Raw genomic sequence first — 115,069 nt, 5'->3', positions numbered from 1 at the left:
GATGGTTTACGCGACGCCCAGCGACAGGTAGTCGTACATGCTGTACGCCTCGCTGACGAAGACGTTGGAGAGACGCTTCGGCCGGATCATCAGGCTCTTCGCGTAGACGCCCGGCAGGATCACCGCCTCTTCCATGACGCGCTTGTCGATCGGGCCCCACTGCGCGTCGCGCTTGGCCGTGTCGGTCTCGGCGACGGCCGCGTCCAGCATCTGGTCCACCTGGGGGATCCGGACGCTGGTGTTGGACGAGCCACCGGTCTCCCGGATGACCCGGCTGTCCACGATCTGCGACAGGAAGCCGAAGCCGTCGTTCCAGTCCGCACCCCAGCCGTTGGTGACCAGGCCGAGCTTGTTGGCCTTCACGTACGGCGGGTTGCCGGCGTACTGCGAGAAGTAGTCACCCTGCGGGAACGGCTTCAGCGTGAGCTTGATGCCGACCCGGGCCAGCGACTGCTGCAGCGACTCGGCGACAGCCTTCTCCTTGGGCCGCTCGGCGCGGTAACCCATGTTCGTCTCGAAGCCGTTCGGCTGGCCACAGGCGGTGAGAGCGGCCTTGGCCTTCTCCACGTCACCGGTGTTGTCGGCGCCGGCCGGGTAGAGGTCGAACTTCTCGTAGCCCGGGATCATCGGGGGCAGGATCGTCGTGGCGATGTCGCCACCGGCCAGCGGGCCGCCGTAAGCGGTCTGGTAGCCGGTCTTGTCCGCGGCGAACTCGACGGCCTTGCGGCACTCGATGTTGTCCAGCGGCGCGACGGTCGGGTTGATCGAGGTGTACCAGAGCCGGGCGAGGACCGGGTTGTCGGTCTGCGCCTTGAGCGCCGGGTCACCCACGACGCGGCCGAGGGCGGCCGGCTGCACGCCGGTGCCCACGACGTCGAGGTCGAGGTCGCCGGAGAGCAGACGGTTGTCGATGTCGTCCGCGTTGACGTTCAGCGAGACCTCGTAGCCGTCCGGCAGCGCCTTACGGTTCGCGTCGGTCGCCTGGTCCCAGTTCGGGTTGCGCTTGAGCGAGAAGTTCTTGCCCAGGTTGTTCTGGTCGAACATGTACGGCCCGGTCGAGACCACGTGCTCCTTGTACTTGGCGCCCGTGTCCTTGGCCACCGGCACCGGAACGGTCTGCGGAAGCGCCGCCAGGTAGTCGAAGCCGCCGAAGGCGGACTTCAGGTGGAAGACGATGGTGCTGTCATCCGGGGTCGTGATCGCCGAGTCGGTGTTCACGCCCTTCGACTTGTACGGACCCTTGTAGCCCTCCGGGAGGTTCAGGAACCCCTCGAAGTAGGCCGGGCCGTTCGGGAACGTCTCCTTGTCGATGGAGCGCAGCACCGCGTACTTGACGTCCGCGGCCTTGACCTCGGCGCCGTCCTCGAACTTGACACCCTTGCGGAGCTTGTACGTCCAGGTCTTGCCGCCGTCCGACGGAACACCCAGGCCCTCGGCGAGGTCGGGGGTGACCGTGTTGCCCTCCGCACCCGGGACGGGCTTGAACATGAGCAGGCCACGGCCGTACAGGCGGAGGAAGTTCCACGAGTAGCCGTAGTAGGTCTCACCCGGGTCGAGGGTGTCCCAGTCGCCGGAGTTGGCGAGCTTGACGGTGCCGCCCTTCTTGTCGGAAGGGTTGAACACCTTGGTCATGGCCGCGTTGAACTCGGCCTTGCTCGAGCTTGTCGAACCATTGGTGTCGTCGTCGCTACCGCCACATGCGGCCATGGACAACGACAGTGCAAGCGCGGCCGTACCGGCCACCAGCACCTTTGACTTTCGGATCACTTGTAGCAACCTCCCTGGTGGAACGGTCCGGGTCCGGACCGCGCAGCTGGAGTGAAAGTCACGAAGCGCATCTCAGCGCTTGCCCTTCGGGTCGAGCGCGTCCCGCAGGCCGTCGCCGAAAAGGTTGAAGGAGAGCACGGTAATGAAGATCGCTATGCCCGGGAAGAACATGAAATGCCAGATCGTGTAGAACTTCGCGGCCTCCGACAACATGCCGCCCCAGCTCGCCGTCGGCGGCCGGATGCCAACGCCGAGGAACGACAGCGCGGCCTCGAACAGGATGTTCGTCGGGATCAGCAGCGTGGCGTAGACCAGGATCGGCCCGATCAGGTTCGGCAGCATCTCCTTGAAGATGATGTACGGGCTGCGCGCACCGAGGCTGCGGGCCGCGTCGACGAACTCCCGTTCCCGTAGCGACAGGGTCTGTCCCCGGACGATGCGCCCGATGTACGGCCAGCTGAAGAAGCCGATGATGAAGATCAGCAGGGCGATGCGCAGCGAGTCGCCGGAGAGGCCGAACGCCGAGTCCGGGATGACGCCGGCCAGCGCGATCGAGAAGACCAGCAGCGGGAACGCGAGGAAGACGTCCATGGCCCGGCTGATCACCGCGTCCACCCAGCCGCCGAAGTAGCCGGCGATGACGCCGAGCGTCGAGCCGATGACGACGGAGACCAGGGTCGCGAGGAACGCGATAAGCAGCGAGATGCGGGCGCCGTAGACCACCCGGCTGAAGATGTCGCGGCCGTTCTGCGGCTCGACCCCGAAGAGGTGGTCGCCGCTGATGCCGGTGCCGCCGTACGGCGCCAGGGTGTTCGTGTCGATCAGCTTCTGGTGGAACTCGTTCGGCGGCGACCCGAGAAGGCCGACGATCACCGGCGCGAAGATCGCCACCAGGATCAGGAAGACCACGACGTACCCGCCGCCCATGGCGACGCGGTCGCGCTTGAGCCGGGTCCAGGCGATGCGGCCGAGCGAGCGGCCCTCGATCGCCTTGGCGCCCTCAGCGGGATCCGCAGCGATCGGAACCTGCGTGCCGGGTCCAACGACCATGGAGCGTCGGTCCTTTCCCCGGCCACCGGCCACGGCGCCTAGGCCGAACCGCGGCAGCGCCGCCGGATCGGACCGGCCCCCGCAGCGCGGGCAACCGATCGGTTGTCGCGAACGTGGGTAACTGCGTCCCGGTGCCGGCGATGGTGGTCGCCGGTGTGGACGCATAGAACCGGCGGACGGGTTAAGCCGCCGCCGTGAGAGGAACGCTCACGTATTCCTGCTCACTGGTCAATAGGCTGTAGGTGCTTTTACCAAGTCCTGGCCGCGTTGTGACGGGGGCGTGACCTGGTAACCCACGTCACATGTAACATCCGGCGACACCCGCACCGCCGGCGACTGCGGCACCACACGTCCCACCAGGCATTTCGGCCGACACACGCCGTTGATCGGCCCCCGCGAACAACCCGGCCGACCCGCCGGAACGTGCCCGGTCGGCCCATCCCGGCGCCCCCCCGAAACGACCTCCTGCCAACGGCCCCGACCGCCGACGCCCCAGGCAGCCTCCCGCCACCAGACCCGACCGACTCACGCCCACGACCCGGACGACCCTCCCGCCAAGCGAATCGCCCTGCGTTCCGCGACGGCCCATGCAGCCCCGCCGCCAGCCAACCGGCCTCTCACGCCAACGACCCGGGCCACCCTGCCGCCAGCGGTTCCGACCGGCTCACGCCCACGACCCGGACGATCCTCCTGCCGATGGACTCGACCGCCCATGCCGATGAATCCGGGGGACCTATCCCACCAGCGAATCGGCCAGGCTCCCGCAACGACCCCGAGCAGCGCTCCCGCCGGGCGAGCCCGGCCGGCGCATGCCCCGGTCCCCTCCTGCCGGCGAATGACCGAACTATCGTGAGGGCCGGCTGCGGCACGTCAGCAGCCGGGGCGGCAGCCCGTCAATCGCTCGACGGGGACGCGCCGACGGCGCGGGGCTGGGCTGGGCTGCCGGCGGCGTGGGGCGGCCGGCTGGTCACGGCCGGTGGGTCATACGGCTCTGCGGCCCTCGAACGCTCGGCCGAGGGTGATCTCGTCGGCGTACTCCAGGTCGCCGCCGACCGGAAGTCCGCTGGCCAGCCGGGTGACGGTGATGCCCATCGGCTTGACCATGATGGCGAGGTAGGTGGCCGTGGCCTCGCCCTCGGTGTTCGGATCCGTGGCGAGGATCAGCTCCTTCACCTCGCCGGTGCCGAGCCGGATCATCAGCTCCCGGATCCGCAGGTTGTCGGGGCCGATGCCCTCGAGCGGATTGATGGCGCCACCCAGGACGTGGTACCGACCGCGGAACTCACCGGTCCGCTCGATAGCGACGACGTCCTTGGGCTCCTCGACGACGCAGAGCACGTCGTTGCCGCGGCGGGTGTCGCGGCAGACCCGGCACTGCTCGGACTCGGCGACGTTGAAGCACGTCGTGCAGAAGCGGACCTGCTCCTTGACCTTGCGCAAGGCGTTGGCCAGCCGGGTCACGTCGGCGGGATCGGCGGACAGGACGTGGAAGGCGATCCGCTGCGCGCTCTTCGGGCCGACGCCCGGCAGCCGCCCCAGCTCGTCGATCAGGTCCTGGATGGCGCCCTCGTACACGGGCTCAGAACCCCGGGAGGGAGAGGCCGCCGAGACCGCCGGTGGCCGGACCCATCTTCTGCTCGGTCAGCTCGCGCACCGCCTCCGACCCGTTGTGGATCGCGGCGAGGACGAGGTCCTCCAGCGTCTCGATGTCCTCGGGGTCGACGGCCTTGGGGTCGATCTTGATCGACTTGAACTCGCCAAGACCCGTCACCACGACGGTGACCAGGCCGCCGCCGGCGGTGCCGGTTACCTCGGCCTCGGCGAGCTCGGCCTGCGCCTGCGCGACCTGCTGCTGCATCTTCTGCGCCTGCTTCATGATCTGCTGCATGTTCGGCTGTCCACCGGGGCGCATCGCTTAGCTCCTTATTGAAAGGGATAGTCGCGTCCATTGTCCCGCGCGCCACACAGGCCGCACGGAACCGGGTCAGGACTCGCTGATCTTCTCGGCGCCGAGGGCGTCGCGGAGCAACTGCACGGCCTGCTGCTCGCTGCTCTGCCGAGCGGTCCGCTCGTCGATCACGTCGTCGAGGGGCTCGTCACCGGGATCGAAGCCCTCGAACGCCGCGCCGCCGCCGTGACCGTGCGGAGCGCCCCGGCCCTGTGCGGCACCGTGACCCTGTGCGCCACCGCCGGGCCGCACCGGGCCGTCGTACTCGGGATCGTAGGGCGCTTCCTCCGTCGGCGTGCCGTCGGCCCAAGCGCTGTTCTTGTTGGCCGCGGCGGCGTTGGCGCCGCCCCGATTGGCCGCCGCGTTGCCACGTCCCGCGCCCGCCGCCGCCGCGCGGGCCGCGGCGAGCCCGCTGGACGTCGGCCGCCCGGCCCCGGCCGGCGGCGCGGAGGCCGCCGCGGGCGTGGCGTTGCGCGCCGCTGCGCCGTGACCCGCTGCGCCGTGACCCGCTGCACCCTGGCCCGCTGCACCCTGGCCCGCTGCACCCTGGCCCGCTGCACCCTGGCCCGCTGCACCTGCGGGCGCATACCCGCCGCGCTCACCGGCACCCGGCGGGGACGAGCGTGGGGGTTCAAGTCCCCCCACGGACACCGGGTTCTCCGAGCCGTCGAAGCCCCGGCCACCGGCCGGGCCGTCAAAATCCGGTGCGCCCGCCGCCCCGCTCTGCCCGACGCTCGGATCCGCGGGCCCACCGGAGCCGGCATCCCGGTCGCCCGCCTGCGCGCCGCCCAGCCTGGCCGGCTCGGGCCATTCGTCGTCCGCGGCAGGAGGAGTGGCCGCCGCTGCGGTCGCTCGCCCGCCCGGTCGTGCCGGTTCCGGCCAATCGTCGCTGTCGTCGCTCGCCGCGTCCGGGCTCTGCGGCACGTCGCGCCCGGCCGCCGAGGCACGCGGCGCCGCCTCGCGCTGCCGCGTGGTGGCACCCGCGCCGTCCGTGGCCTGCGTCTGGGCGCCGCGTCCGGCGAGATCGTCCGGAGCGCCCTGTCCCTGCGGGGCCCGCTGCGCCGGGCTGGACGGCCCGCCCTGCGGTCCCGAGCCGGACGGCCCGCCCTGCGGAGCGCGCGGCGCGGGGCCGGAGCCAGGAGAAGCGCCGCCCTCGCCCGCGACGTCGCAGCGGATCTGCCAGCGGCCGCCGAGCGCCTCGTAGAGGGCGTCGGAGAGCAGGGCCGGCTCGGCGGCGACCATCTTGGCGTGCGCCGGGAAGCGGAACGTGAGCACCACGGTCTGGCCGTCCAGGTCGCGGACGGTGGCGCCCTGTGCGAGCGCGGCGATCTTCTTACTCTTCCGCCCGACCGCGACCATGATCTCGGGCCAGACCTCACGGATGGACGCGACGGAGAGCTGGCCGGGCGCCCCGACGTCATCACCACCGGCTTCCACCGGCGCATCCGGCATGATGCCGGCGGGCTCCGGCCGACGGGCAGCCGGCGGCCGGCGAAGGTCCTGCCGAGACGACGCGGCCTCAACCGGCGCGGACGGCGCCCCGGAGACCTGGGCCGACCCCGGCACGGCCGAAACCGGACCAGCAAGACCCGAACCCGCCAGACCCGGATCCCCCAGGCCCGAACCCGCCAGGCCCCGATCCGCCAGGCCCCGATCCGCCAGCCCAGGATCCGCCAGTTCACGATCCGCCAGATCACGATCAACCAGCTCAGGATCCGCCAGTTCAGGATCCGCGAGGCCGGAAGGCACGGCCGAAACCGAAGTAGCCGGACCGGACGGCACCGCCGAAACGGGAGCGGCCGAGCCGGGCACAGCCGAAACCGAAGCGGCCGGACCGGACGGCACCGCCGAAACGGGAGCGGCCGAGCCGGGCATGGCCGAGACCGGGGCAGCGGACGCCGCCGCATCGCCCTCGGTGTGCAGGGGGCTGGGCACGGCGGAGACCGGGTCAGCCGGCCCTGGCGCAATGCCCCCGGCGGGCACCGAGGCAACGTTCGCCACCTGAGCAGATTCCACAGCCGCCGTAGCCGAACCACCGGCCCCGGACGCAACGCCCCCGGCCTGCGCCAGACCCGCCCCACCCTGCGCGGCGCCAGCCTCCGCGTGCCCGCCCTGCGCGGCTCCGGTCGGCGCGGCCGAACCGGGCGCCGGGGCGCGTCGACTCGCCGCAGCGGCCGCGGCGCGGGCCGCCGAGATCCCGCCGCCACCACCACCGCCACCACCGCTCGCGGTGGGTGCCGCCGCGGCCGGCGGGGTCTGCGGGGAGTCGTGCTGCGCACGGACCTCGTCGCCGCTCAGCGTGAGACGCCGCTCCATGCGCTCCAGCCGCTGGAGCAGCGCGCCGCTCGAATCGTCCGCGCCCGGCAGCAGCATGCGGGCCGTGATCAGCTCGAGGAGCAGCCGCGGCGCCGTCGTCCCGCGCATCTCGACAAGGCCGTTGTGCACGATGTCGGCGCAGCGGGACAGGGTGGCCGGCCCGAGCCGGGTCGCCTGCGCGCCCATCTGGTCGAGCTGGTCGGCCGGGCCGTCGATCAGGCCCTTGCTCACGGCGTCCGGAATCTGCTGAAGGATGATCAGGTCGCGGAAGCGCTCGAGCAGGTCGGAGGCGAAGCGCCGGGCGTCGTGGCCGGCCTCGGCCACACGGTCGATGGTCTGGTAGGCCGCCGCGCCGTCCCCGGCGGCGAGCGCGTCGCACATCTCGTCGATCAGCGCGCTGTCGGTGACGCCGAGCAGCTCCACCGCCCGGCTGTAGCCGACGCCCTCGGGCCCGGCGCCGGCGATGAGCTGGTCGAGCACGGACAGGGTGTCCCGGGCGCTGCCCCCGCCGGCCCGCACGACAAGCGGCAGCACCGCCGGGTCGACGTGCACGCCCTCGGCCTCGGTGAGCTGCTGGAGATAGGGCCGCAGCACCGCGGGCGGGATCAGCCGGAACGGATAGTGGTGGGTGCGCGAGCGGATCGTGCCGAGCACCTTCTCCGGCTCGGTCGTCGCGAAGATGAACTTGACGTAGTCCGGCGGCTCCTCGACGAGCTTGAGCAGCGCGTTGAAGCCGGCCGACGAGACCATGTGCGCCTCGTCGATGACGTAGATCTTGTAGCGGCTGCTCGCCGGCGCGAAGAACGCCTTCTCCCGCAGGTCACGGGCGTCGTCGACGCCGCCGTGGCTGGCCGCGTCGATCTCGATGACGTCGATCGACCCGGCGCCGTCGTTGGCGAGCGACTTGCACGAAGCGCAGGCACCGCACGGCTCGGGCGTGGGACCCTGCTCACAGTTGAGGGAGCGGGCGAGGATGCGCGCGCTCGACGTCTTGCCGCAGCCGCGCGGACCGGAGAAGAGATAGGCATGGTGCAGCCGGCCGCTGCGCAGCGCCTGCGACAACGGCTCGGTGACGTGCTCCTGCCCGATGACCTCGGCAAAGGTCCGCGGCCTGTACTTGCGGTAGAGGGCTAGTGCCACTCCTGCCACCTCCTGGACGACCGCGCCATTCTCCGTCGAGGGTGTGACAAGAACAAACCGCGTCCCGCGTTGGTGGGTACGGGGAAAGAAAGGACCCCCCGTGCACCCGCCAGAGCTCGCTTATCCTTGCTGCCTTCCGGCCCTGGGGAGGTTCACAAGATGACGCCGCACGAGGGGCTGCCGACTAGAGTACCCGGCGGCCGTCGGCGCGCCGCCCCGCCCTCCCGCCGAAGGGGACACCGAAGGGTCTGTATCCTGTCGGACGGAGGATTCGCCTAGAGGCCTAGGGCGCACGCTTGGAAAGCGTGTTGGGGGAAACCCCTCACGAGTTCGAATCTCGTATCCTCCGCCAGCTTCACCAGGCAAAACGCTAGGGCCGACCCCCACGGGGATCGGCCCTTCTGCGTGAGTGGTCTCAGTTGTGGTCTCAGTTGCCCGTCAGGCGGCCTCGGAACCGCCGTCCCGCTCCCCTGCAGGGTCAGCGGCCGGCATCTCGGCAGGCTTCCAGATGAGGCCGCCCACCCGCTTGGCGATGTCTGCCCGGATCGGGTCGGTCATGTGCTGGTAGCGGGCCGCCATGCTCGTGGTCGCCCAGCCCATGACTCCCATCGCGGCGCGCTCGTGCACCTGGAGGATGAGCAGCACGGTCGCGGCGGTGTGCCGGGCGTCGTGCAGGCGGCCGTCACGTAGACCAGCGTCGCGCAGGACCTGCTTGCATTCGTGGCACTGCGGAATTCGGATGCCCTCTTGGGTTCGCTCTGCGAACCTCGTTCCGTGGACGAGGAAGAGTGGAGCGTGCCGCTGCGATACAAGGCGCCGGTGCCGCTCAGAACAAGCGGAGACGAGTGGCTGAACCGCGTCCACCAGCAGATCGCCGAACTCCCCGGCGTCACGGGAGTCCAGATGTCCCGGGAAGGTACCGACACCTTTCGGATTACACCGAAGGATGGCCAGGCTTGCACCACCTCGCTGATGGTCACGCATGCGAGGAACGGCCTACCCGAGTGCGCCGTGGCTGGAACGGGAGAACGCCGGCCAGACCAGGTTCAGCTGTGGCAGCGGATCGTCAAGGAGGCCACACGGCAGCTCGGCGCTAGCCGCGACTTCCAATGGCATGCCGTGATCGGTGAGCACCCCGAGGCGTTTACAAGCCCGCCCCAGGTCCTCAGTGGGACTCGCCGGGTCGGCACGATCGACCTGCAGCCGAGTGGGAATGCGTTCATGGAGCTCACGGGGCCTCTGGCGGCGTTTGGCACAGGTCAGATCGCGCGCACCTTTCTTGTGCGGGTGTCCGGAACCGCATCCGGATACGACCTCGAGGCGGCCAAGCTGGCGGCCGAGTACGACTTGAATCTCCTCTGCAGCCTGCTGGCTCTCGTCAGCGGGCGCCTTTGGATAAGTCGATGGCCTTTGACCATGGACCCACAGGCATCGCTTGGCTTCCCCATCACGCCGCCGGGCCAGGACAACGTCGCTGAGGGCGGCCCGTACCCTGCCCCCAAAGTGGTGGAGATCGACCGCGGGTTCGAGGAAGCGTGGGAGGCCCTCCAGGCCGATCGCGGACTCGCCGACTTAGTCACGGCCTACCGTGAGAGCCTCAGCCTGGCGCAAGACCGTCATCCGTCCTACAGCCTGCTGGCCGCGGTCGGGATCATCGAGGCGTTCGGCGAGGGCGCTGAGGCGTCAAAATGTGAAAAGTGCGAGAACGTGCCAGGAGCGGCTGCGCGCTTTCGGCAGGCGCTCAATCGAGTGGTAGATGAGGCGACCGCCCGCCGACTGGCAAAGGTCTACAGTCAGCGCTCGGACACCGCGCACAAAGCAGTTTTGCACGGCATGGAACCTCACGGCGGTGCCATGCCGACTTCGCGGATCTACACCGCGAGCCCAAACGAGCAGTTCACACACACCGTCAGAGCGATGCAGCAAGCCGCCGCCAAACTGCTGATCGCCGCACTCGGCGAAGCTCGGGGCGGGCGCGCGGCTAGTAACGCCGAGGCCAAGCGCAGACCGTAGACCAAGCTCCGTATCGCTATCCGTATACCAACTCCGTGCCGACTCCGGGCTCCGTGCCAGATGAGAACCTTCTATATCCTCAAAGCGCGGCGCGGGGATCGTCGCCCTGCCGCTGCACTCCCGGCGTCCGCCCCGGCGCGCTGACCGCGCGGCTGTAGTTGCGGGATAACCCTCTGGCCTGTGGATCACACGTTCGGGTTTTGTGTGGTCGCTGTCAGATCATGGTCGTTGGGATCGACCGGGTCGGTGTCGGTCGTATGGTGCTGGCCGTTGCGGAGGGCTTCCGGCTGCTGGGCGACGGTAACCGGTGCTGGAGATTGCGGATGCGGGGCAAGGGACGGTGCCGGGTTGACGGATGGTCCAGGCTTAGCCGCCGGCAGTGGGCGGGCCGGGAGTCGAGAACCGTTGGTTCGCGATGGGTCGGCTGTCACGGTCGCCCGATGGGTGGAGGTGCACCGGTTGGCGCTCGCCGGCCGGGAGCCCACGATCGCCCGGGAGGTTGCGGACTGGGTGGCGAGGGTGTGGCTGCTGAGGTCCAGGTTCGCAGACGTGGCGGCTCTGGCGGCCGCGACCCTGACGCTCGGCCCGGACGCCAGCTCCTTCTCGGACCTCGGCTCGGCCCAACTCGCCACCGGGCAGCCCCGACAGGCTCTGGCCAACCACGAGCAGGCCCTCCACCGGTATCGCGAGGTCCACGACCGCGCCGGCGAAGCCACCGCCCTCAACAACATCGGCGCCGTGCACGGCAAGCTCGGGGATCGACAGCAGGCCCTGGACTTCTACCAGCAGGCACTGCCTATCCAGCGGGAAGTCGGCAACCGCGCCGGCGAAGCCGCCACCCTGAACAACATCGGCTTGGCGTACGACGGGCTCGGGGATCTGCCGCAGGCCCTGGCCTACTACGGGCAGGCCCTGTCCATCACCCGTGAGGTCGGCGACCGCGCCGGTGAAGCCGCCACCCTTGCCAATATCGGCGCCGTGCACGACGGGCTCGGAGACCGGCAGCAGGCCTTGGCCTACTTCCAGAAGGCCCTGTCCATCACCCGTGAGGTCGGCGACCGCGCCGGTGAAGCCTCCGCCCTTGTCAACATCGGCGCCGTGCATGACGCGCTCGGAGACCGGCAGCAGGCCCTGGCCTATTACCGGCAGGCCCTGTCCATCACCCGGGAGGTCGGCGACCGCGCCGGCGAGGCCACCACCCTGAACAACATCGGCCTCGTGTGCGACAACCTCGGGGACCGGCAGCAGGCCTTGACCTACTACCGGCAGGCTCTGCGCATCCGGCGTGAGGTCGGCGACCGCGCCGGCGAAGCCGTTACCCGGTTCAACATCGCGATGATCTACCGGGCGGAACGGAATCTCGACGGGGCAGTCGGCGAGCTTGAAATCGTCATCGACCTCGACCGCCAGGTCGGCCACCTGGACCTCGAATCCGACACCGCCATGCTCGAACTGGTACAGCAAGAACGGGTAAGAGCTCGGAGAGCGACCTAGATACTCGATCAATCGGCAGGGCCGAGCATCCGACCAGATGCGTATGGCGACTCCCAAAGTCCGCCTACCCGGTCTGGCCCCGGCACCCGGGCGGCAACGAGGATGAGGTATCAACCGTATGCGCTGGTCAAAGCCTTGCCGCGCACGGTCTTGAAAACCGGTGAGCATCTTCTGTACGAAGGTCAAGCGGCCCGCTCCGCGGGCCGTCGCGCCACCCAGCAGGGCCGGGCCGGAGGCCCGCCGCGCGGGGGACCCCGCGCCTGGGCGCTTCGCTGGGCGCACCCCGGCGGTTCCAGCCCGGCGGCAGGCGCGACATAAAAGAAGCCCCGGACCGCCGAGTAGCCGACAGATCTGGGGCTTCCGATTCCGCGGTGACATTGAGGCCTCCGGCGGGGGACTCTGACCTCTGGGATGGGTGGCGCTATCCCGTTTCGGGCCCGGCCTGGGGCGTCTCCAGGGCGCCAGGGCGCCCGTAGGGCGTCGGAGGACGCCTAATGATGACCAACGGCAACCAACAACGCTCATCTATAAGGCCAGTTCAGCGCCGCCCTCAGGGCCGTGACCTTGAGGGCGACGGACGAGCCGACCTGTACGCCGGATTCAGTGCTGACCGTAGGCGTCAGAGCGGTGGCTTAGTCCGGTGATCCGTATGCGCCGAGCATCGAAGTCAACGGTATAGAGAATCCGAAAGTCCTCGCGTCGAGCGCTGTAGGTCCCGACGAGAGGCCCTACCAGGGGCTTACCCACGCGCCATGGGGCTTCAGCGAGGGGCCCTTCGATGAACATCAACGCCGCGTCGATCACTCGCCGTGGAATCTTCGGCGATGCTAGGTCACGGACAACTGAGGGGGCGAAGGTGACGGCGAACTTTTCGTCGCTCATTGGTCCCGCTCCGCCACAAGCCTGCGGACTTCTTCGAGAGTAAGATCATCACCAGTCGCAGCTTTGGCGTCTCTCAGAGACGCCATCGCGTCGGGGTCGTCCAGCACATCAAGCGTCTCAGCGATCGACTCGTAGAGCTCCCGCGTGAGCACGACAGCCTCAATGCCGTCAACCTCGACGAAGATCTGCCGACCGGCGCGCAGGGCCTCTACAGGCACCGCAATGACTGGATGACCGTAGACGCTGAAGGTCGCCGCGTTCCCACCGGCCACAGTTTTCTCTAGCCGAGCCGCGATCTCCTGGCCCGGCCTGCCTTCCAGCGGCCCCAAATCCATGTAGCAAGTGTTGCACGCTCACAGTGCGCGGGTGAGGAGTCTCGTGCCTGGGTGATGTGATGAAGCAGCCAGGCACTTCTTAAGCTGCTCGCGGCAGTCAATGAAGCGTACCGGCACAGCTCGGGCCCCACGTTGCGTGCGGTACCCGCCCCCAATGGAGAGCGATAGATCCGCCACGGATCTCAAGACCTCACCTCAAGATCATTAAGTACAGATCCGGCACAACAGAGCGCGACAAGCGTTGTCAAACGCCAGAAGACATCAACAACCTCAAGCCTGCTAAGGCGCCCGGTCCGCCCGATCTTGGATGTTTCGCCAGCTCAGAAGGGGTATGGGGTTCAAATCCCCGCGGGAGCTGGTCGACGTGCCTGTGTCGTGCCTGACTGAGCGGCAAACAAGGGACAACTGCCACTTCCTCGGCGCCTCACCCGTCCGGCCTCAACAGACAGCTGCAGTCTTGCTGACGGTTGAAGGAACATTAGGCGGGTTGACCACCAGCCTGGGAAGCATCTTCGATATTCACCACGCCTGGTCCGGTGGTGCCCGGCTGCATGAGGGTTCGAACAATGAGAGGTGCACTTGCGCCGATATTCACACATACGAGCACCGGTAGCGGGGATTGCGCGTTGTACATACAAGCAAGGGCGCCCCCGGTCGCCACCCATAGGAATCCCATGATCCAGTACGCACGCCCGCGAATATACGAAGGCCACTTCTCAAATTTGGTAAGGCGATACTTAGAGACGGCGACAAGCTCGGCGAGGAGACCGCCGGCAGTTCCCAGGAGGAAAGCTTGTATCGGAAGCACCTACACTCCCGGTGTGGGGTACCCAGCCAACGTACGGAAACGCCACCACTTCTCGCGCGGTGTTGCTCGCCTGCTCGTGGGGCGGAACCAGTCTGGATAAAGGTCCTCACCACCGAGCGGTCTGCGAACTTTGTCGCCTAATATAACCAGCGCCGACCGTACGTCCGCTTCGCTGACGGCAAGCTCCCGCGCCAGACTGTCTGGTGTCCGAAAGTCCGACTTCGAGTTCTCCATCACCTGGAGGACTCGCACGGCAAGTTCCTGGGGGGCCCACTCCGTCATGTCAGACACGTCGACAACTCGGGCTGTCGGTGAGGTGCCATGAGGGATTACATCGGGAGCAGTCTGGTGCCCGCTACCCCTGTGAGGTAGTAGATGACCGGGATGAACCAAGACTTCATGACCGCGATCGAGCAAAGCCGCAATGCGGCCCCTGCCAGTCATCGTGCCCGTCACCCCAATTCCCAAATGGCCGCTCTGAACCCTCACAGCTTGACAACCTCGTCAATGATAGTGAGACATTCAGTCAATAGTTTGACGATTAAATGATATCGCCGTTATGTCCGCTTCACCGGGAGTGCCGTGACCGGTGGGGTTTCTGGTGCTCATGGCAGGCGATCCCGCGGTGGACGTACCTCGTCCAACCGCCCGCCCAAGCGGCATCTCGAACGGCGGCTGCCGTACTAGCTGAGTGGCGGATCGCTCCGACTCGGGGCAGCTTCACATGTCACGCGACCGGGGCCGCTTGCCCCGGGGGCTAACCCAGCCAGGCACGCGGTCTCAGTTGTGGTCTCATTCGCTGCCGTTCGGCAGTGTCCACCAGCGTCCGCGACGCACGCGGCGCCGCAGGTCACGTACGGTGCCGATCATCGCCGTACGGCAGGCAACAGACTTGGAAAGCGTGTTGGGGAAACCCCTCACGAGTTCGAATCTCGTATCCTCCGCCACGCCGAGCAGTACAGACGTGGAAGGGCCGGACCCTCGGGTCCGGCCCTTCGTCTATCTCCAGGCCCTACGCCCCGCTGATCAAGATTCGGCAACGGTTGGCGGCGGGGTCGAGCAGAATGCGCTGGTCAGCGCATCGATGGCCGTGACGCCGGGACGGGAGCGTCGCTTCGGCCATCCAGGGGACGTGAGGGTGGCTCGGAATTCGGTAGCCTGTGCCGGCCGAATATCGCGGATGACCGCGCTCGGGCCCGTACCCGCTTTCACCGCACGATGCGACGCGCGCAGCCGTCGCAGGTTCCGGCTTGCGGAGAACGACGTCCCACCGAAAATTGGGGAAAACTGGTGTTCTTGACGCGTTCCTCGGCAGTGCTGGCGGCCGCGCTCAGCGTCGGCATCACGCTGACCGCGGCGCCGGCTTCGGCGTCGCCCGTCGCCACAGCGCTCCAGCGGGCAGAGGTTCCAGGGGAACTCGTGCTCCCGGCGCAGCAGCGGGCGGTCCCGCGTGCCACGCAGATTCTCACCGCCGGGGTCAGCGGCTTCCTGTGGGCACAGGAGGGCGACGACCGGCTGTTGTGGACGGACTACGCCACCGGAACGGCCGACGCGCTCGACCGGCGGCTGCCGGCCAAGGTCTCGTACGACGTCGACAGCGGGTACTTCCGCAACGCCGCATCGTTCGAGACCGGTTGGTACGGCCGGGGCTCCGACACCGTCGCGCTCTACGAGGGTGGGGACTCCCCGCACGTCACGCTGCTGGACAAGACCCGGGCGGTCGCCGAGGTGGCGGTGCCGGCGGGGCACTCGTACCAGGGAACCTTCGGCGACACCGTGCTGACGCGGACCGGCGAGAACGACCAGCCGCAGGGCTTCCACCTGTGGCGGGGCGGCGCCGAGACGGCGGTGACAGGGCTGCCGGGCGGCGCCACGAACATCAGCGTCGAGGACGGCGATGCCCGGTCGGTCATCCTGCGCTACAAGCTGTCGCCGGACGAGTCGGGCTGGGGACGCTGGAGCATCGTCGACCTGACGGACGGCGTGGCCGACCCGCTGCCGGACCGGATGGACTCCGACGACGAGGGATACGAGATCTCGGGCTTCCGGCTCGGCACCGACTCCGTGCTGCGAAAGCGGGACGGGCGCGGTAAGCAGGACGTGCTGGACCGGAACAACCTGACGGGCGACTTCCGTACGGTCGAAACCGGCCCGTTCACCTACGACGCCACGTACGGCATTGTCGGCGCAACGCTGTTGGCGGTCGAGCGGGTCTGGCCGGGCAACAACCGTTACCGCGGGCAGCCGCTGTGGGCGGTCCCGACCGATCTCGACGATCCCGACATGACCGAGGTCATGAACCCGGCGGCCAACCAGGTCGTGCAGGCGCCCGACGGCTCGGTGCTCGTGGCCGGCGCCGAGCGGTACGTCGAACACGGCGACCTGGACTGGGGCATCTACCGGATCTCGCAGGGCCCCGACGGGAAGCCGCAGCGGGACCGGGTGACCGCGGTGGCGCCCGTGCCGGCCCAGGTGCACGGCCTGGCGCTGGGCAGCGGCATCCTCAGCACCGCCGACAACAGCACGATCTACGAGCCGTCGACCATCCTCGGCACGTACCGCAGCACCTGGCTGACTACGCCCGCGCCCGGCGCCGCGCCGACGGTCGACCGGTCCAGCCGGGACGGGTTCGTCAGCGGGCGGGACGGGAACTGCTACAACGACACCGCCGACGGCCTGCGCTGCATCGCCATGTTCGCCGACGGCACCGGCTACCACGGCCGCCAGAAGGCCACCGAGTCCGGCCTGACCATGCTGTACGCGAACGGCGCCTCGGCCTGGGGGCCGAGCGTCGACACGGACGAGGGCACCCCCCAGCTGGTCGACCTGTCCGGGCGGTACGCGGTGGTCAACGGCTTCTCGTACGGGAACCAGAACATCGTCGAGTTCAAGCCCGGCGCGGCCGGCGCCGTGCTCGATCACCGCACGCCGGTCGGCGCCGCCGTCTGGGGCTCGACGCTGTGGAGCGCCGCGCAGTCCGGTGGTGTCGTGACGGGCGCCCAGCTGCCGGGCAAGACCGCGGTCGGGTCGTTCACCACCCGGAACGGGTGCACCCCGAGCAGCCTGCAGGCCGTGGGCCGCTGGGTCTACTGGGTCTGCAAGGACTACTGGGGCGACGTGCACGGCGCGGGGATCTACGACCGGACGGCCAACCGCACGGTGACCGCCCCGGCCGGTGACGTCCTGCTCGGCGACGGCTACCTCGTCGAGCACGTCGAGGCGGGCGGGCTCCGGCTCATCGACCTGCACGGCGGGCTGCCGGCCGGCGGCAACCACGCCGACCTGCCCACCCGAACGCTGGTCAGCGCGGGGGAGCTGGGCCGCTCCGGCGGGTCGCGGACAAGTTGGACCGTCGACCGGTTCGGCGGCGGCGTGGCCTACGCCGACGACGAGCAGCGCGTCCACCTCGTGCCGACCGGGATCCCGGCCGCCGCGCTGACCGTGATCGACTCAACGGTGCAGGCCGGCGGTGCCGACTGGTCGGGAAGCTGGTGGCTGTCGAAGCCCGCCGCCGCGTGGCAGCTCAACTTCCGCGACCTCGGCGGCGCGGTGATCCGTACCGTCTCGGGCTCGTCCGCGCGGGGCCTGTTGAAGGCCGGCTGGGACGGCAAGGACTCGACCGGCAAGGCCGTCGCCGACGCCGGCTTCACGTGGTCGCTGACCGCCCAGCCCGCCGACGGCCAGGGCGCCGCCCTCACCGTGGAAGGGGCTGTCTCCGCGCCCGCGACGCTGAAGTCGACCAGGAAGCCGTCGATCACCGGCGCCTCAGCCGTCGGCTCGACGGTGAAGGCCGACGCCGGCGCCTGGACGCCGGCCGCCACCTCGTACGCCTACCGGTGGGCGGCGAACGGCGTCACGATCAAGGGCGCGACCAGCGCGTCGTACGCCATCCCACCCGCGATGCTCGGCAAGCGCCTGACGGTCACGGTGACCGCGAAGCGTACGGGCCACCCGTCCGGCGCCGCCACGTCGTCCGCCTCGGCCGTCATCGCCAAGGGCAAGGCGTCCACGGCCACCAAGAAGCCCACCGTGACCGGCAAGGCCAAGGTCGGCAAGACCGTGCGTGCCTCCGTCGGCACCTGGTCTCCGAAGGTCACGTCGTACCGCTTCGAGTGGCGCCTCAACGGCAAGGTGATCAAGGGCAGGACCGGCGCGACGCTGAAGCTGACCTCGTCCATGCGCAAGAAGAAGATCACCGTCACCGTGTACGCCCGCCGGACCGGCTACCAGGACGGCAAGGCGACCAGCAAGGCAGTGACCGTGCGCTCCTAGCACCGAGGGTCCGCTTGGGAGAGGGCAAATGCCGGTTCTGGATCCGGACGCCGGGACCCATGGCTATCGTTCCCAGTAGGGAGGTGCCCGCACACCCGTTTGCAGACGCAACGGTGGGGGGAGGACCAGGTGAGCACTACCCTCGCGGACCTGCCCGACATCAACGATCTCGTCGACGTCACTCTCGACTCGCGCCCTGAGCCGCTCGCCGCGGTGATCAGTGCCGTCACCGCCGACACCGTGCTGCTGCGCGAGCCGATGGATCGTACCGGGCGGATAGTGCGGCCCGACGCCGGCGAGCGGGGCCTGCTCGTCTGGGGCGAGGGCAGCCAGCTCCAGCAGGCGCCCATCGCGATCCTGGAGACCAACGGAAGCCCCGCACCGACCTGGCTGGTCCGCCTGACCGCGCAGCCGGAGAAGACCCAACGGCGCTCTTTCGTACGGGCCAACGTGAGCCTGCCGGTGGTCGTGCGGCACGCGGGCGTCGATTTCGCGGTCACCGCCGTCGACCTCAGCGAGGGCGGGATGCGCTGCTTCTACACGGGCACGGAGATCAACTTCAGCCGTGGGGATGACGTGGTCGCGGATTTCGAGCCGGGGCGGGAGCTCTCCGCGTCGGCGACGGTGGTCCGCATGCGCCGCGGCGACGAGGAGAGGCCGACCGAGCTCGGCCTCCGGTTCGCGGATCTGAAGATGGGCGAGGCGGACGACATCCGCAGGTACGTCTTCCGTCAGCTGCACGAGCAGCGGCGCCGCGGCACGGACTGAGCCTTGGCCCGGGCGGCGGCCAACGGCCCGAGGCCGGGTCGAGGGGACCCGGCCGGCTACAGCTGTGCCGCGGCGATCGCGTCGTCCACCTCCGGGAAGATCGCGAAGTACTTGCTCAGCCCCACCGTCTCCAGCAGCGTGGACAGGAACTGGTTCGCTCCGGCGAAGCTCAGCCACCCGCCCCGCGCGGTGATGACCTGCTTGGCGGTGATGAAGGCGCTGAGCCCGACGGAGTCGCAGAACTTCAGGTCGTTGAGGTCGACGACGATACGCGGCACCGGGCGCTCCAGCAGGTCCGCGAGCAGTTTGTGCAGTTGGTTTGCGGTGTTGGCATCGAGCTCGCCGCTCAGGCGCAGCACGGCGACATCGGAACGGGTGTCAGTCACAGTGGCCTGCATGAGCATCACTTTCGTCCTGGTTGGGTAGATTCACAGGCTAGATCAACCCACTCGACCGCTAGCGGACAGTTCGTCCGCCGGTTCACCTACGTGGTGTGGCGTTGCGCAGCCGGATGCCACTGAACTCCAGCGAGCTGCCGACGACCTCATCCATGAACGCCCACAGGTTCGCCACGAGCCGCAGTTCGATGCCCACGGCCTCGTGCAACGAGAGCAGATCGCCGACCGGCTCCGCCGGACCGAGCGGTGTCACCGTCGTGGTCGCGACCATCGCGTGCGGCTGCGGCGCGCCGAACGGCGCGAAGGGCCCCGCGTCGAATCGGTACGCGTAGAGGCGCACCGACCGCAGCGCCGGCAGCCAGCCGTACTCGACGGCATGGACGCGCCCGTCCGAGAGCAGGCGGCGGTCGGCGGCCGTGGTCGCGGGGCCGGGCCAGGCGAGCACCCTGGGGCAGTCACGTGGAAACCAGTACGCGGGCGCCTGCTCGGCGTCGACCGCCCACACGTACGCCTCGCTCTGCCGCGCCGTGGCCGCGACGTGCGGCACGAAGGTGCCGATGCACGGGTCCTCGGAGAAGTGCAGGACCTGGCCGGGAGGGGGACGCACGACCGAGGTTTAGCACATCGGGCCGGACCCCGCGGGGTCCGGCCCGATCGAAAATCTTGGCTGGCCGAGAAGTTCAAGCATGCGGCGCAGCCAGGCTCCTGGCGCCTAGAGCTTGCGCCACTGCCAGCGTGGCCCACGCCACGCGTCGGCCAGGATCAGCGCGGACGCCTTTCCCGGACACTGCTGCACCTTGGATTTGCCCTGAGGCCCGCCCATCTGAGCTTCGACCTCCCAGACTTCTCCGTCGGTGCGGACGTAGACATCCCGGCGCGCGAGCCGGATGTCACCATTCCACCAGTGATGCTCAACTCTCACCTGACCAACCTTAGGGCAGACATCGACACCTCTGCGCGAGGCCGTCTTGTGAATCTTTTTCGCCGCCAGGTTAGGACGGGTTGTCCGATCCGGTGGATTCCGGCGCAACGCCTTGCAAAGACGCGACATATTAGGGCGGCGTGCTCGCTGTCACTTTGAGTAATCTTCCCAGGTACCAACGCCGGTCCGCCAGGGACGAAACGGTCGCAACGCCCACCTGTCACCTGATCAGCGAATTTGATCATGAATACGGAGCGGCGAAATACTACCGATCTCGGGCGTGGTGACCTGTCGGAGCAGCAAAACTTGACACGGTGCGTGATCGACGACAAAACGGCTTTGACGTGTGAAACCCCGCGAAGTGCCGCGGCCGCGCGTACCGGCCCAGGAGTCGGCGCACCCGGGCGGGTGACCGCCACCCCGCCGGCGGCGCCACCTACCGGCGAGATCGCCGAAAGAGCCGGACGACGGCCGCGCCCGGCCGGATCGATTCGGCCTCTGCCAGCGCAAACCGCGGACCGGCGACTCCGCCGGCCGCGCCTCGCCGCCGCGGCGGTGACCGGCCCGGCATGCGGCGGGGCCACGTCGCGGCCGGGTCGCGCGCGGCGCCGGAACACGGCCGCCGGTTGCACACCCCGGATCGCAACGGAGCCCGCACGGCCCGGCATCCTCGGACTCACCCAGAGTGACCCCGCAGCGATCGGGCGGCCCGGATGGCGCGGCCGGAGCCTCGAACGGAAGAAGTTCACCCGTCCAGGGCGGGTGACCCCCGCCGGTGGGGCGTGGAATCCGGTGCCGGGCGGCCCGGCGGGATCCGAAACGCGCGCAACGCGTGGCCGCGAGAGGGCGCGCGCCTGGCGTAGCGTCGGCTCATGCTCCGTCGATGGACTCTCGCAGGTGCGGTCCTGCTCGCCGGCGCCGCGCTCGGTGTCGCCACCGGCTCCGTGACCGTCGTCGTGGTCTTCGCCGCCCTGGCGGCGCTCGGCTCCCCGCTCATCTTTCCCCGCCCGGTGACCCAGGCCCAGATCCAGCGCCGAGGCGCCGAGGACGGCCGCGCCGTCATCTACTGGCGTCCGGGCTGCCCGTTCTGCGTGCGCCTGCGGGCAACCCTCGGCCCGGCCGGCAGCCGCGCCGACTGGGTCGACATCTGGCGCGACCCGGAGGCCGCGGCGGCGGTACGCGCGGTGGCCGACGGCAACGAGACGGTCCCGACGGTCATCCTCGCCGGCGTGCCACACGTCAACCCCGACCCGCTGTGGCTACGCAAGCAGCTGCTTGCCCGCTGAGCGGAGACCAACGAGCGAACGCCCGGCGACTCTCCATGAGTTCGCCGGGCGTTCGGTGGTGAGACGACCTCAGCCGCCGGTGACGGTGAACGTCACATCGGCATGGGCGTCATCATCGGCGTCGACCCTGCAATTGAAGTCGTCCTCCGGGAACGCATAGCAGGTGTATGAGCCCTCTCCCTCATAGGGGTTGCTCCACCTGATTTCGACACTTCCCTTCGGGATCTTGTATTTGAGAGATCCCGCAGTGCCACCCTCATCCTCGTTCGACACGGTAGTGACAAGGTCGGAGCTGAACGACGGAACAGAAATCGCGGCGCCGGTGGTATCACTACCCTCCTTGACCTTATAGCCCTTTTTCGCGAGCGTGAGTGCCACCGCCGAATTATTCTCGATGGTCACATTGACACTGATATCGCCCGGAGCTCGGTGCCTATCGCTCGGAGCCGCGTGCGCGGCGCTCGGCAGAGCGGCGCCGAGTGTCGCCGTCACCAGTGCTGTTGCGGCTGCGGTGCGCAGCACCGTGGATCGTGGGCATGACAGGTTCATGACAATTCTCCTCGTTAATTGATAGGCCAGACAATCCAGGCGAACGGCCAGCCCGGGAAGGCCTTCAACGAGTATTGCGCACGATGGGAGCCCCCATCCTCAAAATGCGTCTTTCCGATCCAGAGAATGATGCGCCCCTTGTCGAACACTACGATGCATCAATGAAATGCTGAATGCATTTGGTACGGGACGACATCGTCATGCGCGGCAAACGAGAGAACGCCCGACGACTCACTGAGAGTCGCCGGGCGTCCGCGGCGTCGCGTTACTTCTTCTTCGCCGGCGGGTTGATGCGCAGCTTCGCGGTGTCGTTGGTGCGCTTGCCGTCGACCGTGGACGGGACAACGCGCACGCGGCCGGTCAGCGCGCCCTTCTTGTCGATCCGGAGCTTGAACGCCCAGGTGATCCGCTTGCCGACCTCGAACGGGTTGACGGTGGTCACGCACCGGTACTCGGCGGCGCCGCGCGGGTCCTTCCTCGGCACCACCTTGCCCTTCGAGGAAGGCAGGCAACCGGCCGGGACGGAAACCACCTTCGTACCCTTCGGGCGACTGACGATTACCACGGCGGCGGGCTTGGTGATGCCGAAGACGAAGGCCGGGCCGAGGTTCTTCGCACCGACCTTGACCGTGATCGTCTTGCCGCGCTTGCCGCGGGCGTCGGCGCCGATCGCGGCGAGGTCGGCCACGTTGCGGCCGATGACCTTGAAGAACACCGACTGCGCCGGGTCGAAGATGCTGCCGGTGGTCTGCGGTGCACCTTGGCCCGGCGTGGACGCAGGGGCCTCTCCTTGCGACGGCACCAGCCGCAGCACGCTGCCGGTGCCGTTCCTCGGCTGCTCAGCACCGAAGTCGTCCAGTGCGTTCTTTGCGTCGGCCGGCGTGCCCCAGCTGAAGCTCTGGCCGATCGTCCCGGGCGCCGGCACCTGCTTGCGCACGGTCACCGCGAACGACTCGGACAGCCGGTAGGTCGCACCCGGCGGTACATCGTCGTCGAACCGGCAGACGATCCGCTTCGTGCCGTACCCGCAGTTCTTGAAGCTCTGCGGGTACTGGTACATCGCCTCGCGGTAGAACCACATGACGGTCGACGTGATCGGCTGGGCGCCGGTGTTGCGCAGCGTCAAGGGCAGGCCGACCCGCTGTCCGGGTCGGACGTCGCGGTTGATGAAACCACCGGGCTCCATGGCCACAGACTCGGCGACCGTCACCGTGGAGCGCCGCACCGCCGCGCCGAACTCCCGGCTGGTGACCGTGGTGGTGAGTGTCCCGGTGTCGCCGACCGCGGCGGAGTCCAGCCCTTTCACCCGGAGCGGGACCAAGGCCGCGTACCCCTGGCTGATCCGGCTCTCGCCGAGCCGGCAGGTGAGCCGGGCGCCGGTCACGGTGCATCCGTCGTCGCCCGGGAACGGCAGGACCGTCGCGAAGCGGGAGACATCGCCTCCGTCGACCTCCACGACGACGTCGTGCAGGGTGACGGCGGCACCCGCGCGTCGCAGCCCGACGAACGGGCTCTGTCCCACCCCGCCCGGCGTCAGCCTGACGTGCTCGAGGACGACCGTCGGCTTCGCCGGTGCCGCGGCCGCGGGTGAACTGGTCACCGCCGACCCGAGCGCGCCGGCGCCGATCGCGAGCAGGGCAGTGAACCGCCCGATATAAGAAATCATGAATCCCCCGTGTATTGGACGGCGGCAGACTACCCGGTAACCGCAAGATGTAGGGGGCGACCAAGACCGCACGCGCAAAGGCCCGGTGACTCACTGAGAGTCACCGGGCCTGCTATGAGCGGTGGTGAAGGGATTTGAACCCTTGGAGGGCTTGCACCCTCACACGCTTTCGAGGCGTGCTCCTTAGGCCGCTCGGACACACCACCGCGAAGTAGGTTACCCGACGCCCGGCGAGCCTCGCGGCCGGGTCGGCTCCTGCGGTGAACCTTGAGGTCATCGCGCCTTCGTCCGGCCCGCCTGGCAGGATCCAGGTCATGAGTGTGCACATCGGCGCGCAGCCGGGCGACATCGCCGAGCGGGTCCTCCTACCGGGGGATCCGATGCGGGCGAAGTGGATCGCCGAGACGTTCCTGAAGGACCCCGTCTGTTACACGCAGGTACGGGGCATGCTGGGCTTCACCGGCACCTGGCAGGGCGTGCCCGTCTCCGTGCAGGGTTCCGGCATGGGCATGCCCTCGGCCTCGATCTACACCCACGAGCTGATCAACGAGTACGGCGTCAAGTCCGTGATCCGGATCGGTTCCTGCGGGGCGCTCGCCGAGGACCTCCAGCTCGGTGACGTCATCGCCGCCATCGGGTCCGCCACGGACTCGAACATGAACCGGGTCCGGTTCGACGGGCTCATCGACTACGCGCCCGTCGCGGACTTCTCGCTGCTGCGCACCGCGGCCGAGGTTGCCGAGCGGCGGGGCATCGCGATGCGGGTCGGTCCGATCCTGGCCGCGGACGCGTTCTACACGGACCGTCCCGACCTCTACGACACGCTCTGCGACTACGGCGTGCTCGCCGTCGAGATGGAGTCCGCCGCCATCTACACGATCGCGGCCCGCTACGGCGCCAAGGCGCTGACCATCCTGACGGTCAGCGACCACATCAAGCGCGGCGAGAAGATGGACTCCGCCCAGCGCGAGCAGGGCTTCTCCGACATGGTGCAGATCGGCCTGGACACCGCGATCAGCTGAGGCCGGGAGCGCGATCGCCTAAGGCCGGAAGAACGTGCGCAGCATCGCCGCGCACTCGTCCTCCAGGATGCCCGCGTACACCTCTGGGCGGTGGTTCAGGCGCCGGTCCCGGACCACGTCCCAGAGGGAGCCCACCGCACCCGTCTTCGGCTCCCAGGCCCCGAAGACGAGCCGCGACACCCGGGCCAGCACCAGCGCCCCGGCGCACATCGTGCACGGCTCCAGCGTCACCACCAGGGTGCAGCCCTCGAGGCGCCAGCTTCCGGTGAGCACGGCGGCCCGGCGCAGCGCGATGATCTCCGCGTGCGCGGTCGGGTCGCCGTTCAGCTCGCGCTCGTTGCCGGCCGCGGCCAGTTCCACGCCGTCCGGGTCGTAGACGACGGCGCCGACCGGGACGTCCTCCGACGATGCGGACGCGACGGACAGCGCCCGCCGCATCCACTCCTCGTGCTTCGGACGGAGCATCAGGCCTCGCGCAGCTCTTCCATCTCGTCGCCGCAGCCCAGCTTCTGGCAGATCTCCGCGGTGACGTCCGCCGGCAGCATGCCCTCCAGCCCGCACAGCGTCAGCAGCCGGTGCGAGCCCACACCGAGATCGGTGAGGATCTCGACGTCGCCGACCGGGTCGGCGTCGGGGTCGGCGGCCGGACGGTCGTCCTCGTCGTCGTCCGAGGCGGTCCTGGGCGTCGCCAGGTCGTCCAGCTCGAGCGCGGGCGTCTCGATGTCGGCGAGCAGCAGCGCACCGAGCCGCGACTCGTCGGCGTACGCCGAGTCGGAGCCGAACACGCGCAGGTCCTCGCCCTCATCGAGGCGCAGAATCACCAGGTACTGATCGTCGGCCTCGACGAAGAGCAGCGACAGCTCTGCGTCCGGCTCGGCGTCGCGAAGCCGGTCCACGACCTCGTCCAAATCGGCAAGGCCGGCGAGCTCCAGCTCCGACGCCGTCCACCCGTTCTTGCCCCGAACGACGGCGGCAGCGAAAATCGACACGAATCCCCCCACGGAACTGTGGTCCTCAGCGCCTGACGGTAGCCGTTGGCGCGGCGCAAGTGCAGCGCCACGCCCCGAAGGAGGCCAAAGCCGGAAAACTCAGTTCGCGAGGCGACGGCGGTTTGCGATCAACTCGCGGAGCCGGGCACCGCGCAGTCGCCGGGGCTGGCTGTGCTCGCGGGCCGACTTGGCATCGGCCAGGGCGGCCAACAACTCAAGACGGCGACGGCGACGATCCGGGTCGAGCCGTTGCGGTACGTGGGCCATGAAGCCGAGCGTGCCCAGCGGCGCGACGTTCGTCAAGGCCGAGTGCGCTGCGCCACCACAGGTACACGTTTCGTCGATGACACACCGGCGCAGAGCTGGACATTCACCACAGCGGCCAGTCGTTGGTGGTGATCCAGCGCACCGCGATGACACTTGCGGCGATCGATAGACCGACCGCGGCGACGAGGGCAACCCCGGTGGCCGTGCCGCGGTCGCCGAGCACGGCCAGCACGGCGGCGACGACCCAGGCCGAGATCGCGGCGGCGATCGTCCACCACGCATAGCCGAGCAGGTCCCGGCCGAGCGAGCCGAACAGCGTGAACCACACCAGGGTCGCGCCGGCGCCGGCGAGCAGCGGCCCGGCGCCGACCGGGTGCGGCTCGCGGTAGACCGGGCGCGGCGGCGGGCCGGGCGGGAGCCCGCGGGGCGGCGGCGGGCGACCGGGCAGCCAGCCGGCGGGCGGCTGGGCCGCACCGTGCCAGGCTCCGTGCTGTTCGGCCATCGTCGCACCCTCCATCCGGTTCGCCGGCCAGTGACGGCCAGCCTATCCAGCACCGGTAGGTCGGCGCTGATGGATGACTTCTGCCAGTATGGCCCGGTGCTTTCCCTGCGTTTGTTCTCCGTCCTGACCGTCGCGGCCTGCTCGCTCGCCGCCTGCGGCTCGCCCGGCGGCACGCCGGCGGCCACGGTGACGCCCGAGTTCGTGGTGCCGTCGCCGGTGGCGGCCGCGGACGCGGCCTCCCCGGAGAGCGCCCCAGCGGCCACGGTGAGCGCCGCGCCGACGACGAGCTCGGCACCGGCGACGAGCACGGCGCCGGTGCGGGTGAAATACGTCTTCCCGGTGAAGGCGTCGAACGTGGCGTTCCACCCGACCCACTCGAAATACCCCGCGACGGACATCTTCGCCGACTGCGGTGAGCCCGCAGTGGCCACGACCAGCGGCGTCGTGCTCGAGGTGAGCCGCACGGACGCGTACGTGAAGGGGAAGCCGGACGGCCCGCTCAACGGCGGCCTCTCGGTCTCGATCGTCGGCGACGACGGCGTGCGCTACTACGGCTCGCACCTGAGCCGGATCGCGCCCGGCATCAAGGCGGGCGTCCGGGTCGAGGCGGGCCAGCGGGTCGGCGACGTCGGCCACACCGGCAACGCCAACGGCGTGTGCCACCTGCACTACGGGATCTCGCCGCCGTGCGCCAGGACCGGCGACTGGAAGGTCCGCCGCGGCGTGATCTGGCCGGCGGACTACCTGAAGTCCTGGCGCAAGAACGGCGGCAAGAGCCCGGTGTCCGAGGTCGCGGCCTGGAAGAAGGCGCACGACTGCAAGGCCTGAGCAACGGGACGGGGCCGCATCCCTCGCCCAAAGGGATGCGGCCCCGCGGTGCGGAGTAATGCCCGTTGCTGAGCGACCTCAGCTGAACTGCACGAAACGCTTCTGCGTCCGCCCACCGATCGTGGTGAAGGCGCCGCCGGCCGCCACGGCGGCAAGGCCGGGATTGACGGCCATCGCGAGGACGCCCTCGATGCCGTTGCCGTCGGCGGCCCAGTCGCGCAGGTGGCCGTCCCCGACCGCGAGCCCCACGAGCTTCACCCGGTCGTCGGCGCCGTCGATGCACACGCCGTTCGTGCCCGTCCGGGCCGTCCGGCAGGCCGCGTCGAAGTGCCCGCCGACGTAGACCGTGTCGCCCAGCACCGCGACGGCCTGCGCGTCGCCGTCGAACGTCGCGGTCCAGCGGGTGGTGCCGGTGAGGCTGTACGCGGTCGCCGTACCGCCGCGGCCGCCGTTGGCGGCGTACACCCCGCCTGCGGTGACCGCGATGGCGAAGGTGATGACCGGCGACCTCGGCCGGAAGCCCGTGACGATCTTGGCGGCGGCCGGGTCGAGGGCGACCAGCCGGTCGTACCCGGCGGTGCTGTTGACCTTGCGGAACCTGCCGCCGACGTAGATTCGCCCGGCGCCGGCCGCCAGCGACTCGACCTGGTTGTCGACGGCCGGCTTCCACTTGCCGTCCAGGGCGCCGGTGCTCAGGTCGAACGCGGCCAGCCCGGACCGGGCCTGCCCGTCGACTCCCGTGATCGTCCCGCCGAGGTAAAGCCGGCCGTTGCCGGCCACCAGCGCGTACGGCCGGCCGTCGATCGCGTGGTCGAACGTGGCGGACAGCGCCCCGCTGCTGGCGTCGAGCCGCGCGAGGCTGTCCCGCCGCTGCCCGCCGACGGAGCCGAAGTCGCCGCCGACATAGACGGAGGAGCCGCTGACCGCCAGCGCCTTGACCCGGCCGTCCGCGGCGGGCGCCCAGGGCAGCAGCTCGCCGGTCACCGCGTCGACGGCCGCCAGCCTGGACCGCTTGACCAGCTTGCCGTTGACGAGCGCGGCGGTGAAGTCGCCGCCGACGTAGGCGGTGTTGCCCGAGTAGGCCACCGCGAGGACCGTCCCGTTGAAGCCCGGCACGGCGTCGGGCGTCTCGGAGGGTGCCGCCTTCGCCGGGGTCGTCAGCGTCGCGAGGACGGCGCACACGATGCCGGATACGAGAAGTTTGCCCCTGTACGTCACATGATCAACGTAAACGTATCGATCATGGCTATCTAGTGGCGAAACGGACGAAAAGCGACACGTACTTACGGCTGATATCGAAGGGGTGTGCAAGAGTCTCCGGCGTGAATGTCGCGGTCATCGGACTCGGTCTCATCGGCGGTTCCCTGCTGCGGGCCCTCGCGGCGGACGGACACCGGGTCACCGGCTACGACGCCGGCGCGGAGACCCGCGAGGCCGCCCGGGCACAGGCGAGGTCGTCCGGGAGCACGGACGCCTGGCGGGTGGCCGACAGCATCGCCGAGGCCGTCGCGGACACCGAGGTCGCCGTGCTCGCGGTGCCGCTGCCGGCGATACCCGGCGTCCTGGCCGGCCTCGGTGGCTACCCGGGGCTGATCACCGACGTCACCTCGGTCAAGGGACCGGTCCGGAACCTGATCGGCGATCGCCGGTTCGTCGGCGGCCATCCGATGGCGGGCAAGGAGTCCTCGGGCTTCGCGGCCGGCGATCCGCGGCTCTTCGACGGCTGCGCCTGGGTGCTCTGCCTCGAGCCGGGCGACACCGACCCCGCCGACTGGCTGGCACTCGCCCGGCTGTTCACCCGGCTCGGTGCGCGCGTCGTGCCGGTGACCGCCGCGGAACACGACCGGGCGGTGGCCGGGATCAGCCACGTGCCGCACCTGCTGGCCGCCGCGCTCAGCGGCGTGCTGGCCGGCAACCCGCTGGCCGGCACGCTGGCGGCCGGATCGTTCCGGGACGGCACGCGGGTGGCCGCGACCCGGCCCGAGCTGATCGCGGCCATGTGCGGCGGCAACGCGCCCGCGGTGCGACAGGTGCTGGCCGCGGTCATCGACGACCTGGCGTCCTTCGCCCGGGAACTGGAGCTCGACGACCCGATCGCGGCCCTGACCGCCGGGCTGCGACCGTCCAGCGAGTTGCGGCGGGCCTGGCCACCGCGGCCCGGTGAGCCGGTCGAGGTGCCCGCCGACGTCGAGGCGCTGCTGGCGCTGGGCCGGGCCGGCGGGTGGGTCTCGGCGATAAAAGACGGCAAGGTCATGGGATTGCGGCCGGAAACTGACCGCAATGGTTCCTAGGCTGGGGCGGTAAGCCCGGACAACAGGACAGGAGACAGGCCAATGCCTGGTCAGGTCGGTGCCATCGCCAACGAGCGGGAGGGCCTGCTCGCCTACCTCGCCCAGATGCGTCACGTCATCAGGCTCACCGCGTACGGGCTCACGCCCGAGCAGCTGCGCGCCGCGCCCACCGCGAGCGAACTGACCGTCGGCGGCCTGATCAAGCACTGCTCGTCGACCGAGGAGAACTGGATCGACACGGTGCGCCGGGAGCCGCGCGAGCTGGACTACCAGGCCTACGCCGACAACTTCGCCCTCCGGGACGACGAGACGATCGAGGACGTCTTCGCGAACTACGACCGGGTCGCCGCCCGGACCGAGCGGACCATCGCCGAGATCGCGGACCTCGGGCAGGACGTGCCGGTCGACCACTCGGTGCCGTGGAACCCGAAGGACCTGGACAACTGGTCGGTCCGCTGGGTGCTGCTGCACCTGATCCAGGAGACGGCCCGGCACGCGGGGCACGCCGACATCATCCGCGAGGCCCTGGACGGCGGCACGGCGTACCCGATCATGGCCGCGGCCGAGGGCTGGCCGGAATCGCCGTGGATCAAGCCCTGGAAGCCGGCGGCCGGGCAGCCGGCCTAAAGACGCTCGCCGCGGTCGAGGCGGACCACCCGCCGGTCCGTCACGATCGCGGTGACCAGGTCGTGCGGCGTCACGTCGAAGGCCGGATTCACCGCGTCGGAGTAGCCGGTGACCTCGGCCGCGCCGCGGTCCTCGATCTCCACCGCGGCGCCGTCCGGGGTGCCGGTGTCCACGGTCGACTCCGGCGCGACCACGACGAACGGCAGTCCCGCTCGGCGCGCGCCGAGCGCGTGCGCGTAACTGCCGATCTTGTTGATCACGTCGCCGTTCGCGCAGATCCGGTCCGCGCCGAGGATCACCGCGTCGGCCTCGCCCCGGGCCAGCAGGAACGGGCCGGCCGAGTCGACGGCCACCCGGAAGTCGATGCCCGCCTCGCTCAGCTCCCACGCGGTCAGCCGGGCGCCCTGTAGCAGCGGCCGCGTCTCGCTGGCGATCACCCCGGCGAGCGCGCCGCGTCGGTGCAGCTCGGTCACCACGCCCAGCGCCGTGCCTCCGGTCACCGCCGCGAGGCGCCCGGTGTTGCAGTGGGTCAGCAGCCGGGGTCGCGCGCCGCAGAGCTCGACAATCAGGTCGGCGCCGAGCGCGGCCATTGCGGCCGAGGCGGCGATCTCCTCGTCGCGCACCGCGCACGCCTCCGCCAGCACGGCGTCCGGCCCGGCCGGCAGCCGCGCCGCGGCCCGCCGGGCACCGGACGCGAGGTTCACCGCCGTGGGCCGGGCATGCTCCACCAGGCGTACGGCGTCGGCGAGCGCCGCGTCGTCGCCGGCGAACTGCCGGGCCGCGAGCGCCACCCCGAAGGCGCCGGCGACGCCGAGCGCGGGCGCGCCGCGAACCGCCAGCGACCGGATCGCCGCGACCAGCTCGGCGACCGTTGCCAGCCGCAGCACCCGCAGCTCCTCCGGCAGCGCCGTCTGGTCGATGATCTCGATGGCGCCGTCCGCCCAGTCGATCGTCCGCATGCGGCGCAGCCTAAGGCCTCGCTCAGTCCGTCGAGCGCTGGACGATCCGGTCGAGGACCGCGAGCAGGGCGTCCTGGCTCTTGCCGAGCTCCTCGCCGGTCCAGCGGCCCTCCAGCGCGATCACCGCGCCGCCGTGCAGGCGCAGCTCGGCCCGCACCGGGCTGCGCTTGGTGATCGTCGCCGTGGCGACCTCCTCGTACGGCAGGAAGTGGTAACGCTTGGCGAGCTCCTCGGCCGGCCCCGAGCTGATCAGCGCCTTCAGCCGGTCCTTGCCGTTGTCGGTCGACTTGGGCCCGGGCACGAAGACGAAGCCGCGGTCGAGCAGGATCACGTCGCTGTGCACGCCGTCGATCTTGAAGTTGGCCAGGGCGCCGACGACGCCCGCGCCGGTTGCGGTGGCGGCCCGCTCGACGATCGCGGCCGCCTCGACCCGGACGCCGGCCCCGGCGAGCCGGGCACGGGCCTGCTCGACGGTGTCCGGCGAGACCGCCAGCTTCGCCATCTCCTCGAAGTCGACCTCGGCGCCGTCCGCGTCGGTCAGGGTGACCGGCGCCGACCACGAGTGCCGCCAGTACGCGGCGCCGGACCGGACCGCGGCGAGCACGAAGAGCATGTCCATCATGGCGGCGAACCTGACCGCCGCCTCCTCGCGGGTGACGTCCGGGTGGAACTCCTCGGCGAGCTCGCCGAGCCGGCCGGCGGCCACCAGGTCGAAGAGGGTGCCGAGGCCCGGGTCGGGCACGCCGGTGAGCCGGCCGAGCGAGCGGAAGATCCGGTCGGCGTTGCGCTGCAGGCGTGCGGTGGCGACCGCGGCGGTGAACTGTGGCCAGGGCAGCACCTGACGGCTGCCGACCTCGACAACGGCCTGTTGCAGGGCGACGCCGGCGACGGCGATCGAGGGCAGCAGCGCACCGGCCGGCCGGCCGTCGACCGGGTGCGGCACCTGCGGGGCGGCGCGCATGGCCGCGATCCGCTCGGTGTTCGACGGGTGGGTGTCCCAGCGCGACCGGTGCTCCTCGGGCTCCTCGCCGCGCATCTTCGCCAGCTCCTCGTGGCGGGCGGCGACCAGCGCGCCGAAGCCGCCGAAGATGTCGTCCGGCGCGAAGCCCGCCTCCCAGCCCCACGACACGTACGCGCCGAAGTAGAAGTCCCAGGCCGCGTCGATGACCGGCAGCTCGCGCAGCGCGGACGTGGCGACGTCCGGGCCGGCCACCCGCACCGACGCGCGGTCGGCGTCGAGCTCCTGGCGCCGCGAGGCGGCGTTGTCGACGAGCAGGTAGAGCCGCGCGTAGCCGCGGAAGACCCAGCCGACCGGGTTCCATGCTCCGATCCGGCCGATCGTGTGCCCGATCGCGAGCCGCCCCCGGTACGCGACCGCGCCCAGCCGCGTGTGCCGCCCGGAGTAGTGCCCCAGCTCGTGTGCGACGACCGAGCGCAGCTGGTCGACGGAGAGGGCCTGGAGCAGCGGCATGCCCAGGTAGAGCCGGCGCCGGCCGCCGATCAGGCCGAGCAGCCGGGCGTCCTCGCTGACCGCCGCGTTGACCTCCGGCACCAGCCGGATCTCGTCGGGCGTCCGGGTGCCGACCTCGGTCGCCAGGGCCTGCACGAGGCCCCACAACTCGGGGGCGTCGTGCGGCGCGACGATCAGCCCGTGCATCGGCTCGGGCCGGGTGCGGATCGCCCGCCACAGGCCGACCGCGGTCGCGCCGACGGCGAACAGCAGGGGCAGGCCGAGCTTGATGCCGATCGTCGCGCTCCACTCCACGGAGATCCAGGCCACCAGGGCCAGCACGGCCAGGAGCTGAAGCAGCGCGACGACGTAGAAGCCGAGCAGCATGACGACGGACGCGGCGGCGCGCAGCATGACGTTTCCTCCCCGTGGCAACGCCCGGCGGACCGGACAGGGCAGGGAAGATACCGATCAAGATTCACCCCGGCAACCCCGTCCGCGCCGGCCCGCCGCTCTACTCTGGGCGGCATGGCATCCCGTGATCCGGTCGCCGACCTGCGGCGCATCGCCTTCCTGCTGGAGCGCGCGAACGAGGCGACGTACCGGGTCAAGGCCTTCCGGTCGGCGGCCGCGGCCGTCGCCGCCCTTCCCGCGGCGGAGCTGGAGCAGCGCGTGGCCGCCGGCACGCTGGCCGAACTATCCGGCGTCGGCGAGGTCACCGCGCGCTGCGTGACCGAGTCGTTCCAGGGCGAGGTCCCCGTCTACCTGCGGCGCATCGAGTCCACCGAGGGCACCGACCTGCAAGGCGCGGCCGCGGCGCTGCGGGAGGCGCTGCGCGGCGACTGCCACTCGCACTCGGACTGGTCGGACGGCGGCTCGCCGATCGAGGAGATGGCGCTCGCGGCGGTCGAGCTCGGCCACGAGTACCTGGTGCTCACGGATCACTCGCCGCGGCTCACCGTGGCCCGCGGGCTGACCGCCGAGCGCCTGCGCCGGCAGCTCGACCACGTGGCCGCGCTGAACGCCGCGCTGCCGGAGGGCTTCCGCATCCTCACCGGCATCGAGGTCGACATCCTCGCCGACGGGTCGCTGGACCAGGAGGACGAGCTGCTCGCCCGCCTGGACGTGGTGGTCGGCTCGGTGCACAGCAACCTGCGCGACGACTCGGCGAAGATGACCCGCCGGATGCTGGCCGCGATCGCCAATCCGCACCTTGACATCCTCGGCCACCTCACCGGCCGCAAGGTCGCGGCGAGCGGCGCCGGCGACAAGGGTCACCGGGCCGGGCGGACCCGGCCGCCCAGCGACTTCGACGTGAAGGCCGTCCTGGGCGCCTGCGTCGAGCACGGCAAGGCCGTGGAGATCAATTCGCGGCCGGACCGGCTCGATCCGCCGAAGCGGATGCTCACCGTCGCGGTCGAGGCCGGCTGCCTGTTCAGCATCGACACCGACGCGCACGCTCCGGGCCAGCTCGACTGGCTCCGGTACGGGTGCGAGCGTGCGGCGCTCTGCGGCGTACCGGTGGATCGGGTGGTGAATTCCTGGCCGGCCGACCGCCTGCTGGAGTGGACCGCGGGCCACGACCCGGGTAATTAGGGCGGCGTGGCGGCACCGGGTTCCCGTAGGGTCGGCGCGTGGGACAGATTGACGACCTCGCGAACCGCTACGTCGACGATTGGGCACCGCTCAATCCGTCCGGCGCCACCTTCATCGGCGTGCCCGGCCACGACGACAGACTCGACGATCTCTCGCCGGAGGGTTTCGAGGCGCACGCCGAGCTGACCCGGCGCACGCTGGCCGAGCTCGACCCGATCGAGCCGGAGACCGAGGCGGAGAACGTCGCCAAGGACGCCATGCAGGAACGGCTGGGTCTCGAGCTGGCCCGCCTCGAGGCCGGCGACGTCGCCAGCGGCGTCAACGTGATCGCGAGCCCGGTGCACGAGCTGCGCATGGTCTTCGACCTCATGCCGACACAGGGCGAGGAGGCGATCGCCAACATCTCGGCGCGCCTCGCCGCCTTCCCCCGTGCCCTGGAGCAGTACCGGCGCACGCTGCTCGAGCAGGCCGCCAAGGGAAACATCAGCGCGAGCGTGCAGCTCGTCGAGGTCGGCGAGCAGTGCGCCGCGTGGACGGATCCGGCCCGCGACAACTTCTTCCACCGGCTCGCCGACGGGCTCAAGGCCGACGGGGCGCTCGCGGCCGACCTGCGGCGCAACGCCGCCGCGGCAACCACGGCGACCGCCGAGTTCGGCGAGTTCCTGCGTACGGAGCTGGCGCCGCTGGGCCGCGAGAAGCAGGCCGCGGGCCCGGAGCTGTACGACCGCGCCTCGCAGTACTTCCTCGGCGCGCGGGTCGACCAGGCGGAGACCTACGCGTGGGGCTTCGAGGAGCTGGCCCGGCTCGAGGCCGAGATGCGCGTCGTCGCGGCGCAGATCGTCGGCCCCGGCGCGAGCGTCGACGAGGCGGTCGCGGCGCTCGACGCCGACCCGGCCCGCCGCATCGCCGGCAAGGACGCTTTCCGGGACTGGATGCAGGCCCTGGCCGACAAGGCGGTGTCCGAGCTGAACGGCACCCACTTCGACATTCCCGAGCCGGTGCTGACGGTCGAGTGCTGCACCGCGCCGACAAGCGACGGCGGCATCTACTACACCGCGCCGAGCGAGGACTTCAGCCGGCCGGGCCGGATGTGGTGGGCCGTGCCCGAGGGCATGACGGAGTTCTCCACCTGGCGCGAGGCCACCACGGTCTACCACGAGGGCGTGCCGGGCCATCACCTCCAGATCGGGCAGACGATCTACCGCGCGGAGCTGCTCAACCGCTGGCAGCGGCTGCTCTGCTTCTGTTCCGGGCACAGCGAGGGCTGGGCCCTGTACGCCGAGCGGCTCATGGACGACCTCGGCTACCTGGCCGACCCGGGCGACCGGCTCGGCATGCTCGACGCGCAGGCGCTGCGGGCCAGCCGGGTGATCGTGGACATCGGCATGCACCTGGAGCTGGAGATTCCCCGCGACAACCCGTTCGGCTTCCACCCGGGCGAGCGCTGGACGCCGGAGCTTGGCTGGGAGTTCCTGCGGGCGCACACCCGGATGGACGAGGAGGTGCTGCGCTTCGAGTGGAAGCGTTACCTCGGCTGGCCCGGGCAGGCCCCGTCCTACAAGGTCGGCGAGCGGATCTGGATGCAGGCCCGTGATGACGCGCGGGCCCGCAAGGGCGCCGACTTCGACCTCAAGGCGTTCCACCGCGACGCGCTCAACCTCGGCGCGCTGGGCCTGGACCCGCTCCGTAAGGCGCTCGACCGGCTCTGAGCGCCCGCTTCGCGCCTCGCATCGGCCCGCCCGGCTCTCCGCCGGGCGGGCATTCTCACGAAATGGTCCAAATCGCGGGACCGTTAGCGTGTGCGCTCAATCACTCTCCGCAAGATTCTCGCACTACGTAATGTGTTCGTTACCAAAAGGTGACTGCCGCGGGACCTCTTGATCTATTCCATTGTGGAACGCTCGGGCCATGCCGGCAGTTGCGCGATTCGGACGGGAAGCATCGCCCCTCCGCGCGCAAAGCCACCGCGCCCCGCCGCTGCTGGGGGCCGTTTTTCTCCGCGTAGTACAACCATTGCGCCCGGTAGGCGTATCCCCCGATCAGCCGAGCCAACTCTGACCCTTGGAAAGGGGTCGCATGAATATTTCTCGGATAGATTGACCCGGATCGGTTGCGCCCGCACGGCTACGGAGGGTAGCCGCCAAAACGGTCTATCGCGGATGCATGGCGGAGGAATTGGCAATGTCAGTCTCGGTGGACAACCGTCGAACACGTCTGCGCCCTGCGCTCGCGGCTGTTCTGACGGTCCTGATACTCGTCCCGGCGGCGATCCTCTTCGCACGAGTCTGGGGCACCCTCGCCGACCAACGGGACAGCACGGAGCTCGAGCGCCAGGGCGTGGAGTACGTCGCCGCCCTGGCACCCCTGGTCAGCTCACTGGCCGAGGCACAGTCCTCGGCGCTGGCGGGCGTCACGGCCGCGCCGGGCTCACTGAACGCCGCCGTCAACGGCGTCGCCGCCGTGGATCAGCGCCTCGGCGAGACCCTGCGCACACGGGAACGCTGGACCGACCTGCGCGACAAGATCGACAAGCTGCCGAAGACCACCAGCAGCCCGCTGCTCGTCTTCCAGGCGCACGTCGAGGTCACCGACCTCGCGCTCGCCCTCTACAACACCGTGCGCGACAACTCCGAGCTGACCCGCGACCCCGACAACGACGTCTCGCACCTCCAGCAGGCCATCGCGGTCGACCTGCCCGCCGCCGTCGTGCAGGTCAGCCGCATGGGCGACCTCAGCAAGCTGGTCGCCGAGGCGAGCCCGCAGCTACGGGCACAGCTCGCACCGCAGTTCGGCGCCGCCGTGCAGTCCGTCAACTCCACGGTCAACAGCCTGACCGACAACCTCCAGGCGGCCGTCGACGACACCAGCAGCACCACCCTGAGCGGCGAGCTGGTCAGCGGGCTGGACTCGTTCCGCCGTGGGGTGGAGTCGCTGACCCGCGGCGCCAACCCGGGCGGCATCCCCAACACGGCCACCATGGCCACCGCGCAGAGCCAGCTTCAGGTCTCCCTCGGTAACCTCTCCGGCATCGTCTCGCGCGAGATGACGGCGCTGCTCAGCGACCGGATGGACGACCTGGACTCGCAGGCGCTGGTCGCCCTCGCCGCGGGCGGCGCGGCCGTCCTGCTCGTCGCCGCCGCGGTCGTGACGGCGCTGACCGGCCGAAGCCGCCGGGCACGGGACGAGGCCACCGACTCCGCCGGGCGCGACCTCGGCGCGACGGCGCCCGCGTACGACGACAACGCGACAAGGCGGGAGCGATCCGGTGCTCTTCGGTAGGTTCCGCATCCTCGGCAAGCTCACGCTGCTCGTCCTCGTACCGCTGATCGGCGTCGTCGCGCTCGCCGTGCCGATCGTCGTCAACCGCGTCGACGTCGCCCGCGACGCGCAGTCGATCTCCGACAAGGTCGAGTTCGCCACCCAGGTCGGATCGGCGGTGCAGGAGCTCCAGGAGGAGCGCCTGCTCTCCGTCGGCTACCTGTTCGGCCTGATCCAGGCGCCGGAGCTGGTCGTGCAGAGCGCCAAGACGACCGATCGCATCCAGGGTCTCAAGCGCCTCGACCAGCCGGTACCCGCGGAACTGCTCGACGCCGTCGACGGCCTGGCCCGGCTGGACGCCACCCGGGCCAGCGTCATCAACCGGACCATCCGGCCCGACCTGATCGTCACCGAGTTCACCGCGGTGATCACGCCGTTCTTCGACGCGCTGTCGCTGTCGAAGAGCGCCGACCTGACCACCTCGACGGGCGGGCAGATCTACGCCCTCGAGCAGTCCCTGCGCACCGACGACATGGTCAGCCAGGCCATCGCCTACCTGACCGCCGCCGCGGTGACCAAGAACGCCTCCCTGGTCGGGCTCTTCTACACCACGCTGGCGCAGCTGCGGCTGGTCATCAGCAGCGCGAAGCCGTACTTCACCGACACCCAGTACAAGCTGTACCTGGGCGCGCTGGAGGCGTTCTCCTCCCGGGTCGGCAACCGGTTCCTGGTCACCGCCGCCACGGACCCGAACGCGGCAGTCAAGCTGCTGAACCCGCAGACGCTCTTCCCGGCGATGCGCTCGGTCATCGTCCTCGGCGGCTTCGTGGAGAAGCGGGTCGCCGCGGACGTCGACGTCGCGGTCGAGGACAGCCGGGACAGCGCCCTGCGGGTCGCCGGCGTCGTCGGCGGCGGCACCCTGTTCCTGCTGCTGGTCGTGGTCGCGCTGTCGCTGATGATGGCCCGCGCGGTCGCCCGGCCGCTGCGCCGCCTGACCTTCTCCGCCGACCGGATCGCCCGCGCCGCGGAGACCGAGCTCGAGCGGGTCGCCGACGACGACCTCGAGCACGCCCGGCCGATCCGCCTCGACCCCGTCGACGTGCAGGCACAGGACGAGATCGGCGACCTGGCCCGCGCCTTCGACCGGGTGCAGAACACCGCCGCCAAGCTGGTGGAGCGGCAGGTCGCCGGCCGGCGCAACGTCGCGCAGATGTTCGGCCACGTCGGCCGCCGTACCCAGAACCTGGTCGGCCGCCAGCTCGCCCTGATCGACAGCCTGGAGCGGCGCGAGACCGACAGCGACCGCCTGCGGGAGCTGTACCGCCTCGACCACCTCTCCAGCCGCCTGCGCCGCAACGCGTCCAGCCTGGTCGTGCTCTCCGGCGCCGTCGGTGCGAACGACCACATGGCCCCGATGCCGCTCTCCGACGTCGTCCGGCTGGCCCTCGCCGAGATCGAGGACTACACCCGCGTCGACCTCGACGTGCCCGAGGAGATCGTGATCGTGCCGGCCGTCCTGGCCGACCTGACGCTGCTGCTGGCGGAGCTGATGGAGAACGCGACGTCGTTCTCGCCGCCGCACACCCGGGTCAGGATCTCCGCCGCCGAGCTGCGCGGCGGCGCCCGGCTGGCGATCATCGACCAGGGCCTCGGCCTGACGCCCGAGCGCCTCGCCGAGGAGAACTCCCGGCTGACCCACCGCGAGCGCCTCGACCTGGCGCCCAGTGAGGTGCTCGGCCTGTTCGTGGTCGGCCGCCTCGCCCGGCGGCACGGCATCGAGGTCACCCTCGCCGACACCCCCGATGGCGGCATCACCGTCTGGGTCGACCTCAGCCCCGAGCATCTCGTGGCGGCCCCCGAGCCGCTGCCGAGCATCCAGCTCGGGCCGATCCACGCGACCGTGCCGAGCCAGCACACCGAGTTCGGCCCGCTGTTCGCCGGCTCGGCGGGCCGGTCGGTGCCGGGCAGCGCCCAGCCGTTCGACGCCAACGTGCTGAACCGGGCCACGAAGACCCTCCAGGCCGGCCGGTCATGGAACGCGTTCGCGCCGGTCCGTGCCGCCGCACCGGCGCTCGAGGCGGCACCGCACGGCAGCACGACGCGGTCCCTGCCGCAGCTGCCGGCCCCGCGCCCGGCCATCCAGGCGCCGGCGGCACCGTACATCTCCGGCGCGCCCGTCGCCGGGCGCTTCCCGCCGCTGGAACTCCCCTCGGCGGGCCGGTTCATCGAGCCCGAGCCTGCCATCGTCGTGGAGGGACCGATCATCATGTCAACGGCCTCCGACGCCATCCAGCTCCCGCACCAGCGGCTCGAGCCCATCGCCGACCAGCAGCCGGCCCAGCCGCACTCCCCGGAGGCGCGCAACGCCGCACCCGCCGGCCCGCTGCGCCGCCGCGTGCCCGGCAACCAGATGCCGATCGAGGCCGGGCCGAGGCCGACGGCCGCGCCGACGCCCACCTCGGACGACGCGCTCGCCGCCCGGGAGGCGTTCGAGGCCTTCGAGGCGGGGGTGTCGCGCGCGCAGTGGGACGTCATCGAGCAGGACATGTCCTCGCCGCCCGCCGCCGGGCATCCGCCGCTGACCCGGCGGGTACCGGGCGCGACGCTGCCGGCCACCGATTCCCCGAAGACCCCGGCACCGGCTTCCCCGCCGCAGCCGCTCGACCCGGAAGCCGCCCGGGCCGCGATGGAGCAGTTCGAATTCGGCGTCGCACGCGCCATGAGTGAAACGCAGCCACTACCAGAGGGACAACCGCGATGACTTCCCCCTACTCCACCGAAACCGGCAACGGTCAGGACTTTGCGCAGTCACAGCTGAGCGCCGAGGCGAAGACGTTCAACTGGCTGCTGGACTCGTTCACGTCCGGCACCGCGGGAGTCGTCGAAGCGATCGCCGTCTCCTCCGACGGCCTGCTGATGGCGATGTCGGCGATCAAGGACCGGCCCAACGCCGAGCGCCTCGCGGCGGTCGTCTCCGGCCTGACCAGCCTCGCCGGCGGCGCGGCCAGCTGGTACGCGCTGGGCAGCCTCAACCGCGTCATCATCGACATGGCGGACGGCTACCTGCTCGTGACCGCGATCAGCGCCGGCTCCGTCCTCGGCGTCATCGCGGACCGGACCGCCAACCTCGGCACCCTGGCGTACGAGATGACGCTCTTCGCCACCCGCGCCGGCGGTGCCCTCAGCCCGCGCCTCATCGCTGAATTGAAGAACGCCGTCCAGCAATGAGGCATTCGGCCGACCCCGACGACCCGGAACACCCGGCGGCGCCCGGTGTCCGGCCGTTCCTGCACAGCGGTGGGTCCGGCGGACGGCACCAGGCGGCGCTGCCGACGGTGCCGCACCAGCCCGTTGCGCCCGCGCCCCCGCCGGGCGAGCAGACCACGTCGCTGCGGCCGTTCGTCATCACGTCCGGCCGCGTCGACGGGCTCGACCCGAACGTCGGCCTGGAGACCCAGGTCAGCACCCACCCGGGCGCGCTGACCGCGCGCCTCTCGCCCGAGCAGCGGGCGATCGTGCACCTCTGCGACGAGCCGCTGTCGGTCGCAGAGATCTCCGCGCGGCTCCGGATGCACCTCGGCGTCACCCGGATCCTCGTCGGCGACCTGAGGGCCGCCGGGCACCTGGACGTTCACGTGTTGGAGAGCGACTTCCCCGACCCTGAGACCATCATGCGAGTGATCCGTGGACTTCGATCCATTTCCTGACAACAGGGCCTTCGGCTCCGCGCGCGTACCCGACGCGCCGCGGCGGGCCAAGCCGCCCGTGCCAGTCAAGATCATCGTGGCCGGCGGCTTCGGCGTAGGCAAGACCACCACCGTCGGCGCCATCTCGGAGATCTCGCCGCTGACCACCGAGGCCGAGATGACGATGGCGGGGGTCGGCGTGGACCACCCGGGCCAGGCGGCCGGCAAGACCACGACCACCATCGCGATGGACTTCGGCTGCGTCACGATCGACCAGACGCTGAAGCTGTACCTGTTCGGCACGCCCGGTCAGACCCGCTTCGCGTTCATGTGGGACGACCTGGTGCGCGGCGCCCTCGGCGCACTCGTCGTGGTTGATACGACCCGGATTGATGACTGTTATCCCGCGGTGGACTACTTTGAGCGGGCAGGCCTGCCGTTCGTCGTCGGCGTCAACACCTTCAACGGACAGCTAGGCTACAACCTGGACGAGGTGCGCTGGGCCCTTGCCGTGCGTGACGAGGTGCCGGTTGTCCAGTTTGACGCCCGCTTTCGGGGATCGGTGCGGGATGCTCTCCTCGTGGTGCTCGACCAGGCCCTCGATAAGGCCATGAAGATGAGAACGTCGTAAGGTGTTCGCCGACTCGCTCCGTGCCCGGTTCCCAAACCACCCGTCGAGCGGGCAAAGTGTGTACGGGCAACTGCGTGTGACGGGAGGACGGTGACGTGCGAGGCGGATTAGACGACGCGCTCGACAAGCTGGCGCGCCGAGATGAGCTGCGTCGTCGTGCCGCGGGGGAGGTCAACGGCACCCCGCCGTCGGTGACGGAGCTGGTCGAGGCGATCGCCGCTGTCGTCGGCCGCTACCCCGAGCTCGGCGTGACGGTGGGTGTCGAGGGCGCGGGTGACCCGATGCTGCTGCACTTCGCGGTCGAGGACGGCATCGTGCAGGTCAGCGCGGACAACTCGGTGGCCGATCGGGTCGCCGAGGCGGCACCGACGTCGCCGCGGCACGCCGACTTCGACATCGACGCCGAGGATCCCGAGCCGTACACCCCGCCTTACGGCTACGTGTTCGAGCAGCCGGCGGAGCAGGGCCACCCCTCCTACCCGGCCGCGGACCAGGGCTACGACCGCTACGAGGAGCCCGGGCCGCGCGCGCAGGAGACGTTCGCGCCGCACCCGTTCGCGGCGACCCCGCCGCCCCCGGTCCCGCCGCAGACCAGCCGCCGCGTCCACGCGGAGCAGCACCGCGCGCCGGAGGAGCCGGTCGCGGCCCGCCGCGGCGCCCAGTCGGTGCCGGAGCAGCGTGGCATGCCGGCCCCGCTGCCGGAGCCGATCCCGCTACAGGTCGACACGGAGGAGGCGCAGGCCGCCGCGAGGCGCCTGGCGGCGCTGCTGCGCGACAACCCGTCCCTGCTTCGCTCGCAGGAGTGAAAACCGGCGCCGCCATGCGGCGGCGCCGGTACACCGTTCAGCTCTCCGGGCCCAGCTTCCCGATCGCCTTCTCCACGCCGGCGACCCGGTCGGCGAGCAGCCCGACCGCGCCGACCGCCCGGGACATCGGGTCGTCGGTCGCGCCGCCCAGCGCCTGGTCGCGCACGTAGGCCGCCTTGACCTCCGCCCAGCGCTCCGCCTGCTGCGGTGTGAGCCGTCCGCGCAGCTCGGCCAGCTTCAGCAGGTTGGCCTCCGCGCCCGTCGTCAGCGTCTGTGCCTCGCCGCGGTAGTGGTCGTCGACGACCGTCTCCAGCTCGGCGTCGTTCATCACCGGGACGATCCGCTCGGCCAGCTTGTTCATGTTGCGGTACGAGCCCTGAAGCTTGAACGGCGGCTCGGTGCGCCCGGCGTCCGCCTGCCCCGCCGAGGCGATGTACGCCCGGTTGTTGTTCAGCACGATCCGCTGCACCCGGCGCATCTTGCGCAGCACCGACAGCACCTGCTCCAGCTCCGTCGCCGAGTACGGGTGGCTGAGCCGGTCCGGCCGCACCGACTCGTCGCCCTCGGCGAGCCGCACCAGCAGCGGCAGGTCGGCGCGGTCGCGCGACGACAGCGGCGCCAGCACGGTGTTCGACGTCAGCGCGTTCTCCAGGTACGACATCTCGAAGACGTCGTCGCGGCCCGCGAGCACGTCACCGAGGTTCCACACGTCGGCCCGGTTGGCCAGCATGTCCGGGATCCGGAACCGCTGCCCGCTCTCGGTGTAAGGGTTGCCGGCCATGCACACCGCGAACCGCTTGCCCCGCATGTCGTACGTGCGGGTGCCGCCCTCCCAGACGCCCTCCATCCGGCGCTGCGCGTCGCAGAGCGAGATGAACTTCTGCAGCAGCTCCGGCGAGGTGTGCTGGATGTCGTCGAGGTAGAGCAGGACGTTGTTGCCCAGCTCCAGGGCGAACGAGATCTTCTCGACCTCCTGGCGCGCCGTCGCGTTCGGCGCCTGTTCCGGGTCGAGCGACGTGACGTCGTGGCCGAGCGCCGGGCCGTTGACCTTCACGAAGACCAGGCCGAGGCGGTTGGCGACGTACTCCATCAGCGTCGTCTTGCCGTAGCCGGGCGGCGAGATCAGCAGCAGCAGACCGGACTGGTCGGTGCGCTTGGCGTCGCCGGCCGCGCCGAGCTGCCGGGCCAGGTTGTCGCCGATCAGCGGCAGGTAGACCTCGTCCAGCAGCCGGTTACGCACGAAGGCGCTCATCACGCCGGGCTTGAACTCGTCGAGCCGCAGCCGATCGCGTTCGGCGGCGGCCAGGGCGGTCCGCTGCTTCTGGTACGCCCGGTACGCCGGCACCGCGACCGCCCGGAACTCACCTGTACGGGTCAGCACCTCGTCCAGCCGCAGCTCGATCGCGCGATCGACGATGCGGGGATGCGCGCCGAGCAGCCCGCCGACGGTCGCGGTCAGTGCCGCCGCCGAGTCGTGCCGGGTCAGCGACGAGCCGGTCAGCTCGAGGGCGACGGCCTCGGCGAGATCCTCCGCGGCGCCGGCGCCGGGCTGCGCGGCCAGGAACGCGGTCAGCCAGGCCGTCACGAGCTGCCGCCGCGCCCCGAGGTCACCGGCCAGGGCGCGCAGGTCGTCCGCGTAGTCGCGGGCGGCCGCCGCCGGCCCGCTGCCGAGTGCGCGGTGGAAGCGCTCGACGAGCGTGCGGGCGCCGGCGCCGGTGACGAACCCGGCCGGCGTGCTCGCCAGCTCCTCCACCAGGTACTCGCCGACCAGCGGATCCGCTCCCGCCGCCGCGCTGAGCTCCGCGCACAGCTCGGGCAGCGCGGAGCCGGCCGAGCCGAACATCTCCCGGGCCCGGACCAGCGACGACGCGCGGCGCGCCCAGGCCTGCTTGTCGCCCTCGCCGAAGGCCCAGAACAGCTGCGCCTCGGCGCGTACCGGGCCGGGATAGCGCAGCAGGCCGGCGGCGGCGCTCAGGCGGACCAGCGCCTCCAGGATCAGTGCGGCGTCGGCGTCGTGCACGCCACGCTCGTACCCCTCGTCGTAGCGGGCCTCGGCGGCCCGGCGCACGACGTCGATGAGCGTGCCGCCGGCGGCGGCCGCCGCGACCCCGGCCGGATCGTCGGCGAGCAGCGCCGCGGCCAGGTGCTCTCCGCGATAGACCGACGGCGTCTCGGAGACCACGGTCTGGTTCCAGAACGGCCGGGTCGCCGCGAACGACGCGTCCCGCACCGGGGCGCGGTAGTCGGTGCCGGTGACGGCGAACGCCAGGTCGGGACCGTCCGGCACCAGCGTCAGGTCGATGGCCTGGGTGTTCACCGCGAACGTGTGCCGGCCCAGGCGGATCGTGGCGCCGCCGTCGCCGTACAGGTCGAGCCGGTCGCGCAGGGACCGGCCGGCCTCCTGCCGCGCGGCCTTGACCCGCCCGTCCAGCTCCTCGGCCCGGACGGTGTCGCCGAGGGTACGCAGCTCGCCCGCGACCGAGCGCAGCTTGCCGACCATCGGATCGGTGGCGAAGTAGGTGTTCACCTCGTCGAGGGTGGCCAGGCCGGCGACCCGGCGCTGCACGCTCGCGAGGGTGCGCTGCGCCGAGTCGACAAGCCGGTCGGCGCGGCGGGCCCGGTCGTCGAGCAGCGCCTGCCGGCGGGCCGCGAACGCCTCGTACACCTCGGAGCGCTTGGCGCTGAGCTGGTCGATGAAGTCGTCGAAGTCGCCGAACCGCGACTCGAGCGCCTCGACCTGAAGCATCAGCTTGGCGACCTGCTCGTCGCTGTGCTCCGGGGTGTCCGCGGCGGCGAGCCCTGCGGTGACGGACTGGCCGAGCAGGGCGAACTCCGCGGCGAACGCGGCACGGCCCTCGACGGCGGCGAGCTCGCGGCGGCGGGAGTCCAGGGTGGCCCGGGCGCGGTTGACGCCGCCGAGCACCTCGCCGATCCGCTCCAGGATCGCGACCCGCACGGTCGCGTCCGCGATGTCGAGGCCGCCGACCACATCGGTGACGACCTGTAGCCCGTCGGCCTGATCGGTGAGGCGCTGCGCGACGGGCGCGGCCTCGGCGACGGTGGCGATGCCGGCCGCGTCGGCGACGAGCTGCTCGACCGACTGCTGGTAGCCGGCGAAGGCGTCCTCGCGCTGGAGGAACTCGACGGCCCGGCGGGCGGTCGACTCGACCTCGGCGGAGAGGTCGCGCTCGAGGCCGTCGAGCCGGGCCAGGTCGACGTAGCGCAGCTCGCGCAGCGTCACGATCCGGCCCTGCGCCTGCCGCAGCGTGGCGAGCTGCCCGATCCAGGCGTCGGTCGTGGTGGGCACCTCGCCGCGGGCGCGACGGATCAGCGACGCCGTCGCCGCGCCGGCCTCGTCGACCGCGGCCGTGGCCTGCGCGGTCAGCGCCTGCACGGACTCGTACTCGTCAAGCACCTGCTCGGCGGTCGCGCGCACCTCCGAGAGCGGGGTGCGCAGGTCGCCGAGGTCGCGCTCGCCGAGCCAGTGGTAGTGGTCGAAGAGCCGGGTGCAGGCCGCGATGATCGCCTCGAACACCGCGGCGGACGGGGTCATCTCGTCGACCATCCGGGCCACCGAGAGCGCGTCGGCGATGCCCCGGACCAGGTCCGCGTTGCCGACCCGGTCGAGCGGACCGCTGCCGACGGGCTGCGTCGCCGCGTACGTGTCCGACACGTACGGCGTCTGCCACACCTGCATCGGGTGCACCCGCGACGGCTCGTCCGTCAGGTGCCGGAAGGCGATGAGCGTGCCGTCGTCGAAGAGCGAGTACCCGTGGCAGGCGATCGGCGTGGCGACCTCCTTGCGGATCACGTTGTACGGCAGCAGCAGGTACCGTCCGGCGGCCCGGGCGTGGAAGACGTAGAGCACGTCCTCGCCGTTGACCGACCGCACGGCCCGCTCGAACTCGAGGTCGGCGACGTCCGCGTCGAACGTCTTGGCCACCCCGGTCGCCAGGTAGTAGCCGCCCGGGAAGATCACGCCCTGGTCCTCGGGCAGCCGCTGGCAGGACTGCCCGATCCCGTCGAGGCGCCGCACGTCCCTGGTCCGGGTGTTGAAGACCAGGTACCGCTGCCGGGTCTCCTTGTACGGCAGCACGCGCAGCAGGATCAGCGGACCGATCCGGGCGTACGCGATCTCCGCGTCGGCGAGGCTCTGGAGCGGCTCGTCCACCGGCTCGGAGTAGACGCCCTCGCCGTCCTCGGTGTTGTTCTCCACCTTGACGGTGAGGTTTCCACCCACCGTCTCGACGAAGACCTCGTCCTCGATGGTGACGTGCGGGTGCCGGCCCAGCACGTGGTGCTCCCGGGTGGTGGGTACCCACTCGAAGTCGTGTGACGGCGGGAAGACGTGGTCGCGTTCGCCGCGGCTGTCCACGTACGACACGCCGTCGGCGCCGACCTTCCAGCGCAGCACCTTCAGGTCGTCGACGCGGGCACCGGTCTGGAAGACGGCCAGCACCATGCCCTCAAGCCGGCGCAGCTGGAGCAGGTGCGTCTCGCGGTAGTAGCGGTACAGCTCCGCGAAGTCGCGCTGGAAGCCCGGGTCGTCGAGCAGTCCGGGCAGCGCCGCGGCGGCGTCGAAGCGGAACGCGTCGCCGTCGCGGCCGAAGCCGTGCACGGCGAACACGTCCGAGACCGCCGTCTCGGTCTTCAGCCCGATGAAGACGTTGTAGCCGAACAGCATGGCGCCGCCGACCTGCACGATGTCGCGCGGGACGCAGTTGTTCTCGGTGCGGATTCGCTCGGCGCCGAGCAGCCGCATCTGCTGCCCGCCGAACGTCTCCACCCGTCGGGCGTTCAGCTCCTCGGCCCGCTCGGCCAGCTCCTTGGCCTGGCTGCCGAGCCGGCCGCGCAGCACCTCATAGGTGCCGGCGTCCAGGGCGCCGGCGTCGAGGACGGCCGTCACCGCTGGGCCACCACCGTGCCGTTGGCCGGCCCGCCGGTCAGGGCCGCGAGCTCGGTGTCCGCGACGCCCAGCTTCTTGGCCGCCGCGAGCAGCTCGCGCAGCTTGCCCGCGTCGTTGCCGCCGGCCTTGATCTGCTGGGTGAGGAACGCGGCCAGGGTCAGGTTCGCCACGTCGCCGGTCGACACCGAGCCGAGCAGCCGGCCCAGGTCGTCGGCGATGTTCGCGTCGCCGTTGAGGTAGCGCGCGCCGAGGCCCTGCGCGACGGTCGAGTGGTCGATGAAGCCGTCCAGGCTCTTGCCCATCGTGATCGAGCCGAGCAGCTTGTCGAAGAAGACCGAGTCGCCACCGACGATGTCGATGTTCGCCTTCTCCAGCCCGGCCGCGACGACCATGGCCTGCGACTCGGCGATCTCCTTGTGCACGTTGATGCCGGCCAGCCGGATCTCCTTCTCCATCTCGAGCCGGATCCGGTACTCCTCGTGCTCGCGGGTGACGTCGTCGAGCGCGCCCATCGCGGCGGCCTTCTCGGTGAGGCCCTCGGCCTCGCCCTTCAGCCGCTCGCGGATCGCCTCGGCGGCGACCAGGGCCTTCTCCCGCTCGACGGCGGCCTCGGCGCGGCCGGTCTTCTCGAGCACCTCGACGTTGCGCTCGCGGACCTGCACGTCGGCGAGGCCGGCGGCGGCCGCCTCGGCCTGCGTACCCTCGGCGAGCCGGATCTTGGCGCGGGCGTCGAGCTCGGCGGTCTGCTGCCGGGTCTCGGCCAGCAGCAGCTCCTCGCGGGCCTTGAACTTGGCCGCGGCCTCGGCGGCCTCGGCCGCCTTGATGTCCTTGACCAGGTGCTCCTGCGCCTCGGCCTCGGCCGCGATGATGACGGCCTGGCGGGTGCGCTCGGCCTCCTCGACGACCCGGAGGCGCTTGATGTTCTCCTCCTGCTCGGCGACGGTCTTCTCGACCGCGATGCGCTCGCGGATCACCTCGGCGATCGCCCGCTTCTCCCCCTCGACCTCCTTGTTCTTGGAGATCGTTGAAAGCTCGGTCTCCCGCTCGCGGCCGATGACCTCGAGCATCCGGTCCTTCTCGATGCGCTCGGTCTCGATCGCGATGACCCGCTCGCGGTTCTTCTCGGCGACCGCGATCTCCCGGTTCTTGTTCTCCTGCTGCACGCCGAGCTGCTGGGCGGTGCGCAGGTTCGCGCCCTCGGCGCGGAGCCGCTCCTCGGCCTGCGCGAGGACGATCTCCGCCTCCTCCCGGGCCCGGATGGTCTCGATCTCGCGGCGCTGCTTGATCTCCGCGTCCGCCTGCCGGCGCTCCAGCTCGAGGATCGCCTCGCGGGCGTCCACGTTCTGGCGGGTGATCTCCTTCTCCTCGTTGCGCCGGAAGTCGTTGGTGCGGACCGCCTCGATCGCGGTCAGCTCGGTGATCTTCCGGATGCCCTGCGCGTCGAGGATGTTCTTCGGGTCGAGCGAGATCATCGGCGTCTGCTCGAGGAAGTCGATGGCCGCGTCCTCGAGGCTGTAGCCGTTGAGGTCGGTGCCGATCACCTCGATGATCTGGTCCCGGAACTCGTGGCGCTTGGTGTAGAGATCGACGAAGTCGAGCTGCTTGCCGACCGTCTTGAGCGCCTCGGAGAACTTGGCGCTGAACAGCTCCTGGAGCGTCTGCTCGCTGCTGGCCCGGGTGGTACCGATCGCCTGCGCGACCTTGATGACGTCCTCGGTGGTCTTGTTGACCCGGACGAAGAACGTGATCCGGATGTCGGCTCGGATGTTGTCGCGGCAGATCAGGCCCTCGCGCCCGGTCCGCGAGATCTCGATCGTCTTCACCGAGATGTCCATGAACTCGGCCTTGTGCAGGACCGGCAGCACGACGGCGCCGGTGAAGGTCACGTCAACCCGGCGGACCTTGGACACGATGAGGGCCCTGCCCTGCTCGACCTTGCGGAACATGCGGGCGAAGAAGAACGCCGCGCCGAGGACGACGAGCAGTACGACGGCGATGAGCACACCGAAGCCGGTGGAGATCACGTCCATGTGTGAGTCCTTTGTTGTCGTTACTGGTCAGGGCTCGTGGCGATGTCGGCGGGGACGACCCAGAAGAACTCGCCGTCGGCATCGAAGTCGAAGATCAGCGCGATGGATCCCGCGCGCAGCTCGTCGTCGCCGGGCGTGCGGACCTGCACGATCGCGGACGAGCCGTCGGGCGAGTGCACCTCGGCCTGTCCGAACGTCGCGGTGACGCGGCCGGTGCGTACGACGCAGGTGAGGCCGACGAAGTCGGCGCGGGAGGGTTCGGCGCCGGCCGGCATGAACCGCCGCAGGAGCACGACGGCCAGGCGGGCGATCACCCAGGCGAGGACGAGCGCGCCGGCCAGGACGAGCGCCGGTACCGCGCCGAGCAGTACGCCGCCGGCCAGGCTGGCGAACCAGGCGACGGCGATGAAGAGGGAGAGAACGATCGAGGCCGGCGCACCGCCGAGGCCGAGAAACCCGAGGAAGCCGCCGTCACCGCCGTCACCCTCCGGGTCGGCGCCACCGGCGATGACCACGACCCAGTACCCGATGACGACGATCAGGAGCGGGGTGAAGACGACGGCGGGAAAGCTGAGCGCAGCGTCCAGAAACCCGCCCATGCATCCGCCCCGTTTCCCCATGTCAACGCGACCGCAATCCGTCGCCCGAGCCGGCGACCCTTCCCTTGCGGTGACACCGATGATGACAGCAGCTGTCAATTCGTGCCGCACCCACTGAGACGACAATCCGTCACCCCTTCGGCCGGTTCCCGGCCTGCGGGCGTCAGAATGTCACTCTGCGCAATGCGGCGTGATCCACCGTCACGAGGCGGTTTAGGCCGATTGCTACGCGCCTGAGATGTCTGACATGGTCCGAAAGGTCAAATCACGGCAACGCTGCGTCCACTCGCCTTGCATCACGCTGAGTAGCGACTAAGGTCCTCCAGGTCTCCGCCCGGAGGAAGGCCCCGATGTCGCTTCCCGAAGTACACCTGGTCTGCGGCACCCGCCCACAGGCCGTCCGGCTCGCGCCCGTCGCGATGGCGATGCGCGAGGCCGGCCTGGTCACGCCCGTCCTGGTCGCCGGCGGCCGGTATCCGGCCATGGTCGGTCAGACGTTCGCCGCCTTCGGCCTGGCCCCGGACGTCACGCTGCGCGTCGAGCGCGGCGCCGGCAGCCGGTCCGAGCTGCGCACCGAGATGATCCGCCGGCTCGACGCGCTGTGGACCGAGCGGCCTCCCGCCGCCGCGCTCGTGCAGGGCGACACCACGACCAGCCTGGCCGGCGCGCTCGCCGCGTGCTGGCGGCGCATCCCCGTGGCACACCTCGAGGCCGGAGTGCGCTCGGGCGACCTCGGCTCGTCGTTCCCCGAGGAGGCGGACCGCCGGCTGATCGCGCAGGTCACGGCCCTGCATCTCACGCCGACACCGCACGCCGCAATGAACCTGCTCGACGAGGACATCGCCACCGGCGACGTGCTGATCACCGGCAACACCGTCGTCGACGCGGCCCTCGCGATCGCCCGGCGCCGGCTGCCGTTCGAGAACCCCGAGATCGCCGCCGCCCGGGCCGCCGCGTCCGGCCGCCGGCTGGTCGTCGTGGCCGTTCACCGGCGCGAGTCGTGGGGCGCCCCGCTGGACCGCGTCCTGGCCGCGGTCCGCCGGCTCGTCGAGCGGTACGCCGACATCGACGTGATCCTGCCGACCCACCCCAACCCGGCCGTCCGCGCTCAGGTCCACGCCGGGATCGGCGGCGTGGAGCGGGTCACGATCACCGGCCCGCTGCCGTACCCGGACCTGTCCCGGCTGCTCTCCGAGGCCTATCTCGTGCTCACCGACTCCGCCGACGTCCAGCAGGAGGCGCCCTCGTTCGGCGTGCCCGCACTGGTGCTGCGGGAGGCCGTCGAGACCGACGGGTCGCTGCGGGCCGGCTGCGCCCGGCTCCTCGGCTCCGACACCGAGCTGATCGTCGAGCAGGCGTCCGCGCTGCTCGACAGCCGGGTCCGCCGCGACGCGACGACCGCGGGCGGAAACCCCTACGGCGACGGCCTCGCCGCCCGCCGCGTCGCGCAGGCCGTCGCGGCCCTGCTCGGCCTCGCCGACCACCCCGAACCGATGCCCGCCCTCGAATCGCCCGCCGCCGCGTACGGCGCGTCGTTCTAAGGAGCCCGTCGATGTCAGGTACGGCAGAGCTCGTCGCGGTCTACGCCCGGTCCTGGATCGACCGCGACCGGCCCGCCGCCCGCCGGATGATCGCCCCGGACGCGGAGATCGAGTGGAACCTGGGCACCCCGGTCGACGACGAGGAACTGGTGCAGACGCTGCACCGGATCGCCGCGTTCGCCGACTCCGTCACCGTCGTCTCGACCACCTGCGCCGGTGACCGCGCCGCCCTGGTCTACGACTGCGTCGCACCCTTCGGGACGGTACGGATGGCCGAGTTCCTCACCGTCGCCGACGGCGCGGTCAGCGAGATCCGCCAGGTGTACGACGTCGTGGCGCTGCGCCGCTACTTCCCCGGCCTGCTGGACGAGGACTGACTGGGCAGCGTGTCGTCGAGCAGCTCGAAGAGCTTCTCCCAGTGCCGGCTCTCCGCCGGGGCGTCGTAGGCGGCGGCCTCCGACATCGTGAAGCCGTGCGCGGCCCCGGCGTAGATCTCGGAGCGGAAGCGCACGTCCGCGGCGTCGAGGGCGGCCTCGAGCCGGTCGATCTGCTCCTGCGGCATCGCGTGGTCGTGGTCGGCGTGCGCGAAGTACACCTCGCCCGTGATCCGGCCGACCTTCAGGTGCGGGCTGTCCGGCTCCTCGGTGGCAAGCTGCCCGCCGTGGAAGCTGGCCAGCGCCACGATCCGCTCCGGGAACGCCCCGATGGCCCGGAACGCGTTGGTGCCGCCCATGCAGTAGCCGACGACGGCGACCGGCCCGTCCGCGACGTCGCCCTGTTCGGCCAGGAAGTCCAGGTAGGCGCGGGTGTCCCGGGTGATCGCGGCGGTGTCCAGCTCCCGGATCAGCGGCATCATCTTGCCGATGATCCCGCGACGCTGCTCGGGGTCCCCGAGCCCGCTGAGATCGATGAGGGGCGCGCGGCCGCCGCGGTAGAGCAGGTTGGGCGCCAGCACGGCGTAGCCCCGGGCGGCGATCCGCCCCGCCATCTCGAACACCCGCGGGCGCAGGCCGAACGCGTCCATGTAGAACAACACCCCCGGCCAGGGCCCGGCCCCGGCCGGTCGCACGAGGTACGCGTCGGCGACCCCGTCCTCGGTCCGTACGTCCACCATCGTCCCGTGCATGCCTGCCTCCTACTGATTCTCTGCGAGACCCCGCGGCGCTTCAGGGAAACTTAAGAACTTTCCCCTCTTTCTTTAATGCACCCACGGTCAGGATCAACTCCGTCGGTTACCCCCTTCGATCGGAGTCATCCATGAAACGCAGCCGCCTTCGTCTCTCTATATACCTGGCCGCGGCCCTGCTCGCGGTGGGCGGCGGCGCCGTTGCGGCGGTCGCGGCGACGGCACCCGCCGCCCCGGCCGGCGGTGGGCTGACGGCCACGTTCAGTAAGGACTCCGAGTGGGACTCGGGCTACCAGGCCCGCTACACGATCAAGAACACCGGCGGCGCCGCCGTCTCCGGCTGGCAGCTCGCGTTCGGCCTCCCGTCGGGCACGAAGCTCGGCAGCGTCTGGGACGCCGACGTCACCACCTCGGGCGCCACCTCGGTCGCCGCGAACCGCGGCTACAACGCCGTCATCGCGGCCGGGGCCAGCACCGAGTTCGGCTTCATCGTCGCCGGCCACGGCGCGCCGACCGGCTGCACGATCAACGGCGCCCGCTGCGGCGACTCCGCGCCGACCGGACCGACCGCCACGCCGACGACCACCCGTCCCACCACCGCTCCGACCACGAAGCCGGCCGCGACCCCGCCGACCACGAAGCCGACCACGACACCTCCCACCACACCGACGACGAGCGCCCCGCCGGCCTCGGGCGGCAACGTTCTCGTGGCCCCGTACGTGGACATGGGCCTGCTCTCCGGCGCCGGCACCACGCTGGCCCAGCTCGCCTCCGCCGGCAACGTGAAGTCGTACACCCTGGCGTTCGTCACCAGCGCGGGCTGCAAGGCCAGCTGGTTCAACGCGTTCGACCCGCGCGGCGGGCAGTTCGGCGACCAGATCAAGGCACTGCGGGCGGCCGGTGGCGACGTGAAGGTGTCGTTCGGCGGCGCGACCGGCATCGAGCTGGCGGCCGCGTGCACCGACGTGAAGGCGCTACAGGCCGAGTACCAGGCCGTCGTCTCCGCCTACGATCTGAAGTACATCGACCTCGACATCGAGGGCGCCGCCGTGGCCGACCCCGCCTCCATCGCCCGCCGCTCGACGGCGCTGGCCGCGCTCCAGAAGGCCAATCCCGGCCTGAGGATCTCGCTGACCCTGCCGGTGCTGCCTGAGGGTCTCACCGCCGACGGCCTCGCCGTGGTCCGGTCGGCCAAGAACGCCGGCGTCGACCTCGACCTGGTCAACATCATGGCGATGGACTACGGCCGCGCCGGGCAGGACTACGGCGACCTCGCGATCAGCGCGGTCAAGTCGACAAAGGACCAGATCAAGTCGATCTACGGCAACAGCGACGCGGCGGCCTTCCGGATGGTCGGCGTCACGCCGATGCTCGGCAAGAACGACGACAACGGCACCTTCAGTCAGGGCGACGCCCGTGACCTGGTCGCCTTCGCCTCGGCCAACCACGTCGGCTTCGTCTCCTTCTGGGAGGCCAACCGCGACCGCAACGCCTGCACCGGCGCGCTGTTCCAGTGCACCAACGTGGCGCAGTCACCGTTCGAGTTCAGCAAGATCTTCGCCGCCTTCAAGGGCTGAGACCTTCCACCCGGCGCGGCGCCGAGAGCCCCCACTCTCGGCGCCGCGCCCTGGTGCGCGAGCGAGGTCAGGCCGCGACGGCCGCCTCGGCGAGCTGGTCGGCGGTCGGCCGCAGCCTCGGCGCACCGAGGGCGATCACGATGTTGACCGCCGCGAAGAGCGCCGCGATCAGCAGGCCGCGCTCGAACCCGCCGACCAGCGCGTCCTGCGGAACGGTCCCCGTGGCCAGCAGGCCCTCCACGTGCGAGGTCGCCACCGTCGTGATCACCGCGAGCCCCAGCACGCCGCCGACCTGATATCCCGCGTTGACCACGCCCGACGCCGCGCCGGCCTGGTCGTGATCGACGTCCGCCACCGCCGCGATCGACGCCGGCGTGCCCGTCGCGATGATGCCGATCCCGAACAGGATCAGGCCGGGCATGATCGTCGCGGCGTACGAGCCGGTGGCGTCCGCGCCCGAGAGCAGCAGCAGGCCGACCACGCTGAGCGCCGCGCCGGCGAACTGCACCGGCCTGGTGCCGAACCGGGTGACCGCCTGCGCCGACACCACCGCGCTCGTGATCGCCGCGATGCCCATCGGCAGGAACTGGAGGCCCGTCTCCAGCGCGGTCAGGCCGCGGACCTGCTGGAGGAAGATCGCGGTGAGGAAGAACATCGCGAGGAACGCCGCGCCGTTGAGCGCGAGCGCAAGGACCGACGTGGTCAGCCCCCGCGACCGGAACAGGCTGAGCGGCACCAGCGGGGCCGCCGAGCGCGACTCGACGCGGACGAAGGCGGCCAACAACGCCAGGCCTCCAGCGAGCAGCGCGACCACCTGGAACGACGTCCAGCCCTGCGACTCGGCCCGGATCACGCCGAGCACGATCGACAGCAGGCCGGCCGTGCTCAGCAGCGCGCCCGCCACGTCGAAGGTGCGCGTACCCGTCGAGGTGGCCCGGGATTCGCGGACGAAGAGCGGGACGACCGCCGCCAGCGCGACCGCGATCGGGACGTTGACCAGGAAGATCCACCGCCAGCCCAGCGAGTCGACGAGCAGGCCACCGGCGATCACGCCAAGGGTGCCGCCGAGGCCGGCGAGGCCGCCCCAGACGCCCATCGCGATGTTGCGCTCGCGGCCCTTCGCGTAGGTCACCGTGAGGATCGCGAACGCGGCCGGCGACAGCAGCGCGCCGCCGAGGCCCTGCACCGCGCGCAGCACGACAAGCTGCTCGGGGTTCTGCGCCAGGCCGGCGCTCAGCGAGGTCACCCCGAAGATCAGCAGGCCGACGATGAAGAGCCGGCGGCGGCCGAGCAGGTCGGCGGCCCGGCCGCCGAGGAGCAGAAAACCACCGAAGAGCAGCGTGTACGCGCTGACGACCCATTGCAGCCCGGACGCCGTGAAGCCGAGGTCCTGCTGGATGTCGGGCAGCGCCACGTTCACGATCGTCACGTCGAGCACGACCATGAACTGGGCCAGCGCCAGCACGGCCAGGGTCGACCAGGGGTTGCGTCGCACCAGTCCCACCTCCTATGCGCGCGCCGCCCTATGCGGCGTACATGTACACCGTAGATGTACGCCGTATAGGACAGTCAAGCGGCGGCCGGACAGAAAGGTGTGACGAAGGACGCGTCGGTTCAGCCGCGCCGGATGCCGCGGACGCCCTGGACCAGAAGATCGAGATTGAGGGCGAAGTACTCGTCGGTGTCGCGGCAGACCACCAGGTCCGGCCCGGCCGCGATGACGTTGGGGTAGCGCTCCGGCGACAACGACTCCAGCCGCGCCCGCTTGTCGCGGATCATCTGGTCCCGGTCCTCGCCCGCCGGCCACGTGCCCGGCGTGGGGTCGGAGGCGACGAGCGCGACGATCCCGCACACCAGGAACGTGCCGACCTCCGCCGCCTTGCCGGCCGAGAATCCCGCCTGCCGCAGCTGCTCCAGCACCCGCTCGGCGATCCGCAGGCCCGCCTCGGAGGCGAGGATCCGGCGCAGGGCCAGGCCCGCGAACGCGGGATGCGGGCGGATCGCCGCCAGGAACGCGCGCAGGACGTCGTGCAGCCGCTCGTCCCAGCCGCCGTCGCCCGGCTCGGGCAGCTCCACCGCCGCGATCAGGTGGTCGGCTAGGCCGTCGAGCAGGCTGTCCTTGTCGTTGAAGTGCCAGTACATGGCCATCGGCGTCACGCCGTGCTCCTGCGCCAGCCGGCGGATGGTCACGGCCTCAAGCCCCTCGGTGTCGGCGAGGGACACCGCGCTGGCGATGATCGCGTCCCGGTTCAGGCGCGTCCGGGTCGCGTCGCTCCGCTTGGCCATTGGGCAACTGTACGACGTACATGAGACGGGTCCGACGGCGGCGCGAGGCGGATCACGTCCGCAACTCTGGGATCAGTGGTCACGCATCGCTACCCTTTGGAAACAGAGAGCTATTCAACATTGGGCTCAAGTATGGGCGACCTGTGTCGATGATCGCGGTGACAACGAGAGAGGGGTCTGCTGATGGAGCCACGCGTGATCGACGCCCAACGGCTGTCGGCCGCCCTCACCGAGCTCGAGGACCGCTACCTCTGGGACGCCGGAGCCTCCCTCGAACTCTCGATCGCGTACGAGGAACAGGCACTCGAGCTCGGCGACGAGCGGCTCGTGACCCGCGCCCGGCTCTGCCAGGCGAACATGCTCAACCGCAAGGGCGAGGTCGCCGCCGCGGCCCGGCAGATCTGGAAGATCCACAAGTGGGCCACCGACCACGACGACACCGTCGTGCAGGCGCGCACCCACCTGGTCTGGGCCAACATCCACCGGCACCTGGGCGACGCCGCCCAGTCGCTCGAGCACTCCGTGCTCGCCGTTGAGCTGCTCGACGACAACGCGACCCCGCACATGCAGGTGTGGCACCGCGCCAAGCTGGCCGACGCCCTCGGCCGCTCCGGCTCGATGGAGGCGGCCCGCCTGCGCTACGCACAGGCCGAGGAGCTCACGATCGAGTTCGGCCTGCCCAACCTGCTTCTGGGCATGCTCAACAACTACGCGTACACCGAGTACGCGTACGGCGAGAACGCCCGGGCCCAGGCGGTCGCGCAACGACTGCAAGAGGTCGCCGAGCGCCACGACTTCGAGCTCGATCCCGCGACGCTGGACACCATCAGCGCCATCGAGATCGAGAACGGCGACTACCTGTCGGCCGAGCAGACCCTGCGCGAAGCGGTCCGGCGCCACGCCACGGGCGGCTACGAGGACGCCGACGCGCTGGCGGAGTACATGCTCTCGCTCGCCCGTGCGCAGCGCTTCCTGCGGGCAACGGACCGCGCACAGGTCAGCCTCGACGCCTCGCGCACCCTCTGCGTCGAGCGCGGCCTCGGCGACGTTCTCGTACGGGTACATCAGGAGCAGTCCGAGCTGCACGCCGCCCGCGGCGAGTTCGCGGAGGCGTTCGCCGTACACAAGGTCTTCTTTGCCGCCCACAACGCGCTGCACTCGCAGCAGCGGGAGGCACAGGCCCGCACCCGTCAGGCGATGTTCGAGACGACCGAGGCCCGGCAGGAGGCCGCGCGGTTCCGCGAGCAGGCCCGCCGCGACCCGCTGACCGGCCTGCGCAACCGGCGCTACCTCGACGAACAGCTGCCGGACCTGATCGAGGCCGGCGGGTCGCTGACCGTGGCGATCGTCGACCTTGACCACTTCAAGCGGATCAACGACCAGCTGTCGCACGACGTCGGCGACCAGGTGCTGGTGCTGGTGGCCAAGCTGCTGGAGACCGAGCTGGCCGCGGTGTGCGCGGACGGCTTCGTGGCCCGGATGGGCGGCGAGGAGTTCCTGGCGGTGCTTCCCGGCCTCGGCGCGGGGGAGGCGACCGGGCAGCTCGACGGCGTCCGGCGGGCGATCTCCGGGTACGACTGGGCGGAGCTGACACAGGGCCTGCCCGTCACCGTGAGCATCGGCGTCGCCGACCTCGGCGACGTGCTCATGCCGACCCAGGCCAACCTGCTGTCCTCGGCGGACCGAAACCTCTACGTGGCCAAGCACGCCGGCCGTGACCAGGTCGTTTCGGGGCCGCAGCGCGACGCCTGCGATCGGTCCTATCGCGACAGTGTGTCCGCGGCCTGATACCCAGCGCGCTCACTGATTTCGATCGAGCGACATGATCGATATTGATCATCTCCTGCCGCTAGGCTGGCCGCCTGAAGACTCTTCACGGCCAGGGGTGGCCTAGATCAGGAGGCGGTCGTGACGCAGGACAGCGGTGCCAATCCACCGGCCGAGGTTGCGCCGCCCGGCGTCAACATCAACGTGCCGCACTCGGCCCGCATGTACGACTACTGGCTCGGCGGCAAGGACAACTTCGCGGTCGACCGGGCGGTCGCCGAGGCGATCGTGCAGGCCATCCCCGGCATGCGCTACATGGCCGGTGAGAACCGCAAGTTCGTGCACCGCGCGGCCCGCGACCTGGTCGCCAAGGAGGGTGTCCGCCAGTTCCTCGACATCGGCACCGGCATCCCGACCCGCCCGAACCTGCACGAGATCGCCCAGCAGCTCGCCCCCGAGGCCCGGGTCGTCTACGTCGACAACGACCCGATCGTCCTGGTGCACGCCCGCGCCCTGATGATCAGCACGGAGCAGGGCCGCAGCGAGTACATCTCGGCGGACATCCGCGAGCCGCAGTCGATCCTGCGGGATCCGGTCCTGGCGGAGACGCTGGACCTGACCCAGCCGGTCGGCCTGACCATGATCGCGATCCTCATGCTGCTGTCGGACGCGGACGACCCGTGGGCGCTGGTGGCGGAGCTGCGCGACGCGATGCCGTCGGGCAGCCTCCTGGCGATCACCCACCCGACCGGCGACTTCAACCCTGAGGAGATGGGCCAGGCAGTCGCGGCGGCGACCGGCGCCGGCATGACGCTGGTGGCCCGCACCCGCGACGAGGTCCAGCGCTTCTTCGGCGACTGGGAGATGCTCGACCCGGGCCTGGTTCCGGTGTCGAGCTGGCGCCCCGACGAGCCGGTCGCGAACCCCGAGGCGGCCTACTACTGGGCGGGCGTGGCCCGCAAACCCTGAGCCACCTGCGACGCCGCCTCACCCGTTCGGGTCGGGGCGGCGTTTCTGTTTCCCCACCAATCGCCGGAAAGGACCCGCCGGCAGGGCATCGGCCACGGAGAGGCCGGCCGGGCACCGCCGAGAAGGGTCGGCCGGGAAGATCGGCCCGGCAGAGGTCGGCCCGGGAAGATCGGCCCAGCAGAGGTCGGCCCGGGAAGATCGGCCCAGCAGAGGTCGGCCCGGGAAGATCGGCCCAGCAGAGGTCGGCCCGGGAAGATCGGCCCAGCAGAGGTCGGCCCGGGAAGATCGGCCCAGCAGAGGTCGGCCCGGGAAGATCGGCCGGGGAGAGGTCAGCCAGGTGCCGGTCGGGAGAGGTCGGCCGGGTGCCGGCCGGGGAGGGTTGCTGACCCTAACCGGCCGGGCGATCCAGCACGGGGGAACCGGACCGCCCGGCCGGAGTCGGGCGGCGCGCAGTGAAGCGCGCGCTTGGAGCGACGCCGTCGACCGGCGTCGCTCCTGGTTAAGCATCAGGGCCGCAGACGCGGCCGCTTTCGTGATGGCGGGTGCGGCAGCCGGCCGGCCCGGACCAGCACCTGCCGGCGGGCACGCTCCCGGCCCGCCGGGTCGATCACGATGCCCTCGACCTCGAGCCAGGTGTCACCCTCGTACGGGATCGGCTTCGCCCACTCGATCCGGTCGACCCGCAGCGTCAGCGGCCCGATCCCATAGCAGTAGTCCGCCTCGGCGAAGACGTGCACCGGCCAGCGTGGAGCGGCCGGCTGGAGGCGTCCACGTCGGATGATCGGGGCGGCCGGTGACCAGACCTTGCGGCCGGGTGCCGCACCGGCGCGCCGCCTGCGGGCACAGTGGACGTGCTCAGTGATTCGCGTCGGGATCACCACCCTCGTTTGGGTCCCTGTCCATCGGGGAAACATTGTCCGAACGGGTCAATGCATAGCGGACCCCACCGAAACGCTGGGACACGGTGGTGGCCCGGGTCGAGGCGGCCTCCATGCCCGACGACCGCAGTTCGTCCCGGTAGGTGAGGTTTCCACGGTCGGTCGGGTCCGGTTGGTGCGGGCCGGCGTTCGGGACAGCCATGCGTCTTCCTCCCGCTCGGGCACCCCCGCCAGGGAGCCATGCGTCGAGGGTCGAAGAGGCATTTCCGCCACCGACCCGTCACTCAAAGATGTCACCCTCCGTGACCCACTTTCAGTGGGGCTCGTGCGTTATCATGCTCACAATCATGTGAGAACGCAAGGCCGAATGCACGTGCATTTGCACAGCGAGTGGTCGGCGTGACACACATCGCCGGTCCCCGCGACCGGTCAACCGTTAGGGAGCCAAGTAATGACGCGCATTGTTAATGGCATGCCCGCCGGCAAGTTGGCGGGTGTGACCTGGCAGAAGAGCGGCCGGAGCAACCCCAGCGGCAACTGTGTCGAGTGCGCCGCACTCCCGGACGGCAGCATCGCCATGCGGAACTCGCGCGACCCGGAGGGCGCCGCGCTCATCTACACGGCTGCGGAGATCGAGGCCTTCCTCGGCGGCGTCCGCGATGGGGACTTCGACAACCTGCTCCGCTGAGTCACCCGCGCGGGTGACTCACTCAAAGTGAGGAAGCAGCGACCGGATGGTCAGGCGAGCCTGCCCACCTCGTGAAGCAGCTTGCCCAGGATCTCCTGGGTGTGGTTCGGCGGCTCAGCGTCGATGCAGACGCGTTCCATGGCGATCGCGTAGTGGTCGACGTCGTCGCGCTTGTCCAGATAGATGGCGCTCGTGAGCTGCTCGACGTAGACGACGTCGGGCAGCTCCGGCTCCGGGAACCGCAGGATCGCGAACGGTCCGCCCGCCGCGGCGTGGCCGCCCGCGTTGAACGGAATGATCTGGAGCCGCACGTTCGGCTTCTTCGCAGCCTCGATGAGCGACTCGATCTAGGCGCGCATGACGTCGGGGCCGCCGATGGGCCGGCGCAGCACCGCCTCGTCGATGACCGCCCACAGCTGCGGCGGCTCGATCCGGTGCAGGATCTGCTGACGCTGCCGGCGGAGCTCGACCCGGCGATCGATCTCGTCGGCGTTCGCGCCCGCGTGGCCGAGCAGGATGACGGCCCGGGCGTACTCCGGCGTCTGCAACAGACCGGGCACGAACTGGATCTCGTACGTCCGGATCAGCGTCGCGGCGGCCTCGAGGCCCAGATAGGACTGGAACCACGGCGGCAGGATGTCTCCGTAGTGGTGCCACCAGCCGGGGTTGTTGGCCTGCCGGGCCAGGCCGAGCAGCGCCTCGCGCTCGGCGAGGTCGCGCACGCCGTACATGCTCAGCAGGTCGGCGACGTCGCGCTCCTTGAAGCTGACGCGGCCAAGCTCCATGCGGCTGATCTTCGAACCCGATGCGCGGATCTCGTAGCCCGCGTCCTCCCGGCTGATGCCCTTGCCCTCGCGCAGCCGCCTCAGCTGGGCACCGAGCAGGATGCGCAGCACGGTGGGGCCGCTGTTCGGCGACTCCTCCTGCGTACCGGCGCTCACCTTGCTCCTATCGATCGGCCTCTGGGATGCAAGTTGCAGCCCCTTCGCCCCAGAGCATCCTAAGGGGGAGATCGTTCGGCGGGAAACCGATCGATCGGACACCCCCGACCCCCGCACGTGCCGGATGCACGTGCAGACGGCCTTGCGAACGCACTGGATCCCGAGCATGATATCTGACAGGCGGTTGTCTGGCTGCTGACGGAGCGTGCTGAAAGTTTGAACCATTCAGCGGCACGCTGGGTTTGCACGCCGGCAAGCGCCACGGCCCGTCCGACGACCCGAGTCCCAGGAAACAGGGAGGCTCTCGATGTCGACCCCGTCCATCGCCCCGCCGCAACGCGATCCGGCCGACGTAGCGCCGGCCGACAGCTATCAGAAGGCCGATCCCGTCTGGGTCTACCGCGACGGCTGGCGTGCCGGTGTGATCGAGGCCGCCTCACCCCGCGCCGTCACCGTCACCTACCGGCCCGGCTCGCACCGCGGCACCGGAGTGGACACCTTCACGGCGTCCCACGTGACGTCCCGCGCCGACGAGGACCCCACCCTCGACCGCGGCGACACCAACAAGCTGGCGACGCGCAAGCCGCGCATCGGCCATGACGGTGCGTTCGCCATGGGCGGTCCGACCCCGTGACGGGAGCCGTCGCGCTGGCAGCCCTGATCGGGCTGGCCAGCCTGCTCGCGGGCGTGGCACTCGGCTGGTATCTCCGCCGCACCAACGACTGGTGCGCTCACTGCGGCGACCAGCTGAGCTGCGAAAGCTGCGGCAGCAAGGCGGCCTGGCCCAGGCCGAGCGAGTCCGAGACGCTGGCAAGCTAGCCCGGTAACGCCATCAGCAAGGACTGACAGCGCCACCGGATGTCCACATTGGCTGCCCGCGCGACGAAGGCGGCGCTGATCAGCGCCAGCGATCTCCGGTGAGCCGCTCGTAGACCTCGACATACCGGTTACGGGTCGCCTCGACGACCTCGTCCGGAATCTCCGGCCCGGGCGCGGTGCGGTCCCACCCGGTCAGGGAGGACGACCAGTCCCGCAGGAACTGCTTGTCGAGGTACCGCTGCGTCCCGCCGGGCTGCCACTCGTCGGCCGCCCAGAACCGCGACGAGTCCGGAGTCAGCAACTCGTCGCCGAGCTTCAGGACCCCGCCGGACACCCCCAGCTCGATCTTCGTGTCGGCGATGATGATCCCCTTGGTGGCGGCGATCTCGGATCCCCGCCGGTACACCTCGAGGGTGATCCGCCGCAGCTCGGCCGCGACGTCCGGCCCGACCGAGGCCTCAACGTCACCGAACGTGATGAACTCGTCGTGCCCCTCACCGGGAGCGACCTTCGTGGTCGGGGTGAAGACGGGCTCGGCGAGCCGGGACCCCTCGATCAGGCCGGGTTCGAGCACCACTCCGGAAACGGCGCCGTCCTTCTCGTACTCCTTGAGCCCCGAGCCGGCCAGATAGCCGCGGGCGATGCACTCCACCATGACCATCTCGAGGCGCTCGCAGCGGACGGCCCGGCCGGCCCACTCAGCGGGAACATCGGTGGCGGAGATGATGTGGTTCGGCACGACGTCGGAGAGCTGGTCGAACCACCACAGCGAGAGCTGGGTGAGGATCTTCCCCTTGTCGGGGATGGCGGTGGGCAGCACCACGTCGTAGATCGAGATCCGATCGGAGGCGACGAGCAGGATGTCGTCGCCGTCGGCGTAGACCTCCCGGACCTTCCCCGAGTGCAACAGCTCCACGAGTTCCCCTTAGCCGCGTGTGACTCAAACGCCGATCACGCTATCGGACGCCATGTCGCCGAACTTCCTACGGAGCGCCGCCCGATTCAGCGCGCGTACCCGAAAATGGTGTTTCCCCTGGTCAGGTAGATCCAGCCGGCGGTGACGACGACGTTGCCGCGGTCGAGGCTGCCGATCTGGCTACCCGGCGAGGCCACCACCCCGCTCGCCGCGTTGACGATCCCCAGCGGCTTGCCCCCGCCGACCGCCGTGTACAGCAGCCCGCCGGCCCGGACCGGCTGCCCGGTGCCGCCGCCGAGGCGCGCCGTCCAGGCTTGCCGGCCGGTTCGGGCGTTCAATGCCTCGATCCCGTTGGTGACCGCCCGGTAGACCCGGCGGCCGTCCGCCGCGACAAGGGTGCTCGCGCCCTTCGCCGCCGTCCACAGCACCGCGCCGTCGCCCGCGCCGACGCAGATCAGCGCGCCCTCGGCGCCGGAGGCGTAGAAGCGGTCTCCGGCCGGCGTCGCCGCCTCCGCGGTCCAGGCGGTCGGCCTGCTCCACAGTGTCCCGCCCGTCGCCGCCGACACCGCCCGGGTCTCCACGCCCGTGGTGCTGCCGACCAGTACCCGGCCGCCCGCCGAGACGCCCGACGACCGGAAGTCGTCCAGGCTCCAGCGCTCCGCGCCGTCGCTCGCCCGGATGCCGATCACCGCCGGGGTGTCGGACGCCGACGCGCCGGACACCACCGCCGTCCCCTGGTCGACGACCAGCGAGCCCAGCGGAATGGTCGTGGCCGTGCGCCATGCCTGCCTGCCCGTGACCAGGTTCAGCGCCATGATCGCGCCGTTCGGGTCGCTCTGTGACTGGCAGCCGTGGTTCGCCGCGAGCAGCAGCCCGCCGGCCACGGCCAGGTGCGGCGTGCTCTCGTCCTCCGGGTTCGCCCAGGTGTGCCGCCAGGACAGCCTGCCCGTCGCGGCCTGGTACGCGGCTATGCCCTTGCCGTCAGTCACGAAGACCCGGCCGCCGGAGACCAGCGGTTCCGACGGGCCCGAGCACGACCACTGCTCCGGCGTCGCCAACGCCGACGACCAGCGGAGTTTGACGGCGTTGACGCTGCCGGCGTTGATCACCGACTCGCCCGGGTTGTAGTACGTGTTCCCGGCGCCGTAGCCGGGTTGCGCCCACTGCGCCCCTCCCGGTGCCGCGGCGGCCGTTGCGGGGGCGGAAAGCATCGCGGCGACCACCAATGCGGCGGCAGAGAGTCGGGCAGGCATGGGTCCTCCGGGTGCTTTCACGGCATTTATAGACCTAAAGTAGGCTGCTGCCGCGAGGCGCTGGGCGGCCCCCTTTCGAAATTCGTTCCACCGTGGTCCGCCGGCGCGACGCGCGGGCCAGCGCCCGGTCGACGTCGGCGTCGTCGAGCTGGCCGAAGTCGTCGTACCACTGCCCCACGGCGGAGAAGTACTCGGGCGCGTGCAGGTAGACCACCGTGTCGGCGTCGCCGGCGAGCAGATCCCGGGCATCCCGCGAGCAGACCGGCACGGCCAGCACCAGCCGGTACGGGCGCCGCCCGCGCAGCCAGCCGATCGCGGCACGCGCGGTGACGCCGGTGGCCAGGCCGTCGTCGACGAGTACGACGGTGCGACCGGTCACGTCCGGCGCCGCCCGGCCGGCCCGGTAGCGGCTGATGCGCCGGGCCAGTTCGGCGCGCTCGGCGGCGACGGTGTCGGCCAGGTCGTCCTCGGACAGGCCGAGGTACCGCAGGGTGGTCCGGTCGAAGATCGGCGGGCCGTCCTCTGCGATCGCGCCAACCCCGTACTCGGGGTGGCCGGGTGCGCCGATCTTGCGGGCGATCACCAGGTCCAGATCGGCGCCGAGCCGCTCGGCGACCGGCACGGCGACCGGCACACCGCCCCGCGGCAGCGCCAGCACCAGCGGAGGGCCGGCGTCGGCCGGCACCTGCCGCGCGACCTGCTCGGCGAGCGCCCGGCCCGCCGCGTCCCGATTCGCGAAGATCATCGCCGCGCTCCCGTCGGCCGCGTCCGGCGGTCGCGGAGGAGGTGGTCGCCGAACCATCGGCCCGCGTACTCGGCGACCTGCTCCAGCGTGCCCGGCTCCTCGAACAGGTGCGTGGCGGTCGGGATGATCCGCAGCTCGGTCGGCGCCCGCAGGTAGTTGCGGGCCCGCTCGTTGAGATCGCGGACCTCCGCGTCGCACGCACCGACGATCAGCAGGGTCGGCGCCGTGACCTCGGCCAACGCCGGACCGGCGAGGTCGGGACGGCCGCCGCGGGACACCACCGCGCGGACCGCGTCGGGCCGCGCGGCGGCGGCGACCAGCGCCGCTGCCGCGCCCGTGCTCGCCCCGAACAGGCCGATCGGCAGCGTCGCGGTGCCGGGCCGGGCCCGCAGCCAGTCGATGATCCCGACCAGGCGGTCGGCGAGCAGCCCGATGTCGAAGCGCAACCGCCGGGTACGCGCGTCGTCCTCGTCCTCGGCGCCGGTGAGCAGGTCGACAAGCAGCGTCGCGAGCCCGCCGGCGTTCAGCGCCTCGGCGACGGCCCGGTTGCGGGGACTGTGCCGCGAGCTGCCGCTCCCGTGCGCGAACAGCACCAGCCCGCCGGCCTGGTCGGGCAGGCGCAGGTCTCCGTCGAGCTCCACGCCCGCCACCGCTATCCGGCCGGCCGTCGCCCACGTGGTCATCCGTCTCCCCCTTGCCTCGTCCGACTCCGGAGGGATGGGAGCTGACCTGGGGGTATTTGCCCGCTTGATCCAATTTTAAACCGTTGTGGGTCAGCTGACCTTGCGACCCAGGCAAGCCACCAGCCGATCCAGGGCGGGCGCGTCGCCGTCGACCGGCTGCGGCGCCGCGAACGGGCTGCGGTCCGACCGCACCGCCGGCAACGCGGCCAGGCTGAACGCGAGGGTCTGCTCCGCCACGTCCTCGGGGAAGTCCGCGGCCTGACCGGTGGCCCGGGCGATGTCCCAGCCGTGCACCATCACGTCGGCGATCCGCAGATGCAGCGCGACAGTGCCGGGAACCCGGCCGAACGGCACCTCGACGACCCGCTCCAGCGCGCCCGGCGCACGGAACGCGGCGAGCAGCCGCTCGGCGCTGTCCGCGTAGTCGTCCGGCTTCCCACCCTGCCCCGACAGCGCCGCGGCGAACAGCGCGTTGCCGGCGACGACGTGATCGACAAGGGCGCGGACGTCCCAGTCCGCGCAGGGCGTCGGATCGCTCCATTGACTCTCGGCGATGCCGGAGATCAGGCGGCCGGTCCGCTCGACGACATCGGCAAGCTGGTCGACAGTTGGCTCGCTCATGCTGCCCCTCCCTTGTGGATGCCCTCGGAGCATAGAACCGTCGTACCCCGGCGATACGGTCGCCGGGTGCGAGAACACAGCCCGTCCCTAAACGACGCGTTGCGGGCCACCGTCGCGGCGGTCGAGCCGTTCGACGCCGCCGAGGCGGACGCGCAGCGGTCCGTGCTGCGCTGGATCGGCTCCGGCGACGCGCTCTACCGCGACAGCGGCTCGGCCCCGGCCCGCCACCTGGCCGTCTACCTGACCTTGGTCGACGCCGCCGACGACGCGGTGCTCCAGATACACCACGTGAAGGCCGGCGCCTGGATGTTCCCCGGCGGCCACGTCGACACAGAACGACCCTGCGACGCGGTCGTCCGCGAGGCGCACGAGGAGCTCGGCATCACCGCCGCCTTCCATCCCGCGGTCGGCCGGCGGCCGTTGCTGCTGACCGAGAGCCAGACCAACGGCCTGACGGACTCCCACACCGACGTCACCCTCTGGTATGTCCTCGCCGGCGATCGCGCCACGCCACTGACCCCCGACCCGGCCGAGATCCACGCCGTGCGGTGGGTCCACCTCGACGACGCCGCCACCTGGGCGCCGCAGAGCCCGACACCGCACCAGTCCTACCGGTTCGCCGTCAAGCTCGCCGCCGCGCTGCGCGAGGCGGCCTCGCGGGAGTCCTCATGACCGACCGGCATCGCAGCATCGTCGACCTGCACCTGGTCATCCACCGCGGCGACCCGCGCCGGATCCTGCTGCTGCGGCGGGCCAACACCGGCTACGGCGACGGCCGGCTCCACCTGCCGTCCGGGCATCTCGAACCGGGCGAGTCGATCACCGACGGCGTGATCCGGGAGGCGCGCGAGGAGACCGGGATCGACGTCGCCACCGGCGACCTGCGATTCCTGCACGTGATGCACCGCGCGGGCGAGGACGGCCCCGACCGGATCGGCTTCTTCTTCGCCGCGGACGCCTGGACCGGCGAGCCCTACAACGCCGAACCCGGCAAGTGCTCCGAGCTCGTCTGGGCCGACCCGCACGACCTGCCGGCCGACACGATCCCGTACCCGGCCGCCGGGATTCACCGGGGCGGGCGCGGAGTTGCCTGCTCGACCTTCGGGTTCGGCCTGGACATCGAGGTGTGAAGGGGGCCGGCGCGCCGCCGGCCCCCTTCCTCGTTAGCGCACCTCGAAGCGGTAACCCGCCTGCGTGGTGGTCGTGCCGGCCGCGGTACGCCCGGTCACCAGCACGACGTAGGAGCCCGCCGCCGGCGGGGTGAACTCGACCTGGGCCGAGCCGTCCGCCACGGCGTCCACCCTGCCGGCGGCGGCCTCGTCACCGTTGCTGTCGGCGACGAACCGGTAGGCGTACGACACGATTCCCGGCATGCCGCCGCTGAACCGGAAGGCGCCGGCCTCGCCGGCGCCGCCGCTCGGCGCGTCGTGCTGATAGACGTCCGACGTGATCAGCGGCCGGGTACCGACCTCGAACGGGATCGTCTCGAGCGGAGACAGCGACCCGTCGGTGAACTCGCGCTGGACGTAGAGCGTGTTGGCGCCGACCCGGTCCGGCGTGTACGAGACCGTGTTCTCCCACGCCTCCGGGTCGCGGGCCGACTCCTGCACCGGACCGTCGTTGACGTGCCACAGGTACTTGGTGGTCACCTCGTTGAGGTCGTACGCGGAGAATCCGAACTGACCGGGCACCCCGACGCCGCCCATCGGATCGCCGGAGTCCGCCGGCCACGGGTTGTTGACCTCGACGCGCGGGTTCCGCAGGTTGAGCGACACGGACTTGGTGTCGGATTCGGTGCCGTCGGCGGTCAGGCTGGTCGCGATGACCAGGACGTCGCCCCAGACGCCGCCCCAGCCCTCGGGCACGTCGAAGGAGATGGTCGCCGTGCCGTCCGCACCGACCGGCACGGTCCGCACCGGGTCTTCCTCGCCGTCGTACGAGTTGCCGATCGAGTACCGGAACGTGGTCGCGCCGTCCTGCGCAGCGGTGAGGGTGATCGTCACCGGCCGCCCCATCACCGCGTCTTCACCGAACGGGCCCTGCGAGGTGATCCGCGGAGCCGAGTTGACGTGGACGACGGACGTGGTCGGCGGGGTGAGCGTCCCGTCGTCCAGCCTCGCCCACACCTTGATCGCGTTGTCCCCGGCCCGGGTCGGCACCACCTCGAAGTCCACCGACCGCCCGTCGAGCGTCTGCTCCGGGCCGCCGTCGAAGCTGTAGACGATCGCCACCGCGTTCGGCAGATCCGACCAGGCGCTCACGGCGACCGGGTCGCCGACCTGCGGGTCGTAGGCGTGGACGTACACGCCGGGATGCGTGTCGATGACGGAGAACGACTCCTGGGCCGGCTGCGACTGGTGGCCCCACCTGTCCACCGAGTACACGGTGATCGTGTAGTAGCCGCCCACCTCGGGCGTCCACGCCAGCACGGCGCTTCCGTCCGGACCGGCGTTGATCTCCTTCTGGTCGCCGTCGCCGAAGTCGTAGCGGTAGGACTTCACGTCGGTGGTCCGCGGCGCGAACGTGAACGAGCCGGGGTTGCCGGCGACCGGCGAGCTCAGCCAGTCGAACTCGGCGGAGCTGATCTTGGGCGCGTCGCTGACCGATATCTGCACGGTGTCCGAACCGATCATCTTCCGGCCCGCGTACGCGCGCGACACCACCGTCTTGCTACCGGTGCTGTCGAACACCAGGTCGCCCTCGCCCTGGCCGTCGACCGCCGGCACCCGGGTCTCCGGGCCGCCGTCGATCGCGTACCCGAATTCGGTGACCTCGGCCGCCCGCGAGTAGAGCTTGATGTGGCTGGTCAGGCCGACCCCGTTCATCTCGATCTCGGCGGACGGCGCGGTGTCGCGGACCGTGTACCGGTACTCGGTCCACTCACTTCGGTTGCCGGCGGCGTCCACCGCGGCGACCTTGAGCGAGCCCCGACCCGAGTAGCGCGGGGTGACGGTGACCTTCGCCCTACCACCGCGGTGGTTGGCGACCACGCGCTGGCTCAGGCCGCCGTCGTTCTGATTCCATTCAAAGCCGGTGATCTCGGTGTCGCCGGCCGCGTCGAACACGAAGGTGCCGGGCACGCCCGGACCGCCGGTACCCGGGTAGCCCTCGCTGGGGTACTTCTTGGAGAACACGATCGGCTTGGTCTTGGGCGCCGTGGTGTCAACGGTGAAATAGCAGGTCCTGCCCCAGGGCCCGGCGTCGTCGTAGTCGCGGCCCTGCGCCGTCCAGGCGACGACGGTGCCGTCCGCGATCCCGCCGCCGAAGCTCGGGCTCGTGGTCTCCTTGCGCTCATCCGGGCGGTCGACCGGCCAGTACGCGTACCAGATCTGTGCGTGGTCCTGCGGGTCGGCGTCCTTGACGGTGGCCTGGGCCTGCATCCACCAACTGGCCGACGGGTGCTTGTCGATCGTCCCGCAGCCCGCGTCCGGGTACTTCAGCTTCAGCCCGCTGACCTTGGGCGCGTGGTTGGCGCCGTAGCTCATCCGCCCCGGGGTCATCGTCCGGCCGATCCGGGCGTCGCCCTCGCTGCCGGCCTTGATGCGCACCTCGACCGTGATGGTCTTCTCGCCGCGGCCGAGCGCCGCCTGTACCGCGGGGATCATGTCGATGCCCAGGTACGCGCCGGGGCAGATGACGCCGTTGCCGTAGGAGCGCTCGCCCAGCAGCTCGAGTTCCCGCGGCGGGTGCTGCCAGGTGGTGGCGCTGGTGACCGGCCTGGTCCGCCACACCTCGATCGGCGCGACCTGCGAGCAGTCGTTGACCGTGCGCTCGTAGGTGTAGAAGGTCACCCGGTGCAGAACCTGGCCCTTCAGCGGGGTCAGGTCGAAGGTGAAGTACGCACGACCGGTGTGCTTGAGGCCCGACGGGTCCTCGCTGCTACCGATGAGGTAGTCCCCGGACGGGTTCGGGTCCGGAGTGGAGGGCTGTGCCTTGTCGGTGTGGGCCCACGCGGTCGGCGACAGGGTGTCGTAGTTCTGGGCCAGGGCGGGATCGGCCGCCAGGCCGACGAGAACGGTGGTGGCGCTCAACGCGGCAGCGGCCGCGGACAGCAGCGCCCGGAGGGTGCGATGCATGATGTGTACTCCCCGTTGACCCCCGGATCCCATGCCCCTGGGAAGGAGGCAGTTAACGGGGGTAAGGGAGCCTAACATCGATGATCATGTTGCCGCCATCCGCATTATTCGAGGAAGTTCGACCAGCCGATATGGGGTGCGTCGAGCTTGAGTAATTCGGCTCGCAGGTCGACGCCGGAGTATGCCTGGACGTACGACCACGCCTCGTCGCCGACATACGCCTCGCCCCGATCGCGGAACTCGGCAATGACGCGCTGCTGAATCCGGAGAGCCTGCGATCGGACCGGCAGGTAATACATGATCCGTACGGGCATGTATCCCGCACCGACGATCGCCAAGATCTTGTTGTGCTCTTTCCTGATGTGGTCACCGTCGGTGGTGGCGTCACGCCACTTGATCTCGTGCGCCTTGTTGTCGACCCTGGTGTAGCAGTCGATCTCGAACTGTGCCGGACTGCTGGAAACCGTGTTCGGCAGCAGCAGCCGGGACCCGTCGCCCACCTCGGAAAGGCAGATCCGCGTCGCCGCCTCCAGGAGCGCGCCCGCATATTTGTACACGAAACGGCCGACGTTCTGATAAAGGTCGATCTTCGCGCACTCGGAGGCCGGCACTCCGAGAATTCGATACAGCTCCTGGTGGCTGGTGTCGTCGTTGTCCAGCTCCCGGCGCCGGGCCTCCACCTGCCGCGCCAGCGCGTCACGAGTGCGAACCGCCAGCTCCTGAAGCTTGGCCTCGATCGTCACCACTTCGCTACTTCGCGGGCGCTTTCAGGTCACCGGCCGAATTCGGACGCCGCGTTCTCCCGCCGATGTCACGAATGGCCGCCTCGATACGCAGCCCCACCCCGACAAACACGAGCAGGCCGGCCACGGCCAGAAACCCGACGTGCGTATTGCCCGCGGCCACAAGACCGACAAGCAGCCCGGCCACGATGAACCACACGCCCGTCACCTGCACGGTGGCCACCCCACTGCTCCGCTCATCCACGGCAGTGACGATAGGCCATCGACACCCGGCCAGCCAGAAGCGCCACGGCCACGAGTTTTGTGTTTTTGGCGTTTACGGATTAGCCTCTAACCATGGCGATGACGACAGCCGGATTCCTGACCACCGGCGAGGTGGCCAAGGTCCTGGGCACCTCGCGCCAGCAGGTGGTGAATCTCTGTGAGCGAGGAGACCTGCCGTTCGTCATGGTCGGCAAGCACCGAAGGGTCGAGCGAAACGCCGTCGAGGCGCTGATCCGGCCCAAGCACAGACTGACGCGCGATCAGCTCAAGTCGCTGTGGTTGCATCAGGCGGTCGCCGGCAACCTGGTCACCGATCCGGACTCGGTTCTGGGCAAGGCCACCGAAAACCTCGACCGGCTCATGGTTCAGCACCAGGGCACCATGACCGAGGTCTGGCTGCTGCGTTGGCGAGAGAAGCTGGGCGAAGGGCCCGGCGCCGTCCTCAAGACGCTGACCTCGGAAGATCCCGAGTCCGTTGAGCTACGGCAGAACTCGCCCTTCGCCGGAGTCCTGTCCCAGCCGCAGCGGCGAAAGGTCCTCGAAGCCTTCACCCGCAGCGGCTGGGAACACGCGGCGTGAATCGCGAGCAGCTCGAACATGTCCTGCGCGCGGCCAGCCAGATCGCCGACGATCCCGACGTCGTCGTGATCGGCAGTCAATCGGTCTTGGGAGCCATCCCGGAGGATCGCCTCCCGCGGGACACCCTGGAGCTCGATCCTCGGGTCACGAGACGCCTCGAACGGTGGATCGGCATGTACACATCAGCGGATTAAGGCCCGGCGCCGCGCGCCGGGCCTCCCGTAGCTGGAAGGCTCGGCGGCGTCGGGCCGCGGTCAGCGGGTTCCGGTGACGACAAGCATTTCGCATGGGCCGGTGAAGCCGGTCGGTCCCTCGAACTGGCCGAGTGCCTGCTCGATCTCGACCCAGGCCGCCTCCCGCTCGGCGACCGCCAGCCCGCTGAGCATCTGGTGCAGCGCGCCGAACGACTCGCGTTCGAAGCGCACGCACTCGGCGGCGCTCGCCATCGTCACCGGCGACGGCACCGCCTCGACCGTGACGTCCCGGAATCCCGCCGCGCCGAGGGCCTGCTCGGCCGCGCCGGGCGCGCCGAGGCTGAACGGGCCGGGCTGGCCCGGTGCCGGCGGCGGCAGCTGGGCCCGGCGGCGGATGATGCCGACCGGAATGGCGAAGAAGCCGTTGCGGTCGGCGGTGGAGTAGACGACCGAGGAGAACTTCCCGCCGGGTCGCAGTGCCGCGCGGATGCCGGACAGGGCCGCCTGCTGGTCCGGGAAGTAGATGAGCCCGACCCGGGAGACGGCCGCGTCGAAGTCGGCGCCGTCGAGGCCGAGCCGTTCGCCGTCGCGTTCGGCGGTGGTGATGTTGCCGAGTCCGGCGTCGGTGGCGGCCTTGGCGGCGTACTCCAGGATCGCCGGGGCGATGTCGGTGGCCAGGACCTCGCCGTCGGGGCCGGCCCGGTGTGCGGCGGCGAGGGTCTGCCCGCCGGCGCCCGCGGCGACGTCAAGCACCCGGCTGCCCTTTGTCACGCCGGCGGCGTCGAGCATCCGCTCGGTGGCCGGGCCGAGCCAGCGCTCGATGGTCGGCCCCCAGCGGTGCCACGCCTCGGCCGCGTCCTGCCACTGGGCGCGGGTGGTCTCCTTGTACTGCCGCGGGTCGAACGTGGTGGCCATGAGGTCCTCCGGTGTAGTCGATGGGATGACACCCGTACCGCGCCAGAACGGGCCTGGCGAGCCGCCAGAAACCGGCTGGCAGGGTGGACAATCCCCGGGTGGTTCTCTTCGTCGGCCGGGCCGAGCCGCTGGCCCGGCTCAGCGCGGTCCACCGGGCGGCCGCGGCATCGGCCGGTCCGGCCGGCCGCCGGCCCGGCCTGGTCCTGGTGACCGGCCAGGCGGGGATCGGCAAGACCGCGCTGTTGACCCGGTACGCCGCGGACGCGTCGGCCTGGGGTGCGACGGTGGTGTGGGGTACGTGCTGGGACGGCGATCGGGCACCCGCATGGTGGCCGTGGACGCAGGCGCTGCGAGCGCTGCTGGACCGGCACGACGGCCTGCGCGCCGACCTGGATCCGGCGCTGTCCGCGATCCTGCCGGCGCCGGCCGGCGCGTCGCCGGTCGACGCCGCCGTGGTGGATGCCGGGCAGTTCCAGATCTTCGACGCGGTCGGCCGCCTGCTCGGCCTGGCCGGCGACGCCAAGCCGGTGGTAGTCCTCCTCGACGACCTGCAATGGGCCGACCGGTCGACGGTCGACCTGCTGCGGTTCCTGGCGCACCAGCCGCGTACCGGTGGGGTGGTGCTGGTCGGGGCGTACCGGTCGGGTGAGGCGCGCGACGTGGTCGCGGCGGCGCTGGCCGAGCTCTCCAACGCCGCCGAGCTGGTACCGCTCGGCGGCCTGCCACCCGGGGACGTCACCGACCTGGTCCGCACGATCGCCGGGGACGCGGCGGCCGCGGATTGGGCCGGCCGGGTGTACGAGCGCAGCGGCGGGCACCCGTTCTTCGCCGGGGAGTTGTGCCGGCTGCTCGCCGCCGGCGGCGACGACGCCTGGCGCGCCGCGGTGCCGGTCGCGGTCCGCGAGGCGATCGGCAGCCGGCTGGCCCGCCTGCCGGCGGCGTGCACGGCGCTGCTGGGCGCGGCGGCGGTCGGCGGCTCGGTGCTGCTGCCCGACGTGCTCGCCGAGGTGACCGGGTCACCGCCGACGACGGTGATCGAGCTGATCGACCGCGCGGCGGCCGCCGGCGTGCTGACATCGGCGGGCCCTGGATTCGCACACGACCTGTACCGCGAGACGATCCTCGCCGCCCTGCCGCCGGCCCGCCGGCTGGAGCTGCACCATCGGACGGCGGTCGCGCTGGCGCACCGGTACGAACGGGGCAGCCAGGTGTTCCCGGCGGACCTGGCCCGGCACTTCGCCGCGGCCGTGCCGCTGGCCGGCGCGGGGCCGGCGCTGAGCTGGGCGCGGGCCGCCGCCGACGCCGACCGGGCCGGGTACGCGTTCACCGACGCCGCCGGGCAGCTGGCCCGGGCGCGGGCGGCCGTCACCGACGCCGGCGACCGGCTCACCGCCGCCGAGCTGGTTCTGCTGCTCACCGAGGAGGCCGACCTGCGGCTGCGCGGCGGCGACGCCGGGACGGCGCGGGAGCTGCTGGACACCGCGTGGGCGCGGGCCACGCCGACCGGCGACGCCGCCCTGCTCGGCGCAGTCGCGCTGGGCCTGGACCGGATCGGCGCACGGTTCGCGATGCCGCGGACCGATCTGATCGCCGTCCTGGAGACCGCCCGGTCCGCGCTGGCCGGCGGGGGCACCGCGGCCGAGGCGCAGGTGACCGCGGCGATCGCCCGGCAGCTGCAACATTCCGTATCGGTGGATCGCCGGCAGGCGGGTCCGCTGGCCGAGCGGGCGGTGGCGATCGCCCGCGGCCTTGACGATCCGGCCACTCTGGCCAACTGCCTGCTGGCGCAGCACGACACGTTGTGGACCGCCGGCACGGCCGGCCCGCGGCAGGCGATCGCGACGGAGATCGCGGAGCTGGCCCGCCGCACCGGCGATTCGGAGCGGCACGCGCAGGCGCTGCTGCTCACGGCGACCGCGGAGCTGGAGTCGGGGTCGGCGGCGTTCCGGGCGACGTTGAGCCAGTACCGCTACATCACCGAGCGGCTGCGCCAGCCGCGCCAGACCTACAACCTGCGGATCCGCGAGGCGGCGCTGGCGCTGCTCGACGGCGACATCGACCTCGGTGAGCGGCTCGCGGACGAGGCCGCCGCCCTGGGCGAGGCGGTCGGCGACGGCGACACCGGAAACGTACGGATGTCGCAGCGGCTGGAGATCACCCGGTTCCGGGCCGACCCGGACGAGCTGCGGGCGACCGCCGCGGCCGCCGTCGACTGGTGGATCGGCGCACCGGCGCACGCGCACGCGGTCGCCGCCGGCTTCTTCGCCCGGGCCGGCGACCTCGCCGCCGCCCGCCGCGAGGTGGACACGGTGCTCGCCCTGGAGGACTGGCGGACCGACCGCTCGTACCTGTGGTCGGTGTTCGTCGGCGAGCTCGCGACCGCCGCGATCGCCCTGGCCGACCGGCCGCTCTGCGCCCGGCTGCTGGACGACCTGCTCCCACACGCGGAGACCTGCGCGGTCAACGCCGCCCTTGTCTGTTTCATGGGCGCTCACGCGCATCGCGTCGGGTTGTTGTACGCGGCACTCGGCGACCGGCCGGAGGCCGGCCGGTGGCTGCGCCGGGCGTTGGAGGTGCACCGGCAGCTCGGCGCGCAGGCGTGGGAGGCCGAGACCCGAGCCGCGCTGGCCGGGCTGCCACTCACGGACGCACCGGTCATGCTGCGCCGCTCCGGCGATCTCTGGACGGCCGGCTTCCGGGGGCACACCGCCTACCTGCGCGACGCCAAGGGCCTGCACGACCTGGCGACCCTGCTCGACCGGCCCGGGGCGGCCGTGCCCGCGCTGGAGCTGGCCAACCGGGCGTACCCGGCGGAATCGAGCGGTCAGGACCCGGTGCTCGACCGGCGGGCGCTGCGGGAGTACCGGCAGCGGCTGGCCGACCTCGCCGAGGAGCTGGACACCGCGCAGGCCCGCAACGACGAGGCACGCCGGCAGCGGGCAACCGACGAACGCGAACGGCTGCTCGCGGAGCTGCGCCGGGCCACCCGGCCCGGCGGGGCCGCCCGGTCGCTGGGGCCGAGCGCCGCCGAGCGCGCCCGCAAGGCCGTCACGGCACGGCTGCGCGACGCCATCCGCCGCATCGCCGAGGTCCACCCCGACCTCGGCGAGTACCTGGACCACACCGTCCACACGGGATCCACCTGCCGGTACGACCCGCGGGGCGACTGATCTGCCCTACGGGGTGTACGCCTGCACCTCGTACCCCTTGACCCTGAACACGCGTCCGCCGACGACCACCGCATGGTGCTCGGCGGAGCTGTAGGTCGCGCTCATCACGAGAGATCCATCGGCCGCGGACAGGATGCCGCCGGCCACATACAGCAGGCCGCCCGCCCTGACCGGCCGGCTGACGGGTACCCCCGCACGGTGCCACAGTCGGCGACCGGTCACCGCGTCGTAGGCCGTCACGCCGTCGTCGCGGGACACGTACACGCGGCGCCCGTCGGCGGCCACCTGCCCCTCGGCCGACGGCACCGACCACAGGACCGTGCCGTTCGACGCGTTCAGGGCCGCGAGTCGCCGGTCCGGTCCCCGGACGTAGAACTGGTCACTGGCCGGATTCGAGGCCAGCACCGACCATCGGATGCCGGAACGCCAGAGCACCTCGCCGGTCGTCGCGGCCACCGCGAACGATCCCTTCTCCGTCCCGGTGACCAGCAGCCGCCCACCGGCGGAGACCGGGCTCGCGAGCACGCCCTCCCGGCCCCAGACCTCGGTGCCGTCGCCGGCCCGGTATCCGCTGATCCGGTGGCTGGAGCAGACCTCACACACCGAGTAGCTGACCAGCATGCCGCTGTCGGCCACAACGCTCTCCGTGGCACTTCCCTCGAGGAGCTTCCAGCGCACCGCGCCGGTCTTCGCGTCAAGCGCGACGATGTGTCCGCTGGGATCGCTGACGCCGTAGCACGAGTAGCCGGTCGTGATGAGGAGCCCGCCCGCGACGGTCATCGTCCGGTGAACCATCTCCCGCATGACCGCGGTGTCGCTCCACAACCGCCGCCCGGTCCGCACGTCGTAGGCGCCGACGCCGCCGCCGTCGACCATGAACATGCGGCCGTCCGCGACCACGGGCGTGGTCTGCTCAAGGCAGCCGTCGGTACCCGGCCGCGGCGTCGCGCGCCACCTCAGCTTCAGCTTCTTGACGGTGCCGGCGTTGACGACGGACTCGGCCGCGTTGTAGCCCGTGTTCCCGGGGCCGAAGCCGTCATGGGTCCATCCCGGCGCCGCCGCCCGCGCCGGCGACGGCAGCCCGGCCAGCACGCCGGCCAGCGCGAGGCCGATCACCCCTCCCGCGCTCCTGACGTGCTTCTTCATGGAAGCGATGATCGCTGTGCGGTGAGCCGGATCCACCCGCGACACCACTAAGATCCCGTCGCACTTCACCCCTTAGAGATCTTGGGAACCATCTGTGAGAAACACCCTCGCCGTCCTCGCGCTCGGCGTCTGCCTGCTCACCGCGGCCTGCGGCCAGGACGCGGATCCGGCCGCGGCGCCGCCGGCCGCCATCCCGCCGAGCGACTCCGCGCCCGCCTCGCCTTCGCAGCCCGCACCCACGGGTACGCCCGCGGCGTCGAAGTCGGCCGCGGCGCCGGCCACCACCTCGCCGAAGCGCTCCGCGACCGCGTCACCGTCGAAGCGCAAGTCCTCCCCCAAGCCGACTGCGACGGACGCGAGGAGCGACGCCAACGCCGCCTGCGATGCGACGTTCAAGTCCGACGACCGCCTGACTGCGGTCAAGGAGGCCAACGGCCCGCTGAAGGTCAACAAGGGGTCTTCCGAGGCGGAGATCGCCGCCGCGGTGAAGGCGCTGCGCGCCGGGTACCAGGCGGACATCCAGGCTGTGACCGGTGCCCGCCGCCTGACCACCGACGCGGACGTCCGAGATGCGCTGAGCGCCCTGATCGCATCGCGCAAGGCCGTCGTCGGACTGCTGGACTCGGCCGGCTCCGACCTGACCAAGAAGAACGCGGCCCTGAACACCGTGGCCGAGGTGAACGCGACCGGAGGCCTCTGGAGGTATCCGGAGGGAGTGTGCTTCGAGTTCGTGGACTGACAACGAAGGCCCAGGCACGATGCCTGGGCCTTCGTTTTCGCCGGTGCTAGCTAGCGCTTGTACGTACGGGTGGAGCTGTACCTGACGTTGCCGGCCTTGTCGTAGGCCCGGACCCGCACGGTGAACTTCTTGCCGTACTTCTTCGGGTTCACCGTGAACGAGTAGCCGGCCTTGGTGTCGGTCGTGACGACCTTGCCGTTGACCAGCAGCTGCACCTTGGCGATCCCGTACGTGTCGGTCGCCTTGGCGGTGACCGTGAACTTCTTCTTGACCTTCGCCTTGTTCTTCGGCGCCTTGGTGATCGATACCGCGGGTGCCCTGTTGTCCACGATGAGTGGGCGCCTCAGGACCCCCTCGTTGCCGGCCGCGTCGATGGCGCGCCAGCCGAGCGTGTACTTCCCGTCCGGCACGTCCCGGCTGTCGATGGTGAGCGTGCGGGGGGAGCCCTCCTGGCCGTACGAGCGCTGCATCGCCGGGTCGTCCAGCAGGGCCTCGAAGGTGACGAACGGGCTGGCGTCCTTGTAGCCGGTCAGGGTGACCTTGAAGCTGCCTCGGACCGCGCTGCCCGCGGTGGTGCTGCCGGTGATCACCGGCCGGTCGTTGTCGACGGTGACGCTCCTGGTCAGCGCCGTCACGTTGCCGACCTTGTCCCGTACGCGGACCGTCATGTCGGTCTTGCCGTTCGGGAGCTTGACGTTCCAGCCCAGGTCGAGGTTGCCGCCGCCGGCGAGGTCCTTGGACGAGACCACCACGCCGCCGACGATCAACTCGGAGCCGGTGACGAAGGTGTCGTCGTTCGCGTCCACGGCGAGTTCGCCGCCCTGGCCGATGTAGCCGTCCCTGCGCGGGAAGCGCACGGTCAGTCCGGTCGGCGCGTTGTTGTCGACGTCGACCGTCATGCCGTCGGTCGTCGACGTGCCGGTGTCCGTGGTGGCCCGGGTGCTCAGGCGCACCAGGCCGTTGAAGCCCCGGGTGTCCCAGTCGATGCCCCAGGGCGCGGCGGTGTCGGTGCCGACCTCCGTGCCGTCGGCGAACAGCGTCAGGCCGGTGACGGCGGACATGTCCTGGCCCTGCCCTGGATAGAAGGTCACCGGCGTGACGCCGCCGACCCAGAACTCCGCGGTTTCCGCGAAGACCTTCGGCACCGAGCCGGCGGCGAAGGCGGGTGGGGTGGCGATCAGCGAGGCGGCGAGTGCGGCCGCGGTGACCATTCCGGTGTGCCGGAGTTTGAGGTACACAGCATTCCCCTCAGCGGCGGTAGGTTCGCTTGGTCGAGTACTTGGCGTTCCCGGCCTTGTCGTAGGCGCGTAGCTGCACGGTGAATTTCTTGCCGTACTTCTTCGGGTTCAGCTTGAAGGCGTAGGCGGCCTTGGTGTCGGTGGCGACCACCTTGCCGTTGACCAGCAGCTGCACCTTGGCGACGCCGTTGCGGTCGCTCGACTTGGCAGTCAGCGAGACCGTCTTCTTGAGCTTCGCCTTGTTCTTCGGCGCGCTCTTGAACGAAACGGCGGGCGCGGTGTTGTCGACGGTCACGGTCCGCTTGACGTACGCGGAGTTGCCGAGCTGGTCGACGACCTGCCAGGTCACCGTCCGCGCGCCGTCCTTTCCGGACTTGAGCCGCACGCTCGTCCGCGAGCCGGAGAGGTAGTCAGCACCGGCGATGCCGGTGAAGGCGACCCCGTTGCGGTCCGTCGCCTTGATCGAGGTGACGAACGTGGTGCCCCGGACGAGCGACTTCTCGGCCGGGGACACGGTCGCCACCGGCGCCGCCTTGTCGATGTTGACCGTGAGGGACTTCGACGCGAGATTGCCGAAGGCGTCCCAGACGCGGAGCTCCAGGTTCGCGGTGGGTACCGCGATCGCCCGGGTGTCCCACTGGAAGTCCGGCGAGGTCGCGGCGAGGACACCGTTGACCCACCATTCGGTACGCGCGATCGGCGACTGATCGGTGACGTAGGCACCCACCCGGCTGTGCGCGCCGACCCAGCCGCCGCCGTTGTCCAGCCGGTTCGACGAGTAGTCGCTGGAGGAGGACACCCAGTCGATGACCGGCGCCGCGGTGTCGACCGCGTAGTCGGTGCACCCGGACCACATGTTGCCGGCCCGGTCGGTGGCCAGCACGCACGGCCCGGCACCTTCCACGGCGTTCCAGGTCCAGGACCAGGGCGCCTCGGTGAGCGTGGCCACCGCGGGGCCGTCGACGACGTCACGCACCTTGATCTGCACCACGTCGTCGGGCACGCCGGTCAGCGAGATCGCGACCGGGCCGGGGCGGACCACCGTCCGGAGCGCCGGGGAGAAGCCCACCCTGGGCGGCAGGTTGTCCACGTGCACCGTCGTGGTCACCGGCTCGCTGGCGTTGCCGGCCGCGTCGAACGCGCGCAGGGTGATCTCGGCGTCGAACTCGTTCCAGCTGCGCGTGGTGGTGTTCGTCCTGCAGTACCAGAGCGGCGGCGACGGGTGCGGTCTGCAGGTGACCCAGGAGTTGGGCTCGCTCTGCGTGCGAATGGTCCCGTCCAGCCGGGTGACCTTTACATCGTCGGTCACGGTCGGGTGGAATTCGAAGAACGCCCGCTTCGGCACATCCGTCGCGATGCCGGTGCTCACGATCACCGGCGCGGTCGTGTCCGCGGTCGCGGCCACCGACAGCGGCGCCTTGTTGTTCGACTTGTCCAGATCGCGGCTGAAGCGCTGGCACTGGCAGTCCGGGTTCACCTCGATCGACCCGGCGCCGTCGGCGACGACGCTGTCGATCCGCAGGGAGAACTTCCAGGTCGTGGTCGCGCCCACCTTGAATCGGGTCGCGGTCTGGCACTGGTACCGGTTCGACTTCGCGGGCCAGTTCTCGCAGCCGGGCGAGCTGACCACCGAGGTCCCGGCCGGAATGACGATGGCGACGAAGCCGGGCGACTCGCCGGACATGGACCAGTCCAGCGTCGCCGGGCCGTTGTTGTGCACGCCGACCTCGGCCTCCACAACCTCGCCGACCTTCCCGCCGACCGCGTCGCCGATGGCGACCAGGTCCGCGCCGTTGTCGCCGGTGATCATGACCTCGACGTTCTGCCAGGCGCTCGCCCGGCTTTCACCGAGCTTGTCGCCCTCCTGGAGCCGCAGCTCCGGGCCGCCGCCGGCGGTGCCGGCCGGCCGGTACTCGGCCTTTGTCTGCCACTCGAACTGGCCGAACACACCGCCGGGCGCGTACGTGTCCGCGCCCGACCGGAAGGGCACGACCACGCGGTACGTCTTGCCCGGCTCCAGCGTCTGGTCGAAGGCGCAGCCCCGCGGCACACCGGAGTCGTAGGTGCAGTTGGCGAACTCCTCGGTGGCCTCGAACCCGAAGGCGCGCGCGAAGTTGATGGCGACGCCGTCGACCGCCGTGTCACCGGCGTTGGTGACCGACAGGGTGGCGGCGAAGCTCTCGCCGACCGCGGCGGTGAGTTCCTGCTCCGGACCGGCGAGCAGGGACGGTTCGTCGGCGGCGTACGCCGGCATCGCCAGGCCCGCGACCGAGACCGCGGAGGCGGTCAGCGCGGCGAGAGCCCGGCGGGTAAAGGATTGATACAACGATTCCCCCATGGAATATCAGTTGTCGTAGATATTAGTGATCCGCCGAGCCGCGCGCAGTCCCTTATGGAGCCGTCGTCACTTGGCGTACGTGTAGTAGCTCCACGCGCCGTACGTCTTGGCGTTGACCTTGTCGCTGTAGGTGGAGACGCCGTACTCGGCGCGCACCCGGAACCTGAGGCCGGCCTTGTAGTAGCCCGTGATCCAGGTCTCCGACTTGCCCTTCGAGTCAAGACCGAACGACCCGGTCTTGTACGTCTTCCACTTGCCGCCGGAGTACTTCTCGATGGTCAGGCGGTAGAAGCGGTCCGGGTACGCGGTCATCGTCGTGATGAAGTGCGGATCCTTCGTGGTCCGCACGACGTGGTACGTCTTCGACCCGATCTTCTTGGTCTTGTAGTGCTTGGTGACCTTGGTGCTGACCGCCACCCGGGTGGAGACCGTCGCCGAGGCCACCACCGCGCCGTAGACGGCGTCGCCGGCGTAGTCGGCGGTCAGCGCGGTGTTGCGGGTCAGCCGCAGGCTCACGCTGAGCTTGCCGGCGCTGTCGACGGCGCCCTTCTTGAGCAGCCGCCGCGGCTGGTCGCCGCCGGCCGGGTCGGCCCAGATCTCGACGTCCCGGTTGGTTCCCCACTTGCCGAGCCGCGCGGTGAAGGTCACCGTCGACCCGTACGCGTAAGTCGAACCGTTCCCGCTCAGGGTGAGCGTCACCGGCTCCTTGGCGGCGAAGACGCTCACGCCGGCCGAGGTGAGCGCATCGCCGACCCCCGTACCGGCGTACCGGGCGGTGTAGGTGGCCTGCCCCTCCACCGTCAGGGTGTCGGTGAAGCCGAACGCACCCGCGGTGTCCGGCGTGACGGTCGCGATCACCTTGCCCGCCGGGGCCTCGTCGTTGACCCGCGTCACGGTGAGCGCGGCGCCCTCCGGGAGGGCGGTGGCCGTACCGGTGATGGTGAACGGCGTGCCCGCGCGTACGGAGGAGAACGACGGCTGCTTCAGCGCGACGGCCGGAACCGGCGGCGGGGTCTTCGTCGGGAGAGTCGTCGACGAGTCGTTGAGCACCAGGAGCCAGAACCCGTCCCGCCCTTCCGCGATGGCGAACAGGCGGTCACCGCCGGGCTCCCACGCCAGCCTGCCCCCGCGAAGGTCGTCCGGCCGGGTGGCGTAACCGTCCACGGCCGGCAGCGAGATCGTCTGCGTCGGCTCGGTCGTCGACTGGGCGTACACCTTGATGCCCTGGTCGGTACCCACCGCGACCCGCCCGTCGGTCGCGACGCCCAGCCCGCGGGTGCTTCCGTGCCCGGCGAAGACCTCGGTGCCGACGCGCGTGTCGACGTCGATGCTCTGCCGGCTCCCGAAGTCGGCCCTGATCAGCTTGTCGCCGTCCGCGGTGAAAGCGATCACCCCGGTGATCGTGCCGAGGCCCGGCAGGTACTTCCCGGTCAGGCGCGCGTCGCCGGTGGAGATGTCGTAGAAGCCCACCTCGGCCCCGGTGTCGCCCATGTTGGCCGCCACCAGCAGCCCGGGACGCGCGGGGCTGGCCAGGATCCGGGGCGGGTCGTTGTACAGGCCCTCGGACGAGTCGGCGGTGTAGTCGTGCAGCCGCACCTCGGAGGTGCCGAGGTCGACGGAACCGAAGTCGCCCCGGCCGATGTAGGTCGCGACGTGGTCGTACCCGAACCAGAGACGATCGCCGACGGCCGCCACCTCGCTCGGGTGCACCGTTTCGCCAACGGGGTAGCGGGCGGCCTCGGTGACCGTCGCGGTGTCCACGGCGACGAGCGCACTCGCCGGGGGCACCGCGGCGTAGAGCCGGCCCGAGTCGGCGGACAGCGCCAGGCCGTCCACGAGGGGCAGGCCGGTCAGCTCGCCGACGACCTTGCCCCGGTAGTCGGTGGCGACGATCTTCCCGCCCAACGTGTCGCTGATGAAGACCCGCTGATGCACCGGGTCCACAACGAGATCACCGACGGAGGTGATCGGCAGGCTCCCGTAGGTGTCGGCCATGGCGGTGCCGGCCGACACGGCCACACCTATCAGGACCGAACCAGCGAGTGTGGCAGCCGCGAGCGCGACGCGCAGTGGACGCATGAGATTCCCCGTATCGACAGACGTCACCGACGCGGGCAGCCTAGTTTGATCTTCGCGCAAAAAGATCACCCGAACGGACGTTCCGCCCCCGTCCCGTCGCAACGCCTACGACTCGACGCCCACCCCCGGCCGGCTCGCCTGTTACCTTCTGCCGCCGTGTATGACTCTGGATGGGTGGTCGCATGAGGTTGGGGAAAAACGTAAGGCGCCGGCTGTCTGCCGTCTTGGCGGCAGTGTTGCTGTCGGTCGCGTTGCCTACGTCCGCCCTGGCCGAGACCACGACGCCGGGCGATCCGAACGGTCGCGCCTTTGCCAGTGACGCGATCAAGGCGATCACCTGGAACATGTGCGGCGAAGGCGGCGGTAGTACCCCGGCCAAGTCGGGGTACTGCCCGGACCGTAACAAGCCCCAGGCCAAAGCCGACGCGCTGGGCAAGCTCGTCAGGAGCAGGGGCGCGAACGTCGTGCTGCTCCAGGAGGTCTGCGCCGGCACCTTGAACAACGCCGAACGCGGAAAGAGCCTGCTGACCCTGATCCAGGAGAACCTGGGGTCGGAATGGTCTTTCGAGTGGGAGCCCACCACCAGGGCAGGCGGCTCGCCCGAAACGCACTGCCGCGGGGCGCTCAGCGGAACCTATGCCACCGCCATCGGTGTGCGGGGCACAATCGCCTCGCACGACTCGACGTCACTGCAGCAACCGATGCCGGACGGGCACCTTTCCATTCCGGCGGGTCAGGAATGGTCATACGTGTTGTGCGCCAAGGTCACCGGGTGGCAGACGCGCATCTGCAATGCCCACCTGACCAACTACGACAAAGTCAGTAACCCCGACGCGCCCCCTCTTGTCTACTCGGACCAGGTCGGCATCGTCCGCAACGCCGTCGCGGGTTACCCCTGGGTCCTGCTGGGCGGGGATTTCAACACCACGAGCCGCGATGCGCTCCAGCCGCTCTACAGCCTGATGCCCGAGTGTGACCAGCAGAGCTACTACACCAACGACGGCGGCGACGCGTCGAACGAAACCACCTACCACGGCTATCTGGGCGTCACGGCCGATTCGGACGGCAAGATCGTCTCGTACACCAACAGCGACATAAAGATTGACTACCTCTTCTCGACCGCGGGATTCGCCCAGTGCGACTCCCGGACGAGCCTTGCCGACCACGCCGACTACCACGGCACGGTCCAGCCTGACTGCAGCACGAAACGCGATCCGGCCGTCTGCCAGCCGACGGGCGTCTCCGACCACGCGCCGCTCTACGGCGAGCTGAAGGGCTCCGCCTCCCTCGCCTACCAACTGCGGGAAACCAGCGGTGTCACCGCAACGGACAGCTCCGCCAACCACCACGACGGATCCCTGGAGCCCGGCGTCACCTGGAACACCGCAGAGGCCGCCGCCACGTTCGACGGAACCGGCGAGATCACAGGACCGGAGGCCGTGCTGGGTACCACCTACGGGTTCAGCATCTCGGCTTGGGTGAAGGTTGCGCCAGGCTCGAGCACCGTCGCTGCCGTCAGCCAGGACGGCACCGAGATCAGCGGCTTCATCCTCTGGTACGAGGCCGACGACAAGACCTGGCGCTTTGGAATGCCGACCGGCGACACGACCGGGTGGCGGGTCGACCGGGCCGTCTCCACATCACAGGCGCAGCCCGGTGTTTGGACCCACCTGACCGGCGTCCATGACCAGCGCAACAACCTTCTGACCCTGTACGTCAACGGCAGGAAGGCCGGCCAGGCGGCACACCTCGCGCCTTGGCCTGCCAAGGGTCCTTTCGTCGTCGGCCGGGACAAGGTCAACGGCCGCGAGAACGCATTCTGGACCGGTTCCATCCGCGACGTGCGCGTCTTCGGCTACCCGCTCAACGACGCCCAGGCCAACAACCTCGCGAGCTCCTGAAAGTGGACGCGGGGATCGTGGTGCCGCTGCTCGGGCTGCTTGGTATCGCCGTGCTGTACCGGGTCATCCGGACGGCCGTTGCACACGGCATTGCCGACGCCGAGGACAAGCGGAGGCGCAAGGCCGACAGGAAGCACTGACGGCGCGGCGCTCAGGGAGCTGAAGCGTGAGCACGAGAAAGCCCTTCACCGCGCCGTTGTGGCGTCGACAGCATGGCTGCGGTCTGCTTCTCGGGTTATGCCGAAGGCTGTGGGCCCACCTTCCTTCAGCCGCTGCAGAACCGCCTCCGCTGCTCGGTCTGGGCTCATGCCCCGTTCGCGTCGTCCGAGGATCCGCGGGTCACCACCGAGACCACCATCGGGACCCCTTCCGGCGGCGCCTCGAATGCCAGCTTGAGCCAGCGATCCGGGCCCTCCCGGACGATCAGCGCACCCGCGTCGAAAGCGGCCCCGAAGGCCGGGGCGACGAGCGCCGAGAACTGGAAGTCACCCCGGTACGAGCCGAGCAGCAGCGGCGCCTCGGCGCGCACCGATCCGTCCTCACTTGTAGGCCAGCTCTGCGGTGCGGGTGACCAGCTCAGCGGGAACGGCAGTTCAGGCACGCGGATCTCCATGCCGACCGTTATACCGGCCCGGCGCTGCCCACCAGGGGCAGCAGGCCGGCCGGATCGTCCACCGTGTACTCACAGACCGCGTCATCGGGGTCGACCCGGTACCGCGCCGCGCCTGGGACCAGCGCGCTCGCGATACTCCTCAGCGCCGGGGTCGGTCAGCGTGCCGAAGTAGCCGAAGATCACCGCGCGCATGGCCCACACACGGACGCGCCGGAGACCCCCCGTGGTGCGAGGGCCTCCGGCGAGGCGGTTCCGTGCGGTGGATCGGGATCCGCGAAGGATCAGGTTGCCGTTGTCCGCGGCGCCGCTCTGCGAGCCGCTTGTTTCGCTGGCGCGTTTTTGCGGCGCCGCATTACCCGCAGCTTTATCCCGCTGGCGTTTCGTTCAAACCCAAACCACGCAGGATGTTATCGCGGTTCGCGTTTCCGCGCAGCGCGGTCAAGGAATTCAAGCGGCCCAGCAAAGTCGTGGAAGATGCGGGGCATTTCAAGTCTTGAATCGCCGACAAGGTCTTTTCAAAACGTTGGATGCGGCTTTCAAGGTCCGTTCCACTCGGAAGGTTCGCATTCTTGAGCGCTACCTGCGCGTTCACTTGGGCTTGAGTGGGTGGGCAGCGACCGGGAACTTTTACCCCGGTAGGGCCCACGCGGTCGGCCGTCGCGTTCGGATCGCCCGGGCTGAAACCCAGCGCCGGCACCAAAGCGTTGATGTTTCCGGAGCTGGCTCCGGCGTTCCCCGTCGCTCCACCCGCGGCCGCGTCACCGGATCCTGTGGCGGCGGCTTTATCCGCTGGCGTTTCGTTCAAACCCAAACCACGCAGGATGTTATCGCGGTTCGCGTTTCCGCGCAGCGCGGTCAAGGAATTCAAGCGGCCCAGCAAAGTCGTGGAAGATGCGGGGCATTTCAAGTCTTGAATCGCCGACAAGGTCTTTTCAAAACGTTGGATGCGGCTTTCAAGGTCCGTTCCACTCGGAAGGTTCGCATTCTTGAGCGCTACCTGCGCGTTCACTTGGGCTTGAGTGGGTGGGCAGCGACCGGGAACTTTTACCCCGGTAGGGCCCACGCGGTCGGCCGTCGCGTTCGGATCGCCCGGGCTGAAACCCAGCGCCGGCACCAAAGCGTTGATGTTTCCGGAGCCGGCTCCGGACTCGGCGGCCTGGCTCATCCCCGTGCCGACTGCGAGCGCCGAACCCAGCAGCGCTGCGGCGGCACCTGCAATCACCAGCTTGCGCGTCCGGCTGCTGACTCCGCGTCGATACATGCACGGCTCCTCTTCGTCTCGGTACTGCTTGTGCCGAGATATACGAGCAATGATGTGGCAGCAGTTCATGACGCTGAGCATGCGTTCCTTAAAGTTTCTTTAACGCTACTCCCGGGGTGTGCAGCCGCCAGCATCGTCGCGCCAACGTCCGCGGGCACCCGGCCGCGGGTCAGCAGCGAGCCCGCCACCATCACCGTGAACGCGAGCGGCACCGTCCACACGGCCGGCTGCGCGAGCAGCTCGGTCTGCCAGCCGGACAGCGTCGGCCCGAACACCGTGACCAGCACCGCGGCCATCGCGCCGCCACCGGTCGGCACGCCCGAGGCCGCCCCGGTGTCCGTGAGCCCGCGCCACCAGGTGCGTCGTGGTCTTACCGGTGTCGTTCGGGCCGACAGCACGATCCGGGCCCGCGCCTCAGCACGGGCCTGGAAGGTCCAATCTGTACTGTTGTCAGCCGACCCGGCCGAGCCGTTGCAGACCTGCTCGCCCGTTGTTCCCCGCGTTGCCGGTGCCCGGATTCTGGCCCTGACCCGCGTTCTGGCCCTGGCCATTTCCGGCGCCCTGCGCCGGCACCTGCCCGCACACTGGCCTGCATCGCCCGGCACGGGCCGCACACCACGGTGGTCCACTTGACCAGCCGCCGCCAGGTCGAGCCGTTCGTCGCGATCACCATCGGATCACCGCGTCCCACATGGCAGGAGAACAGGGCTCAAAACTGGGATACGAAAATGGCCGCGATCCGCGTTTTCGCAGGTCACGGCCATTCTTATGAAGTGCGCCCGAAGGGACTCGAACCCCTAACCTTCTGATCCGTAGTCAGATGCTCTATCCATTGAGCTACGGGCGCTCACATAACTGCTCTCCATGCTGGCGCGTGACGATGCGTCCAGCGGGTCGCTGCTACGTTTCCGCTGGTCCAGGCGTTTTGGCGCGCTGAACCATCTAGGCGACGACTCTAGCATGCCGCTAAGCCGGGCCCGCGTGCCGGTGGGTGGCGCGCCGTGCCGCACGGCGGCCCGGCATCCGATCCGGTCGTTGCCGGCCCCGGGCCTCCGAGCGGAAGCCTAGGCCACTTGACCAGGAAAGACGGGCAATCACGTCGAGATCACCGCCGACGACGGCGGCCGACCTGAGACGCCCGTCACCATGACGCACGCCACGGGGACGCGGACCGGTCAGGCGGGGTCGAGGGCCCGGCCGACCTTCCGGGGCTTCGTCGACGATGACAGCGACGCGGTTGTCACGGTCCGGGCCTTCGACGCGGCGGGCAACATGGCCTCGCTGACCACGACCGTGCACGTGGACAACAAGGTGCCGAAGCTGGCGGGCCTCTCGCCCGCGGTGGGCACCGTGATGCGCACCGGACCGATCGACATCGCCCTCGCCGAGGTTGCGGCCGACGCCGTCAAGGTCGAGATGACCGAGGGGCAGCGCGGCGCCTCTCTCGTCACGAAGACCGAGACGCCCTGGACCTTCCACTGGGAGGGCCTCGACAAGACCGAGTCTCCGTGCTTCCGGGCCACCGACAAGGCCGGCAACGGATACACGATGTGCAGCGAGTACATCGTGGACGACGGCTACTACACCAGGAGTGTGCTGTTGGGTCGGCGCCATCAGCCGCATCCGGCCGATGCTGCACGACGCAGGGATTGCCCGTACCGAGTGGCGGGTGAACGGCGTCCTTACCTCCACGGAGCCGGTGTTCGACTGGGATGCCACGCGACTCAAGGCGCCGACCGCCACCATCGGCGTCCAGGTCTGGGACGCCATTCGGCCACACCTCGTCGAAGTCGTTCCTGGTGAACATCGACAGCGTCGGGCCGGCCGAGCGGGCGCTCGTCCGTGGCTCCAGCTTCCGCACCTACATCAAGACGTCCGATCCCCGCGGCATCGGGGATACCGCGCTGATCGGCACCGGCTACCCGTCCAGCCCCATCACGTCCTTCACGGAGAAGACGGGCAAGGACGGCACGCAGTCGGTGCTGTGGCTGAGCGCCGACACGTTCGGGAACCCCACGTACGTCAAGCGCACGGTGATCGTCGACAACACCGCGCCCGCCGTGTCGATCAAGAAGGCGCCGAAGAACAAGGCGAAGGTCAAGAAGAAGTTCACGGGCACCGCAACGGGATCGCCAAGGTCCAGCTGGTGGCCACCGACGCCAAGGCGGCCTACAGCTTCACCGTGAACCCCGCGAAGTACGGAGAGAAGTTCACCGTCCGGCTTCGCGCGTACGACAAGGCGGGCAACCTCAGATACGGCGCCAAGCGCACCTACCGCCGCTGACGCACGCAAAGGCCGGGTCGCACCTTGTGGTGCGGCCCGGCCTTTTGCGTGCGTCAGAGGTCGCCGTCCAAACGGATCAGCGGGGACGTACCGGCGGCTGGACTTCTCCCGCTGGTACGCCCCCGCTGATCGGGACGTTCAGTCGCGCGTTGTTACTTGGCCGACTGGAATGCGGCCACCCGGGCCTTGGCCTCCGCCGCGGCCTTGACGGCGCTCGCGGTCGGTGCCGTCGACGAGGTCGCCGAGCGGGCGGCAGCGGGGAGCCGCGGGACCTCGAGGAGCTCGCAGTTGGTCGCGGTGCCCGCCGCCATCACGAGGCAGAGGTCGCCATCGACGGACTCGGTGCCGCCGTCGACGAGGTCGAGAGCCGTGTCGCTGCCGATCTTGTTGAGGTCGTCGTCGACGTACTCACCGACGAGGAAGTCGTCACCCTCGTCGCCGTAGACGTTGTCGTCACCCTCCTGGCCGAAGAGGTAGTCGGTCTCGGTTCCGCCGTTCATCCGGTCGTTGCCGGTCGCACCGAGGAAGAGGTCAATGCCGCCCTCGCCCCAGAAGTAGTCGTTGCCGCTCTCACCGATCGCGTCGTCGTCTCCGGCGCCGCCGATGATCCGGTCGTCGCCGGTGCCGGCGTAGAACACGTCCTTCGCGGCGTCACCGTAGAGCGTGTCGTTGCCCGCTTCGCCCCAGATCTCGTCCTCATCCGCGCCGCCGCGGATGATGTCATTTCCGGCTTCGCCGCGGATGTAGTCGATACCCGCCTCGCCGTACACGGTGTCGATGTCGGCACCGGCCCAGATGTCGTCGTTTCCGGTGCCGCCGACGAGCCGGTCGGCGCCGGAGCGGCCGTAGATCAGGTCGTTTCCGGAGTCGCCGTAGACCTTGTCGGCGCCGGTTCCGGCGTCGATGCGGTCGTTGCCGGTGCTGCCGTAGATGGCGTCGTTGCCGGAGTCACCGAAGATCGTGTCGACGCCGCCCTTGCCGTACAGCTTGTCGTTGCCGGAACCGCCCTGGAGCTGGTCCTTGCCGGAGCCGCCGGTCAGGGTGTCGTTGCCCGAGCCGCCGTCGGTGAGCAGGTACACAGAAGTCTTGTTGGTGACCCAGTCGTTCTTGTCGCCGAGCGCGACGCTCAGCTTGGTCGTCTTCTTCTTCGTCGTGCACTTGACCTTGGTCTTGTCGCCCTTGACGGCCTTGCATCCCTTGCCGGCCTTGATGGCCACCTTGTCGTTCAGGGTGACGGTGCGGCCGGAGATGGTGATGGTCAGCCCGTTGCTCTTGCCCTTCAGGGCGTTGAACTGCACGGTGGACGACCCGACAACCTTCGCCAGACCCGCCGACGCCGCCTGCGCGGGCATCGCGAACAGCGCGGTGGACGCGACAGCGGTGGCGGTGAGGCCGATACCGGCGAGCGCCTTGCGATGGAACACGGACATGCAGAACCCCCGTAGTTTGCGTGCGGTGATCGGCGATCATCGTACGTGAGGCGCGCTCGCCATTTAGTCCCGATGGGACGGTAACGACTCGTCCTTTCGGCTTAAAATCGCCACCGTCGTTTGTGGAGCGTCAGACCTCGTTTTCGATGACGGCGAAGCCGCGGGACGCGCGGCCGCGCACGACCCTCCAGACCGGATCCGCACACGCATCGGGAAGAAGCGCGCGGATCAGGGTGAAGCGTGCGGATCATGGGGAAGCGCGCATCGGGGAGAAGGTGGCGCAGAAGGCAAAGGCCGAACCGACGCGAGCCGGTCCGCGAAGCCCGCCCGGGTGCCGAGTCCATCGACGGGCACGTCGAACGGGATGCGTTCGAACCGCGCGAACGCGTCGGCGACTCACCGATATAGGACCGCGGGCTCACCCATGGTCACCGCGACCCGGACGAGCAAGAGTGGACGAGGCTGCCCATCGCCACCGGCCGTCCGAGGACGGCCGGCCTAACCCGTGATCGGGCCGGGAAGCAGAACGGCCGCGATCCGCGCTTTCCGCGGGTCACGGCCGAATTGGTGCAACAAGCGGAGACTCCGGGATTCGAACCCGGGAGGGGCTATAAAACCCCAACCGCATTAGCAGTGCGGCGCCATAGACCGGACTAGGCGAAGTCTCCTCAGGTGGCGTGCAAGCCACCGCCGGTTGAGGATACCGGACCGCCCTGGCGCCCGGCAAAGAGGTTGCCCCTCAGCCGCGCCGCGCCCCGAAATTCGAAGGAATCGACCGACCGCACCCGCTTCCAGCAGGTGAAACGGCCGACACCAGGCTAGGCTGCCACGGCATGGAGGAGAATGAGCAGCCGCAGCGCCGCCCGCGGACGCCGAACCCCGCGTTCAGCACGCCTGACCAGCCAACTTCTCCGAGCAAGCCGGCGAAGGCACCCCCGGCGGTGACCTTCCGGCCACCGTCCGAGAGCAAGAAGCCCTCCGGTACGCCCGCAGGGGACAAGCTGCCCGTCAAGTCGGCGCCGCGCAAGGCTGCCCCCGCCGCCGAGACACCGACGCCGGCACAGCAACCGCCCGCGAAGAAGGCGGCAAAGGCTCAGCCGAGGACGCAGCCGGCGGCCAAGACCCCGCCGTCACGGGTCGAGGTGTCCGCACCGACGCCACCGGCCGCCGAGCCAAAGCGGGCTCCCGAGAAGGCACAACCGGCGAAGACCCAGCCCGCGAAGGCACAGGCCCCGAAGGCGCAGCCGGCGAAGACTCAGCCCGCGAAGGCGCAGCCGGCAAAGGCGCAACCCGCCAAGGCCACGGCGAAGGACTCCGGTACGCCGGCCAAGACGGTCGTTGCGAAGGCGGCCGCGACGGTCAAGGCGGCGGCCGCGGAGGTCGCACCGGCCGTCGTTGCACCGGACATGACCACCGTTCCCGACGAGGAGACGGCGGCGGCCACGCCCGCCCCCGATGCCCCGACCCTTCCCCGTCCGGCCGCACCGGCGACGGACAGTACGTCCGTTCCCCGCACCGAGGCCTGGGCGGCCCTCATCGCCGACCCCGGCCACTCGCCCGAGCTGCTGGCGCTCGCCGCCACCCAGACCATCGGCCCCCGCGCTCAGCGGTGGGCCCGCCGCACCCGCGACGCCTACCCGGCCGCGACCGCGGACGGGCTGGCGCGGCTGGCGGTCGAGCAGGTCACCCGGTTCGGGGGCGTGAGCAGCCTCGTCGCGGCGGCGGCCGGCTCGTACGCACCCGTCGCCCTGCTGGGTGCGGTCGCGTTCACGCAGGCCGAGCTGGCGTTGCACGTCGCCGCGGCGCACGGCCTCGATCCGACCGACCCCGAGCGCGCCGCCGACCTTCTCGTGCTCACCCGGGTGTACCCCGGCCGGGAGGAGGCCGCGGCCGCGCTCGCCGCCGCGCGGGGCCACGGCCTCGGGAGCGCCGGGCTGACCGAGGCGACCCGGCGGCTGGGCGGCAGGCTCGCCGTCCAGGCCGGCGGGTGGGCCGCGATCCGGGTGGTCAACCGCTTCTTCCCCGGCGCGGGCCTGGTCGCGGCCGTCCTGGGCAGCCGGGGTGCCGCCGCGGCGATGGCCGCGCGGGCCACCTTCTACTACCGGGGTCAGAGCCAGGTGAGCCAGCGGTCCGGCAGCAGCGTGTAGCCGACGAAGGCCACGACATCCAGCAGGGTGTGCGCCACGATCAGCGGCATGACCCTCCCCTTCCTCAGGAAGAAGAGGGAGAACAGCACGCCCATCACCGCGTTGCCGACGAAGGCGCCGAAGCCCTGGTACAGGTGGTAGGAGCCGCGGAGGACCGAGCTGGCGGCGACGATGTAGCCGAGCCGCCAGCCCAGCTCGCGGAGCCGGGTCACCAGGTAGCCGACCACGATCACCTCTTCGAGGATCGCGTTCTGCATCGCGGAGAGGATCAGCACCGGGACCGCCCACCAGACCGGCTGGAGCGCGGCCGGCACGATCTGCGCGTTCAGCCCGAGCTGCGCCGCCACGTACACCAGAAGAAGGCCGGGCAGCCCGATGACCGCCGCCAGCGCGACGCCCCAGCCGGCGTCGCCGGCGGGCCGGCGGAGGTCGATGCCGAGCGTGCGGGCCGGGTCCAGGCGGTCGCGGCTGAGGAGATAGAGCACGAGCAACACCGGTACGAGCGCGAAGAAGATCCCCAGGAGCTGGTACGTCAGGTCGAGGTAGATCCGCGGCGACCGGGACTGGTTCAGCACCGCCGCCTGCTGGGAGAGTGGCGGCCCCGCGGTCAGCTTCGCCACCAGTGACACGACCGCGTAGACGGCCGAATGGCCGAGCGACAACAGCAGCACGATCGCTATCTCCCAGCGGAGCTGGTAGCGGGTTGCCGGGGTGCGCTCGAGGGCTGCCGTCACGCCGATCACTCTATGAGCATCAGTCGTTCGAGTGATACCGAGTAGGCACATTCGGACCTATCGGGGCAAGCGACGCGCCGAGCACCGGCGATTCTGCGGCATGTATCGCACTTTCCGTGCGATGCGTAACCGTCTGATCTGCCCAGGCTGATGGACATGGGAGACCTCGCGCGTTTGCTCAAGGAAAGCTGGAGCCTCGTCGAGGAGTATCAGGACAAGGTCGCCGGCTATTTCTACGCGCGGATCTTCCTGTCGCACCCGGATCTGCGGGACCTCTTCCCCGTTCACATGGACGTGCAGCGATCCCGGTTGCTCAACGCGATCGTCACCGCCGTGCAGACCCTGGAGGATCCGGAGAAGTTCGACGACTACCTGCGTGGGCTCGGCCGAGACCACCGCAAGTTCCACGTGGAACCGGAGCACTACGAGGTTGTCGGAGGAGCTTTGATCGAGGCGATGCGGCATTTCGCGGGCGAGCAGTGGGGCGTCGAGTACGACCAGGCGTGGGCGGACGCCTACGCGGTGATCGCCGCCAAGATGCTCTCCGGCGCGGAGGCGGACACCAACCCGCCGTACTGGTATGCGGAGGTGATGTCCCACGAGCGCCGGGCCAAGGACATCGCGGTCTTCACGGTCATGCCGATGCATCCGCTCGAGTACCGCGCGGGCCAGTACCTGAGCATCGAGTGCCCGCGCTTCCAGCCGCGGCTGTGGCGGACCTACTCGCCGGCGAACGCGCCGCGCCGCGACAACACGATCGAGTTCCACGTCCGCGCCGTCGGCGCCGGCTGGGTCTCCAGCGCGCTGGTACGCCGCCTCGAGGTCGGCGACATGATCCGGCTGGCCGCGCCGATGGGTTCGATGAACCTGGACCGCCGCTCGACCCGCGACGCGGTCTTCGTGGCCGGCGGCACCGGCCTGGCCCCGATCAAGTCCTTGCTGGAGGAGCTGACCCGGTACAACCGGACCCGCTGGGTGCACGTCTTCTTCGGCGCGCGTACCCGCGAGGACCTCTACGACCTGGCCGAGCTCAACCGGCTCGCCGCCCGCTACCCCTGGCTGTCCGTGGTGACCGCGTGCAGCGACGACCCGACCTTCCCCGGCGAGCAGGGCAACATCTCCGAGGTCGTGGCCCGCTACGGGCCGTGGAACGAGCACGACTTCTTCGTCTCGGGCTCCGGCTCGATGGTCAAGGCGACCCTGAAGACCCTGTCGGAGCTACAGGTCCCATCCGTACGGATCAAGTACGACAGCTTCTCCGAGTAGCTAGTAGCTCCAGGGTTGGCCGGACTGGCGGTACTCCTCGACCGGCACGAGGTGGGCGCCCGCCGCCATCCGGTCCACGTACAGGCGGCCCTCGAGGTGATCGATCTCGTGGCTGACCAGCCGGGCCATCGCCCGCTCGAACGAGGTGATCACCCGGGTCCCGTCGTAGCGGGCGTGCTCGACGTCGACCCGCAGCGGCCGCACGACCAGGCCGCGGTAGTCGAAGAAGGACAGACAGCCCTCGTACTGCTCGTCGGTCTCGCTCGACTCGTCGACGACCCGCGGGTTCAGCAGGATGACCGGCTCCGGGCCGCGCTCGGGCGGGCGCACCACGGCGGCGGCGACCGCCAGGCCGATCTGCGGCGCGGCCAGCCCGACGCCCTTGCTGAAGTCGTGCAGGCCCTCGAGCCGTTCGAGGATGGTCCGCAGGCCGGCGACCGCGTCGCGGCAGGCGGCCTCCTCCCGGGGCAGCTGGAAGTGCCGGGCGCGCTGGCGGAGCAGGTCCGCACCGCGCTGCACGATGCCTATTCCGCGCATGCGCTGGCTCGCTCTCAGCTCGTGACCGTTGATCTCGGGCTTGGGGACTCCTTCGTCCGGGGTGGTCGGTGCGGCTTCTCCGCGGAACCGCCATTCGAGGCGGTAGCGGGCGTTCAGCAGTGGCGCGTCGGTCGACCATTCGAAGACCGCGCGGTGCGCGTCGCAGTGGCGTTCCGGCGGGGTGCGGACGGGTACCTCGGCGGCAAGCGAGGTCTCGACGCCCCAGACCTGCGGCTCGAACTCGGCCGGGAAGTCGAGGCGCACGGTGAGGTTGCGGGTGGGCAGGCGGACCGCGCGCTGGAACCACTGGCCCCACTTCTCCTCGCCGACGCTGTAGGCGTACTCGATCGAGGTCCGCTCGCCGGGGTAGAGGGGGAACTGGCCGTGCTCGTTCTGGAAGAGCAGCCAGACCTCCTTGGCCGCGTCGCGGTCCAGCTTGAGCCGCCACTGCATCCGCTCGGGCGTGTCTCCGTCGCCGGCGACCGCGCGCAGGTCCATCTCCTCGAAGCTCAGCGGGTGCTGCCGGTGGTGCCGGTTGGAGCCGGCCGGGTCGTTCGGGTACCGGTCGACCGCGATCTTGACCAGGTACCGGGTCACCGGCTCGACGCCGGCGTTGTACAGCGCCCGGTGGATCACACACCGGTACGAGTGGTTGGTGTACGTGAGCTCGGCGATCTCCTGCTCGACGATCAGCCCGGTGCCGGGCGGCATCCACTGCGCGGGCACGGGTGGGTCCCGGTGCAGGACGGGGCCGCGGGCGTGCCGCAGTTCGTCGTACTCCTGGAAGCGCTGCCAGATCACCCCGCCGGCGGCGAGGACCGCCTCCGCGCGCCGGGCGAAGTCCTCGGTCGGCTTGTGGCGTCGCCCCTCGACGTGACTCACGTACGACGGATCGAAGCCCATGCGCGCCGCGAGCTGCTTCTTCGTCATCCCGCGCTCGACCCGCCACTGCGAGAGTGCCGACACGAAGTGGTCGGCAGCCCTCTCGACAGGCGAGGTGGTCATCACGGATGTCCCCTTTGCGACAGGAATTTCAGTGTCCAGTCTTGAGGTGTTCGTAAGGGGTTAGTAGCGCGTTGCCGACAGATACCTTGACGAAACCGGCAACGGCGCAACGCTCGGTCAGGTCACCGTCGCTGGGGGTATTTACCCGAAAAGCACCTGCCCGAGGGGCGGGTAAACCGGCATTTTGCCCGCGTGGTTAGGTTAGCCTTAACAAGGTACGGTGGACCGTCCCGAAGACCCGACGACGCGTGGCGAGGTGCAGTGGTGATCCGGCAGCAGCAGCCGCTCAGCCCCGGCCGGGACGACGGCCGCCGGTGACCACCGCCCTGGATCGCGCCCTCGCGGGTCACTCCACCGACACCGACCGGGCGCTCGCGCCGGTGACGGCGACGCTGCGTGCCATGTTCGGCACGAGCACGGAGCTGCCCGGGCTCGCGCCGGATCTGCTCGTCGAGGACCCGGCCGGCTGGCTGCCCGCCGCCGACCTCAGGGGCGCCGGCCTGGAGGCCCTGCTGGAGCGCTCACGTGGGCGCTGGCAGGCGCAGCCGCACGCCGCGGCCGCGCTCGCGTGGAAGGCGTACACCTACTGGCTGGCCCTGCCGGCCGTGCTCGGCTGGGCCTCGGCGCGCCGGGTGCCGCTGCTGACCGGTGAGGACGTGCTCATGCACTTCGCCGACCCGCGGCCGCTGGTCACGCTGGGCCTGCGCAGGAGCGTCACGGTGGCGCTGCTGCCGTCCGACCCGCTGGCGGTGAGCGGCCTCGCACAGGTGCGGGTCGTCGCCGACGAGGCCGCCCTGCTCGAGGAGCTGCGCCGGTCGCTGCTGGACGAGCACCTGACGCCGCTGCTGGACGCGATCCATGCCAAGGTGCGGCTGGGCAAGCGGACGCTGCTGGGCTCGCTCGCCTCGGGCGTGGCCCACGCGGTGCTGCGCTCGGCGGACGCGCTGCCCGGCTCCTCGGCGGAGACCATCGCCACGCTGCTCGGCGCCCTCGGCGTCGACGACCTGATCGAGCTGGTCCCGGATCAGGCCGGACGGCTGGAAGTGCGGCGCAAGACCTGCTGCCTCGCCTTCACCCTGCCGAACCCCAAGGTGTGCGCGGGCTGCTGCATCAGCGCCGCCTGAAAGCGGCGCCGGCCGGCTGTTCTACTGGGCGCCCTTCTCAGCGTCCACGAGGTTGCGGACGTCCCAGATCCAGGCGCCGCCCGTCCAGGTCGGCTGGAAGCCCAGCAGATCGGTCATCGCGCGCAGCATCTCGATGTCCCGGACCTGCGGGGTGAGCACGACCACACCGGCCTTCCAGTAGCGCAGGTCGGCCAGGGTCATCTCGCGCCGGGTCTCGGTGATCTCCGGGATCGGGTTGCCCTGCTTGATCGACGCCATGAGGCCGCTCGTCGGCCGCCACGGCGGCGCGAACAGCGCCGAGCGGTCGGTCGGGTCCAGCGGGTTCTGGTTGGGCAGCAGCGCGTACGCGCTCGCGATCCGCATGTCCTGACCCGTGTACGCGCTCCAGCGCAGCGGGTCCGGGTAAGAGCTGTCGGGCAGCGGCAGGGCGACGAGCGTGTGGTCGTCGTCCACGTACTGCCGCCAGGCGCCCGAGGTCACGAAGTCGGGGACCGGGTCCATCGGGGTGGCGCGCACCGGGGTCGGCGCGAGCGGCACGAGCGCCATCGCGACCGCCGTGATCATCGCGACCCGCACCGGGCCCCGGGCGGCGGGCTGCGCCTTCATCAGGTCCGACGCGCGCTGGCAGCCCAGCGCCAGGATGATGCCGACGACCGGCGCGATCGCCAGCGCCCACCGGGTCGGCACCGCCGAGTTCAGGACCGGGACGCTGTGCAGCAGCGACCAGAGGCCGGGGACACCGGTGTCGACGCCGTTGAGCCGGATGCGCGGGCCGAGCGACATCGCGCCGAAGAGCAGCGCGATGCCGGCCAGCGTCACCACCGCGACGTTGCGGCGCATCCAGGCGACCAGGCCGAAGAAGAGGATGACAAGACCCCAGCCGAAGAACGCGTTCTCCTCGGCGGCGTTCTGGGCGAGGCGACCCGCGGTGATGCTGTTCCCGGCCACCGAGCGCTGCGCGTACGCGGTGAAGGAGCCCAGGTCGGCGCCGAAGTAGCGGACGAACTCGGGCAGCCCGTGGTAGCTCTGCGGCCCGAAGAACTGCACGCAGAGGGGGTAGGCCAGCACCGCAAGCGTGACGGTTGCCGTGACGGCGAGGCCGCGCAGGAAGGTGGCGATCTCACCGCGCCGGTCCTTGCGCCGGGAGACCGCCATGACCGCGCAGAAGATGCCGAGGCCGACCGCGGTCATGAAGAGGATCTCGAGGTTGATGAACGCCTGCCAGACCAGCAGGCCCGCGAGGATCAGCCCGTTGCGGACCGCGCGACCCCGCGTGCGCAGGGCGAGCGTGCGCCAGATGATCAGCGGAACCAGGAACTGGGAGACGATGTTCGGGTGGCCGCCGGCGTGCGAGATCATGCTCGGCGCGAACGTGGCGAACAGCGCGGCGACCCAGGCGGCGAGCCGCGAGCTGACGAACTGGCGCGACAGCACCAAATACCACGAGATGCCGGTGACTGCCAACGCGAGAGTAAGAAACGCGTTGAACGCCACATGCGGCCCGAACAGCGCAGTGATCGGCGTCATCGGCAGCGAAACGGCCAGCACCGAGGTGTTGGCCATCATGTTCACCCCATCGGGGTAATTCATGCGATCCGAGAAGAACGGATAAACGCCATCCGTGAGCACGCGCGCACCGTGCGCCAACATCCACTCAAAGAATGCCTGATCTTGCGGATCATCACGCAACTCATGATCAACATTGAGCCACAACGGGATCGTGATGTAGATCGCTACCGCAATGAAGGTCGCCATAGCGAGAACGTCTCGCCTGGTGAGAGAGCGCCACCAACGGGGGCGCGGTGCAGCCTCCGGCTCACTCTCCGCAGCGGCGTCAACTGCGGGTATGACCGAGATGGGCGCGGTGGCGACCTCTGTTTCCAGGGCGAGCAGCTCCGCGTCCAGGTCGTCGGCGTCGGCCTCGTGGTTGGGCGGCAGAACGTTCCCGCCGGCCGACTGGCCTGTCGAGTCAATACCCGTAATCGTCATAGCATCGGCGAGCCTAACCGAGGTTGGTAACAGTGTTGTGACGGGTGGGGCAGGCGTGATCGAGCCGATATCTAGGCCTGTATTAGCGGTCGATGGCGGCACCCGTGCATGATGGGTAACGCCCGTGGGTACCCACAGGGCCAATGTCTCAATCAGGCTAATAATGAGCGGCCACCCCCTGCTCAACTTTCGGTTGCGCGCGGTGGATGGTTAACTCTTCCGGTCCCGCTGTCAGCTCGGATCGGCAAGACGAGGGAACCTTACTTATGGCAGACATCACTGGAGACCAGCGGATCCAGTCCGAAGTGCTCGAAGGCCTCGCCACGGCCGTGAACCACCGTCGTTGGTTCGTGGAGCTCGCGCTCCCGTACCTGGGCGACAACCCGATCGAGATCGGGAGTGGTCTGGGCGACTATGCGCTCGAGTGGGCGGAGCGGGTGCCCCGCTTCACCGCGACCGAGGCGGACCCTGACCGGCTGGTGCTGCTCAAGGAGCGCCTCGCCGACCACACCAACATCGACGTGCGGCAGATGCTGCTGCCGTCCGCCGATGCCGACGGTGAGTACAGCGCGGCGGTCTCCTACAACGTGCTCGAGCACATCGAGGACCACGTCGGTGCCCTGCGCAGCATGGCTGAGCTCGTCCGCCCCGGCGGCCGGATCATCCTGATCGTGCCGGCGTTCATGTTCGCGATGAGCCAGGTCGACATCGCGACCGGTCACATCCGCCGCTACACCAAGAAGACGATGCGTGCCGCCATGACCGAGGCGGGCCTGACCATCGAGAAGCTGCACTACGCGAACGCGCTGGGCCTCATCGGCTACTACGGCGCGACGAGCATCTTCAAGCTGGCCCCGAAGGAGGGCCCGATGGTCAAGGTCTACGACACCCTCGTGCTGCCGGTCACCAAGGCCGCCGAGAGCATCGTGAAGCCACCGTTCGGGCAGTCGGTCTTCGTGGTCGCGAAGGTTCCCGGCTGATCCTGGTCGACTGACGAAAGCCCGCCGGATCGCGGATCCGGCGGGCTTCGTCGTGTCTGAGGCCTTTCGGCCTAGCCCCGCACCTGGTACGTCGGGCGCAGCGTGGCCCGGGCCAGGGTGTGGAACGCGAGGTTGAAGCCGACGTAGGCGGGCGTGGCGTCCGCGCCGACCTCGAGGCGGTCGACGTCGAGCGCGTGCACGGCGAAGACGTAGCGGTGCGGCCGGTCGCCGGGCGGCGGGGCCGCACCCCCGTAGCCGGTGTCGCCGTAGTCGTTACGGACGGAGAACGCGCCGCCGGGCAACGGGTCGGCGCCGCGGGCGAGCTCGGTCACCGAGGCCGGCAGGTTGACCGCGACCCAGTGCCAGAAGCCACTGCCCGTCGGCGCGTCCGGGTCGAAGCAGGTCACCACGAAGCCGCGGGTCTCCGCCGGGAAGCCGGACCAGGACAGCTGCGGTGAGAGATTCTTGCCGCCGACGCTGGTGTGTGCGTACAGCTCGTCGAGTGGGCGGCCGTCGGTCACGTCCGCGCTCGTCACCGTGAAGGCCGGGACCGGCGGCAGGATGTCGTAGGGATCCGGCGCTTCGGCTCGCTCCAGGCTCATGCTCGGTAGTCCTTCCAGATCATCCGGCGCCGGACGGCGCCTACTTCATCTCTTCCCCCAGAGCTCCGAGGGTAACGGGGTGACATGTCGCACATCTTTCGCCCCGGTTGCCCGGTCGGACACCAGAAATTCAGAAACGCACAGGTGGTCCGCATACTCCGGCCCGACTTGGGCAATTGTTATGTCAGACATCCGACCGGGTACGAAGGGCAGGAGATCCCCGCGCTCGGTCGTGATCGGTCGCCGCGAGGCGTCCAGCAAGTCGGCACCCGCCCAACGGGACGGGTGCCGACTGCTGTGCGCGGGTGGTCAGAGGCCGAACAGCGGCAGGCAGGGCTCGAGCCCCTCGATCCGGACGTCGACCGTGCGGGCGGCGGCCCAGCCCGCCCGGTCCAGCCTCAGCCGGCGTCCGACGACCGCCTCGCCGCGGACCAGATGCCGGGCGGTCCCGTCGTCGGTGTAGCCGAGCCGGCGCGACACCCCGTACGAGGCGACGTTGTCCGCGAACGCCTCCGAGGTCGCCCACTCGGCTCCCAGCCCGGTGAAGGCCAGGTCGAGCACGGCGGCCCGCATCTCGGTGCCGTACCCCTTGCCCTGGTGCTCCCGGCCGAGCCACGAACCCGAGCCGACCTCCCGCAGGCCGGCGAAGTCCTTGGCGTCGAGCGCCTGGGTGCCGATCACCTGCCCGTCGGCGAGGGTCACGAAGTGCAGCGACCAGTCCTGCGGCGACCACCGGCCCCACATGCTCCACTGCCACTGCAGCGTGCTGCGGGCCCGCTCCAGCGGGGTCCCGTCGGTCCACGGCACCGCGAACGGCTGCCGGTCCGGCGCGTGCACCCCCGCGGCGGCGGCCGCTGCGAGTAGCGCCAGGTCGTCCAGGCCCGGGACGCGCAGTTCGAGTCGCGGCGTGTGCAGCGTGAGCCCGAACAGCGGCCAGTACTCGGTGATCATGCGATCGATTCTCACGCCCGCACCCACCGCGCGTTAACCGGTTTTCAGAAGCGTTCGATGTGCAGTCCACCGTAAAGCGGCCGATAAACGACACCCGTACGCGGGTTACCGGCGTCGATCATCATTCCGCCGCCCATGTAGATCCCCACGTGACCGGGGCCGACGACGAGGTCACCCGGACGTGCGGCGTCCCGGGAAATGCTGTGGGCGCGGGCCGCCTGACCACCCGATGAATGCGGCAGCCGCAGGCCGGCACGCGCATACGCGCGCTTGGTGAATCCGGAGCAGTCGAACGAATTCGGGCCGTCTCCACCGCGCCGGTAGTTCTTGCCGAGCTGCGCGCGGGCGTACTCGATGACCGACGTCATCCGCACCCGGCCCCGGCCGGAGCCGAAGTGCCGGGCGGTCTTGCGGTGGCGGTTGGCGGTGGACCGCGACTTCCCCGCCGAGGTCCGTTCGACGACCGCCGCTTCGGAGCGCCGGGGTGCGTCCCGGCGGTGTGCGGCGTCCCGGCGTTGTGTACCCGCCCTGCGCACCTGCGTCCTCCGCGGCACCGCCCGGACCTTTCCCGTCTCCCAGGTCGCGGAGCGCTGCGCCGAGCGCCCCGCGGAGCGGTAGGCCATCGAGCGGGAGACCCGCTGTATCGCGCGCTGATCCAGGCGCTGTTGCTGCGCGGCCGTCGGCACGGTGAGCGGGGCGTGCGCGATCTTGACCGTGAACTCGACGTTGGCGAGAACCGGCGAGCCGACGGCGAGCGCAAGAGCGCTGGCGGCGAGGACGCGGCGGGTTGACGGACGGGACAGCGAAGCCTCCGAGTTCGGCCCGGGGCACTCGCGCGATCCCAATTCGATACGGCCAACGGTGCCGCCGTACCGGTTGTCACCCGTTGAGCGGCGACAATGGAAACCCGGGCAATTATTGGTAATTCCGTCGATCATGCCAACACACATTCGCTGTGCCGTTGCACGGAACCGGAAAAATTGCACCGGGCGATGTAGATCCGAGCGCAACCCGTTCGTATGACAAGTGAGCATTCCTCGAAAGGGAGTCACCTTGAAGACGTACCTGCTCAGCATCTTTCAACCCGACGGTCCGCCGCCACCGCCGGAACTACTCGAACCGATCATGCGTGATCTTGCAGCCCTGAACCAGGAACTGGTCGACACCGGCGCGTTCGTGTTTTCCGCGGGGTTGTGCCCGCCGGGCACCGCCACCGTGGTCCGGCTCGCCGAGGGCGAGGTGCTGCTCACCGACGGTCCGTTCACCGAGGGCAAGGAGCACCTCGGCGGCTTCACGGTGATCACCGCGCCCGATCTCGACGCCGCCCTGAAATGGGCGCGGCGGTTGGCGGCGACGACGACCCTGCCGATCGAGGTGCGGCCATTACAGGGCTGAGCGAGGTGTTCCGGGCCGAGTACGGCCGCGCGGTCGCCGTGCTGACCCGGGTCCTCGGCGACCTCGACCTGGCCGAGGACGCCGTGCAGGAGGCGTTCGGGGTGGCGAGCGAGCGGTGGCCCGCCGACGGCGTACCGCCGAGCCCGGCCGGCTGGATCATCACGACCGCCCGGAACCGGGCGATCGACCGGTTGCGACGCGAGTCGGCCCGCGGGCCGAAGGAGGCGGAGGCCGCCATGCTGTTCCCGGTGGAACCGGTGGAGGAGGAGGTCGACCGGCTACGGCTGATCTTCACCTGCTGTCATCCCGCGCTCGGCGAGGCGGCCCGGGTCGCGCTCACGCTGCGGCTACTCGGCGGACTCACCACGCCGGAGATCGCCCGCGCGTTCCTGGTGCCGGAGCCGACCATGGCGCAGCGCATCGTCCGCGCGAAAGGCAAGATCCGCGACGCCGGGATCCCGTACCGGATTCCGCCGCGCGCCGAACTGCCGGAACGGTTGCAGGCGGTCCTCGCGGTGATCTACCTGATCTTCAACGAGGGGTACGCGGCGAGCTCGGGCACGGCGCTGGTCCGCGACGACCTGTGCGCGGAGGCGACCCGGCTGGCCCGGATGCTCAGGGAGCTGCTGCCCGACGAGCCGGAGGTGCGGGGCCTGCTCGCGTTGTTGCTGCTCATCGGGGCCCGCCGGGCGGCAAGAACCAATGTGGACGGCGCGATGATCCGGCTACGGGATCAGGACCGCTCGCGCTGGGACCCGGCGATGATCGCGGAGGGGCAGGAGCTGGTGCGCGGCTGCGTGCGCCGCGGCCGGCCCGGCCCGTATCAGCTACAGGCGGCGATCAACGCGGTGCACAGCGCCGCGCGGGACGTGACGACCACCGACTGGGCGTCGATCCTCCAGCTGTACGATCAGCTGTTGCAGGTCGCGCCGACGCCCGTGGTGGCGTTGAACCGGGCGGTGGCGATGGCCGAGGTGGTGGGTCCGCGTGTCGCGCTGGCGGTGGTGGACCGCCTCGAACTGGAGCGGTACTACCTGTTCCACGCGGTCCGGGCGGACCTGCTGCGGCGGCTGGGGCGCGAGGAGGAGGCTCAGGCCGCGTACGAGCTGGCCGCCGGGTTGACGGCCAACGAGGCGGAGCGCTCGTTCCTGCTGGGCGCGCGCGCCGGGCGTTAGCGCCCCGCGTCCGCGAAGACGGCCGTGAAGGCGTCCCGGTTCGCGCCGAGGACCGCGAACACGACCTCGTCCATCGGCTGCCGCTCCAGCGCCGCCGCGAACGCCCGCGCCACGGTCGCCGGGTCGTTGCCGAACACCCCGCAACCCCACGCGCCGAGCACGAGCCGGCGGTGCCCGTGCGCGGCGGCGACCGCGAGCACCCGTGCCGCGCGGCGGCTCAGGATCTCCGGAACCTCCGCGGCCAGGTGGGGCTGGCCGCGGCGGATCGCCGCCAGGTTCGGGGCGGCCGAGGTCAGAAACGTGACCGGGTACGCCTGCGTGAGCCACGCGCCCTTGTCGTCGCGGAACACGGGTACGCCGGGCGAGTAGATGACCCGATCGGTGTAGGTGAGTTCGGTCCGCGCCCGGTGATGGGCGTAGAAGTCGCCGGCCGCGCGCAGGCACGGGTACAGCCCCGAGCTGCGGGCGAGGCTCTCCTCCTGTGCCTGCGCACCGTTGAGGAAGCCGCCGCCCGGGTTGCGCGCCGAGGCGAAGACCAGCGCGGCGACGTCGCCACCCATCCGCCGCGCGGCCACCAACGTGGACTCGCCGGTGACCTCGATCCGTCCCGCCGTCCCACCCGGCGAATCCGCCTCGGGTAGCGGGTCCTCGGGCAGGTAGAGGCGGGTACCGGCGACCGCGGGGCCGACGTCGATTCGCACGTCGCCGCCGTCGGGGCCGCGATACCGGCCCAGCTCGGCCGCCGCGACGGTCTCCCGGGCGATGGCCCGCAGTCTTTCGCTCATGATCCATCCATGATGGCAAGATTCGCGGACGCGGTCACGCGAGATACTCGGCGTCATGCCGCAGCCATTGATCGACGACATTCGCCGGCTCACCACCGAGATCCGCGCGCTCGCACCCCGGATCGAGCAGGACCGCGAGGTGCCGGCGTACCTGATCGACCGGCTCGCCGCGCTGGGCGTCTTCCGCCTGGCCGCGCCGCGCGCCGCCGGCGGCGCGGAGGCGGAGCCTGCGGACCTGGTCGAGGTCTGCGAGGAGCTGGGCCGGGCCGACGGGTCCGTCGGCTGGTGCGCGATGATCGGCGCCGCCACCGGGATCGCCCTGGGCTACCTGCCGGAGGACACCGCCGCCGAGCTGCTCGCGGACCCGCGGTTCCTGATCGCCGGCGTGGCCGCGCCGATGGGCCGCGCGGTGCCGGTGGACGGCGGCCACCGGATCACCGGCCGCTGGCCGTTCGCGAGCGCCTGCCGGCAGGCCACCTGGCTGGTCGGCGGCGTGCTGGTCGCCGACGGCACGCAGCCGCCGCGGCCGCGGCTGGCGATCATGGCGCCCGGCGACCTGACCATCCACGACACCTGGGACGTCGCCGGGCTGCGCGGCACCGGCAGCCACGACATCGAGGCCGCCGACGTGTTCGTGCCGGACGCGCGCGTCTTCTCGCTGGCCGCGCCCCCGGTGCAGCCCGGCCCGCTGTACGAGTTCCCGCCGCTCGGCCTGCTGGCGCTCGGCATCGGGGCGGTGTCGCTGGGCATCGCCCGCGCGGCGATCGCCGACTTCGCGGAGCTGGCCCACGGCAAACGCAATCCGGTCACCGGCGAGACGATCGCGGCCAAGCCGTCCGTGCGCGCCGCCGTCGCCGAGGCCGAGTCGCTGCGTGCGTCCGGGCTCGCGTACCTGCGGGCGGAGGTCGCGGCGACCGGGGCGGACCCGGAACGCCGGGCCCGGCTGCGCCTGGCCGTGCGCACGGCGACCCGGAACGCGGTCCGCGCGGTGGACCTGGTCTATCAGGCGGCGGGCGGCAGCGCCGTGTACGCCGCGAGCCCGCTGCAACGCCACTTCCGGGACGTGCACGTGGCCGCGCAGCACGCGATGGTCAACACCGACGTGCTGGAGACGGCCGGGGCGGTGCTCCTCGGGGAATCCGTGAACACCGCCCGCCTGTAGCTCAAGCCGCGGCGTAGGGCCGGGTCTCGCGGGCGTCGCGCAGGGTGTGCGCCCACCAGGCCAACTGATCGAGCAGCCGGACCGCGGCGGGCACGCACGCGGAGGGGTCGGCGGGCAGTCCGTCGGCGCCGAAGCACGCCCGCCCGCCGTGGAAGCTGACGGTCTCGCGGACCGTGACCGCGTGCAGCTCGGCGAAGACCGGCCGCAGGTGCTCGACCGCGCGCAGCCCACCGGACAGCCCGCCGTACGAGACGAAACCGACCGGCTTGACGAGCCACTCATCGCGGTGCGCGTCGATCACGGCCTTGAGCGGCGCGGGGTAGCTGTGGTTGTACTCCGGGGTGACGACGACGAAGGCGTCGGCGACCCCGAGCTGCTTGGTGACGGTGTCCTCGTCGGCCAGATCGACGATCTCGATGTCCAGACCGGCACGGCCACGCGCCACACCGGCGAACCAGGCGGCGACGGTCGGCCCGAACCGCCCTTCCCGGGTGCTCGCGACGATGACGGCCACCCGGAGCGGCTTAACGGACAAAGGTTCCTCCTCGGTCGATGCGATGACAGACACGACGCTAAAACTTCAACCGAGGTTGAGGTCAAGCCGACGGGTAGACCCCTGCTCAAGGGCTTGTTGATCAAGGCTGTGTTCATGATCACCTTGGGGTCTTGGGGGCGTTGAGGTGTTCTTCCTCATCAGCGGCTTCGTCATCTGCATGACGGCGTGGAACAAGGGGGTCGGTGACTTCTTCGCCTCCCGGGTGACCCGCCTCTACCCGGCGTACTGGATCGCGCTCACCCTCTCGGTGATCGTCATCGCCATCTGGCCGTCCGTGCGTTCGATCAGCTCGTGGACGGATGTCGCGATCAACTACACGATGCTCCAGCAGGGCATGGGTGTTCCCCACGTCGACGGCGTGTACTGGACCCTCTTCGCCGAGCTGAAGTTCTACCTGGCCTTCACCATCGTCGTGGCCATGGGCGTCACCTTCCGCCGGTGCGTGATGTTCTGCGTTTTCTGGACCCTCGCGTCGCTTGTCGCCCGCGAGCTGGGCAACGACGTGCTGTGGTCGTGGGTCATGCCCTACTACGCCCCGTACTTCACCGGCGGCATCGCCCTCTACCTGATCTACCGGTACGGCATGTCGATGATTCCGGCCGGCGTGCTGGGCATGAGCTTCCTGCTCGCCGAGTACAGCGTGAAGCAGCGGGTGGCGAACCTCGAACCGGTCGTCACGAACGTGGACCACCCCATCGCGGCGTGGCCCGCGCAGGTCATCGTCGCCGCGGCGTTCCTGTTCATGACGCTGCTGGCCCTCGGAAAGTTCAGCGGCATCCAGTGGCGCTGGCTGACCACCGCGGGAATCCTGACCTACCCCGTCTACCTGCTGCACCAGGACATCGGTCTCACGCTGCTGAACGGCCTCCGGGACCGGATCCCGGCGCTGCCGCTCGCGCTCGGCGTCATGGCCCTGATGCTGCTGTTCGCCTGGCTCGTGCACCGATTCGCGGAGCGCCCCCTGGCGGACCTGCTGGGCCGCGCGGTGAACAAGGGCGTCGCCGACGTCCGACGGCACTCCGCCGCGCGCAGCCGAGCCACCTGACCGCCCGTTACTGGTCGGCGCAGATGGCGATCGCGTCCAACCGCCAGTTCCTGATGATCGGGTCCTCCTCGACGGCGTGTACGTCGACACTCGTGCCGGTGCTGGCAGGGCGGACCCGGTCGATCGTCAGCTCGCCGTCGAAGGGGTGGCTCGTGTGGGTCTCGTAGCCCGTACCCGTCAAGATCTTGCCGGCCGGGCAGACCGCAACCGTGCTCTTGACCTGCGCCGAGCCCGTGGAAAGGCCCTGTGCCACGACGCGTTCCAGGCCCGGTAGCGGGTTGGCGCAGACCGCGAACGCCTGCACGCTCCAGGAGGCGAGGACGGTGTCGGACTCCCATGCGTGTACCGAGACACCGATCGGCGCCCAGGACGGGCCGACCTCGGGCCGGACGCTGCGGATCACAATCTCGCCGGCGGAGCCGTTCACGCTGTAACCCGTGCCGGTCAGCTGCTTGCCCGCCGGGCACTCCGCATATGCCACCTTCGAGGCATCCGAGTCGAAGGCGCTGTTGGCCACCACCCGCTGGAGGCCCGGCAGTGGATCGGAACAGATGGCGCTCGCCGAGACGGACCAGTCCTGGCCGGTGGTGGCGTCCGCCTCGACGGCGCCCACCCGGGCCGACGTCGGCGCCGCGTCCGGGCTGCCCAGGGGGATGACCTCGTCCACCACGATCTCGTTGCCGGCGGTCGTGGTGGTGCTGTATCCCGTACCGATCAGTCGCTTGCCGCTCGGGCAGGCCGCATCGGGTGCGGTCTTGAAGTCGGCCGAGTCGGCGACGCTCGACGTGGTGACCACGCGAAAGCCGGTTACCGCGGCCGAGGCGGGCGCCGACGCGACGACCAGCGCCGTCGCCGCCACTCCGCCGACGACAGACATCCGCCGCACCGACCCGATTCGTCCCCACGCGCGAGCGATTGACATTCGTTCTCCATTTCCGGGGGCGGCGGCAGGCAAAGCTAACGCCGGGCGGCCGGCGAACGGGATAGGGCGAATGACATATCCGTGGCCGGCCCGACCGAGATCACGCTGCGGTGCCGTGATCAGCTTCGTGCTCGCTCTTGGCGTACCCGTTCGAGCGCGGCGGTGTCGGATTCGAGGTCCGGGTGGCCGATTTGGCGGTCGAGGTCGACGACGATTTCAAGCTCGCCGACTGCCCGGTCGAGATCCCGTTCCGCCCGGTGGACCATCGCGATGTTGTACCGGATGACGGCTTCGCGGGCGCGGTCGCCGACCTCCCGCAGGATGGCCAGGGCCTGCTGGTAGTAAGCCAGGGCCTGCGGCCCGTCCCCGAGCCCTCTGTACACGAGGCCGATGTTGCCAAGGGTGGCGGCTTCGCCGGCGCGGTTGCCGACCTCCCGGATGATGGGCAGGGCCTGCTGGTAGTAGGCCAGGGCCTGCTCCCGGTCCCCGAGCCCGTCGTGCAGGCTGCCGATGTTGTTGAGGGTGGCGGCTTCGCCACCGCGGTCGCCGACCTCCCGCCGGATGGGCAGCGCCTGCTGGTAGTAGGCCAGGGCCTGCTCCCGGTCCCCGAGCCCGTCGTACACGCCGCCGATGTTGTTGAGGGTGACGGCTTCGCCACCGCGGTTGCCGCCCTCCCGCCGGATGGACAGGGCCTGCCGGAGGTAGTCCAGGGCGTGCCGGCGGTCCCCGAGGCTGTCGTGGACGAGGCCGATGTCGTTGAGGGTGGCGGCCTCGTTGCCGCGGTCGCCGGCCTCGCGATACCGGTGTAGCGCCTGCTCGTAGTTGGCCAAAGCCTGTCGGGGCTGCCCGGTGGAGGATTGGGCCCAGCCCAGGGCGTAGAAGGCGTCGGCGTCCGGGCCGAGCTTCAGGGTCGCGGTCGCCAGGGCCGCCACGTCCGCGAACCGGGACCTGGGCAACCACACCCCGGCCGCTCGGTGCCCGACATCCCGGGCGATCGCGGGCTCCCGGCCGGCGACCGCCAGCCGGTGCACCTCCACCCATCTGACGACCGTGCCTGAGATCTCCACAATGGCCAGCACGATATGACCGACACCGGCCCGGTCGACCCCAACGACCATGATCCGACACCAGTGTCTGATCTACCGGCTTGCTAACGTCGCTCCGCTTCATCGATGAACGGGGGAGATGTCTAGTGCGTGTTCGTTCGTGGTTCGCCTTTCTGGCGATCACCCTCTTGGCGGTCGCTGGGCTCAGCGCCGCCCGCTCCGCGCCCGTACAGGCCGCGACGTCCGCGCCCTTCCGGGTGCTGACCTTCAATGTCTGCGGCAACAACGCACCGGACAACTACGACGGCCCCAACCAAAAGGGCTGCATGTACCGCACGCAGGACCTGGCCGATTCCAAGGCCTGGGTCGCACGGCTCAAGACCCAGATCCTCACCGAAGGCGGCACCACGACGCCGGACATCATGATGTTCCAGGAGATGTGCGCCGGCCAACGTGACCTGATCCGAGCCCAGCTCAGCGGCTATCAGGTTGCCTGGGTCAGCTTCCGGCCAAAGGGCTACGCCTGCCACCACTGGGACCCTGACAACCCGGACAAGAGCTTCGGCACCGCGATCTTCTACAAGGGCACCGCCGCGACGCCGCTCATCAAGGTGCTACGGGCCACCAACTATCCGACCGACGACAAACGCGCGTTGCTCTGTGTTCCCGCGCCGGTCGGCGGACGCCAAGCGCTGGTCTGCAACGTGCACAACGACGCCTCGCTTGCCGACGAGGGCGCCCATGAGACCGTCGTGCAGATCCAGAGCTGGGCGGCCGGACGGCCGGTGATCCTCGGCGGCGACTTCAACGCCGACCCCTTCGATCCCCAGCTCAACGCCTACTACGGCATCGGTGGCGGCGCCGGCCCTTTCACCGAGGTCGACCAGGGCAACCGTCAGCACTTCACCGACAGCTGCCGCCGGCTCATGGCGTGCCGGACCGGTGAAACGACCACCGCCCCCGGCCAACCGCCCTCCACCGAGCCGGCCCGCAAGTTCGACTACCTGTTCGCGAGTTCGGCCGGCATCTCGTGGACCGCCCGCCGGGTGATCACACCCACCAGACTCACCCGTATCCCCGACCACAATGCCTTGCGAGGTGACGGCGTGTGGGTGAACGCGGCCGAGCCGTCCGCGCCGGACGTGCACCAGGTCCGTCCGCTCGGCTGGTTCGGCACCGCCGACAGCGACGGCTGGCGTGGCGTGCGGGACATGTCGGTCGGGCGCTTCGCCGGCCGGGACCAGGTCGAGGACGTACTGGTCCGCCGCTGGACCGGTGAGGTGCAGGTCTACCCGGGACTCGTCGGCGGCGGCCGGCTGGGCCGGCCCGTCACGCTCGTGCCCGCGAATCAGGGCTGGTCGGACGGTAAGAAGATCGTCACCGGAGACTTCGACGGGGACGAGGACGACGACGTCGCCATCCTCTGGAGCTCGGGCACGATCTTCGTGTACCCGGGTGACAACGACGGCCACCTCTCGGACTGGACCATGCTCAAGAGCAACAACTTCTTCTCCGACGCCCGGGATGTGGCCGCCGGCGACTTCAACGACGACGGCCGCGACGATCTGCTCGTCGAATGGAGCCGGGGCAGCCTGTTCTTCTACCCGAGCCTGACAACCGGGATCGGCCTCGGGGACCGGATCTCCCTCATGGATACCGATTCCCTCTATGTCGCGTCCGCCGAGATCTACGATGCGGCGAACCGCGCGAAGGCCACTCCGTACGGTCTCCTGGCCGGCGACGTGGACCACGACGGCGACGACGACATCGTCGTACGCCGCAACAACGGCGACCTGGTCAGCTACACCCTGACGGTCAGCGGGCCGACAACGTTCGACCTGAGCACACCCACCACGATCCACCAGCAGCCGGCGCTGCCGACGCTGCCGACCTTGCCGGTCAACGACGTCGTCGGCGACCTGAACGACGACGGCAAAGACGACCTCGCGGTCCGCTGGAGCAACATCGACACGACGGCCCTGCACAACGCCGACCTGTCCGATGCCCGCAGGGATGACCTGCTCTTCTACGCGGCCCCGAAGAAGGGCATCAACCCTACGAGCCCGTCCGGTGTCATGCAGGTCGACGGGTTCGGTGCCGGCCTGGAGGATTCGGCCGACGTCATCGCCGGCAACCTCGTCGGCGGCGACAACCGTGATGACCTGCTGATCCGCCGCGAGAGCGGCACACTCTCCGCCTACCCGGGTACCGGCGCCGGCTTCGCCAGTGGCAGCGTGCAGATCGGGACCGGCGGGGCCTGGAAGGACGCCCGCGACATCGTGGCCGGCGACTACAACGGCGACGGCCACGACGACATCGTGGCGCGCTGGGCGGACGGCACGGTCACGATGTCACCCGTCGACGGTGCCGGACATCTCGGCCAGCAGGTGGTCATGCGCCCGGCCGCCCAGGGCTGGTCCGACGCCGTCGAGGTGGTCGGCGGCGGCGACCTGACCGGCCCGGACGAGAACGGCAGGACGTACGACGATCTCGTCGTGCGATGGACCGCGGGCAGCGTCTACCTGTATCCCGGCGACGGCGCCGGTGGGCTCGGCAACCGCATCGTGCTGCGAGATGCCGACCAGGGCTGGCAGGACTCGGTCGGCATGACGGTCGGCCGTTTCACCGGCGGCACCCTCGACGACCTCGTGGTCCGCTGGCGAGCGGGCAGCGGTTTCGTCTACCCACGCCTCGCGGCGGGCGGCGTCGGCGACTGGCAGCCCTACCGGACCGCCGGGACGCTCACCGCCGCCGAAGGCCTGGCGGCCGGAGCGTTCACACAGACCGGCGCCGGCTCCCGTGACGTCGTCGCCCTCTGGGACGATCACACCGTCCAGCTCTACCCGGCCGACCCGGCGCCGAGCGACCCGATCTCGCTGCGCTCGACCGGCGGCGACATCGACCATTTCGAGTACGCGTTCGACGGTGCCACCACATGGTCGAAGGTAGCCGCTGTACGTGGGGTGGCGAGCGTGAGCGCGCCACAGGGAGCACAGCAGGTCCAGGTCGTGGCGGTGTACCGGGCCGGAAACCGGTCCACGCCTACCAACTACCAATTGCCTGCCTGATCCCGCTCTGAACCCGAAACGGCCCCGCCGTCCTGCGTAATCGCAGGTCAGCGGGGCCGTTTCGGGTTCAGAGCGGAGGGCGTGGGATTCGAACCCACGGAGACGCGGAACGCCTCACCGGTTTTCAAGACCGGCGCCATCGGCCACTAGGCGAGCCCTCCCGGGCTGCGCGGGCAGCCTCGCGAGCAGCGTACCGGGCGGGACCGTCGACCCGAATACGACCCGGCGTCCGAATGGTCGTTCGCGGCCCGCTAGGTAGGGGCAGGCGGCGGCCGCCAACGCGCTATGACCTTCGCTCGCCGCTGTTTGTGTCCGGTATTACCCGTCTGGCGAGGTTTTCCAGCCCCGAAATCCTCAAGTTTCGCCGTTCGGGTCGGTCGCAACCGGGCGGCACCTGTCCGGGACCGGGTCGCGCACCTGCCGCACCGGAATCTCTAGTCATGCCCGGCCGAACCTGGCGCCGGAACATGCGGGGGGAAACCAAAAAGTGCGTATCAAGTTTGCGAAGTCGTTGACCGTCCTGGCCGCCATGGCCGTCGGCGCCGGTACCGCGATGGCCGGCACCACCGCCGCGACCGCGGCGCCGGCCAAGCCGTGTGTCACCGACAAGAACTTGGTGCCCTCCTGTGGCGTGTTGTGGGGTGCCGCCGCGGGTGGTTTCACCACCAAGCCGCGCGACGTCGAGCTGAAGAACTGGGAGAAGCTGTCGGGCCGCACCGCTTCGATCTTCCACACCTAC

Annotated in this window: 97 protein-coding genes, 5 tRNA genes, 1 other RNA gene and 3 pseudogenes (1 of these 106 running past the window's edge); 47 read left to right on the top strand and 59 right to left on the bottom strand. The window is 70.4% G+C overall.

What is annotated here, in order from left to right:
- Positions 1–6: 6 nt before the first annotated feature.
- From BJ971_RS40290 to ffs, 6 genes are all read right to left on the bottom strand, one after another.
- Positions 7–1,767 carry an ABC transporter substrate-binding protein gene (locus BJ971_RS40290; RefSeq protein ID WP_239087772.1) on the bottom strand — a complete coding sequence of 587 codons (1,761 nt, stop codon included), beginning with the start codon at positions 1,765–1,767 and terminating at the stop codon, positions 7–9.
- Positions 1,768–1,839: 72 nt separating this feature from the next.
- Positions 1,840–2,817: an ABC transporter permease gene (locus BJ971_RS40285; RefSeq protein ID WP_184998501.1), complete on the bottom strand. Its 978-nt coding sequence runs from the start codon at positions 2,815–2,817 to the stop codon at positions 1,840–1,842.
- Between the two features lie 981 nt (positions 2,818–3,798).
- Positions 3,799–4,392, bottom strand: a complete 594-nt coding sequence (gene recR / locus BJ971_RS40280; protein ID WP_184998500.1) for a recombination mediator RecR — start codon at positions 4,390–4,392, stop codon at positions 3,799–3,801.
- Between the two features lie 4 nt (positions 4,393–4,396).
- Positions 4,397–4,705, bottom strand: coding sequence for a YbaB/EbfC family nucleoid-associated protein (locus BJ971_RS40275; RefSeq protein WP_221480028.1), 309 nt, complete (start codon positions 4,703–4,705; stop codon positions 4,397–4,399).
- A gap of 96 nt (positions 4,706–4,801) precedes the next feature.
- On the bottom strand, positions 4,802–8,221 hold the full coding sequence (locus BJ971_RS40270) for a DNA polymerase III subunit gamma and tau (protein WP_184998498.1): 3,420 nt from the start codon (positions 8,219–8,221) through the stop codon (positions 4,802–4,804).
- 86 nt (positions 8,222–8,307) lie between these two features.
- Positions 8,308–8,403, bottom strand: an RNA gene (ffs, locus tag BJ971_RS40265) — signal recognition particle sRNA small type.
- A gap of 82 nt (positions 8,404–8,485) precedes the next feature.
- Here ffs and BJ971_RS40260 point away from each other — a divergent pair.
- Positions 8,486–8,573 (top strand) — tRNA-Ser (locus BJ971_RS40260).
- A gap of 86 nt (positions 8,574–8,659) precedes the next feature.
- Here BJ971_RS40260 and BJ971_RS40255 read toward each other — a convergent pair.
- Positions 8,660–8,866 carry a hypothetical protein gene (locus BJ971_RS40255; protein ID WP_203709616.1) on the bottom strand — a complete coding sequence of 69 codons (207 nt, stop codon included), beginning with the start codon at positions 8,864–8,866 and terminating at the stop codon, positions 8,660–8,662.
- A 129-nt stretch (positions 8,867–8,995) separates the two neighbouring features.
- Here BJ971_RS40255 and BJ971_RS40250 point away from each other — a divergent pair, with 129 nt between their 5' ends.
- Both BJ971_RS40250 and BJ971_RS40245 read left to right on the top strand, forming a co-directional pair.
- Complete coding sequence (locus BJ971_RS40250) at positions 8,996–10,234, top strand: hypothetical protein (RefSeq protein WP_184999380.1); 1,239 nt, start codon at positions 8,996–8,998, stop codon at positions 10,232–10,234.
- 549 nt (positions 10,235–10,783) lie between these two features.
- Positions 10,784–11,728: a tetratricopeptide repeat protein gene (locus tag BJ971_RS40245; RefSeq protein ID WP_239087773.1), complete on the top strand. Its 945-nt coding sequence runs from the start codon at positions 10,784–10,786 to the stop codon at positions 11,726–11,728.
- A gap of 878 nt (positions 11,729–12,606) precedes the next feature.
- Here BJ971_RS40245 and BJ971_RS40240 read toward each other — a convergent pair.
- Complete coding sequence (locus BJ971_RS40240; RefSeq protein ID WP_184998496.1) at positions 12,607–12,945, bottom strand: hypothetical protein; 339 nt, start codon at positions 12,943–12,945, stop codon at positions 12,607–12,609.
- A 2,098-nt stretch (positions 12,946–15,043) separates the two neighbouring features.
- Between BJ971_RS40240 and BJ971_RS40235 the strand changes: the two genes are divergently transcribed.
- Together BJ971_RS40235 and BJ971_RS40230 are read left to right on the top strand one after the other, a co-directional pair.
- Complete coding sequence (locus tag BJ971_RS40235; protein ID WP_184998495.1) at positions 15,044–18,025, top strand: ATP/GTP-binding protein; 2,982 nt, start codon at positions 15,044–15,046, stop codon at positions 18,023–18,025.
- 129 nt (positions 18,026–18,154) lie between these two features.
- Positions 18,155–18,793, top strand: coding sequence for a flagellar brake protein (locus BJ971_RS40230; protein ID WP_184998494.1), 639 nt, complete (start codon positions 18,155–18,157; stop codon positions 18,791–18,793).
- Positions 18,794–18,849: 56 nt separating this feature from the next.
- Here the strand turns inward: BJ971_RS40230 and BJ971_RS40225 are convergent, their stop codons facing one another.
- The 3 genes from BJ971_RS40225 to BJ971_RS40215 all read right to left on the bottom strand — a co-directional run bounded on the left by BJ971_RS40225 (position 18,850) and on the right by BJ971_RS40215 (position 20,113).
- The gene (locus BJ971_RS40225) at positions 18,850–19,179 is read right to left on the bottom strand and encodes an STAS domain-containing protein (RefSeq protein ID WP_239087774.1); all 330 of its coding nucleotides are present in this window, start codon (positions 19,177–19,179) and stop codon (positions 18,850–18,852) included.
- A gap of 94 nt (positions 19,180–19,273) precedes the next feature.
- Positions 19,274–19,798, bottom strand: coding sequence for a DUF6886 family protein (locus BJ971_RS40220; RefSeq protein WP_184998492.1), 525 nt, complete (start codon positions 19,796–19,798; stop codon positions 19,274–19,276).
- Between the two features lie 105 nt (positions 19,799–19,903).
- Positions 19,904–20,113, bottom strand: a complete 210-nt coding sequence (locus BJ971_RS40215; RefSeq protein ID WP_023562955.1) for a hypothetical protein — start codon at positions 20,111–20,113, stop codon at positions 19,904–19,906.
- Between the two features lie 872 nt (positions 20,114–20,985).
- Here BJ971_RS40215 and BJ971_RS40210 point away from each other — a divergent pair.
- Positions 20,986–21,399, top strand: coding sequence for a glutaredoxin domain-containing protein (locus tag BJ971_RS40210; RefSeq protein WP_184998491.1), 414 nt, complete (start codon positions 20,986–20,988; stop codon positions 21,397–21,399).
- A 69-nt stretch (positions 21,400–21,468) separates the two neighbouring features.
- Here BJ971_RS40210 and BJ971_RS40205 read toward each other — a convergent pair whose 3' ends face one another.
- From BJ971_RS40205 to BJ971_RS40195, 3 genes are all read right to left on the bottom strand, one after another.
- Positions 21,469–21,948, bottom strand: a complete 480-nt coding sequence (locus BJ971_RS40205) for a hypothetical protein (protein ID WP_184998490.1) — start codon at positions 21,946–21,948, stop codon at positions 21,469–21,471.
- 265 nt (positions 21,949–22,213) lie between these two features.
- Positions 22,214–23,614, bottom strand: a complete 1,401-nt coding sequence (locus tag BJ971_RS40200) for a hypothetical protein (protein WP_184998489.1) — start codon at positions 23,612–23,614, stop codon at positions 22,214–22,216.
- A gap of 119 nt (positions 23,615–23,733) precedes the next feature.
- A tRNA-Ser gene (locus BJ971_RS40195) sits at positions 23,734–23,820 on the bottom strand.
- Positions 23,821–23,928: 108 nt separating this feature from the next.
- Between BJ971_RS40195 and deoD the strand changes: the two genes are divergently transcribed.
- Positions 23,929–24,636, top strand: coding sequence for a purine-nucleoside phosphorylase (gene deoD / locus BJ971_RS40190; protein ID WP_184998488.1), 708 nt, complete (start codon positions 23,929–23,931; stop codon positions 24,634–24,636).
- 18 nt (positions 24,637–24,654) lie between these two features.
- Here the strand turns inward: deoD and tadA are convergent, their stop codons facing one another.
- The 4 genes from tadA to BJ971_RS40170 form a co-directional block, all read right to left on the bottom strand.
- Complete coding sequence (gene tadA / locus BJ971_RS40185) at positions 24,655–25,101, bottom strand: tRNA adenosine(34) deaminase TadA (protein ID WP_239087775.1); 447 nt, start codon at positions 25,099–25,101, stop codon at positions 24,655–24,657.
- Complete coding sequence (locus BJ971_RS40180) at positions 25,101–25,625, bottom strand: tRNA adenosine deaminase-associated protein (protein WP_184998487.1); 525 nt, start codon at positions 25,623–25,625, stop codon at positions 25,101–25,103. Before BJ971_RS40180 ends, tadA begins: the two co-directional genes overlap by 1 nt.
- 99 nt (positions 25,626–25,724) lie before the next feature.
- Entirely contained in the window at positions 25,725–25,928 is a 204-nt protein-coding gene (locus BJ971_RS40175) for a hypothetical protein (RefSeq protein WP_184999379.1), read from the bottom strand.
- Between the two features lie 67 nt (positions 25,929–25,995).
- On the bottom strand, positions 25,996–26,394 hold the full coding sequence (locus BJ971_RS40170) for a hypothetical protein (protein ID WP_184998486.1): 399 nt from the start codon (positions 26,392–26,394) through the stop codon (positions 25,996–25,998).
- Positions 26,395–26,490: 96 nt separating this feature from the next.
- Between BJ971_RS40170 and BJ971_RS40165 the strand changes: the two genes are divergently transcribed.
- On the top strand, positions 26,491–27,222 hold the full coding sequence (locus BJ971_RS40165) for a M23 family metallopeptidase (protein ID WP_311772858.1): 732 nt from the start codon (positions 26,491–26,493) through the stop codon (positions 27,220–27,222).
- A gap of 78 nt (positions 27,223–27,300) precedes the next feature.
- On the opposite strand, the gene BJ971_RS40160 is transcribed toward BJ971_RS40165, so the two are convergent.
- Positions 27,301–28,440, bottom strand: a complete 1,140-nt coding sequence (locus tag BJ971_RS40160; RefSeq protein WP_184998484.1) for an NHL repeat-containing protein — start codon at positions 28,438–28,440, stop codon at positions 27,301–27,303.
- 104 nt (positions 28,441–28,544) lie between these two features.
- Between BJ971_RS40160 and BJ971_RS40155 the strand changes: the two genes are divergently transcribed.
- The gene (locus tag BJ971_RS40155; protein WP_184998483.1) at positions 28,545–29,513 is read left to right on the top strand and encodes a prephenate dehydrogenase; all 969 of its coding nucleotides are present in this window, start codon (positions 28,545–28,547) and stop codon (positions 29,511–29,513) included.
- Positions 29,514–29,555: 42 nt separating this feature from the next.
- Positions 29,556–30,140 (top strand): DinB family protein, encoded by a 585-nt coding sequence (locus BJ971_RS40150; protein WP_184998482.1) that lies wholly within the window; start codon positions 29,556–29,558, stop codon positions 30,138–30,140.
- Here BJ971_RS40150 and mtnA read toward each other — a convergent pair.
- Together mtnA and BJ971_RS40140 are read right to left on the bottom strand one after the other, a co-directional pair.
- The gene (gene mtnA, locus BJ971_RS40145; RefSeq protein WP_184998481.1) at positions 30,137–31,099 is read right to left on the bottom strand and encodes an S-methyl-5-thioribose-1-phosphate isomerase; all 963 of its coding nucleotides are present in this window, start codon (positions 31,097–31,099) and stop codon (positions 30,137–30,139) included. The genes BJ971_RS40150 and mtnA overlap by 4 nt on opposite strands.
- A gap of 22 nt (positions 31,100–31,121) precedes the next feature.
- On the bottom strand, positions 31,122–32,963 hold the full coding sequence (locus tag BJ971_RS40140; RefSeq protein WP_184998480.1) for a M48 family metallopeptidase: 1,842 nt from the start codon (positions 32,961–32,963) through the stop codon (positions 31,122–31,124).
- 114 nt (positions 32,964–33,077) lie between these two features.
- Between BJ971_RS40140 and BJ971_RS40135 the strand changes: the two genes are divergently transcribed.
- From BJ971_RS40135 to BJ971_RS40100, 8 genes are all read left to right on the top strand, one after another.
- Positions 33,078–34,145 carry a PHP domain-containing protein gene (locus BJ971_RS40135; protein ID WP_184998479.1) on the top strand — a complete coding sequence of 356 codons (1,068 nt, stop codon included), beginning with the start codon at positions 33,078–33,080 and terminating at the stop codon, positions 34,143–34,145.
- Between the two features lie 38 nt (positions 34,146–34,183).
- Positions 34,184–35,854: a DUF885 domain-containing protein gene (locus BJ971_RS40130; RefSeq protein ID WP_184998478.1), complete on the top strand. Its 1,671-nt coding sequence runs from the start codon at positions 34,184–34,186 to the stop codon at positions 35,852–35,854.
- A gap of 472 nt (positions 35,855–36,326) precedes the next feature.
- Entirely contained in the window at positions 36,327–37,424 is a 1,098-nt protein-coding gene (locus BJ971_RS40125; protein ID WP_239087776.1) for a hypothetical protein, read from the top strand.
- Entirely contained in the window at positions 37,411–40,164 is a 2,754-nt protein-coding gene (locus BJ971_RS40120) for a sensor histidine kinase (RefSeq protein WP_184998477.1), read from the top strand. Before BJ971_RS40125 ends, BJ971_RS40120 begins: the two co-directional genes overlap by 14 nt.
- A complete protein-coding gene (locus BJ971_RS40115; protein ID WP_184998476.1) occupies positions 40,161–40,631 on the top strand; it encodes a roadblock/LC7 domain-containing protein in 471 nt (156 codons plus the stop codon). Before BJ971_RS40120 ends, BJ971_RS40115 begins: the two co-directional genes overlap by 4 nt.
- Positions 40,628–41,110 carry a DUF742 domain-containing protein gene (locus BJ971_RS40110; RefSeq protein ID WP_184998475.1) on the top strand — a complete coding sequence of 161 codons (483 nt, stop codon included), beginning with the start codon at positions 40,628–40,630 and terminating at the stop codon, positions 41,108–41,110. Before BJ971_RS40115 ends, BJ971_RS40110 begins: the two co-directional genes overlap by 4 nt.
- The gene (locus BJ971_RS40105; protein ID WP_184998474.1) at positions 41,088–41,720 is read left to right on the top strand and encodes a GTP-binding protein; all 633 of its coding nucleotides are present in this window, start codon (positions 41,088–41,090) and stop codon (positions 41,718–41,720) included. The genes BJ971_RS40110 and BJ971_RS40105 overlap by 23 nt, the downstream gene beginning before the upstream one ends.
- A gap of 95 nt (positions 41,721–41,815) precedes the next feature.
- Positions 41,816–42,526: a hypothetical protein gene (locus tag BJ971_RS40100; RefSeq protein ID WP_184998473.1), complete on the top strand. Its 711-nt coding sequence runs from the start codon at positions 41,816–41,818 to the stop codon at positions 42,524–42,526.
- A 37-nt stretch (positions 42,527–42,563) separates the two neighbouring features.
- On the opposite strand, the gene BJ971_RS40095 is transcribed toward BJ971_RS40100, so the two are convergent.
- Genes BJ971_RS40095 through BJ971_RS40085 form a run of 3 tightly spaced genes read right to left on the bottom strand, consistent with a single transcriptional unit; the run spans position 42,564 to position 50,061 of the window.
- A complete protein-coding gene (locus BJ971_RS40095; protein ID WP_184998472.1) occupies positions 42,564–47,432 on the bottom strand; it encodes a DNA repair ATPase in 4,869 nt (1,622 codons plus the stop codon).
- Positions 47,429–49,462, bottom strand: coding sequence for a flotillin family protein (locus BJ971_RS40090; RefSeq protein WP_184998471.1), 2,034 nt, complete (start codon positions 49,460–49,462; stop codon positions 47,429–47,431). The genes BJ971_RS40095 and BJ971_RS40090 overlap by 4 nt, the downstream gene beginning before the upstream one ends.
- Positions 49,463–49,482: 20 nt before the next feature.
- On the bottom strand, positions 49,483–50,061 hold the full coding sequence (locus tag BJ971_RS40085) for a hypothetical protein (protein WP_184998470.1): 579 nt from the start codon (positions 50,059–50,061) through the stop codon (positions 49,483–49,485).
- Between the two features lie 350 nt (positions 50,062–50,411).
- On the opposite strand from BJ971_RS40085, the gene wecB reads away from it, so the two are divergent.
- The gene (gene wecB / locus BJ971_RS40080) at positions 50,412–51,602 is read left to right on the top strand and encodes a non-hydrolyzing UDP-N-acetylglucosamine 2-epimerase (RefSeq protein WP_184998469.1); all 1,191 of its coding nucleotides are present in this window, start codon (positions 50,412–50,414) and stop codon (positions 51,600–51,602) included.
- 11 nt (positions 51,603–51,613) lie between these two features.
- Positions 51,614–51,979: a hypothetical protein gene (locus tag BJ971_RS40075; RefSeq protein ID WP_184998468.1), complete on the top strand. Its 366-nt coding sequence runs from the start codon at positions 51,614–51,616 to the stop codon at positions 51,977–51,979.
- On the opposite strand, the gene BJ971_RS40070 is transcribed toward BJ971_RS40075, so the two are convergent.
- Complete coding sequence (locus tag BJ971_RS40070) at positions 51,949–52,728, bottom strand: dienelactone hydrolase family protein (RefSeq protein ID WP_184998467.1); 780 nt, start codon at positions 52,726–52,728, stop codon at positions 51,949–51,951. The genes BJ971_RS40075 and BJ971_RS40070 overlap by 31 nt on opposite strands.
- A gap of 131 nt (positions 52,729–52,859) precedes the next feature.
- On the opposite strand from BJ971_RS40070, the gene BJ971_RS40065 reads away from it, so the two are divergent.
- Entirely contained in the window at positions 52,860–54,305 is a 1,446-nt protein-coding gene (locus BJ971_RS40065) for a cellulose binding domain-containing protein (RefSeq protein WP_184998466.1), read from the top strand.
- A 67-nt stretch (positions 54,306–54,372) separates the two neighbouring features.
- Here BJ971_RS40065 and BJ971_RS40060 read toward each other — a convergent pair whose 3' ends face one another.
- Together BJ971_RS40060 and BJ971_RS40055 are read right to left on the bottom strand one after the other, a co-directional pair.
- A complete protein-coding gene (locus tag BJ971_RS40060) occupies positions 54,373–55,800 on the bottom strand; it encodes a DHA2 family efflux MFS transporter permease subunit (RefSeq protein WP_184998465.1) in 1,428 nt (475 codons plus the stop codon).
- Positions 55,801–55,919: 119 nt separating this feature from the next.
- Positions 55,920–56,591, bottom strand: coding sequence for a TetR/AcrR family transcriptional regulator (locus BJ971_RS40055; RefSeq protein WP_184998464.1), 672 nt, complete (start codon positions 56,589–56,591; stop codon positions 55,920–55,922).
- Positions 56,592–56,786: 195 nt separating this feature from the next.
- On the opposite strand from BJ971_RS40055, the gene BJ971_RS40050 reads away from it, so the two are divergent.
- Both BJ971_RS40050 and BJ971_RS40045 read left to right on the top strand, forming a co-directional pair.
- Entirely contained in the window at positions 56,787–58,379 is a 1,593-nt protein-coding gene (locus BJ971_RS40050) for a GGDEF domain-containing protein (protein ID WP_239087828.1), read from the top strand.
- Positions 58,380–58,499: 120 nt separating this feature from the next.
- The gene (locus tag BJ971_RS40045) at positions 58,500–59,327 is read left to right on the top strand and encodes an SAM-dependent methyltransferase (protein WP_184998462.1); all 828 of its coding nucleotides are present in this window, start codon (positions 58,500–58,502) and stop codon (positions 59,325–59,327) included.
- 506 nt (positions 59,328–59,833) lie between these two features.
- Here the strand turns inward: BJ971_RS40045 and BJ971_RS40040 are convergent.
- Positions 59,834–60,205 carry a hypothetical protein gene (locus BJ971_RS40040; protein ID WP_239087827.1) on the bottom strand — a complete coding sequence of 124 codons (372 nt, stop codon included), beginning with the start codon at positions 60,203–60,205 and terminating at the stop codon, positions 59,834–59,836.
- A 451-nt stretch (positions 60,206–60,656) separates the two neighbouring features.
- On the opposite strand from BJ971_RS40040, the gene BJ971_RS40035 reads away from it, so the two are divergent.
- Entirely contained in the window at positions 60,657–60,893 is a 237-nt protein-coding gene (locus tag BJ971_RS40035; protein WP_184998461.1) for a DUF397 domain-containing protein, read from the top strand.
- 50 nt (positions 60,894–60,943) lie between these two features.
- Here the strand turns inward: BJ971_RS40035 and BJ971_RS40030 are convergent.
- A pseudogene (locus BJ971_RS40030) lies at positions 60,944–61,834 on the bottom strand (Sco1979 family transcriptional regulator).
- Positions 61,835–62,141: 307 nt separating this feature from the next.
- On the opposite strand from BJ971_RS40030, the gene BJ971_RS40025 reads away from it, so the two are divergent.
- Both BJ971_RS40025 and BJ971_RS40020 read left to right on the top strand, forming a co-directional pair.
- Entirely contained in the window at positions 62,142–62,468 is a 327-nt protein-coding gene (locus BJ971_RS40025; protein ID WP_184998460.1) for a hypothetical protein, read from the top strand.
- The gene (locus BJ971_RS40020; RefSeq protein ID WP_184998459.1) at positions 62,465–62,653 is read left to right on the top strand and encodes a hypothetical protein; all 189 of its coding nucleotides are present in this window, start codon (positions 62,465–62,467) and stop codon (positions 62,651–62,653) included. The genes BJ971_RS40025 and BJ971_RS40020 overlap by 4 nt, the downstream gene beginning before the upstream one ends.
- Positions 62,654–62,732: 79 nt before the next feature.
- Here the strand turns inward: BJ971_RS40020 and BJ971_RS40015 are convergent, their stop codons facing one another.
- The 5 genes from BJ971_RS40015 to BJ971_RS39995 all read right to left on the bottom strand — a co-directional run bounded on the left by BJ971_RS40015 (position 62,733) and on the right by BJ971_RS39995 (position 66,871).
- Positions 62,733–63,569: a phosphoribosylaminoimidazolesuccinocarboxamide synthase gene (locus tag BJ971_RS40015; protein WP_184998458.1), complete on the bottom strand. Its 837-nt coding sequence runs from the start codon at positions 63,567–63,569 to the stop codon at positions 62,733–62,735.
- An 86-nt stretch (positions 63,570–63,655) separates the two neighbouring features.
- Positions 63,656–64,822 carry an outer membrane protein assembly factor BamB family protein gene (locus tag BJ971_RS40010; protein WP_184998457.1) on the bottom strand — a complete coding sequence of 389 codons (1,167 nt, stop codon included), beginning with the start codon at positions 64,820–64,822 and terminating at the stop codon, positions 63,656–63,658.
- 34 nt (positions 64,823–64,856) lie between these two features.
- A complete protein-coding gene (locus tag BJ971_RS40005) occupies positions 64,857–65,567 on the bottom strand; it encodes a phosphoribosyltransferase (RefSeq protein ID WP_184998456.1) in 711 nt (236 codons plus the stop codon).
- A complete protein-coding gene (locus BJ971_RS40000) occupies positions 65,564–66,250 on the bottom strand; it encodes a dienelactone hydrolase family protein (RefSeq protein ID WP_184998455.1) in 687 nt (228 codons plus the stop codon). The genes BJ971_RS40005 and BJ971_RS40000 overlap by 4 nt, the downstream gene beginning before the upstream one ends.
- A 90-nt stretch (positions 66,251–66,340) precedes the next feature.
- Positions 66,341–66,871 carry a TIGR03086 family metal-binding protein gene (locus BJ971_RS39995; protein ID WP_184998454.1) on the bottom strand — a complete coding sequence of 177 codons (531 nt, stop codon included), beginning with the start codon at positions 66,869–66,871 and terminating at the stop codon, positions 66,341–66,343.
- A gap of 66 nt (positions 66,872–66,937) precedes the next feature.
- Here BJ971_RS39995 and BJ971_RS39990 point away from each other — a divergent pair, with 66 nt between their 5' ends.
- Together BJ971_RS39990 and BJ971_RS39985 are read left to right on the top strand one after the other, a co-directional pair.
- On the top strand, positions 66,938–67,543 hold the full coding sequence (locus BJ971_RS39990) for an NUDIX domain-containing protein (protein WP_184998453.1): 606 nt from the start codon (positions 66,938–66,940) through the stop codon (positions 67,541–67,543).
- Positions 67,540–68,001 (top strand): NUDIX hydrolase, encoded by a 462-nt coding sequence (locus tag BJ971_RS39985; RefSeq protein WP_184998452.1) that lies wholly within the window; start codon positions 67,540–67,542, stop codon positions 67,999–68,001. The genes BJ971_RS39990 and BJ971_RS39985 overlap by 4 nt, the downstream gene beginning before the upstream one ends.
- A gap of 33 nt (positions 68,002–68,034) precedes the next feature.
- Here BJ971_RS39985 and BJ971_RS39980 read toward each other — a convergent pair whose 3' ends face one another.
- From BJ971_RS39980 to BJ971_RS39970, 3 genes are all read right to left on the bottom strand, one after another.
- Complete coding sequence (locus BJ971_RS39980; RefSeq protein WP_184998451.1) at positions 68,035–70,947, bottom strand: hypothetical protein; 2,913 nt, start codon at positions 70,945–70,947, stop codon at positions 68,035–68,037.
- Between the two features lie 104 nt (positions 70,948–71,051).
- On the bottom strand, positions 71,052–71,690 hold the full coding sequence (locus tag BJ971_RS39975) for an ApaLI family restriction endonuclease (protein WP_184998450.1): 639 nt from the start codon (positions 71,688–71,690) through the stop codon (positions 71,052–71,054).
- A gap of 7 nt (positions 71,691–71,697) precedes the next feature.
- Positions 71,698–71,934 (bottom strand): hypothetical protein, encoded by a 237-nt coding sequence (locus BJ971_RS39970; protein WP_184998449.1) that lies wholly within the window; start codon positions 71,932–71,934, stop codon positions 71,698–71,700.
- Positions 71,935–72,026: 92 nt separating this feature from the next.
- Here BJ971_RS39970 and BJ971_RS39965 point away from each other — a divergent pair, with 92 nt between their 5' ends.
- Both BJ971_RS39965 and BJ971_RS39960 read left to right on the top strand, forming a co-directional pair.
- Positions 72,027–72,533 carry a helix-turn-helix domain-containing protein gene (locus BJ971_RS39965; protein WP_184998448.1) on the top strand — a complete coding sequence of 169 codons (507 nt, stop codon included), beginning with the start codon at positions 72,027–72,029 and terminating at the stop codon, positions 72,531–72,533.
- Entirely contained in the window at positions 72,530–72,727 is a 198-nt protein-coding gene (locus BJ971_RS39960) for a hypothetical protein (RefSeq protein ID WP_184998447.1), read from the top strand. Before BJ971_RS39965 ends, BJ971_RS39960 begins: the two co-directional genes overlap by 4 nt.
- 60 nt (positions 72,728–72,787) lie before the next feature.
- On the opposite strand, the gene BJ971_RS39955 is transcribed toward BJ971_RS39960, so the two are convergent.
- Positions 72,788–73,642, bottom strand: coding sequence for a class I SAM-dependent methyltransferase (locus tag BJ971_RS39955; protein WP_184998446.1), 855 nt, complete (start codon positions 73,640–73,642; stop codon positions 72,788–72,790).
- Between the two features lie 98 nt (positions 73,643–73,740).
- On the opposite strand from BJ971_RS39955, the gene BJ971_RS39950 reads away from it, so the two are divergent.
- A complete protein-coding gene (locus tag BJ971_RS39950) occupies positions 73,741–76,812 on the top strand; it encodes an ATP-binding protein (RefSeq protein WP_184998445.1) in 3,072 nt (1,023 codons plus the stop codon).
- Positions 76,813–76,818: 6 nt separating this feature from the next.
- On the opposite strand, the gene BJ971_RS39945 is transcribed toward BJ971_RS39950, so the two are convergent.
- Complete coding sequence (locus BJ971_RS39945; protein WP_184998444.1) at positions 76,819–77,958, bottom strand: outer membrane protein assembly factor BamB family protein; 1,140 nt, start codon at positions 77,956–77,958, stop codon at positions 76,819–76,821.
- Between the two features lie 94 nt (positions 77,959–78,052).
- Here BJ971_RS39945 and BJ971_RS39940 point away from each other — a divergent pair, with 94 nt between their 5' ends.
- Complete coding sequence (locus BJ971_RS39940; protein WP_184998443.1) at positions 78,053–78,697, top strand: hypothetical protein; 645 nt, start codon at positions 78,053–78,055, stop codon at positions 78,695–78,697.
- A gap of 50 nt (positions 78,698–78,747) precedes the next feature.
- Here BJ971_RS39940 and BJ971_RS42450 read toward each other — a convergent pair whose 3' ends face one another.
- The 3 genes from BJ971_RS42450 to BJ971_RS39925 all read right to left on the bottom strand — a co-directional run bounded on the left by BJ971_RS42450 (position 78,748) and on the right by BJ971_RS39925 (position 84,286).
- Positions 78,748–79,935, bottom strand: coding sequence for an Ig-like domain-containing protein (locus tag BJ971_RS42450; protein WP_184998442.1), 1,188 nt, complete (start codon positions 79,933–79,935; stop codon positions 78,748–78,750).
- Positions 79,936–79,945: 10 nt separating this feature from the next.
- A complete protein-coding gene (locus BJ971_RS39930; protein WP_184998441.1) occupies positions 79,946–82,261 on the bottom strand; it encodes an Ig-like domain-containing protein in 2,316 nt (771 codons plus the stop codon).
- A 78-nt stretch (positions 82,262–82,339) separates the two neighbouring features.
- Positions 82,340–84,286, bottom strand: a complete 1,947-nt coding sequence (locus BJ971_RS39925) for a YncE family protein (RefSeq protein ID WP_184998440.1) — start codon at positions 84,284–84,286, stop codon at positions 82,340–82,342.
- 299 nt (positions 84,287–84,585) lie between these two features.
- On the opposite strand from BJ971_RS39925, the gene BJ971_RS39920 reads away from it, so the two are divergent.
- Both BJ971_RS39920 and BJ971_RS39915 read left to right on the top strand, forming a co-directional pair.
- A complete protein-coding gene (locus BJ971_RS39920) occupies positions 84,586–86,253 on the top strand; it encodes a LamG domain-containing protein (RefSeq protein WP_239087830.1) in 1,668 nt (555 codons plus the stop codon).
- A gap of 2 nt (positions 86,254–86,255) precedes the next feature.
- On the top strand, positions 86,256–86,393 hold the full coding sequence (locus BJ971_RS39915; protein ID WP_184998438.1) for a hypothetical protein: 138 nt from the start codon (positions 86,256–86,258) through the stop codon (positions 86,391–86,393).
- Between the two features lie 164 nt (positions 86,394–86,557).
- Here the strand turns inward: BJ971_RS39915 and BJ971_RS39910 are convergent, their stop codons facing one another.
- The 4 genes and pseudogenes from BJ971_RS39910 to BJ971_RS39895 all read right to left on the bottom strand — a co-directional run bounded on the left by BJ971_RS39910 (position 86,558) and on the right by BJ971_RS39895 (position 88,974).
- Positions 86,558–86,854: a DUF1349 domain-containing protein gene (locus BJ971_RS39910; protein WP_184998437.1), complete on the bottom strand. Its 297-nt coding sequence runs from the start codon at positions 86,852–86,854 to the stop codon at positions 86,558–86,560.
- A gap of 376 nt (positions 86,855–87,230) precedes the next feature.
- The gene (locus tag BJ971_RS39905; RefSeq protein ID WP_260415210.1) at positions 87,231–88,127 is read right to left on the bottom strand and encodes a hypothetical protein; all 897 of its coding nucleotides are present in this window, start codon (positions 88,125–88,127) and stop codon (positions 87,231–87,233) included.
- Between the two features lie 65 nt (positions 88,128–88,192).
- Positions 88,193–88,483: pseudogene (locus BJ971_RS39900) on the bottom strand (hypothetical protein); the annotation flags it as partial.
- Positions 88,484–88,901: 418 nt separating this feature from the next.
- Positions 88,902–88,974, bottom strand: a tRNA-Arg gene (locus tag BJ971_RS39895).
- A 299-nt stretch (positions 88,975–89,273) separates the two neighbouring features.
- Between BJ971_RS39895 and BJ971_RS39890 the strand changes: the two genes are divergently transcribed.
- From BJ971_RS39890 to BJ971_RS39880, 3 genes are read left to right on the top strand one after another with little or no spacing between them, the layout of a single operon-like run.
- Positions 89,274–89,930 carry a hypothetical protein gene (locus BJ971_RS39890; protein ID WP_184998435.1) on the top strand — a complete coding sequence of 219 codons (657 nt, stop codon included), beginning with the start codon at positions 89,274–89,276 and terminating at the stop codon, positions 89,928–89,930.
- A complete protein-coding gene (locus BJ971_RS39885; protein ID WP_184998434.1) occupies positions 89,927–90,313 on the top strand; it encodes a hypothetical protein in 387 nt (128 codons plus the stop codon). Before BJ971_RS39890 ends, BJ971_RS39885 begins: the two co-directional genes overlap by 4 nt.
- Positions 90,274–90,411: a hypothetical protein gene (locus BJ971_RS39880; protein WP_184998433.1), complete on the top strand. Its 138-nt coding sequence runs from the start codon at positions 90,274–90,276 to the stop codon at positions 90,409–90,411. The genes BJ971_RS39885 and BJ971_RS39880 overlap by 40 nt, the downstream gene beginning before the upstream one ends.
- A gap of 152 nt (positions 90,412–90,563) precedes the next feature.
- On the opposite strand, the gene BJ971_RS39875 is transcribed toward BJ971_RS39880, so the two are convergent.
- Both BJ971_RS39875 and BJ971_RS39870 read right to left on the bottom strand, forming a co-directional pair.
- Positions 90,564–91,841, bottom strand: coding sequence for a calcium-binding protein (locus BJ971_RS39875; RefSeq protein WP_184998432.1), 1,278 nt, complete (start codon positions 91,839–91,841; stop codon positions 90,564–90,566).
- Between the two features lie 577 nt (positions 91,842–92,418).
- A tRNA-Ser gene (locus BJ971_RS39870) sits at positions 92,419–92,509 on the bottom strand.
- A 165-nt stretch (positions 92,510–92,674) separates the two neighbouring features.
- Here BJ971_RS39870 and BJ971_RS39865 point away from each other — a divergent pair.
- Positions 92,675–93,988, top strand: a complete 1,314-nt coding sequence (locus tag BJ971_RS39865) for a hypothetical protein (protein ID WP_184998431.1) — start codon at positions 92,675–92,677, stop codon at positions 93,986–93,988.
- Here BJ971_RS39865 and BJ971_RS39860 read toward each other — a convergent pair.
- Positions 93,949–94,722 carry a CPBP family intramembrane glutamic endopeptidase gene (locus tag BJ971_RS39860; RefSeq protein WP_239087883.1) on the bottom strand — a complete coding sequence of 258 codons (774 nt, stop codon included), beginning with the start codon at positions 94,720–94,722 and terminating at the stop codon, positions 93,949–93,951. The genes BJ971_RS39865 and BJ971_RS39860 overlap by 40 nt on opposite strands.
- Before the next feature lie 156 nt (positions 94,723–94,878).
- On the opposite strand from BJ971_RS39860, the gene BJ971_RS39855 reads away from it, so the two are divergent.
- A complete protein-coding gene (locus tag BJ971_RS39855; RefSeq protein ID WP_184998429.1) occupies positions 94,879–95,988 on the top strand; it encodes a globin domain-containing protein in 1,110 nt (369 codons plus the stop codon).
- Here BJ971_RS39855 and BJ971_RS39850 read toward each other — a convergent pair whose 3' ends face one another.
- The gene (locus BJ971_RS39850) at positions 95,989–97,530 is read right to left on the bottom strand and encodes a peptide deformylase (RefSeq protein WP_184998428.1); all 1,542 of its coding nucleotides are present in this window, start codon (positions 97,528–97,530) and stop codon (positions 95,989–95,991) included.
- 401 nt (positions 97,531–97,931) lie between these two features.
- Here BJ971_RS39850 and BJ971_RS39845 point away from each other — a divergent pair, with 401 nt between their 5' ends.
- Entirely contained in the window at positions 97,932–98,654 is a 723-nt protein-coding gene (locus tag BJ971_RS39845; protein ID WP_184999355.1) for an IucA/IucC family C-terminal-domain containing protein, read from the top strand.
- Positions 98,655–98,675: 21 nt separating this feature from the next.
- Here BJ971_RS39845 and BJ971_RS39840 read toward each other — a convergent pair whose 3' ends face one another.
- On the bottom strand, positions 98,676–100,643 hold the full coding sequence (locus tag BJ971_RS39840; RefSeq protein WP_184999354.1) for a DUF6311 domain-containing protein: 1,968 nt from the start codon (positions 100,641–100,643) through the stop codon (positions 98,676–98,678).
- A gap of 266 nt (positions 100,644–100,909) precedes the next feature.
- On the opposite strand from BJ971_RS39840, the gene BJ971_RS39835 reads away from it, so the two are divergent.
- Positions 100,910–101,623 carry a class I SAM-dependent methyltransferase gene (locus tag BJ971_RS39835; RefSeq protein WP_184998427.1) on the top strand — a complete coding sequence of 238 codons (714 nt, stop codon included), beginning with the start codon at positions 100,910–100,912 and terminating at the stop codon, positions 101,621–101,623.
- Between the two features lie 71 nt (positions 101,624–101,694).
- Here the strand turns inward: BJ971_RS39835 and BJ971_RS39830 are convergent, their stop codons facing one another.
- The 3 genes from BJ971_RS39830 to BJ971_RS42445 all read right to left on the bottom strand — a co-directional run bounded on the left by BJ971_RS39830 (position 101,695) and on the right by BJ971_RS42445 (position 104,162).
- Positions 101,695–102,225 carry a YbhB/YbcL family Raf kinase inhibitor-like protein gene (locus BJ971_RS39830; protein WP_184998426.1) on the bottom strand — a complete coding sequence of 177 codons (531 nt, stop codon included), beginning with the start codon at positions 102,223–102,225 and terminating at the stop codon, positions 101,695–101,697.
- A 309-nt stretch (positions 102,226–102,534) separates the two neighbouring features.
- Entirely contained in the window at positions 102,535–103,191 is a 657-nt protein-coding gene (locus BJ971_RS39825) for a GNAT family N-acetyltransferase (RefSeq protein ID WP_239087881.1), read from the bottom strand.
- A 29-nt stretch (positions 103,192–103,220) separates the two neighbouring features.
- Positions 103,221–104,162 carry a C40 family peptidase gene (locus BJ971_RS42445; RefSeq protein ID WP_239087880.1) on the bottom strand — a complete coding sequence of 314 codons (942 nt, stop codon included), beginning with the start codon at positions 104,160–104,162 and terminating at the stop codon, positions 103,221–103,223.
- Between the two features lie 67 nt (positions 104,163–104,229).
- Between BJ971_RS42445 and BJ971_RS39815 the strand changes: the two genes are divergently transcribed.
- Both BJ971_RS39815 and BJ971_RS39810 read left to right on the top strand, forming a co-directional pair.
- Positions 104,230–104,571: a YciI family protein gene (locus BJ971_RS39815; RefSeq protein ID WP_184998425.1), complete on the top strand. Its 342-nt coding sequence runs from the start codon at positions 104,230–104,232 to the stop codon at positions 104,569–104,571.
- On the top strand, positions 104,559–105,746 hold the full coding sequence (locus BJ971_RS39810; RefSeq protein ID WP_239087884.1) for an RNA polymerase sigma factor: 1,188 nt from the start codon (positions 104,559–104,561) through the stop codon (positions 105,744–105,746). The genes BJ971_RS39815 and BJ971_RS39810 overlap by 13 nt, the downstream gene beginning before the upstream one ends.
- Here the strand turns inward: BJ971_RS39810 and BJ971_RS39805 are convergent.
- On the bottom strand, positions 105,743–106,531 hold the full coding sequence (locus BJ971_RS39805) for a TIGR02452 family protein (protein WP_184998423.1): 789 nt from the start codon (positions 106,529–106,531) through the stop codon (positions 105,743–105,745). The genes BJ971_RS39810 and BJ971_RS39805 overlap by 4 nt on opposite strands.
- Positions 106,532–106,586: 55 nt before the next feature.
- Here BJ971_RS39805 and BJ971_RS39800 point away from each other — a divergent pair, with 55 nt between their 5' ends.
- Positions 106,587–107,693 (top strand): acyl-CoA dehydrogenase family protein, encoded by a 1,107-nt coding sequence (locus BJ971_RS39800; protein ID WP_184998422.1) that lies wholly within the window; start codon positions 106,587–106,589, stop codon positions 107,691–107,693.
- A 1-nt stretch (position 107,694) separates the two neighbouring features.
- On the opposite strand, the gene BJ971_RS39795 is transcribed toward BJ971_RS39800, so the two are convergent.
- On the bottom strand, positions 107,695–108,228 hold the full coding sequence (locus tag BJ971_RS39795) for an NADPH-dependent FMN reductase (protein ID WP_184998421.1): 534 nt from the start codon (positions 108,226–108,228) through the stop codon (positions 107,695–107,697).
- Positions 108,229–108,370: 142 nt separating this feature from the next.
- Here BJ971_RS39795 and BJ971_RS39790 point away from each other — a divergent pair.
- Positions 108,371–109,294: pseudogene (locus tag BJ971_RS39790) on the top strand (acyltransferase family protein); the annotation flags it as partial.
- 7 nt (positions 109,295–109,301) lie between these two features.
- Here the strand turns inward: BJ971_RS39790 and BJ971_RS39785 are convergent.
- Both BJ971_RS39785 and BJ971_RS39780 read right to left on the bottom strand, forming a co-directional pair.
- On the bottom strand, positions 109,302–110,171 hold the full coding sequence (locus BJ971_RS39785; RefSeq protein ID WP_184998420.1) for a hypothetical protein: 870 nt from the start codon (positions 110,169–110,171) through the stop codon (positions 109,302–109,304).
- 164 nt (positions 110,172–110,335) lie between these two features.
- Positions 110,336–111,334: a tetratricopeptide repeat protein gene (locus BJ971_RS39780; RefSeq protein WP_184998419.1), complete on the bottom strand. Its 999-nt coding sequence runs from the start codon at positions 111,332–111,334 to the stop codon at positions 110,336–110,338.
- A 29-nt stretch (positions 111,335–111,363) separates the two neighbouring features.
- On the opposite strand from BJ971_RS39780, the gene BJ971_RS39775 reads away from it, so the two are divergent.
- Entirely contained in the window at positions 111,364–114,330 is a 2,967-nt protein-coding gene (locus BJ971_RS39775) for an FG-GAP-like repeat-containing protein (RefSeq protein ID WP_184998418.1), read from the top strand.
- A gap of 73 nt (positions 114,331–114,403) precedes the next feature.
- On the opposite strand, the gene BJ971_RS39770 is transcribed toward BJ971_RS39775, so the two are convergent.
- A tRNA-Ser gene (locus BJ971_RS39770) sits at positions 114,404–114,491 on the bottom strand.
- A gap of 326 nt (positions 114,492–114,817) precedes the next feature.
- Between BJ971_RS39770 and BJ971_RS39765 the strand changes: the two genes are divergently transcribed.
- Positions 114,818–115,069, top strand: the 5' portion of a protein-coding gene (locus BJ971_RS39765; RefSeq protein ID WP_311772857.1) for a glycoside hydrolase family 26 protein. Its footprint extends 798 nt past the window's final position; only the first 252 of its 1,050 coding nucleotides appear in the window; it begins with the start codon at positions 114,818–114,820; its stop codon lies off the right edge, out of view.

The organism is Amorphoplanes digitatis (assembly GCF_014205335.1).
Taxonomy (GTDB): Bacteria; Actinomycetota; Actinomycetes; order Mycobacteriales; family Micromonosporaceae; genus Actinoplanes; species Actinoplanes digitatus.
Note: the sequence above shows the minus strand (reverse complement) of the source record. Positions and strands in the feature narration are given on the sequence as shown.

Excerpts from the sequence above, each read along its gene's own strand:
- BJ971_RS40090 (WP_184998471.1), bottom strand. The coding sequence starts at position 49,462 with ATGGACGTGATCTCCACCGGCTTCGGTGTGCTCATCGCCGTCGTACTG.
- deoD (WP_184998488.1), top strand. The coding sequence starts at position 23,929 with ATGAGTGTGCACATCGGCGCGCAGCCGGGCGACATCGCCGAGCGGGTC.
- BJ971_RS39805 (WP_184998423.1), bottom strand. The coding sequence starts at position 106,531 with ATGAGCGAAAGACTGCGGGCCATCGCCCGGGAGACCGTCGCGGCGGCC.
- BJ971_RS40055 (WP_184998464.1), bottom strand. The coding sequence starts at position 56,591 with ATGGCCAAGCGGAGCGACGCGACCCGGACGCGCCTGAACCGGGACGCG.
- BJ971_RS39840 (WP_184999354.1), bottom strand. The coding sequence starts at position 100,643 with ATGACGATTACGGGTATTGACTCGACAGGCCAGTCGGCCGGCGGGAAC.
- BJ971_RS39980 (WP_184998451.1), bottom strand. The coding sequence starts at position 70,947 with ATGCATCGCACCCTCCGGGCGCTGCTGTCCGCGGCCGCTGCCGCGTTG.
- wecB (WP_184998469.1), top strand. The coding sequence starts at position 50,412 with ATGTCGCTTCCCGAAGTACACCTGGTCTGCGGCACCCGCCCACAGGCC.
- BJ971_RS39780 (WP_184998419.1), bottom strand. The coding sequence starts at position 111,334 with ATGGTCGTTGGGGTCGACCGGGCCGGTGTCGGTCATATCGTGCTGGCC.
- BJ971_RS39855 (WP_184998429.1), top strand. The coding sequence starts at position 94,879 with ATGGGAGACCTCGCGCGTTTGCTCAAGGAAAGCTGGAGCCTCGTCGAG.
- BJ971_RS40170 (WP_184998486.1), bottom strand. The coding sequence starts at position 26,394 with ATGGCCGAACAGCACGGAGCCTGGCACGGTGCGGCCCAGCCGCCCGCC.
- BJ971_RS40200 (WP_184998489.1), bottom strand. The coding sequence starts at position 23,614 with ATGATTTCTTATATCGGGCGGTTCACTGCCCTGCTCGCGATCGGCGCC.
- BJ971_RS40085 (WP_184998470.1), bottom strand. The coding sequence starts at position 50,061 with ATGGGCGGGTTTCTGGACGCTGCGCTCAGCTTTCCCGCCGTCGTCTTC.
- BJ971_RS40240 (WP_184998496.1), bottom strand. The coding sequence starts at position 12,945 with ATGGATTTGGGGCCGCTGGAAGGCAGGCCGGGCCAGGAGATCGCGGCT.
- BJ971_RS40075 (WP_184998468.1), top strand. The coding sequence starts at position 51,614 with ATGTCAGGTACGGCAGAGCTCGTCGCGGTCTACGCCCGGTCCTGGATC.
- BJ971_RS39835 (WP_184998427.1), top strand. The coding sequence starts at position 100,910 with ATGGCAGACATCACTGGAGACCAGCGGATCCAGTCCGAAGTGCTCGAA.
- BJ971_RS39845 (WP_184999355.1), top strand. The coding sequence starts at position 97,932 with ATGTTCGGCACGAGCACGGAGCTGCCCGGGCTCGCGCCGGATCTGCTC.
- BJ971_RS40010 (WP_184998457.1), bottom strand. The coding sequence starts at position 64,822 with ATGCCTGCCCGACTCTCTGCCGCCGCATTGGTGGTCGCCGCGATGCTT.
- tadA (WP_239087775.1), bottom strand. The coding sequence starts at position 25,101 with ATGCTCCGTCCGAAGCACGAGGAGTGGATGCGGCGGGCGCTGTCCGTC.
- BJ971_RS39985 (WP_184998452.1), top strand. The coding sequence starts at position 67,540 with ATGACCGACCGGCATCGCAGCATCGTCGACCTGCACCTGGTCATCCAC.
- BJ971_RS40070 (WP_184998467.1), bottom strand. The coding sequence starts at position 52,728 with ATGCACGGGACGATGGTGGACGTACGGACCGAGGACGGGGTCGCCGAC.
- BJ971_RS39785 (WP_184998420.1), bottom strand. The coding sequence starts at position 110,171 with ATGTCTGTCGTCGGCGGAGTGGCGGCGACGGCGCTGGTCGTCGCGTCG.
- BJ971_RS39830 (WP_184998426.1), bottom strand. The coding sequence starts at position 102,225 with ATGAGCCTGGAGCGAGCCGAAGCGCCGGATCCCTACGACATCCTGCCG.
- BJ971_RS39800 (WP_184998422.1), top strand. The coding sequence starts at position 106,587 with ATGCCGCAGCCATTGATCGACGACATTCGCCGGCTCACCACCGAGATC.
- BJ971_RS39865 (WP_184998431.1), top strand. The coding sequence starts at position 92,675 with ATGGAGGAGAATGAGCAGCCGCAGCGCCGCCCGCGGACGCCGAACCCC.
- BJ971_RS40005 (WP_184998456.1), bottom strand. The coding sequence starts at position 65,567 with ATGATCTTCGCGAATCGGGACGCGGCGGGCCGGGCGCTCGCCGAGCAG.
- BJ971_RS40150 (WP_184998482.1), top strand. The coding sequence starts at position 29,556 with ATGCCTGGTCAGGTCGGTGCCATCGCCAACGAGCGGGAGGGCCTGCTC.
- BJ971_RS40135 (WP_184998479.1), top strand. The coding sequence starts at position 33,078 with ATGGCATCCCGTGATCCGGTCGCCGACCTGCGGCGCATCGCCTTCCTG.
- BJ971_RS40115 (WP_184998476.1), top strand. The coding sequence starts at position 40,161 with ATGACTTCCCCCTACTCCACCGAAACCGGCAACGGTCAGGACTTTGCG.
- BJ971_RS40205 (WP_184998490.1), bottom strand. The coding sequence starts at position 21,948 with ATGAACCTGTCATGCCCACGATCCACGGTGCTGCGCACCGCAGCCGCA.
- BJ971_RS40285 (WP_184998501.1), bottom strand. The coding sequence starts at position 2,817 with ATGGTCGTTGGACCCGGCACGCAGGTTCCGATCGCTGCGGATCCCGCT.
- BJ971_RS40140 (WP_184998480.1), bottom strand. The coding sequence starts at position 32,963 with ATGCTGCGCGCCGCCGCGTCCGTCGTCATGCTGCTCGGCTTCTACGTC.
- BJ971_RS39945 (WP_184998444.1), bottom strand. The coding sequence starts at position 77,958 with ATGAAGAAGCACGTCAGGAGCGCGGGAGGGGTGATCGGCCTCGCGCTG.
- BJ971_RS40065 (WP_184998466.1), top strand. The coding sequence starts at position 52,860 with ATGAAACGCAGCCGCCTTCGTCTCTCTATATACCTGGCCGCGGCCCTG.
- BJ971_RS39995 (WP_184998454.1), bottom strand. The coding sequence starts at position 66,871 with ATGAGCGAGCCAACTGTCGACCAGCTTGCCGATGTCGTCGAGCGGACC.
- BJ971_RS40125 (WP_239087776.1), top strand. The coding sequence starts at position 36,327 with ATGTCAGTCTCGGTGGACAACCGTCGAACACGTCTGCGCCCTGCGCTC.
- mtnA (WP_184998481.1), bottom strand. The coding sequence starts at position 31,099 with ATGCGGACGATCGACTGGGCGGACGGCGCCATCGAGATCATCGACCAG.
- BJ971_RS40035 (WP_184998461.1), top strand. The coding sequence starts at position 60,657 with ATGACGCGCATTGTTAATGGCATGCCCGCCGGCAAGTTGGCGGGTGTG.
- BJ971_RS39955 (WP_184998446.1), bottom strand. The coding sequence starts at position 73,642 with ATGGCCACCACGTTCGACCCGCGGCAGTACAAGGAGACCACCCGCGCC.
- BJ971_RS40210 (WP_184998491.1), top strand. The coding sequence starts at position 20,986 with ATGCTCCGTCGATGGACTCTCGCAGGTGCGGTCCTGCTCGCCGGCGCC.
- BJ971_RS39965 (WP_184998448.1), top strand. The coding sequence starts at position 72,027 with ATGGCGATGACGACAGCCGGATTCCTGACCACCGGCGAGGTGGCCAAG.
- BJ971_RS39890 (WP_184998435.1), top strand. The coding sequence starts at position 89,274 with ATGACGCACGCCACGGGGACGCGGACCGGTCAGGCGGGGTCGAGGGCC.
- BJ971_RS40110 (WP_184998475.1), top strand. The coding sequence starts at position 40,628 with ATGAGGCATTCGGCCGACCCCGACGACCCGGAACACCCGGCGGCGCCC.
- BJ971_RS39875 (WP_184998432.1), bottom strand. The coding sequence starts at position 91,841 with ATGTCCGTGTTCCATCGCAAGGCGCTCGCCGGTATCGGCCTCACCGCC.
- BJ971_RS40000 (WP_184998455.1), bottom strand. The coding sequence starts at position 66,250 with ATGACCACGTGGGCGACGGCCGGCCGGATAGCGGTGGCGGGCGTGGAG.
- BJ971_RS39905 (WP_260415210.1), bottom strand. The coding sequence starts at position 88,127 with ATGTATCGACGCGGAGTCAGCAGCCGGACGCGCAAGCTGGTGATTGCA.
- BJ971_RS39850 (WP_184998428.1), bottom strand. The coding sequence starts at position 97,530 with ATGACCACCTCGCCTGTCGAGAGGGCTGCCGACCACTTCGTGTCGGCA.
- BJ971_RS40275 (WP_221480028.1), bottom strand. The coding sequence starts at position 4,705 with ATGCAGCAGATCATGAAGCAGGCGCAGAAGATGCAGCAGCAGGTCGCG.
- BJ971_RS40025 (WP_184998460.1), top strand. The coding sequence starts at position 62,142 with ATGTCGACCCCGTCCATCGCCCCGCCGCAACGCGATCCGGCCGACGTA.